Origin of the sequence: Massilia sp. IC2-278, assembly GCF_020708045.1 — a bacterium.
Classification (GTDB): Bacteria; Pseudomonadota; Gammaproteobacteria; order Burkholderiales; family Burkholderiaceae_D; genus Telluria.
Window position 1 is genome coordinate 857,104 of the sequence record NZ_JAJFES010000001.1, and the last position, 114,821, is coordinate 971,924.

A 114,821-nucleotide genomic window follows, 5' to 3' on the forward strand; every position below is an offset into this window, starting at 1 on the left:
GTTGGCTCCTCCATGGTGTTTTATGTAATAAGCCTACCTCAAAACGCCATGGAAGAGTTAGTCGTGCAACTTTTCATTCAATGCGCATGGCCCTCCTCGCTTTCGCAATGGTGCGGCTGCTCGCGGCACAGGCGTTCCTGGGCCTGCAAAGCGAGACGCCGTGCCTCGACTTGTTCCTTCGTGCGCGCCGGCGCCAGGATCTCGTCCTGGGTAAACACGCGCCCGTTCTTGATCACCAGGCGCACGTCGGCGGCCGCCTTCAGGTCCTGCAGCGGGTTGCCGTTCACGACGATCAGGTCGGCCAGCTTGTCCTTCTCGATTGCCAGGTCGTTGCCTACGCGTGCGATGTGGGGAATCATCGGGGAGGGTTAAGTGCAAGGAAACTTCAGACGCCACCGGTGGCGGGCTGATGTCCTTCATGTTCGTAACGCTGGCGTGAACTTGTTATAGCTGTGCCTAGTCATATGAACATGAGTACAAATATTTCATTAGCGAGACCGCGCAGGCACGTAGCCTTTGGACAAACGTTTTGCGAGACCGAGACCGAGACCGAGACCGAGACTGCGGTAGCAGGTCAACTCCAAATACGGCCGAGGACGGCCAGCATTGCTGCTTGTTAGACGCCTTGCGCCCCGAAATCCAAGTCGTTCCGCAGGCGTCTTGTGCAAGCAACGGGCGTTTGCCGGATGTCGGAAGCTACAACTACGCTAACCGGAAGCGAACCAACAGCCGGATGACTCCGGTTGAGGAGGCGCTATGCTCCTAGCGCACCGCATCTGTCTCGATCCTAGCAAAGTTCAGGCAACACATCTGGCGCGCGCTGCCGGAACTGCTCGATTCGCCTATAACTGGGCATTGAACGAGTGGCAGCGGCAGTACGAAGCATACAAAGGGAATCCTACCTTGCCGAAGCCGAACGCGGCAGCATTGCGGCGCCAGCTCAACGCTATCAAGCGTGCACAATTCCCCTGGATGCTGGAGGTGACTAAAAACGCGCCGCAGATGGCGATCATCCAGCTCGGCCGAGCTTTCCAGAATTTCTTCGAAAAGCGGGCACGCTACCCGAAGTTCCGACGCAAAGGCTGCGACGACCGGTTTTCGGTTACTAACGACCAGTTACGCATAGCAGGACAGCGCATCCGTATTCCCAAGCTCGGTTGGCTGAAGATGCGGGAAGCTTTGCGGTTTTCAGGACGAATTATCTCCGCGTCTATCTCACGCGTTGCCGATCATTGGTATGCCAGCGTCACTGTCGACACCGAACTCCGACCATCGCAAGCCGAGAATCAAGGCGCGGTGGGGATCGATCTGGGTGTAACGCATTTGGCTACCTTATCGACAGGCGAAATTGTCTCCGGCCCTAAAGCTCTGGGTGCCTTGCTCGGTCGCGTGCGGCGTCTGTCACGCAGCCTGTCACGCAAGATAAAAGGTTCGCGCAATCGTAACAAGGCGAGAGGCAAGCTGGCACGGTTGCACTGCAGGATCGCCAATGTGCGAGCTAACGGCCTGCATCAGTTCACCACCAGCATCACCCGACGTTTCCACACCATTGGTATCGAAGACTTATACGTCAAGGGCATGCTCGGTAACCGCCGTCTGTCGCGGGCGGTTGCCGACATGGGGTTTAGTACGCTACGCCGCCAGCTCGAGTACAAAGCAAAGCTTTATGGCAGCCAAGTGATCATCGCGGATCGCTGGTACGCCAGTAGCAAGACGTGCTCAAGCTGTGGAAGCAAGTTCGACAAGCTCAGCTTGGGAATGCGACAGTGGACCTGTCCAGAATGCGCAACACTCCACAGTAGGGATATCAATGCGGCAATTAATCTGAGAAACATCGCGGTGAGTTCCACCGTGTCGGCCTGTCGAGGGGAAGGCACTGGTCCTGCGCGTGAGCGCAGGGCGAAACCGGCCCCAGTGAAGCAGGAACCCAGCAAAGAAGCTGGCTGTGCTTAGCTTCGTGTCAGCCTGGGAGAACGGAAGATGTCTTCGTCGGTACTGAAGTGGGCAGTGCCCACTAGCAAATAATGCGCTGGGTTCCAGTCGAAAGGTGCTTTGCCGTTTGCCGTGCAGGTGGAGAGGACTGCTGGATTGGTGTAGGACCTCTCTGACTGCGTACATCGAGGCTGATTTCGCGCAAGTTTTCCTGCGGACTGACGGAATATTTATGAGCACAGCTGCATATAAGAAATGCAAGCAGAAGGTGAAGTGCTTAACGGACTATGCCCGGGGCCGCTGGCATATTGGATTCAAACTCGTCAATAGGAGGCCATCATGTCCGACAATCTGCAAAACCGCGGCCAACAAGACCGTTCCCGTATCAACGTGCACGAGGACTACGAAGTGCGCCACTGGACCGAAGCGCTGGGCGTGTCCAAGGAAGAGCTCGAAAAAGCCGTGAAAGCGGTCGGCCCTTCGGTCAGCGCCGTGCGCGAACACCTCGGTAAAAAGTAAGACGCAGCTTCCCCCGGACGCTTCGTGCGTCCATCCCCTGCCGCGCCTGGCCCGGCTTCCGGCCCGCCAGCCGCGGCAGCGCACCCGGCGGCCCGCGCCGCCGGCGCTTGCCGCCATTCGTCCGCGCGCCCTTGCGCCACCTCTTCCATGAAAGGAGCCCAATGTGGATATCCGCGCCTTTATCGCATCCCTCGACATCTCGCTGACGAACGCCCTGTTCGCCGCCGGCCTGGCAGTGGCCGCCTTCCTCGCCATCCATACCGCGCTGGTCCTGTTCCGGCGCCGCCTCGACCAGCTGAGCGACGAAGCCGCCCACCGTCCGGTCGCCGAAGTGCTGCGCCGCACCCTGGCCCGCACCAGCAACCTGGTGGTGCTGGCCACCGCCATCCTGATCGGCCTGTCCGCCCTCGACCTGCCGCCGCCCTGGAACGCGCGCGTCGGCCACCTGTGGTTCCTGACCCTCGGCCTGCAGCTGGCGATCTACCTGCACAATGCGGTCAAGGTCACGGCCAGCCGCTACTTCCGCACCCATTCGCATCACGGCAACGACGGCCAGGTGACGATCGCCCACACCCTCATCATCTGGGTGCTGCAGACGGCGGTCTGGGTGATCTTTGCCCTCGCGCTGCTGTCGAACATGGGGATCGACGTCAGCACCTTTGTTGCCAGCCTCGGTATCGGCGGTATCGCCATCGCGCTGGCGGTGCAGAACGTGCTGGGCGATCTGTTCGCCTCGCTCTCGATCGCGCTCGACAAGCCCTTCGAGGTGGGCGACTTCATCTCCACCGGCAGCATCTCGGGCACGGTGGAAAAGGTCGGCCTGAAGACAACCCGCATCCGCGCCTCGAGCGGCGAGCAGATCGTGATCTCGAACGCCTCGCTGCTGAAGGACACGGTGTCGAACTTCAAGCGCATGCAGACGCGGCGCGTGGTGTTCAACCTGCGCGCCCATCCCGACACGCCGGCGGCGCTGGCGGCGAAGGTGCCGGAGGCGGTCAAGGCCATCATCGAGGCGCAGGACCAGGTGATCTTCGGCCGCGCCCACCTGAGCAAGTACGACCAGAACTTCATCGAGTACGAAGTCGTCTACACCATGCAGACCGCGGACTACGATTTGTTCATGAATACCCAGCAGGCAATCCTGCTGGCGGCGATGCAGATGTTCGCCGAGCTGAACATCTCGACCGCGCCGCGCGCCCAGCAACTGCTGCTGCAGGAAGCGCTGGTCGACGCCGCACCCGAACTCCCGGCCGAAGGCCGGGTCCGACCGCCGGCAACCCTGCGCAGCCTGCCGCATGGCGCCTGAGGTTCCGGTCCACCAATCGATTGACGCAAGGAGGAATGTTTCGATGAACCAGCCCACGCAACAACAGCAGCCACCCGGTACTGAATCGCAACTGACGCCGAAGGCCGACCACGGCGAGACCAGCTACCAGGGTTCCGGCAAGCTCCAGGACAAGGCCACCATCATCACCGGTGGCGACAGCGGCATCGGCCGCGCCGTCGCCCTCGCCTTTGCGCGCGAAGGGGCCGACGTGCTGATCGCCTACCTGAACGAGCACGACGACGCGAAGGAAACCGCGCGCCTGGTCGAGGAAGCCGGCCGCAAGGCCGTGCTGGTGCCGGGCGACATCGCCGACCCGGCCCACTGCCGCGCCATCGTCGACAAGGCGGTGCAGGAGTTCGGCCGCATCGACGTGCTGGTGAACAATGCCGCCTTCCAGATGACGCGCGAGTCGCTGGAAGAGATTCCCGACGAAGAATGGGACTACACCTTCCAGGTGAACATCACGGCCATGTTCCACATCTGCAAAGCGGCGGTGAAGCACATGAAGCCGGGTTCCTCGATCATCAACACCAGCTCGATCAATTCCGACAAGCCGAAGCCGACCCTGCTCGCCTATGCCACGACCAAGGGCGCGATCGCCAACTTCACGGCCGGCCTGGCCCAGCTGCTGGCGGACAAGGGCATCCGCGCGAATTCGGTGGCGCCGGGGCCGATCTGGACACCGCTGATTCCGTCGACCATGCCGCCGGAGGAAGTGGAAAGTTTCGGCTCGCAGGTGCCGATGAAGCGGCCGGGGCAGCCGGCCGAAGTGGCGCCGGTGTACGTGATGCTGGCGTCGGACCAGGCGAGTTATGTGTCGGGTGCGCGGATCGCGGTGACGGGTGGGACGCCGATTTTGTAAGCTTCGCACCAGCCCGTAACGGCGACGGTACGGTGGGCACTCCGTGCCCACGCGGAAGCTGGCGCGGTGTTGGCGTCCGAGCCGATCGAAAAACAAGCGCCGCGTTGACGCATCCAGAAGCGTCAACGCGGCGCTTCCGTTTCGGCGTATTACAGCGCTATCACCGCGCGCCATTCCGCGTGGGCACGGCGTGCCCACCGTACGGTTCAAGCCATCGGCTTCGGCGGCGAATCGACCCCCGCCATTCCGTTGAAGCCCAGCAGCGTCGATGGACGGATCAATATTCCGGCGCCGGAACCGGCGTCGGCGGTGGTGGCGGCGGAATCTCTTCCTCCGGCACCGTCTCCACTTCCACCGCCTCGTCTTCCACCGGCGTCACCTCGACCGCCTCATCCGCCGGCACGCCTTCGTTCAGCTCCTCTTCATCGATGAACTCTTCCTCGGGCTCCGCGCGCCGGTGCACCGGTTCCGGCTTGCGCCCACCCGGGAACAGCGCCTCCTTGTCGATCTTGCCCTCGTCCAGCGCGGTCTTGAAGAAGTCGCCGACCAGCAAGATCGCGTTGTGCCCGCCCTGCCCCCAGTAATTGCTGCGCATGGTCACGCGGTTGTCGTTGAAGCCGACCCAGGCCCCGGCCACCAGGTTCGGATGCATCAGGATGAACCAGCCGTCCGCATTGTTCTGGGTGGTGCCGGTCTTGCCGGCCACGTCGCCGGTCACGCCGAAGCGGTAGCGCACCGCCGTACCCGTGCCGCGGTTGACCACCCCGCGCAGGATGTCGATCAGGGTCTCGCTCGCGGCCTGCGACATGGCGCGCTCCGACGCCACGGTGGCGAAGTCGGCCACCACCTTGCCGTCGCGGTCGAGGATGCGGCGCACGAACACCGGCTTGCGGTATTCGCCCTGGGCGGCGATGGTCGAATAGGTGTTCACCATTTCCAGCAGCGTCACCGGGCTGGTGCCCAGCGCCAGCGAAGGCACGGATTCGAGCTTGCTCTGGCGGATGCCCATGTTTTTCGCCAGCTTGATCACCGACGGCAGGCCGACGTCCTGCATCACCTGCGCCGTGATCGTGTTCTTCGAGTGCACCAGGCCTTCGCGCATCGAGATCTGGCGCCCGCTGGTGCCGGACATGTCGGTCGGGCGCCAGACCTTGCCGTTGCCCATGTCGAATTCCATCACCGTGTCGACATAGGTCTGCTCGGGCGGGATGCCGTTTTCCAGCGCCGCGCCGTACACGATGGGCTTGAAGGTCGATCCCGGCTGGCGCGCGGCCTGGGCCACGTGGTCGTACTGGTCGCGCGCGAAGTCGCGGCTGCCGACCCAGGCCTTCACTTCGCCGGTGGCCGGGTCCATCGCCACGAAGCCGGCTTCCAGGCGCGACTTGCCCTCTTTCAGCTCGCGCATGAACGTGCGGTCGCCCTTCAGCCGCTTCAGGGCTGCGGCAGGTGCCTCGCCGCCTTCCACCGCGCGCCGGTACTCGCCGCTTTCGCGGACAAAAGCGTCCAGTTGCGCGGCATGCGACAGCCAGTAATAGTCGAAGGGCTTGATGTTCGGGCGGATCGCCGCGTAGGTGCCGGTGGAGCTGGAATTCGGCAGGCCGGGATTGGCCCATTCGACGTCGGCCACCGCCTGCAGCGCGCCGGCCTGGCGCTCCACTGCGCGCAGCGCCGCCTGCTGCAGCTCGGCGTCGAGCGTGGTCTCGACGCGCAGGCCGTCCAGCTGCAGGTCGTAGTCGTTCTCGTCGGCCCATTCGAGCAGCCACTTGCGCACGTGGGCGGTGAAGTGGTTGTCGCGTCCGCTGCGGTCCAGCTGGCGTTCGAAGCGCAGGCGCAGCGGGCGTTTCGTCAAGGCCTTGAAGCGCTTCTCGTCAAAGGCGCCGTGCTTGTACATCTGGCCCAGCACCACGTTGCGGCGGCCGAGCGAGCGCTCGGGATTGGTCACCGGGTTGTAGTAGTAGGTCCCCTTCAGCATGCCGACCAGGGTCGCCGCTTCCAGCACGTCGAGTTTCAGGGCCGGCTTGCCGAAATAAGTGCGCGCCGCCATCTCGATGCCGCGCGCGTTGTACAGGAAGGGCACCGTGTTCAGGTAAGCCTCGAGGATCTCGGTCTTGCTGTAGGTGTTCTCGATCTTGATCGCGGTGATCAGTTCCTTGAGTTTGCGGTTGATGCTGCGCGCACGGCCGATCTCTTCGGGGAACATGTTGCGCGCCAGCTGCTGGGTGATGGTCGAGCCGCCCTGGGCGTCGCCCTTCAGGCTGGCCACGAGCGCGCCGGCGATGCGCGTGAAGTCGACGCCGTGGTGGTCGTAGAAACGATGGTCTTCGGTGGAGATCAGGGCGGTGACCACGTGCGGCGACACCTGCGACAGCTTTACGCGCTCCTGCAGCCCTTGCTCGAAGGTGCCCAGTTCCTTGCCGTCGCTGGAGACCATCACGCTCGGGCGCGCACTGCTCACCTGCTTCAGGTCGTCGATGCCCGGGGTGAGCGGAATCAGGATCATCAGATAGACCAGCAGCGCGATCAGCAGCGCCGCGAAGGACCACAGCCCGATCAGGACCGCCTGTTCCCAGCGCGGCCGCCCGTCGAGGATGCCAAGCGCGTGCCGGAAGCCCGCCCGCGCCTTGTTGCCTGCGCCATGAATCCATGTTGTCGCCTGCCGGCGGATGCCGCGCTCTTGCTCGCGTTCTTGTTGTTCTTCCTGGTCCACTGGTGTCCTTGCCTGCTGTATTGCGTTCTGTATTGCGCTGAATGGCAAGTATAGCCGACCCCGGCCAAGTTCCTGACTTGCAACGGCACGCGTGCAGCGTTACCAAAATTAGAACGGTTTCCGCTATGATAATGGTATGTCCCAACAGAACAACCAAGGCGAGGCGGACGGGCTCGCTCCCGAAACCCGGGTATTGCGCCAATTCCGTATCGTCTTCAATTCGGTGAAAAGCCATTTCCGCCAGGTCGAGCGCGACGCCGGCCTGGGCGGCGCCCAGCTCTGGGCCCTGTCGGTGATCGCCCAGTCGCCCGGCATTGGCGTGACCGAGCTGGCGCGCGCCCTCGACATCCACCAGTCCACCGCCAGCAACCTGGTGCGCGCACTGAGCGGCCGTGGGCTGATTGCCAGCGCACGCGAAGGCCAGGATCGGCGCGGCGTTGCCCTGCGCACCCTGCCCGCCGCCGACGCCGTGCTGCAGCGTGCGCCCCAGCCTTTCGTAGGTGTGCTGCCCGACGCCCTGGCCAGCCTGGATGCGGCCACCCTCGCCCGCCTCGAGCACGACCTCGCCATGCTGATCGTGCGCCTGGCCGCCGACGAAGCCGACGCCCATGTCCCGCTCGGCCAGGCCTGAGGCCTGGCGCTAGCTCTTAGACCGGAAAATCCTCGCGGAAGCGGCGCAGCGCCGCATCGACGATGCCCTCGGTGCTGCCCGCTTCCTCGTGCGCCGCGCGCAGGAAAGCGGCGTCGCTGCCGGTATGGGTTTCGTTGTACAGGTGTTCCAGCGCCGCCTCGCTGCCCAGCGCCTTGGCGTGCGGCTCGAGGTGGCGCAGGGTCGTCAGGATGTCTTCGCGCAGCGAGATCGTCTCATGGGTCTGCGGGTGCACCAGCGTGCCGTCCAGCCCGAAGCGGCAGGCCTGGAAGCGGTTGTAGTTGTAGACCAGGTAGTCGTCTTCCTGCGGCGGCGGTTCGTTCCGTTCAAGCAGGTGCCGACACAGCGCCTGCAGGTAGCAGGCCAGCGCCGCGGCGCGCTCCACCGTCAGCGGCGTGTCGCACACGCGCAGCTCGATGGTGCCGTACTCGGGCTTCGGGCGCAGGTCCCAGTAAAAATCCTTCATGCTGCGCACGATGCCGGTGTTTTCCATGCGCCTGAAGTAGTCGCGCTCGAATGCCTCCCAGCTGAGCAGGAAAGGCGCGCGGCCCGACAGCGGGAACGCGAAGACCGAATTCAGGCGCGCCGAATTGAAGCGGGTGTCGCTGCCCTGCAGGAAGGGCGAGGAGCTCGACAAGGCGATGAAGTGCGGGATGTAGCGGTTCAGCGCATGCAGCAGGAACAGCGCCTCGTCGCCCGAGCCGCAGCCGATGTGCACGTGCTGGCCGAACACCGTGAACTGCTTGGCCAGGTAGCCGTACAGCGCCGACACTTCGCGGAAACGCGGCTTGGAAAAGATCTTCCGCTGCGACCACTGCTGGAACGGATGGGTGCCACCGCCGCACACGCCAACGTTCAGGCGGTCGCCGGCGCGCAGCAGGGTGTCGCGGATCTCGCGCAATTCCTTCAGCAGTTCGCCGTGGTGGGTATGCACGCTCGAATTAATCTCGATCATGCTCTCGGTGATCTCGGGCGTGACGTTGCCGGGGAAAGGCGCGCGGCCCAGCAGTTCCAGCATGTCGGGCGAGGCCGCCACCAGGTCGAAGTCCGACAGGCTGACCAGTTGCAGTTCCAGCTCCACGCCCATGGTGAGCGGCTGGGATTGGGCGAATTGTTCGAGGGCCATGTCAAGCCTCCTTTCCGGTGCGGGTTTCGTTGGCCCAGATCACGGCGCGTTGCGTGAGGATCGGCCCGGCGACGTCGAGCAGCAGCATTACCGCCGCCAGCGGCGCCAGGCTGTCGAACAGGTCGACGCCGGTCCAGCGGGTCTGCTCCATCAGCAAGATGGCGAACACCGCCATCGGCGTGAGCGCCAGGCCGGACAAGGCGCCCTTGCGCGCCGAAATGCCCGACACGCGCGCGAACGCGGTGCAGATGCCGACCTTCACGACGGCGCGCACCGCCACCAGCAGCAGGCCCAGGGCCAGGCCGCCGCCGATCTGCTCGACCTCGACCTTGGTGGCCACAAAGAAGAACATCAGCACCGTCAGCAAATCGCCCAGCACGCCGAAGTTGCGCTGGGCCGGGCTGAGGGCGATGCGGCGGTGGCGCGCCACCAGGCCGAAGGTGAGTGCCGCCAGCACCGGCGACAGCGGCAGGACGGAGGTGATCGCCACCAACAGCACCACCGCCAGGGCAAACGCCAGGGTGCCGTCGCGCGAGGCGTCGATGATGCGCAGCCAGAGCGGCACCAGGGCGCCGAACAGCGCACCCAGGCCGCTCGACGCCACCAGCACCAGCGCGCTGCTGCCGGCGGCGTGGGTCAGGTCGCCCGAGGTCTGGAACACGCCGATGCCGACCACGATGTTGAAGGTGAAGACCGCCATCACGCAGTTCAGGGCGGTGAGGTGCATGGCCCGTTCCGTTACCTGGCCGGACGCGCCCTGCTCGTTCAGCACGCGCAGCAGGCCGGCCGGGGAACTCGACATCGCCAGCGAGGCCGTCAGCGCGGCGGGCAGGCGTTCCATGCCGAACCAGGACGCGACCAGGTAGACGGCGCCGAAGGTGCAGATCGCTTCGAGCAGCGAGGTGAGGACGATCCAGGGATTGTTCTTCAGCCAGCGCAGGTTGATGCGGTAGCCGAGCTCGAACAGGATCAGGCCGAAGCCGAGGTTGGCCAGCCACATGAAGTTCTTGGCTTCCGAGGGCGGCAGGTAGCCGGCGGCCAGGTTGCCGAACACGAAGCCGGCCAGGCCGTAGACGGCGATGCGCGGCAGCGCGGTCCAGCGGTAGACCAGTTCACCGGCCATCCAGGCAAGCGTCATGGCCAGCGGCCAGGCGAGTTGGAGACCGAGGTCGGAATAGTCGAGCATGCACATCCTCCAGGCAGTGCGGAAGCACGAGCGCCTGACAAAGATTCCATGGCTGCTTCACACCGTCTTGCCGTGGCAGCGTGCCGTCCTGGACGATGCTCCCGCCGTGAAGCCTTTGTCAGACGCCTGGGTGCGCCACCGGGCGGTGGGCCTCCCGCAAAAAACGGCCCCCGGGGTGCCCGGGGGCCCAAAAGAAACGTGTAGTACGCCTCATCGCTGATCGCGAGCCCGCCAGTGCGGCGGCTCCGATGGGCTCTATATTGCCTGAGAAATATTCTACTGGCAATTATATTTGGGTAAATGTATTGATGACTTGGTACCCTTCTATTTCACCTGTGCCAGCTCGCAACGTGAATGCCTGCCCTTGACGGTGCAGCTGTTGCGCTGCCTGCCGTCGCGGTCCATCACCAAGACCCGCCAGGCATCCGGGCCGGTACGCTCCATCGTCATGAAGCCGAAGCCGTCGATCCACGAGCTCATCGTCTCCACGATGGCGCCCGGGGCCGGCGTCTGGCCCGGCGCTACGCTGGCGGGCAGCGGCACGATGTCCTCGGCGGTGCCCGAGAAGCCGGCCACGAACTGGGTCGGGTGCGGCGTCGAGAAGCTGGTCTGCTCCCACAGGTGCACGTGGCCCGACAGCAGCATGCTCACCGAACGCGGGAAGTAGCCGGGGTCGACGTCGCCGAAGGCATCCAGCAAGCCCTTGTCGCCGCCGAACAGGGTGATCGCGCCGGTCTGGGCGTCGCGGTTGGCGCCGAAGGCGAACAGCGGATGGTGGTCGACGCCGATGTTGTACTGCGCGTTCTTCGCCAGCGCCTCGACCTTGCGGTAGGTGTCGGCATAGCGCGCGCGCCGTACGTCGCTCTTCGGCAGGCCCTTGTAGCTGGTGTTGGCGGTGTCGAAGACGATCAGCTGCGCCCCGCCGCCAAGCGGCACGGCGTAGGGGTCGCTGTAGTCGCCGCTGGCGTCATTTTCCGGCTTGTCGCAATCGCGGCCGGTCTCGAAGGCACGCGGATCGAGGTAGCGCCACCAGCCCTGCCCGCCCCGCGCGCAGTTCTCGTGGTTGCCGCGCGCAACCACCCAGGGCGCCGCCGCCAGCAGGGACTTCGCCGGGGTGAAGAAGTCGGCGGCCCAGGCATCGAAGCCATAGCCGTAGGGACTGCCGGCGCAGCCCGGACGGTCGCTCGGGCACGGGTCTTCGCGGTAGTGGTAGTCGCCGACGTGGATCACCAGGTCCGGCCGGAAGGCGGCGGCGCTGGCGGCGACCGTGGAGAACGGGAATGCTTTCGGATCGTTACAGTCCTGGAAGTCCTTGCCCTTCAGGCGGCAGCCGGTGTCGCCGATGACCACGATGCGTTTCGGCTCGCTCTTCGGAACCGGCAGCGGCTTCCCGGCCACCTGCGCCGTGAAGCTGCCGGCCGGGATCGGCGCCTCGCAGGTCAGTACCGCGCTCGAGGGCGGCGTGTGCGGCTGGCCGGCGCGCGCCGGGATAGGCGAATACGGCACGCGCACGCGCATCGGGATCAGGTGGCCGTCGACCTGCAGCGGCGGGCAGGCTTGCGCGGCAGTGATCACGCGCGCGATGGCCTGGCCGTTTTCGCCGATCAGCACGAAAGCGGATTCGGTGTGGGATGGCGCGGGCGTGTACGCCGCGCAACCGGCCAGGGTGGCTACGGCGGCCAGCGCCGCAAGTCGTGAAGAGGAGATCAAGGTCGGCTGCCTTTCCTGCAAAAGTGCCGAATGTAGCACAGCCGTATGACGCGCCTGTGAAAGCCCGCGTAACGAAACCGCCCCCGCCGCGCGCCGTAGTACCATTTCAACAAACACAACAATGGAGACCGGTTTGAGCATTCCCGTCTGGTTGCAAGCAGGCTTGTGGGGCCTGGTCGCCGGCGGCGCCCTGCTGCTTGGCGCATTCGCCGGCTACAAGTTCGCTGTCCCGCCGCGCCTGATTGCCGCCATCATGGCCTTCGGCAGCGGCGTGCTGATTTCGGCCCTCTCGTTCGAGCTGATGGAAGAAGCCTTCCACACCGGCGGCTTCACGGCCACCGCGCTCGGCTTCCTCGGCGGCGCGGCGGTCTACACCCTGGCCAACTGGTGGCTATCGCACCGCGGCGCCAGGCACCGCAAGCGCTCGGGCGACCAGCAGCCCACGCCCGACGAAGGCGGCAGCGGCGCGGCGATTGCCGTCGGCGCCCTGCTCGACGGCATCCCGGAATCCATCGTCATCAGCCTGTCGATGCTCGGCGGCGGCAAGGTCAGCATGGTGGCGGTGGCCGCGATCTTCCTGTCCAACGTGCCCGAAGGCTTGTCGAGCGCAGCCGGCATGAAAAAGGCCGGGCGCTCGGCAGGCTACATCTTCGGCATCTGGGGCGGGATCGCCCTGGCCTCGGGCGTGGCGGCACTGGCGGGCTACACGGTGTTCGAAGGCTTTTCGAACGAAGTGGTGGCGGCGACCACCGCGGTGGCGGCCGGGGCGATCCTGGCGATGCTGGCCGATACCATGATTCCCGAGGCGTTCGAGGAGGCCCACGATTTTGCGGGGCTGATCACGGTGGCCGGCTTCCTGTCGGCCTTCGCGCTCAGCAAGATGGGCGGCTGAGCGGCTGAGCGCCTTAGCCCAGCATATCCCAGAGCACCGCAATGCCCTCGAACACGGCAACGCAGGCCAGCGGAAACGCGTGTTCGCCCCGCGTGGCGGGCCTGGGTACGAACACCAGGCGGCCGCGCTCGTTTCCTCGCATGCCGTCCACGTTGCGCACCAGGCGCCGGCACAGGAAGCAGGCGTAGTGCCCGGCCGGTATGATGAAGAAGATCGTGGTTATGAACAGGAGGCCCCCGAGTTGCGCCGGCTCGATCGGGCGAAAGCGCACGCCGAACAGGGCCGCGCACAGGAACAGCATGCCGGTCAGGCCGGCGAACGCGGCGCCGATCCTGCCCTTGGCCGGCCAGGGCAGGACGATGCGGCTGGCCTCGATCGGCCGCCGCCGATTTCCTCGGCCAGGTAGTGCAGCAGCGTCGAATGCGCCAGGTAGAACATCAGGAAGGCGAAGCAGAGGATCAGAATCAGGGCCATGAGGCGAAGCGAAGGGAGGACGCGCGCCAGTCTACCTGCCGCCGGCCATGATGTCATGCCCGCGCGGCCGGCCTCCCGATCGCTGCGCCTGTCTTACACCCGCGGCGGATCGGTCTCGCGCGCATACACCCGGTGCCGCATGATCGCCGCCTTGAAGGCCGCAAACGCCGCCGCCGGCTCCCCTGCTCCCAGGATCAGCCCCCAGTCCTCGCCGCCGTCCGGCAGCCGGGGCGGAATTCCCGCGGCCTGCAGCAGCCCGGCGCCATTGCCGAGCGCCAGGATCGGCTTCAGGTGCCGGTACTGCTCGCGCACGAATTCGAGGGCGCGGCCGTCGCGGCTCAGGGCCAGCATGGCGGCGTCGCCGGGAGGCAGGACCAGGGCGTCGTACATCACTGCCGGGCTGGTCTCCAGCGTGATCTCGACATCGAGGGGGTGCCCGCCCGTTGACTCGGCCTTGCCCAGGCGCTGGCCGACCAGGCGCGGCTGGGCGCCCTCCTTCAGCAGCGCCGCGTACAGCTCGCGCACCGTGTCGCCGTCGACGCCGGCCGCCACCAGGATCGCGATGCGGCGCGTGCGGATGCCGGTCTTGCCGGGCCGCGCCAGCAGCGACAGCGGCGGCGAGGGCTGGTAGTCCGGGACCGGCAGTTCGGTGGCGCGCGGCAGCGGCGCCGGCACGGCAATCCCCAGCTGGCTCGCCACCGCGCTGGCCAGCGCGGCGTCGATGTTCGCCAGCCCGGCGACGATCCGCTCGCGCACGGCCGGCGTCTGTACCCGCGTCAGTTCGAAGCGGTAGGCATTGACGATGTGCGCCTGTTCGACCGGGGTCTGGCTCTGCCAGAACAGGCGCGCCTGGCCATAGTGTTCGGCGAACAGCTCGGGCTTGCCGCGCACTTTGCTCCCTTCCACCGGTTCGGGATAGCTGTTGAAGCCGCGCGCTCCGGCCTGGAACGGGCAGCCGCCGGCCAGCGAATTCGGCTCGTAGTTCACGCGGCCGCGGTTGATGGCCTGGCGGTGGAAGCCGTCGCGCTGGTTGTTGTGCACCTGGGCGATGGGCGCGTTGATCGGAATCTCGTGGAAATTCGGGCCGCCCAGGCGCGTCAGCTGGGTGTCGACGTAGGAGTGGATGCGCCCCTGCAGCAACGGGTCGTTGGTGAAATCGATGCCGGGAATGACGTGGGCGGTGCAGAAGGCCACCTGCTCGGTCTCGGCGAAGAAGTTATCGGGATTGCGGTCCAGCACCAGGCGCCCGACGGTGCGGACGGGCACCAGTTCCTCGGGCACCAGCTTGGTGGCGTCGAGCACGTCGAACACGCCGAAGCTTGCCGCTTCCTGCTCGGTGAACACCTGCAGGCCGAGTTCCCATTCCGGGAAGTGGCCGGCTTCGATCGCTTCCCACAAGTCGCGGCGGTGGAAGTCGGGGTCGGCGCCGGCCAGCTTCACGGCTTCGTCCCACACCAGCGAATGGGTACCCTGCAGCGGCGTCCAGTGGAATTTCACGAAGCGCGATTCGCCGGCGGCGTTGATCAGGCGGAAGGTGTGCACGCCGAAGCCCTGCATCATGCGGTAGCTGCGCGGGATCGCGCGGTCGGACTCGACCCACATCTGCATGTGGAAGGTTTCCGGCGAGAGGCCGGCAAAATCATAGAAAGTGTCGTGGGCGCTGGACGCCTGCGGAATCTCGTGGTGCGGCTCGGGCTTCACCGAGTGGATCACGTCCGGAAATTTCATCGCATCCTGGATGAAGAAGACCGGAATGTTGTTGCCCACGAGGTCCCAGATGCCCTCCTCCGTATAGAACTTGGTGGCGAAGCCACGTACGTCGCGCACCGTATCGGCGGAGCCGCGCGAGCCAGCCACGGTGGAGAAGCGCACGAACACCGGCGTCTTCTTGCCGGCCTTGGAGAACGGCGCGGCGCGCGTGATCGGCGACAGGTCCTGGTAGCTCTCGAAGTAGCCATGCGCGCCCGAGCCGCGCGCATGCACGACGCGCTCGGGGATCCGCTCGTGGTCGAAATGGGTGATCTTTTCGCGGAAGATGAAGTCCTCCATCGCGGTCGGGCCGCGCAGGCCGATCTTCAGCGAATCCTGGTTGTCGCCCACCTTCACGCCCTGGTTGGTGGTGAGCGCACGGCCGCTGTCGTCCACGCGCACGCGGTCGAGCGGGCCATTCAGTGGGTTCTGGCCGATCTCCGGCGTGCCGTCGCCCACCTTCGGCGAGGCAATATCTTCCGTGGTGGTGCTGGCCGTGGCCAGCGGGGTCGAAGGTGTGTGGCGCGCGCCTTCGTGCGGTGGAATCGCGTCCTCGCCGTATTCGCGCGGCTTGGTCGGATTGAAGGGCATCTCGGCGGCCAGGGCCATGTCGGACACGACCTTTTCCAGCAAGCGCTCGCTTTCCGGGGTCTTGGCGCCCAGGCTGGTTGGCGGCTTCGCGTCCGCAGGGCCTGCAATGGTGCTGAGGATGGAGCCGGCGCCGTCGAGCGCCCCGTTCTTCTTGCGTGTGGCCATGGGTTACCTCATCAATTGATTGTCGGATAGACGGCGCACAAACCCCGCATCGGCCGATGTGTGACTTGCGGCAAGATGCGATGAAACGGCGGCGCTCAATTGACGAGTCTGCTTTTGGTGTTCGCCCTACTCCTTGATATCAATCAAGCGGAGTGATCGTGCGAACGGAACTGATAGGTGGGGTATAGGTCAGCCCGGCTGCGCAGTAGCCGGGTCGGCCAGCGGCAGCGTCACGGTAAAGGTGCTGCCGCGCCCTGTCCCGGCGCTGTCGGCGCGCACGCTGCCGCCCTGCATTTCGGTCAGGCGCTTGACCAGGGCCAGGCCCATGCCCAGGCCGCCTTCCGCGCGCTCCGGCGTCAGCGCGGCCTGGGTGAACATGTCGAACACGCGCGGCAGCAGCGCCGGCGCGATGCCGGCGCCGTTGTCCTGCACCGCGATCCGGGCCTGGCGCGCGTCCGCACGCAGGGTCACGCGCAGTTCCCCTCCCGGCGGCGTGTACTTGGCCGCGTTGTTCATCAGGTTGGCCAGCACCTGCACCAGGCGCTTGGCGTCGCCCAGCACCCAGACCGGCTGCACGTCGGCGTCGATGCGGCAGGCGTGGTTGCGGCGTTCGACCAGGGGCCGCACCTGCTCGTGGGCGGCGGCGATCACCGCCTGCAGGTCGACCGGCGCGCGCTCCAGCGCGATCTGGCCGCTGCGCACGCGCGACACGTCCATCAGGTCCTCGACCAGGGTCACCATGTGATCGACCTGGCGCTCGATGATGCCGCTCATGCGCCGCAATTGCTCGTCGTCGCTGGCGCCCACCCGGCCCAGCAGCTGGGCGGTGGCCTTGATCGGCGCCAGCGGGTTGCGCAGTTCGTGCGCCAGCGTGGCGAGGAAGACGTCCTTGCGCGCGTCGGCCTCGTGCAGTTCCTGCATGGTGCGGCGCAGCTCGGTCTCGGCGTGCTGGCGCGCGCGTTCGACCTCGTGCAGTTGCAGGCAGAGGCGCCAGATGATCACCGTGAACGCGACGATCGTGCCCCATACCAGCAGCGGCAAGGCGGTGCCGGGGTCGTACAGGCCGGCGTCCAGGGCGAGGGTGACGGCGATCCCGAGCAGCAGCGGCACGCCGATGGCCGCCAGCAGCAGGCGGCGCGCGATGCGGATCGCCGGCATGCCGTCGGTGACGGCGGCCATGATGCCAAGGCGCGGACGCAGGAACAGGATGCCCGCGGCCAGCGCCATGGCAGCGACCGTGGTCAGGATGCCGACGCCCTGGCCGGGCAGCACCTGGTACAGGAAGGTATCGCGGAAAAAATAGCCGCTGGCGTTCAGCAGCGAGACCAGGAACCCGCCCATCGCCAGCGCCTGCGCGGCGACCGTCCAGCGGCGCAGCACCATCAGCACCAGCGCCATGCCGAGCGCCGCGAACATCGTCGAGGTGAATGTCGACGACAGGCTGCCTGCGCCCTGGGAGCCGAACGCGTCGGCCAGCAGCGGCCCCACCGGCAGGCCGGTCAGGTGGCCAAGCAGCATCACCGCGGCCCCCAGCGCAACGGCCGCGCCGCTGGCAAGCGCCGCGAAGCGCAGCGGGCGCCGGCGTGCCTGGCAGGCCAGGCTGATGGCGGCGAGGAAGACCAGCGCCGCGCTCGCCGGCACCATCTTCGGCAGCGAAGGCCGGATCGAGATCAGGAGGGGTAGATCGAACAGCCAGCCGCCCGCATTCGCCAAAGCGATCGCGGCGCACAGCAGGGCGGCGGATTTGGGCACTACGGAACTGGAGATAATTCGATCCACTTTTGGAGGTCGTCGTTATGTGCCTGTCGGCGTGCCTGGGTGAAGCGCGTGCGCTGGGAGTCGGCTCGGCATTAATCCGTGCAATGTTATCAGCTTACTATTAAGCGATGCTGAAGGGGGCACGCCTTGCCTGCGGCTTTCCCGTATTGATGGGTTCTTTATTCTGTGCAGCGGCCTTTTTAGACCATCTTGATGGACGCGCCGATAAGCTGGCCGGGCTGTTTTGCTACGCCCGCCGGACCGTTCCGCCGGGTTTTAACGTCCGAAAGAGACCCATGAAGATCATCCTCCTGGCAGCCGCCTTGTCCACTGTTATGGCCGGCCTCGTCGGCGCCGCCCGTGCGGCCGATTCCCCCGACTTCACCCTGAGCGCGAATGCCGCCCTCACCTCCGACTACCGCTACCGCGGCATCTCGCAAACCCGCCTGCAGCCGGCCATCCAGCTCGGCGCCGACTACGCCGCGGCGTCCGGCTGGTATGCCGGCGCCTGGGCCTCGTCGATCACCTGGACCCGCGACGCCGGCGGCTCGGGCAGTATCGAAGCCGATGTGTATGGCGGCAGGCGCGGCGAGCTGGGCGGCGGCGTCAGCTACGACGCCGGCCTGCTCGGCTACGTCTACCCGTCGAACGGCTTGTCGAGGGTGAGCGGCTTCGACAACGCGAATAGCGCCGAAGCCTATGCCCAGCTTGGCTACGGCGTCGCCACCCTGAAGTACTCGCACAGCCTGACGAACCTGTTCGGCATCCCGGATTCGCACGGCAGCGGCTACCTCGACCTGAACCTGAACCTGGCCGCCGGCGACAAGACAACGATCAACCTGCACGCCGGGCGCCAGCGCGTGCGCCACGTGAGCGCCTCCAGCTACACCGACTGGAAGGCCGCCGTGGTTCACGACTTCGGCATCGCCAGCGTGACCCTGGCCGCCGTCGGCACGAATGCGGGCCGCAGCGCCTACGCTTCGCCGGCCGATGGCCGGTTCCTCGGCAAGCGCGCCGTGGTCCTGAGTATCGGCCGCACCTTCTGAGCCGTTTTTACATTTCCTTTACAGCGGCGGGCCGGGTCTTTACCCCATCTTGAGGCGGCCCGCCCTACGCTTGAAGAACAAGAACAACGTGAGGGTTTTTCCATGGATGTGATCTTTATTGCCGCCCTTGGCGGCTTCGCGGCGCTGTGCTGCGCCCTGGTTGCGCTGTGCACGCGCCTGGAGGCGAAATGAGCGGCCTGTATCTCGGGGCCGGCCTGCTGGCCGGCGCCCTGCTCGTCTACCTCGTCTACGCATTGCTGAAAGCGGAGGACCTGTGATGACGACCCAGTCCCTCCCGCTGCTCGCAGCCTTCCTCCTCGTGCTGCTGGCCCTGGCCTGGCCGGTGGGCCTGTACATGGCCCACGTGGCCGGCCGCGGCGCCGTGCCCGGCATGCGCTGGCTCGGCCTTGTCGAGCGCCTGCTCTACCGCGCCGCCGGCCCCGCCGCCGACCAGGACCAGGGCTGGCGCGCCTATGCCTTCGCCCTCCTGCTGTTCAATGCGGTGGGCGCCCTGTTCGTGTATGCCGTCCAGCGCCTGCAAGGCGCGCTGCCGCTGAACCCGCAATCCCTGCCTGCCGTGTCGGCCGATTCCTCGTTCAACACGGCGGTGAGCTTCGTTGCGAACACCAACTGGCAGGGTTACGGCAGCGAGCAGACCATGAGCTACCTGACCCAGATGCTGGCCCTGGCCGGGCAGAACTTCTTCTCCGCCGCCACCGGCATCGCAGTCGCGTTCGCGCTGATCCGTGCCTTCGGCGCCCGTTCGGCCGCGTCGATCGGGAATTTCTGGGCCGACCTCACCCGTTCCACGCTGTACGTGCTGCTGCCGCTGTCGCTACTGTTCGCGCTGTTCCTGGTGAGCCAGGGCGTGATCCAGAACTTCGACGCCTACCGGGAAGTGACGCTCGTCGACGCCAAGGCAGGCAGCGCCAGTCAGCTGCTGGCCATGGGCCCGGTCGCCTCGCAGGAAGCGATCAAGCTGCTCGGCACCAACGGCGGCGGCTTCTTCAACGCCAACTCGGCCCACCCCTTCGAGAACCCAACCACGCTGGCCAACTTCGCGCAGATGCTGGCGATCTTCCTGATCCCGGCGGCGCTGTGCTTCACCTTCGGCCGCGTGGTGGGCGACCGCCGCCAGGGCTGGGCCGTGCTGGCTGCCATGACGCTGCTGTTCGTGCTCGGCGCGGTGGCCGTCGCCGCCTTCGAGCAGCAGGCCAACCCGGTGCTGCAGGCGCTCGGCGTGGACCAGGCGGCCAGCAGCCTGCAGGCCGGCGGCAACATGGAAGGCAAGGAAGTACGCTTCGGCGTCGCCGCCAGCACCCTGTTCGCGGCCGTCACCACCGCCGCCTCCTGCGGCGCGGTGAACGCCATGCACGATTCCTTCATGCCCCTGGGCGGCATGGTGCCGCTGGTGCTGATGCAGCTGGGCGAAGTCGTGTTCGGCGGCGTCGGCTCGGGGCTGTACGGCATGCTGGTGTTCGCCATCCTGGCCGTGTTCGTGGCCGGCCTGATGATCGGGCGCACCCCGGAATACCTGGGCAAGAAGATCGGCGCCTATGAAATGAAGATGGCCGCGATCGTGATCCTGGCGGTGCCGACCCTGGTGCTGGCCGGGACCGCGGTGGCCGTGGTGCTTGATGCCGGCAAGGCCGGGCTGGCCAACCCCGGCGCCCACGGCTTCAGCGAAGTGCTGTACGCCTTCAGCTCGGCCGCCAACAACAACGGCAGTGCCTTTGCCGGGCTGTCGGCGAACACGCCCTTCTACAACACCATGCTGGCAATCGCCATGTGGTTCGGACGTTTTGCCGTGATCGTGCCGGTGCTGGCGATCGCCGGTTCGCTGGCCGCCAAGCAGAAGCTGAACGCGACTTCCGGCACCTTGCCGACCCACGGCCCGATGTTCGTGTTCCTGCTGGTGGCCATCGTGGTGCTGGTCGGGGTGCTGAACTACGTGCCCGCGCTCGCCCTCGGCCCTGTCGCCGAGCATATGCAGCTGTTCGCCCGCTGAATCCATCTGGAGTAAATCGATGTCCGCAATCCTGTCCCCAAGCCCCGCGGCCAAGCGCAGCCTGCGCCTGTTCGAATCGAGCCTGATCCTGCCGGCCGTGAAAGGCGCATTCGCCAAGCTCGACCCGCGCGTGCAGCTGCGCAGCCCCGTCATGTTCGTGGTCTACGCCGGCAGCATCCTCACGACCCTGCTGTTCATCCATTCCCTGGGCGGTGCCGGCGACGCGCCGTCCGGCTACATCCTGGCGATCGCCGTCTGGCTCTGGTTCACGGTGCTGTTCGCGAACTTTGCCGAAGCCCTGGCCGAAGGCCGCAGCAAGGCGCAGGCGGCCTCGCTGCGCGGTCTGAAGGTCGCCACCATGGCCAAGAAGCTGGACCAGCCGCGCCACGGCAGCAGCTGGCTGCCCCTGAGCGCGGCCGACCTGCGCAAAGGGAACGTGATCCTGGTCGAAGCCGGCGACGTGATCCCGATCGACGGCGAAGCGATCGAAGGCATCGCCTCGGTCGACGAAAGCGCGATCACCGGCGAATCCGCCCCGGTGATCCGCGAGGCCGGCGGCGACTTCTGCGCCGTCACAGGCGGCACCCGCGTGCTGTCGGACTGGCTGGTGGTGCGCGTCAGCGCCAACCCCGGCGAGACCTTCCTCGACCGCATGATCGCCATGGTTGAAGGCGCCCAGCGCCGCAAGACGCCGAACGAAATCGCGCTCACCATCCTGCTGGTGGCGCTGACCATCGTGTTCCTGGTGGTGACGGTGAGCCTGCTGCCGTTCTCGATCTTCGCCGTGGAGGCTGCCGGCAGCGGTGCGCCGGTGTCGGTGACGACCCTGGTGGCCCTGCTGGTCTGCCTGATCCCGACCACCATCGGCGGCCTGCTGTCCGCCATCGGCGTGGCCGGCATGAGCCGCATGATGGGCGCGAACGTCATTGCCACCTCGGGCCGCGCGGTGGAAGCGGCCGGCGACGTCGACGTGCTGCTGCTCGATAAAACCGGCACCATCACCCTCGGCAACCGCCAGGCCAGCGACTTCCTGCCGGCGCCCGGCGTGACCGAACCGCAGCTGGCCGACGTGGCGCAACTGGCCTCGCTGGCCGATGAAACCCCGGAAGGCCGCAGTATCGTGGTGCTGGCCAAGACCCGCTTCGCCATGCGCGAACGCGAGCTGGCGTCGCTCGGCGCCCATTTCGTGCCCTTCACCGCCCAGACCCGCATGAGCGGCGTCGACATCGCGGCCGACGGAACCACGCGCGTGATCCGCAAGGGCGCCGCCAGCGCCGTGCGCAAGCACGTCGAGGCGCTCGGCGGCACCTGGCCGGAGGCCGTGGCGCGCGCCGTGGACGATGCGGCGCGGCGCGGCAGCACGCCGCTGGCCGTGTCCGACGGCGCCCGCGTTCTCGGCGTGGTCGAGCTGAAGGACGTGGTGAAAGGCGGCATCCGCGAACGCTTCGGTTCGCTGCGCCGCATGGGCATCGAGACCGTGATGATCACCGGCGACAACCGGCTCACCGCGGCGGCGATCGCGGCCGAAGCCGGCGTCGACGACTTCCTGGCCGACGCCACGCCCGAGGACAAGCTGGCCCTGATCCGCCGCTACCAGAGCGAAGGCCGCCTGGTGGCAATGACCGGCGATGGCACCAACGACGCCCCGGCGCTGGCCCAGGCCGACGTGGCGGTGGCCATGAACTCGGGTACGCAGGCGGCCAAGGAGGCCGGCAACATGGTCGACCTGGATTCGAACCCGACCAAGCTGCTGGAGATCGTCGAGATCGGCAAGCAGATGCTGATGACGCGCGGCTCGCTCACCACCTTCTCGATCGCCAACGACATCGCCAAGTACTTCGCCATCATCCCGGCCGCGTTTGTCGGCGTGTATCCGCAACTGGCCGCGCTCGACATCATGGGCCTGCACAGTGCTTCGTCCGCGATCCTGTCGGCGGTGATCTTCAACGCCCTGATCATCGTGTTCCTGATTCCGCTGGCGTTGAGGGGCGTCGCCTACCGCCCGATCGGCGCCACTGCCCTCCTGCGCCGCAACCTGCTGGTGTACGGCGTGGGCGGCCTGCTGCTGCCGTTTGCCGGCATCAAGGCCATCGACATGCTGCTCGTTCTCTTCAACCTCGCCTGATCCGGAAACATCATGAAAAATGCCATTCGTCCCGCCCTCGCCGTATTCGCGGCCCTCACCCTGCTGTGCGGCCTGGCCTACCCGCTGGCCGTGACAGGCCTGGCGCAGCTGATCATGCCGCGGCAGGCCAACGGCAGCCTGGTCGAACACGACGGCAAGGTCGTCGGTTCGCAGCTGATCGGCCAGTCGTTCACCTCGCCGCGCTACTTCTGGGGCCGGCCGTCGGCCACGGCGCCTACGCCGAATAATGCCGCCGGTTCCTCGGGCGCCAACCAGGGTCCGAGCAATCCTGCCCTGAAGGAGGCGGTGGCAGGCCGCATCGCCGCCCTGCGTGCAGCCGATCCGAATAATCGCGACGCCATTCCGGTCGACCTGGTCGCCGCCTCGGCCAGCGGCCTCGACCCGCACATCAGCCCCGCCGCGGCGCTGTACCAGGTCAACCGGGTAGCCGCCGCGCGCGGTTTCCCGCGCGAGCGCGTGCTGGGCCTGGTCGAAGCGCATACCGAGCTTCCCTGGCTGGGCCTGTTCGGCGAAGCGCGGGTCCATGTACTGGCCCTGAATCTGGCATTGGACGAGCAGATGCCGCATACTCGCTGACATGAAAGCTGACGTGATGAGCCGACCCGACCCCGACGCCGTGCTGGCCCAGGTGCGCGCCCAGGAAAAACGCGACGCGCGCGGCAGCCTGCGCATCTATGTCGGGGCGTCGGCGGGCGTCGGCAAGACCTATGCGATGCTGCTCGAGGCGCGCAAGCTGGCGGCAAGCGGCGCGGACGTGCTGGCCGGCGTGGTCGAGACACACGGGCGCCAGGACACCGCCGCCCTGCTCGCCGGCCTCGACCTGCTGCCGGCGCGCAGCCTGCCCTACCGCGGCCGCGACCTGCCCGAGTTCGACCTCGACGCCGCCCTGGCGCGCCGGCCGGCGCTGGTCCTGGTCGACGAACTGGCCCATTCGAACGTGCCCGGCTCGCGCCACCCGAAGCGCTGGCAGGACGTCGAGGAGCTGCTCGCGGCCGGCATCGACGTCTTCACTACCCTCAACGTGCAGCACCTGGAGAGCCTGAACGACGTCGTTGCCGGCATCGCCGGCGTGAAGGTGGCCGAGACCGTGCCCGACAGCGTGTTCGATGGCGCCGACGAAGTCGTGCTGGTCGACGTGCCGGCCGACGAACTGCTGGCGCGCCTGAAGGCCGGCAAGGTCTACCAGGGCGCCCAGGCCGAGCGGGCGTCGAACAACTTCTTCCGCAAGGGGAATCTGATCGCGCTGCGCGAACTGGCCCTGCGCCGCACGGCCGAGCGTATCGGCGACGACGTGCGCGCCTACCGCGTCGAGCAGGCCATCGCGCCGGTGTGGAAGACCGACGGCGCCCTGCTGGCCTGCGTCGGGCCAAGGGATAACTCCGAGCACGTGGTGCGCAACTGCGCGCGCCTGGCCGGCCAGCTCGATTGCGCCTGGCATGCGGTGTACGTCGAAACGCCCGCATTGCAGCGCTTGTCGGATGCGCGCCGCGAAGCCACGCTGGGCGTCCTGAAACTGGCCCAGGAACTGGGCGCCACCACGGCCGTGCTGCCGGACGCCGAGCCGGCCCAGGCGCTGCTGGCCTATGCGCGCTCGCACAACCTGCAGCGCCTGGTGCTGGGCCGCCGGCATGGGCAGCGGCTGCGCCTGTCCCGGCCGCTGCACGCCAGGCTGTCGCGGCTCGCGCCCGACATCGACCTGCTCGAAGTCGGCGCCGGCGCCGCCACCCGGCCGCGCGCCGCGCAGGAGTCCCCGGGCGCCGAGTCGACCCACCCGAACCGGCTGCGCTATCTGTGGGCTGGACTCATCGGCCTGGGCGCGGCGCTGCTGTTCTCGCCGCTATCGAACTGGCTGGACCTGGCCAACATCGCCATGCTGTTCCTGCTGGTCGTGCTGCTGGTGGCGGTGCGCTTCGGGCGCGGCCCCTCGGTGCTGGCCACCTGCGTCTGCGTGGCCGGCTTCGACTTCTTCTTCGTCCCGCCGCGCTACAACTTCGCGGTGAGCGACGTGCAGTACCTGATCACCTTCGGCGTGATGCTGGCCGTGGGCCTGATTACCGGCCAGCTGACGGCCGGACTGCGCTTCCAGGCCCAGGTCGCGCGCCGGCGCGAGGCGCGCGCCCATTCGCTCTACGAATTCGCGCGCGAACTCTCTGGCGCGCTGCAGAACGAGCAGGTGCTGGAGTCGACCCGCGCCGCCATCGCCGGCGCCTTCGGTGCGCGCGCCGTGCTGCTGCTGCCGGATGCGGATGGCAAGCTGGTGTCCGGTCACGACGATCTGGCCGGCCTGGACGCCGGCGTCGCCCAATGGGCCTTCGACCATGCCAGCCCGGCCGGCCACGGCACCCACACCTTGCCGGGCAGCCCGCTGTTCTATTTGCCTCTGGTGGCGCCGATGCGCACGCGCGGCGTGCTGGCCATCGCGCCCGACGGCGGACGCTGGCTGCCGCTGCCGGAACAGCGCCAGCAGCTCGATACCTATGCGGCGCTGGCCGCGATCGCGCTGGAACGCGTGCACTACATCGAGGTGGCACAGGCCGCGCTGGTGAGCATGGAGTCCGAGCGCCTGCGCAATTCGCTGCTGGCAGCGCTGTCGCACGACTTGCGTACGCCGCTCACCAGCCTGGTCGGTTTGTCGGAATCGCTGCTGCGCGCCGAGCCGCCGCTGGCCGCGAACGAGCGCGAGACGGCCGCCGCCCTGCACGAGGAAGCGCGGCGGCTGGCGACGATGGTCGCCAATTTGCTCGACATGGCGCGCATCGAAAGCGGCGCCGTGCGCCTGAACCGGCAATGGCAGGCGCTGGAAGAAACCGTTGGCAGCGCCTTGCGTCCGCTGCGCCAGGCGCTGGGCGCGCGCAGCATCCGCACGCGCATCCCGGCCGACCTGCCGCTACTGCACTTCGACGCCGTGCTGCTGGAACGGGTGCTGTCGAACCTGCTGGAGAATGCGGCAAAATACACGCCCCCTGGCAGCACCATCACGATTGCGGCGAGCGCGCGCGAAGACCGGGTCGACGTCAGCGTCAGCGACGATGGCCCCGGCCTGCCGCCGGGCCGCGAGGAAGCGCTGTTCGAAAAATTTGCGCGCGGCCAGCAGGAGTCCGCCTTGCCGGGCGTGGGCCTGGGGCTGGCGATCTGCCGCGCCATCGTCGAGGCGCACGGCGGCAAGATCACGGCAGGCCAGGCGCCGGAGGGCGGCGCGATGATCACCTTCTCGCTGCCGCGCGGCACGCCGCCGGCGCTGCCCGACATGCATCATCTGGAGAACGAAGTCCATGAATGAACCACGCCCCACCGCCCTGCTGGTGGAAGACGAACCGCAGATCCGCCGTTTCGTGCGCGCCGCCCTGGAGCAGGAAGGCTGGCAGGTGCACGAGGCGGGCGAGCTGAAACGCGCCCTGATCGACGCCGGCACGCGCCGCCCCGACCTGGTCGTGCTCGACCTCGGCCTGCCCGATGGCGACGGCGTCGATTTCATCCAGGACGTGCGCAAGTGGTCGGGCATGCCGATCATCGTGCTGTCGGCGCGCGATGCCGAGCAGGCCAAGATCCGCGCGCTCGATGCCGGCGCCGACGACTATCTGACCAAGCCCTTCGGCACGGGCGAGCTGCTGGCGCGCATCCGGGCGACCTTGCGCCGCCAACGCCAGCCGGAAACGGCGGATGCCACCGTGCGTTTCGGTGAGATCGCGGTCGATCTGGTCGAGCGCATCGTCACGAAGAACGGCAGCCGCGTGCACCTGACGCCGACTGAGTTCAAGCTGCTGTCGACCCTGGTGGCGAATGCGGGCAAGGTGATGACCAATCCGCAGCTGCTGCGCGCGGTGTGGGGACCGTCGAACGGGGAAAACGGCCACTATTTGCGGGTGTACATGGGCCACCTGCGCCACAAGCTGGAAGACGAGCCGGCCCAGCCGCGGCACCTGATTACCGAGACGGCGGTCGGCTATCGGCTGGTGCTGGTCCCCTGATGTGGCCCGGCGGTTTACAATACGGCCGCAATCAGAACACGAGGCCGTAATGAAAGTATTGAAGGTTCCGTACGCGGAAAAAGACGAAGCCAAGGCGCTGGGCGCGCGCTGGAATCCCACCCGCAAGAGCTGGTATGTGCCGGACGGCGTGGCGGTGGAGCCGTTTGCGAAGTGGCTGGCGGGTGGCGGTGAGGCTGGCGGCGAGCCGTCGTCGCGCGATGCGCGTGCGGCCAAGCCGGTGGTCGGTTCGAAGTACGTCGAGCTGGCCCACGCCTGCAATCCGTTCGAGGAATGCGCCGAGTGCAGGCCGAAGCTGATCGACAGTGGGTGGCTGGAAGCGCACCAGGCCGTGCGCAAGATGCTGGCCGCGCTTTAATTCGTAGGGTGGTCGGCTATGCCGTCCACGCGTCGATCGCTGCGGGCTCCGATTTCGTGTCGGACGATCTCGCAGCAAACGATCGACGCGTGGACGGGGAACCCGCCTCTCGTGGCCCGGTCCACCCTACTTGACGCGCTGCTTTTCCAGCTTGCGCGCCAGCGTCCTGCGGTGCATCCCAAGCCGCCGCGCGGCTTCCGAGATATTGAAATCCGTCTCCGCCAGCACCGCGTGGATATGCTCCCACTCCAGCGTCTTGATCGACGTCGAGCGGTTCGTCACCTCGACATCCGTGCTCCCCGCCACGTGCCCGAAGGCGGCCTCGATATCGTCGGTATTCGACGGCTTGGCCAGGTACTGGCAAGCCCCCAGCTTGATCGCCTCGACCGCGGTGCCGATGCTGGCAAACCCGGTCAGCACCACGATCAGCATTTCCGGATCGTGCGCATGCAGCATCTGCACGCAGGACAGGCCCGACGCATTCCCTTTCAATTTGAGGTCGACCACCGCATAGCCCGGGTCGTGCTCGCGCAGGATCTCGGCGGCCTCTTCATACCCGGGCGCGTGCAGGACCTTGTAGCCGCGCCGCTCGAAGGAACGCCCGAGCGTGCGTGCAAAGGCTTCGTCGTCCTCGACGATCAACAGGACTGGCGTCTCAGGCATGTTCGCCCTCCCCGGCCAGGCGAATCGCTTCCAGTGGAATCGTCAACTTCACTTCCGCACCACCCTCTTCTCTATTCCGCGCCACCACCGCGCCACCCAGGGTGCGCGCCACGTTCACCACCAGGAACAGGCCCAGGCCGCCACCCGAGCGCCCCTTGGTGCTCTGGTAGGGTTTGCCGAACTGGGCCAGCACGGATGAAGGGAAGCCTGGCCCACGGTCGGTGACCACCACGCACAGGTGATCGTCCTCGACGCTCGCGCTCATGCCCACCCAGCCGGTCGGCGAGGCTTCCAGCGCGTTGTCGAGCAGGTTGTCGACGGTCTGCTTCAGGGCCGAGTCAAAGGCGACCGGCATGTCGTCGACGATCGAATTCTCGTACACGAAATCTTTTACAGGCCGGCTGTCTTCCCACTCTTCGGCCAGTCCGTCGAGGAAAGTATGGATGGTCGTGCGCACCGCCGACTCGCCGCGCGCCTTGCCGGCCGAGAGCAAAATCCCGCTGACGATCGATTTGCAGCGCTGGAGCTGGGTCTGCATCTCGCCGATTTCTTCCAGCAGGTCCGGGCTGTTGCGGAATTCCGGCATGCGCTTCCAGTCGCCCAGGATCACCGACAGGGTCGCCAGCGGCGTGCCGAGTTCGTGCGCCGCGCCCGAGGCCAGCAGCCCCATGCGCACGATATGGTCTTCTTCTGCCGCACGCTGGCGCAATTCTGCCAGCTGGGCCGCCTTGGCCCTGACTGTGCCGCTGATGCGCGACACGAAAATGACGAGTAGCGCCGCGTTCAGCGCGAAGCAGATCAGCATGCCCTGCACGTACAGGCTGGCGATGCCGCGCGCATGGTCGAACGGCAGCGCCAGCGGCTGGGCGTACACGGCCAGCGCGCCGAGGCAGGCGATGGTGATGGCGACGATGGTCCAGGTCGACCAGGCCTCCAGCAGCACGGCCGAGATGATGATCTGCAGCAGGTAGAGGAAGGCGAAGGGATTGGTGGTGCCGCCCGAGAGATACAGCTGGACGGTGAGCGTGGCCACGTCCACCAGCAGCGCCATGAACAGTTCGCTGTTGGCCACCGGCCGCCGCTCGTGCCAGCGCAGGTGGCTGGCGATGTTAAAGGCGATCAGGCAGGCCAGCACCTGCAGCATGTGCACCAGCGGCAGGTTGATGTCGAAGATGAGGATCGCGCCGGCGATGGTCGTGACTTGCCCGATGACCGCAATCCAGCGCAGCTCGATGAGCTGCAGCATGTTCTTGTGGCCGGCGGCGTATTCGACGTGGGCTTCTTCGGCAGAAGCGATCGAAGGCGTTATTCTTGTTAGTAGATCAAACTTTACTGCCATTGTTGCGCGACCGAGCGGTCTCTCCTTTACCCAAGCGCGCAATATACCACCACGCGCCCATCACCATCAAAGCCAATGCATACCAGGTACCGGCATACACGAGATGGTTGTTCGGGAAGGAGATGACGGTCAGGCCGCCAACGGGCTGGTCGGGCGCGCCAGCGGGCTCTTGCCCCTTGGCTGCGTCGACGAAGTACGGAGCAACATTGGTCAAGCCGCGCGCGGCGGCGATGCCGGCCACGTCGCGCGAGAACCAGCGGTTGCGCGCCGGGTCGTTTTCGCGCAGGAAGCCGCCGCCGGGTTCGGCGATGCGCAGCAAACCGGTGAGCGTATGCGGCGCATCGGCAGCGGCGGCGCAGGCATCGGCGGAAGCACGGCGCCCCGGGAAGCGCGCAGCGGTGTTGCCGGTAGAAGCGATGAAGCCGCGGTTCACCAGGACGATGGAACCGTCGGTCGTGCAGAAAGGCGTGAGCAGCCAGAAGCCGGCGCCGAGGTCGGACACCGCCTGGACAGGCGTCGTGAATTCGTAGAGGAAGTGCCCGGCGAGACGTACGTGCCGGTATTCGTCGGATTCTTTGGAGACTTGCGCCCAGCGCTCAGAAGGAGGCGGAGCGATTGGAGCCGCATGCACACGCGACTCCACCCGTTCGATCAGGGCCAGTTTCCATTGCAGGCGTACCACCTGCCAGGTTCCCAGCCCTGCGAACAGCACGATCAGGAGCAGCCCGAGGATCGCGAGGATCACTCGCACGAAACTACGCCGCGGAGCGGCTGCTGCCGGATCGTGCCTCGACATTATTGCATGTCGTGGTTACCGTGGCCGGTCACGGCCGCGGCGTCGCCCATGCCGGGCATCATGTTGGCGTTCATGTGGTGCATGACCCAGATCGAGCCCGAGAGCACGATCACCAGCAGGACGATGGTGAGGATCAGCGCCATCATGTTCCAGCCGCCTTCCGACTTCGAGTTCATGTGCAGGAAGTAAATCATGTGCACGATGAGCTGGACGCCGGCGAAGCCGAGGATGACGAACTTGGTGGTCGACGGATCGAGCACGTTGCCCATTACCAGCCAGAACGGGATGACGGTCAGGATCACGGCCAGCACGAAGCCGGTCGTGTAGTCCTTCAGGCTGTAATGCACGCCAGGGTGGTCGCCGTGGGTGTGGCCGTGCAGCGCGTCATGGCCATGGTCGTGGTGTTGGTTGCTCATGGCAGCACTCCCATCAGGTAGACAAAGGTGAAGACGAAGATCCAGACGACGTCCAGGAAGTGCCAGAACAGCGACAGGCACGACAGGCGGCGCATGTTCTCGACGTTCAGGCCGTGCTTGCCCAGCTGGACCATCAGGACGACCAGCCACACGATACCGAACAGCACGTGCAGGCCGTGGGTGCCGACCAGCGAGAAGAAGGCGGTCAGGAAGCCGCTGCGCGACGGGCCGGCGCCTTCGTGGATCAGGTGATAGAACTCGTACAGTTCCAGGCCCAGGAAGCACAGGCCCAGCAGGCCGGTGATGCCCAGCCAGAGCTGGGCCGAACCCAGCTTCTTGGCCTGCGCCGCGATCATCGCGAAGCCGAAGGTGATCGACGACACCAGCAGGAAGCCGGTATTGATCGCCACCAGCGGCAGGTCGAACAGCTCGGCGCCCGACGGGCCGCCCGCGAAGTTACGGCCCAGCACTGCATAGGCCGCGAAGAGCGATGCGAACAGCAGGCAGTCGCTCATCAGGTAGATCCAGAAACCGAGCAAGGTGCCCTGTTCCGGGTGATGCTCGCGCACGTGGTATTCGCGCACGGCATTGGCGCCGCCAGCGGCGCCTGGGAAGGTTGCGTTGGTGTTAGACATGGGCTTCCAGCAGTTTAGTACGCTCATTCTCGGTACGGGTCACTTCTTCGGCCGAGATGTAGTAGTCACGCTTGTAGTTGAAGGTGTGGACGACGATCGCCACCATCATCGCGATGAACGCGAGACCGGTCAGCAGCCACATGTGCCAGATAATGGCGAAGCCGATCACCATGGCGATGGCCGAGATCACGAAGCCAGCCCAGGTGTTCTTCGGCATGTGGATGGACACGTAGTCGTTCAGCGGACGCTTCCAGCCGGCTTTCTTCATGTCGGCGAAGGTGTCGTTGTCGTACACCACCGGGGTGAAGGCGAAGTTGTAGTCTGGCGGTGGCGACGAGGTCGACCATTCCAGGGTACGGCCATCCCATGGGTCGCCGGTGACGTCACGCAGTTGCTTGCGGTTTTTCCAGGTCATGAAGAACTGCATCAGCAGCGCGCCGATACCGCCGGCAATCATCAGGGTACCCACGAACGAGATCTGGAACAGCCATTGCAGTTCAGGATCTTCGAAGTGGCTCATGCGGCGGGTCACGCCCATGAAGCCCAGGATGTACGGTGGCGTGAACGCAACCCAGAAGCCGATCGACCAGAGCCAGAACGACACCTTGCCCCAGAACTCGTTCAGCTTGTAGCCGAAGGCTTTCGGGAACCAGTAGTTGATACCTGCGAACAGGCCGAACACCACGCCGCCGATGATGACGTTGTGGAAGTGGGCGATCAGGAACAGCGAGTTGTGCAGCACGAAGTCGGCCGCAGGGATCGCCAGCATCACGCCGGTCATGCCGCCGATGGTGAAGGTCAGCATGAACGAAATCGTCCACATCATCGGCAGTTCGAAGCGGATACGGCCGCGGTACATCGTGAACAGCCAGTTGAAGATCTTCGCGCCCGTCGGGATCGAGATGATCATCGTCGTGATACCGAAGAACGAGTTGACGCTCGCGCCGCTACCCATGGTGAAGAAGTGGTGCAGCCAGACCAGGTAGGACAGGACCATGATGACGCAGGTTGCGTACACCATCGAGGTGTAGCCGAACAGGCGCTTGCCCGAGAAGGTCGAGACGACTTCCGAGAAGATACCAAAGGCCGGCAGGATCAGGATGTAGACCTCAGGGTGGCCCCAGATCCAGATCAGGTTCACGTACAGCATGGCGTTGCCGCCGCGGTCGTTCGTGAAGAAGGCGGTGTCGAACAGGCGGTCCATGCCCAGCATGGCCAGCGTGGCGGTCAGGATCGGGAAGGTGACCACGATCAGGATGTTGGTGCACAGCGAGGTCCAGGTGAAGACTGGCATCTTCATCATGTCCATGCCTGGCGCGCGCATCTTGACGATGGTGACGATCAGGTTAACGCCGGACAGCAAGGTACCTACCCCGGCCACCTGCAGCGCCCAGATATAGTAGTCGACCCCGACACCCGGACTTGCCAGGATGCCCGACAGCGGCGGATAGGCCAGCCAGCCGGTACGCGCGAATTCGCCGACGAACAGCGAGGCCATCACCAGCACCGCGCCCATGGCCGTCATCCAGAACGAGAAGTTGTTCAGGAACGGGAAGGCCACGTCGCGCGCGCCGATCTGCAGTGGCACCACGTAGTTCATCAGGCCGGTAATGAGCGGCATCGCCACGAAGAAGATCATGATCACGCCGTGGGCGGTGAAGACCTGGTCGTAGTGGTGCGGCGGCAGGAAGCCGGCGTTCTCGCCGAACGAGAGCGCCTGCTGGGCGCGCATCATCAGTGCGTCGGCGAAGCCGCGCAGCAGCATGACAATACCGAGCACCATGTACATGATGCCGATTTTCTTGTGGTCGATGCTGGTGAACCAGTCGTTCCACAGTTTGCCCCACAGGCGGAAGTAGGTGATCAGGCCGAGAAGGGCCGCACCACCGACGAGCACGCCTGCGAAGGTAGCGAGCAGGATGGGCTCATGGAAGGGAATCGCGTCCCAGCTGAGCCGTCCGAAGATAAGCTTCGTCAAGTCAAATGAGTCTTGCATGGTTACTTCTTCACAGAATTGGTAGGGGTTTCGCAGACTTCCGTCGTCGCACCCAGCGCCGCATTCGCGGCAACCTGGCGGCGTGCTTCGGCCGGCAGGTTCTTCAGGGCGACGTCATTGCGCAGGCGGGTCATGTCGGAAGCCATCTGGTGGTTCGCGCAGACGGCGCCTTCGGCGACGCAGCGGTTCAGGATGGCGTTGAACAGGGCCGGCTGCACGCTGCCGTAGTGACGGACCGGCTCTTTTTCCGACGGCTTTTCCAGCGTCAGGTACTCGGCGCGGCCCAGGGTGTTGCCGCTGGCCTTGGCCTTGGCGACCCAGGCGTCGAAGTCGGTCGCCGACACGCCGCGGTAAGCGAAGTGCATGTGCGAGAAACCGTCGCCGCTGAAGTTGGCCGAGAGACCCTTGTAGTCGCCGGCCTTGTTGATCACCGCGTTCAGGGTGGTCTCCATGCCAGGCATCGTGTAGATCATGCCGGCCAGGGTCGGGATATAGAAGGTGTTCATCACGGTCGACGAGGTCATCTTGAAGCGGATCGGGGTGTCGATCGGCGTGACCAGCTCGTTGACGGTAGCGATGCCCTGCTCCGGATAGATGAACAGCCATTTCCAGTCCAGCGACACGACCTGCACCTCGAGCACCTTGTGCTCGGCGGTGATCGGACGGTTGGCGTCGATGCGGTCCAGCGGACGATACGGGTCGAGCTTGTGGGTGCTGATCCAGGTGATCAGGCCCAGCGCGATGATGATGAGCAGGGGCGCGCCCCAGATCACCAGTTCGAGCTTGGTCGAGTGGTCCCAATCGGGCTCATAGCGTGCGTTGGCGCCTTTCCGGTACTTCCAGGCGAAAACCACGGTCAGGATCAACACCGGAATGATGATGATCAACATGAGCAGAACCGATACGGTGATCAGGTCTGCCTGCTGCTTTGCAATGTCGCCGGCTGGATTCATCACCACCGTGTTGCAGCCGGACAGCACCGCAAGCAGGAGGAGTGAAAGTCCGGGACGGACTATTTTAGGAATCATGCTAGGTATCTAACGTTACATGGGAATGAGAACATGCTACTGTAATGCCATCGGCCTTCGTTGCACATTGGACGTTTTGTCCCACCCTTGCCCAGGCCAGGGGGATTCCTGAAGGCCATTGACTTACCTGGAGACCCATCTATGCAAAGCTCGAATACGTATGGCGGCGCAGGCGCCGCTCCCGTCACGGCGCCACATAGCGGCGCCCGTAACATCAATGCCCGGGATGCCCACATCTCGCCCGGTGAAATTGCAGTTGGTGTGGTCATTGGCCGCGCCTCCGAATATTTCGATTTCTTTGTGTATGCCATCGCCTCGGTGCTGGTTTTTCCAGCAGTTTTCTTCCCCTGGGCAGATCGGCTCGAAGGCACACTCTACTCGTTTACGATTTTTGCGTTCGCATTTATCGCGCGCCCCCTCGGCACCGTGATTTTCATGGCCATCCAGCAGCGCTTCAGTAGGGAAATAAAGCTCACGATTGCCCTGTTCCTGCTCGGGACGGCAACCGTGACCATTTCTTTCCTGCCAACCTATGCCCAGCTCGGCACCACGTCCATCGTGCTGCTGGCACTGATGCGCATTGCCCAGGGCGTGGCCCAGGGCGGCTCCTGGGACGGCCTGCCGTCGCTGCTCGCGCTGAACGCACCGGAACACAAGCGCGGCTGGTACGCGATGCTCGGCCAGCTGGCCGCGCCGCTCGGCTTCCTGATCGCCGCCGGCCTGTTCGCCTACCTGCTCGACAACCTGCAGACCGACGACTTCCTGGTCTGGGGCTGGCGCTTCCCGTTCTTCGTGGCCTTTGCGATCAACGTGGTGGCCCTGTTCGCCCGCCTGCGCCTGGTCTCGACCACCGAGTATTCGCACCTGCTCGACTCGCACGAACTCGATCCGGCCCCGGTCGGCGAACTCGTGTCGAAACAGGGTTCGAACATCGTCATCGGCGCCCTGGCCGCCCTGGCCAGCTACGCGCTGTTCCACCTGGTCACCGTGTTCCCGCTGTCCTGGATCCAGCTGTACGACACCCGTCCGGTCAGCGGCTTCCTCTACCTGCAGATGTGGGGCGCGGCCATTGCCGCCGTCTGCATCCTGATCTCCGGCCTGGTGGCCGACAAGGTCGGCCGCCGCACCACGCTCGGCACCATGGCCGCGCTGATCGCGATCTTCTCGGCCTTCGTGCCGATGCTGATCGACGGCGGCGAAGCCGGCCAGAACGCCTTCATCCTGATCGGCTTCGCCCTGCTCGGCCTCTCGTACGGCCAGGCTGCCGGCGCCGTGACCTCGAACCTGCAGAAGCGCTTCCGCTACACCGGCGCCGCGCTGACCTCGGACCTGGCCTGGCTGGTCGGCGCCGCGTTCGCACCGCTGGTCGCACTTGGCCTGTCGGCGCACTTCGGCTTGGGCTACGTGAGCCTGTACCTGCTGTCGGGCGCCGTGGGCTCGCTTGCGGCGCTGTCGCTGAACCGCAAACTCGAGATCAAGACCGACGGCGAATGATCGAACGCGTGTGAAGCATCCCGGCCCGATGCAGGCGCATCGGGCCGCCAATTCCGGCGGGCTGCGGCTCGCCGGAATTTTTTTTGCCTGTCGTGGTCTAAGGCGTATTTGGCCAAGGCCTGCACGATGACCCGCACGCTATCCGTGACCGTTCCCGCGGGAGCGGCCCAGCTGGAAGGCATACTCGCCCTGCCCGCCTCGCCCATCGGCGTGGTGCTGTTCGCCCACGGCAGCGGCAGTGGGCGCCTCAGCCCGCGTAACAACTACGTGGCAACCCAGCTGCATGCGGCAGGCATCGCCACCCTCCTCCTCGATTTGCTCACTGCGCAGGAAGACGCTGTTTACCAGAACCGTTTCGATATCGGGCTGTTGTGCCGGCGGCTGCATGCGGCGGCGTCGTGGCTGGGCACCGAGCCCCTGAGCGCACCGCTTGCGCTGGGCCTGTTCGGGGCGAGCACGGGTGCGGCAGCGGCCTTGCGGCTGGCGGCGGATGCCGGCAGCGGCGTGGCGGCGGTGGTCTCGCGTGGCGGCCGGCCGGACCTGGCGGGGCCTTGCCTGGCGCATGTGGATGCGCCGACCTTGTTGATTGTCGGCGGCGAGGATGGGGCGGTGATCGGGATGAATCGGGAGGCGCTGGACCTGCTGCGCTGCGAGAAGGAGTTGGCGATCGTGCCCGGTGCGGGGCACTTGTTCGAGCAGCCGGGGACGCTGGAGCAGGCCGCGACGCTGGCCTGCGCGTGGTTTGTGCGGCATTTCGAACCGGTGTGAGACGAGACCCCTGACGCGGCGCCTAAGGTAGGGTGGGCACCCCGTGCCCACGCGGAACGACGCGCGTAGTTACCACGTTTTGGAGCGCTGACGCCCGCCAATCGAGACGTATCGAATGATCATTTGGACGCGCTGACGGCTGGCCTCTGTCTCGACCATGAATCCGCAATCACCATGCAGCGTTCCGCGTGGGCACGTCATTGATGCCCCCGGCATCAATGACCCCACCGTACGGTTGCCGCCGCAATCACTGCGGACCCATCACGTCACGCCAGCGCCGTATCCAGCACCGTCATCAATATGAAGCCGAAGATCAGCGCAATCGTCGCCGTGGTCCCATTCCCGCTTTCGCGCATCTCTGGAATCACGTCGTTGACGATTACGAACAGCATCGCGCCACCCGCAGCAGCCAGGGCAAACGGCAGCAGCCCCGCCGAAATCCCGATCAAGGCGACACCCAGCGCGGCGGCGATCGGCTCGATCACACCCGACAGCACGCCCAGGCCGACCGAGGTCAGCCGTCCGTAGCCGACGGTGCGCAGCGCCAGGGCCACGACCAGGCCTTCCGGCACGTCCTGGATCGAGACGCCGGTGGTCAGCGAGTTCGCCTTTTCCAGGTCGATGCCGGCATAGGCCACGCCGATGGCCAGGCCTTCGGGCATGTTGTGCAGGGCGACGGCGGCGACGAACATCCAGGCGCGGCGCAGCGAGTTGCCGCGCACATCGTCGCGTTCGAGCACGTGGGCCGGTTCGATGGCGCGGCCCAGCAGCAGGATGGCGCCGGCGCCGAACATGATGCCGGCCCCGGCCAGCAGGCTGGCTTCCCAGGCGCCGGCGCCGGCCGAGCGGGCAGCCGCGAGCGCGGGAATGACGAGGGAGAAAGCGGTCGCACCCAGCATCACCCCGGCGCCGAAGCCGAGGAAGCTGTCGTAGGTGCGTTTAGAGAAATTTTGCGAGAGCAGCACGGGCAAGGTGCCCAGCGCGGTGGCGGCAGCGGCCGTCCCGCCGCCCAGCAGGGCCGCGTGCATCTTCGGATTGGCGTTCATGATTTGCTCGGCCAGGCTGCCGAGCAGGAGCAGGCAGCCTACCGAGCAGATCAGCAGGCCGACGGCGCGCCTGACCGTGAAGGCGCGCACCAGCGCGTCGGTCCAGCGCAGCTTCTGTGAATCTGAGTCCATCAAGGATCCTTTCCCCAACGCCATGCCCTTCAATCCACGACACCCCGCGCGCGGCGGGGTGTCGCAAACGACCGGATTGTGCGTCGATTCTACGCCAACGGCGGCGGACACGCCGTCACCGTTGGTTGCCAGACAAGCTTATGGCTTGCTGATGGCGGACGCGCCCTTCGGCGTGGACGGGTCGAGGCCGAGTTCGGCGCCGGTGGTCGGATCCTTGGACGGATCGGACATGGTGCGCACCTGCATCTGCTTCAGCACTTCGATGTCCTCGGCCGGCAGCTTGACTTCGGCTTCGCCGGAGCCGCCGTCGACGCCCATCTGCTTCTCGCGGTCGGTGACGTAGTCCCACTTCTCGCCCTGGTTCCATGGGCCGCGCATCTCGCCCGGACCCTGGGACATGTTGAAGTAGACGCTGGCAAAGCGCGGATCGGCCGGCATTTTGCCCGGCGGGAAGTTCGACTCCATCGAGTAAAGCGCTTTCTCGAAGGACTTCTGGTGCGCCACTTCGCGGGTCATCAGGAAGCCCAGCGCTTCCTTCACGCCCGGGTCGTCGGTACAGGCGATCAGGCGTTCGTACACGATCTTGGCGCGCGCCTCGGCGGCGATGTTCGAGCGCAGGTCGGCGGTCGGTTCGGTGATCGAGTCGATGTAGGCAGCGGTCCAGGGCACGCCGGCCGAGTTGATCAGCGGCGTCCCGGCGCCGTACAGCACCTGGGTGATGTGGCTGTCGTTGCCTGCGCCGGTGATCTGCTTGTACATCTCGGCTTCGGTATCGACGGCCTCGGCCAGGCGGCCCTTGGCGCCCTTGTTCAGCATCGCGATGATGTGGCCGATGATCTCGAGGTGGCTCAGTTCCTCGGTGGCGATGTCGAACAGCATGTCTTTACGGCCTGGATCGTCTTCCGATACGGCCTGGGTGAAGTAACGCATGGCGGCGGCGAGTTCGCCCTGTGGGCCACCGAACTGTTCCAGCATCAGGTTGGCCAGACCAGGGTTCGGTCCCGCGACGCGGACCGTATATTGCAGGCGCTTGTTATGTGCAAACATTCCGACTCCTTTGATAGATGAAAACTAAGCGTCCACGCGATAGCGTGCGACGCCATCCAATCACGGCTGCACGGTGCTGCACCGTCAGTCGAACGTGTAATCATCTTGGCAGGGATAAACGGCGAAGTAATCAGAAGCACTGCCGTATCCGTGTAGGACTAGGGTGACAAACTGTTAAGGGTGAAAAGAAACCTTTCCGCAACTCATCTTTCCAGAAGTTAATCGCAGATGGACGAAGATGTCGACATGAAATGTTGAACGGCTGCTCGCAAGTGCCAGTGAAAACCCTACTGACTACGCGGCTTATGCCGACGACGATATACGGCGGCGTCCTACGTGGTGTGTGATTTTGCAGAGCTAGGATGTTAGCCAATCACTAACACAGGAGAGCAGTCATGTTTTCACTGAAACAACTCAGCCCGACCATCACCGACATGATCCGCTTCGATCACTCCCACGTGATGGTCACTTTCCACCAGTACACCAAGGACAAGGCGCCGAGCGTCAAGAAGGCGCTGGCCGAAACCATCTGCACGGCGCTGGAAATCCACGCCACGCTGGAGGAAGAAATGTTTTATCCGGTGATGCGCCAGCTCGACAAGGGCGAGCCCTTCGTGCACAAGGCCGAGCCCGAGCACAACGACATGCGCCGCATCATCAGCGAGCTGCGCCGTACCAGCGGCTCCGACCCGCGCCACGACAAGCTGATCCTGGAACTGATGCGCGACGTGATCCACCACGTGGCCGACGAGGAAACCACCCTGCTGCCGCAGGCTGAAACGCTGATGAGCAAGCAGCGCTTGTCGGAACTGGGCGCGCAGATGACCAAGCGCCGCATGGAACTGGTGGCGCCGAAAGCCGGCAAGCTGGCCAAGAGCCATGCGGTCGGCTTCTCGGGCAGCACCGCGGCCATGGTGGTGGGCGCCGCCAGCGCGCTGCTGGCGCTGCGTACGCTGGTGAAGAAACCGTCGATGCCGGGGACGAACCGCACCTGGAAGCATGCTAATTCGACGCCGGGGCAGTAATCATTTGATTGGTCGAAGCAAGGTTTCGACTTGCTTCGGTCCTATGCAGCGTGGACTCGGGAGTCCACCCTACTGATTTCGTGGGGTGGACCGGGCCGCGCCAGGCACCTGTGTCCACGCCGTACCGCGTTTCCGAAATCGACAGCGAAAGCGTAGCCGCTAGGGTGGGTCCTCGTACCCACCGCCACGTTTCCGAAATCGAAAACCGCTTTACGCCACTTCCGCCTGCTTGAATGCCCCACGTTTGATCTGATCGCGCTCGATCGACTCGAACAGCGCCTTGAAATTCCCCTCGCCAAAGCCTTCGTCGCCCTTGCGCTGGATGAATTCGAAGAACACCGGTCCCAGCTGCGCTTCGCCGAAGATCTGCAGCAGCAGACGCGGCTTGCCATCGGTAACGGCGCCGTCGAGCAGCAGGCCGCGCTTCTGCAGTTCGCCCGGGTTTTCGCCATGGCCGGGAATGCGGCCCTCGAGCATCTCGTAATAGGTTTCCGGTGGTGCGCTCATCAGCGGCACGCCGGCGGCGCGCAGGCCGTCCACGGTGCTGATCAGGTCGTCGCACAGCAGGGCGATGTGCTGGATGCCTTCACCGTTGAACTGCAGCAGGAATTCCTCGATCTGGCCACCGCCGGCCTTGCCCTCTTCGTTCAGCGGAATGCGGATCTTGCCGTCCGGCGCGGTCATCGCCTTCGAGGTCAGGCCGGTGTACTCGCCCTTGATGTCGAAGTAGCGGATTTCGCGGAAGTTGAACAGGCGCTCGTAGAACGAAGCCCAGAATGCCATGCGGCCACGGTAGACGTTGTGGGTCAGGTGGTCGATGATCTTCAGGCCGTGGCCGACCGGGCGGCGCTCGACGCCCTCGATGAATTCGAAGTCGATGTCATAGATCGACTTGCCGTCCTCGAAGCGGTCGATCAGGTACAGCGGCGCGCCGCCGATGCCCTTGATGGCCGGCAGGCGCAGCTCCATCGGACCGGTCGGAATCTCGATCGGGTGGGCGCCCAGCTCCAGCGCGCGCTGGTAGGCGGCGTGCGAATCTTTCACGCGGAAGGCCATGCCGCAGGCCGACGGGCCGTGCTCGGCCGCGAAGTAGGCGGCGTGGCTCTTCGGCTCGTTGTTGATGATGAAGTTGATCTCGCCCTGGCGGTACAGCGCCACGTCCTTCGAGCGGTGCATCGCCACTTTGGTAAAGCCCAGCGCCTCGAAGATCGGTTCCAGCGTGCCCGGGGTCGGCGAAGCGAACTCGACGAATTCGAAGCCCATCAGGCCCATTGGATTCTCAAACAGGTCAGCCATGTTGTTTTCCTTCTTGTTGCAATTGTTATCTCCTCCAGGCGGCGCGCTTGTCTCGTGAACGCGGCGCCGCACCGAACCGTGACCCGAATCATACGCCAGTGCGGCCGCGTTCATGTACGGTTTTTGATGTCGAATCGGCACGCCCGGGCGCTTCGGCAAAGGCATCGGCGACCAGCTTGCGCAGCCAGGCATTGCCCGGGTCCTGGTTGTAGCGGCGGTGCCAGAACATGTTGGTCTGCAGCGTCGGCAGGGCCAACGGCGGCGTGATCCAGGCCAGGCCGAAGGGCGGCCCGGCGCGCTCGGCCAGCTTCTGCGGCACCGTCACCACCAGGTCGTGGCCGGCGACGATATACGGCACGGCCGTGAAATGCGGCACCCGGAACCGGGTCGAGGCGCCGATACCGGCCTTTTCCAGCAGGCCATTGACGCGATCATAGGGGCTCTCGCTGGAATCGACGAACAGGTGCTCGGCGGCGGCGAAGCGCGCCAGGTCGACCTTCCCTTCCAGTAGCGGATGGCCACGCCGCAGCATTGACACATAGGGCTGGCGGAACAGCAGGCGCTGGTACAGCGCTTCGGAGATGTCCTCGAAGGGGCCGATGGCCAGGTCGACGCGCCCGCTTTCCATCTCTTCCTTGAGGGCGATGCTGCCCGCACGCACCGTGCTGAGCTGCAGGTGCGGGGCCGCCACGCGGCAGCGCTCGATCAATGTTGGCATGAAATGCAGCTCGCCGACGTCGGTCATGGCCAGGGTGAAGCGGCGGCTGCTGGTGAGCGGATCGAAGCCGCTGCGCCGGTTCAGGGCCAGCGTCACCTGGGCCAGCGCGCTGCCGACCGGCTCGGCCAGCCCCTCGGCGAACGGGGTCGGCTGCATGCCCTGCCCGGTACGCACGAACAGCTCGTCGCCGAACACGCGGCGCAGCCTTGCCAGGGCATTGCTGACCGCCGATTGCGTGAGGCCGAGGCGCTTTGCCGCGCCGGAAATCTGGCGCTCACGGTAGACTTCCTGGAACACGGCGAGCAGGTTCAGGTCGATGCTGTGCGGCTCGATCATGGGCACTCCACTATTGATATCGTGAATAGTCTACATTTATCTATTCATGTCGTAAAATACCAACGGCTGACTTAGAGTGCAGGTCAATACCCGAATCAAGTTCAGTTCGCGCTTTGCGAGGAGACACGCATGACCCAGCATATTGGTACCGACACGCGTTACCAGTCCGGCTTCGGCAACGAATTCGCCACCGAGGCCCTGCCCGGCGCCCTGCCCCGGCACCGCAATTCCCCGCAGAAGGTGGCCTACGGCCTGTACGCCGAACAGATTTCCGGCACCGCCTTCACCGCCCCGCGCAGCCACAACCGCCGCTCCTGGCTGTACCGCATCCGTCCCGCCGCCATGCACGGCGCCTTCCAGGAAATGGGCAATGGCCGCATCGTGGCCGGCTTCAACGGCGTGGCGCCGCCGCCCAACCAGCTGCGCTGGAGTCCGCTGCCGATGCCGGATGCGCCCACCGACTTCGTTGACGGCCTGGTGACGATGGCCGGCAATGGCTCGCCGGAAAGCATGAACGGCTGCGCCATCTATCTGTACGCCGCCAACCGCTCGATGACGGAGCGCTTCTTCTACAGCGCAGACGGCGAATTCCTGATCGTGCCCCAGCAAGGCCGCCTCGAACTGGCGACCGAACTCGGCACCATCGACCTCGAACCGCAGGAAATCGCCGTGATCCCGCGCGGCATCCGCTTCCAGGTGCGCCTGCCCGATGGCGAGGCGCGCGGTTACGTGTGCGAAAACTTCGGCGCCCTGCTGCGCCTGCCCGACCTGGGGCCGATCGGCTCGAACGGCCTGGCCAATCCGCGCGACTTCCTCACGCCGGTGGCGCACTACGAAGACCGCGAAGGCGACTTCGAACTGGTAGCCAAGTTCTGCGGCAACCTGTGGCGCGCGCAGATCAAACATTCGCCGCTGGACGTGGTCGCCTGGCACGGCAACTACGCGCCCTATAAATACGACCTGCGCCACTTCAACACCATCGGCTCGATCAGCTACGACCACCCGGACCCGTCGATCTTCCTGGTGCTGCAATCGCCGAGCGACACCCCCGGCGTCGACACCCTCGACTTCGTGATCTTCCCGCCGCGCTGGCTGGCCGGCGAAGACACCTTCCGCCCGCCCTGGTTCCACCGGAATGTGGCCAGCGAATTCATGGGCCTGGTGCACGGCGCCTACGATGCCAAGGCCGAAGGCTTCGTGCCCGGCGGCGCCAGCCTGCACAATTGCATGAGCGGGCACGGGCCGGATGCGGCGACCTTCGAGAAGGCCAGCAACGCCGATACCAGCGCGCCCAGCAAGGTAGCGAACACCATGGCCTTCATGTTCGAGACGCGCAATGTGCTGTGCCCGACCGCCCAGGCCCTGGCTTCCCCGCAGCTGCAAGGCAGCTACCAGGATTGCTGGGCCAGCATCCGCAAGAACTTCCGCACGACGCCGTAAGGAGAACAAGCATGGCGCACCAGGCCATCCTCGAATTTGCCACGACCGGCCGCGGCACGCGCGATATCACCGATGCGGTGGCGCAAGTGGTGGCCCAGTCCGGCATCGCATGCGGGCTGGTGCAGGTGTTCGTCCAGCACACCAGTTGCTCGCTGACGATCACGGAAAATGCCAGCCCGGACGTGCGGCGCGACCTGGAAACCATCGCCCAGCGCCTGGCGCCCGATGGCGACCCGGCCTACCGCCACGACGAGGAAGGCCCGGACGACATGTCGGCCCACGCGCGCAGCGTGCTCACCGATATCGGACTGACGGTGCCGGTGGGCGGCGGCCGGCTGCTGCTCGGCACCTGGCAAGGCATCTATTTGTGGGAACACCGCACGGCGCCGCACCGGCGCAAGGTGGTGGTGACGGTGCTGTAGCGGCGGTTCAGCGCCCGGTTGCCACCTGGGTCATGAATTCGAGGTAACCCGGGAAGCGCGCCGCGGGACCGACCCGGAATGGCCAGCGCGGGTCGGCCTGTGCCGTGTTGAGCGTGACCGGGCCGTCCAACCCGTCCCCAATCACCTGGATGCCCGGCGCGTCCGGCAGGACCGCGCTCAGTTCCAGGTAATTCACCCAGTACGGCTCCTCCATCGTCGCGAGGAAGTAGCGCAGTTTGTCCTGCGTGCGCTGCCGTTCAACCAGCGTGTTGTAGCGCTGTTGCGGGTTCAGCTGGTGCAAGGTCGCGGTCGTGTAGGCCGAGCCGGCCGGCATGAATTCGTGCGGCACGATGGCCAGCAGCGCCGGCCTGGCCGACACCAGGAAGAAGCGGCTGTTCGCAAAATACACCGGCCTTCCGGTTCCCTTGCCGGGCAGGCGCGCGGCTTCCATGTTGTCGAGTTTCGCCAGGAGCCGGTTGCCGATCGCGGCCAGCTCCTGCGTGGAATAGCTGGTGAACAGGCCGGCGCCCTTCAGGCGCACGTCGCGCATGCGCGCGCCGGGGCTGAAATCGATCAGATGATAGCGGAACTGCGCCTGCAGCGGCGCGCCCTCGTGCAGGGGCGCCGAGGTGATCTCGGTGGCCGTTTCCCAGCCGGCCCGGGCATGGCCCATGGCGGCGCTCATCAACAGGCACAGCAACATTAATAATCGTCTCGGCATCGCCTCGCTCTCCGGTTCGCGTCGTGTGAACTGAGCAGCGCAAGGCTGCGGGAGCAATGTATCCGCGTGGGGCTTGCCATGTCAACAATACGCAGCGTGCGGTGCGGGCACTCCACGGCCTGCGCAGGCAGGGCCGGCGCCGATGTCAGTCACTGTCGGTTCATCGAGGTGTTGCCACGCCCCCGGCTTCGCTATACTGCCGGTTTTCCCGACCACTTTCTCCATGCACCCCATTTTCTCCCGTTGCGCCGCGCTCTGCGCCTGCACCCTGCTCGCCGCCTGCGCCATCAGCGCGCCCCGTTATCAGGCCACCGACAGCAATGTCGCGCTGCTGAAGGCCGCGGCCGGCGCCCGGGCCGGCGTCGGCGCGTTCACGGCCAGCCCGGCGCTCGGCCGGCCGCGCATCGACCTGCACGCCATCGACATGAAGGCGCCCGAGGGCGATTACGCGGCCTACCTGAAGGCGGCGCTGACGGCAGACCTGTCAGCGGCCGGCCTGTTCGATGCGGCGGCGCCGGCCCAGGTGAGCGCGACCCTGCTGCGCAACGAAATCAGCGCCGTGCGCATGCAGACCCATTCCGGCGCGGTGGAGGCGCGCTTCGTGGTCACGCGCGGCGGCCAGCCCGTCTACGACAAGCTCAAGCGCGCAAGCCTGAGCTGGGAGACGCACGTCGTGGGCGGCATGGACACGGTGACCGCCCGCGGGCAGTATCCGAAGCTGGTCGCCGCGCTGCTGGCGGAACTGTACGGCGACCCGGATTTCGTGCAGGCGCTGCAGCGCTGACACATGCCGGGGCCGGCGCCGGAACAAGCGCCAAGACAAGCGCCGCCATCCGTGCGGAGCCTGCCGCTGACCCCGTGAGATGATGTCTCCAGCGCCCCTGGCGCACTGGAGAGCGGCCCACTTGCCGCCTGGAGACACACTGCGCACCATGACCGACATCCTGATCATCCTGTTCCTGATCCTCCTGAATGGTGTCTTCGCGATGTCCGAACTGGCCCTGGTCTCGGCCAAGCGCACACGCCTGGAAAAGCAGGCGCTCGAAGGCAGCCGCGGCGCCCGCACCGCCCTGAAACTGGCGGACAACCCCAGCCATTTCCTCTCCACGGTGCAGGTCGGCATCACCGTGATCGGCATCTTCAACGGCGCCTTCGGCGAGGCCTCGCTGGTGGCGCGCATGACGCCCTGGCTGGAATCGATGCCGGCGCTGGCGCCCTACGCCTACCACCTCTCGCTCGGCATCGTGGTGGCCTGCATCACCTTCGCCTCGATCATCCTCGGCGAACTGGTTCCGAAGCGCATCGCCATGCGCTACCCGGAGGCGATGGCCACCCTGATTGCCCCGCCGCTGCGCGTGCTGTCGACCGTGATGTCGCCCTTCGTGAAAGTGCTGGCCCTCACCACCGAGGCGATCGCGCGCCTGATCGGCATCGGCAGCCACAAGGCCGAGGCGCCGACCGAGGAAGACATCACCGGCATGATCAAGGAAAGCACCGATGCCGGCGTTTTCGAGAAAACCGAATACGACATCGTCTCGCGCGCGCTGCGCCTGGACGACCGCCACCTGAAGGCGCTGATGACGCCGCGCATCGACGTCGCCTTTGTCGACCTGGAAGGCGAGCGCAGCGAGGTCCTGAGGCGCATCGCCGACAACAACTACAGCCGTTTCCCCGTGTGCCGTGGCGACCGTACCCGGGTGGTCGGCTTCATCCACACGCGCGATCTGTTCGCCCAGGCGGTGCGCGGCGGCTCGCTCGACGCGATCGACATCGACGCCGCCGTGCAGGAGATCCTGTACGTGCCGGAGACCGTGAGCGCCATGGCCCTGCTCGAACTGTTCAAGCAGCACGGCGCCGAGCTGGCCCTCATCGTCGACGAGTACGGCGACATCCAGGGCATGGTCACCCTCACCGACGTGATGAGCGCGCTGGTGGGCGACGTGAGCGTGATCGGCGAGCACCACGATGCCGATGCCGTGCAGCGCGAGGACGGCAGCTGGCTGGTCGACGGCGGCGTGGCCCTGGACCGCTTCCGCGACCTGTTCGGCCCCCACGTGCGCTTTCCGGGCGAGGAGGTCGCCGCTTACCACACCCTGGCCGGCTTCCTGCTGTACCAGCTCGGCTACATCCCGCGCGCGGCCGAGTGCGTGGAGTGGGACGAATTCAAGTTCGAGGTGCTGGACATGGATGGCAACCGCATCGACCGCATCCTGGTCGTCCACACGCCGCGGCCGCCGGCCCCGGGCGATGACGAGGATGGCGTGGTCCGCGACGACGGCTGAACACCGCCGCCATGCTCAAGCGCATCGCCGTGCCGGCCCTGCTGCTCTGCCTTGCCTCGGGCGCCTGGGCAGCGGACGCGCCGGGCCGCCCGGTGGAACTGCGCAACTACACGGGAACGGCGCAAGACCGCGCCGCATCAACACGCCTGCGCATCAGTATTGCCGGCGAGGCCAGGCAGGACAGGCGGGCGGTGCGCGTCGGAGACCTGCTCCTGTGTTCCGCTGCCGGATGCTACCGGGCGCGCACGGATGGCAAGGTGGATATCGCCGACACCTCTGCCGGCAAGGCGGCGCGCATCGCCGACGTGGCGATCCCGCCCGCCACGATCACCGACGTCCATTTCCCCGAGGTCCGCGGCGCTGCGGTCATCACGGGTCACCTGGAACTGGATACGCCGCTTGCCGTCGGCCGCGATACGCCGGGAGTCGAATTGATGCTCGCCGTGCGCCAGCGCCAGCAGGCCGGCCGGGCCGTCTACGTTCCGGCCGCATCGGCGCACATGGGGTTCGCCGACGACAGCGAACTCGTGCACTACCTGCCGTCCACCGCGACGGTGGCCAGGCTGTCGCTCGGCACGAGACTGACGCTGCTGGCGCGTGCCCTGGACCGGGCGCAGATTTTCAATGTGGGCATCGCGCGGACAGGAGAGCTGTTCCCGAGAGTGGACATCTTTCCTTACCTCGGCTTGAAGCAGCCGGGGATGCTCGAAGTGCGCGCCGTGGGTGGCGGGCAAGGTGGGCAAGCCCTGGCCGTGCCCGCCGGCCCGGCGGCGCACCGGCATGCGCGGCCCGTGCCGGACCCAGGGGCCATGCAGCGCTCAGCCAGGATGACCTTGTGGCGGACGGCGGTGATCGAACCTGCGGACCTGGAAAAGTCCCGGCCGGCTCCTCGGCAGGATTGACAGCCTGCCTGCAGGCGGTTCAGGTTCGCTGCGTCACGTGGGCTTCGCGCAGCGAGCGCCAGCCCAGGGTCGAGGCGATGGCGCGCCGGTAGCGGGTGTCGATGTGGGCGGGCGTGCGGCGGATGTAGTCCTCGGCCGCCTCGCGCTGCTCGCCGCTGCGGCTCGACAGCCAGGCCACGACTTCGTCGCTGCTCGGCACGCGGCCGCTGACGCCGTCGAACTTCGGCGGCAGCGCGGTCCAGACGGCGGCATCGATGCCCTTCTCCTCCAACCAGGCCTGGACCCGGGCGTCGACGCGGGCGCCGTCGACTGGCGGGATGCTGCCGATGTAGTCGGGCCGGTCGGCGGCGATTTTTTCGCGGGTGCCGAGCATGGCGCGCGCCGTGTCGAGGTCCTGGGTGGCGAGATAGGCCCAATAGGTCGGCATCAGGCGCGCGCCTTCGCATAGCACCAGGGCCAGCTCCGGGCTGTTGTCGCTCTGGCGCGTGTATTCCAGCGGCAGCCGGGGCCCGCCCGGGTGCCAGCCGGAGGCAAGTTTCAGGGGCTGCGGCTTCCACAGCAGCGAGCCCCAGGCGATGCAGACGATGTTCATAAAGGTGTATGTACCCGATAGTAGGAGAAACAAAACTACAGTCTAGTACGTTAATCGAAAGCGCGGTGCGCGGCTGGGTTGTGCCCGCTGTGGCGCCTACCGGCGGCGAAGGTTCGCTCCGTTCTGCGAGATAGCGAACGGAAGGCCGGCGCGCAAGCGCGCAGACTCGGGTTCACCACGTACCGGAGTCCCGCCATGACACGCCGTTTCACCCTCGCCACCGCCGTTCCCGCCTCCCCCGACGAAGCCTGGTCCTGGTCCACCTCGATCAAGGGCATCAAGCAGGAAATGTGGCCGGTACTGAAGATGACTTTCCCGAAAGGGCTGACCCACATTGGCAAGGAAACGACGCTGGACAAGCCGCTGGGCCGCTGCCAGTTCCTGCTGCTCGGCCTGTTCCCGATAGATATGTCGAAGCTGACCTTCGTCGAAATCGAGCCGGGCCGGCGCTTCGTCGAGCAGTCGCCGCTGCTGTCGATGCGGCTGTGGCGCCACGAGCGCATCGTCAAGCCGTCGGGCGACGGCGCCATCGTCACCGACAACGTGGAATTCACGCCGCGCTTCGCGCCGCCGGTCGTCGGCTGGTTCGTCAAGCGTTTCTTCGAGCATCGCCATGCGGTGCTGTCGCGTTCGCTGCGCTGAGTACGTTGGCGGTCTGGCACGAGAGCACTGCCCCTGATGCAGCGCCTGGCCCCTCCGTCGGGAGGCGGGAAAGTCATGCTTGTCAGTGACGAGCACGGTCAGAAAGACGGCTCGGCGCAGGATGAAATCGCGCGCTCCCTTGGCACAAGATTTCGATAGCGGATGCAGTGAATAAGCATGCGCATCGCCGCTAGCTGCCCCGCTTCGTCACTTCATGCGCCGCGACTGCTGCCAGATCGCTCAGGGCGTCAAGTTCGGCCTTGCGCAGGCGGCGCGCTTCCCTGTCCATTACACATAGCGTTCCGACGGCTACTCCCGCATGGTCGCGTAGCGCAATCCCGGCATAGAAACGGACGTGAGGATGAGCCAGCACGATGGGAAGCCCAGCGAAACGGGCATCCATGCTGGCGTCTTCGACAATCAGCGGATCCGTCTGCTCGACCGTATGCGCGCAGAACGTCCACTCCCTCCGGGCGTTCAGCAAGTCCAATCCTACACAGCCCTTGATCCACAGGCGTTCCGGCGTTAAATCAGAAACCAGCGCGATCGGTGATTTGGTCACTGTGGCTGCAAGTCGTGCAACACGGTCGAAACGCGCTTCGAACCGACTGCGCGCCGTCATGCAGCCGGCAGGGGCCTTGACCTGCGTGGAGCAACGATCCCGTAGTCCCGACCGACGCCAGGCTGTTTCGTGATCGGAAACAGGCCCGCCCTCCATTTCCGCTTGCATGGCGAGCACAGTGCTCGTACGAGTACGGCGATGCCCGCCGGGCGTTTTCCAGGAAAGGATCCGGCCCTCCTCCATCCACACCTGGACAGTGCTGACGGCAACTTCGAGAATGCCGGCAGCACCGGTCGTCGTCAGGATCGGGTCTTCTTCTTGTTCTGCTTGTCGATGCATCTTGCTCCCTCGTGAGGCACGAGTATAGCCGAGCCGGCGTGCATGAGCCTGTTTCAGACTCTAAACGGCATCAGGAACCACGCGACAGAGGGTTCAGCACGCCGCAAAACGGGCGAGCGCCGCCTGCAGATTGCGCCGGTATTCTGCAAAATACATGGCCTTGACGACGTAATCGGCAGCGCCGAGCGCATCTGCCCGGGTCCGGTCGGTGTCGAGGTTCGACCCACTCAGCACAATGATGGGAATCTCCAGACTTGGCGCCTGGGCGAGCAAGCATTCCATCAGCTCGAAGCCGTTGAGCTTCGGGAGTTTCAGGTCAAGCAGGATGAGGTCGAAATCCGGATCGCGTTGCAGCAGCGCGAGCGCCTCTTCTCCGTCAAAAGCCCTCACAATCTCATGCTCGATGCCGCAACTTCGGAGTACGCGGCAAGTCAGGTCGACATCGAAGGCGACATCATCCACGAGCAAGAGCCTGTTGGTCATCGTCTATCTAGCGCCAGATAAAAGTGTCATGAAGGGTCCGTGTGGCTCAAGCGGCCGGCGCACCGGGATGGGGCAAGGGTTCCGGTTCCGCGCCATGGGGCCGCTTACGGGGGATACGTACGACAAACTCGCTGCCGCGCCCGGCGCCGTCGCTGCGCACTTCGACGGTTCCCTCGTGCTGCGTCACGATATCCTTGACGACAGCGAGGCCGATGCCAAGCCCGGATCCGCGCTCCGTGGTCTCGTTCGACGCCTGGGTGAAGATATCGAAGATTTTTGGAAGAATATCGGCGGCGATGCCGCGGCCAGTGTCGCGCACGTACAGGACGAAGTGGGTCTGGTCGAGCGTGACCGTCAGCCAGATCGTGCCTCCCGTGGGTGTGAACTTGATTGCATTGTTCACCAGGTTGAGTACTACCTGCTGTAAACGCTGGGCATCGGCCTCGATTGTAATCGGCACGCCAGGCTGCAGCAGGTGCAGGGCCACGCCTTTGGCGGCAGCCACAACATGAGCAGGCTCCAGGATCTCGTTCAGGTAGGCCTGCAGCTCGATCCTGCAGTAAGCCATGCGCATCTTGCCGCTGCTTGCCCGCGTCACGTCAACCAGGTCTTCGACCAGCTTGCCCAGGAACGCGACCTGCCTCTCGATTACGGCAAGCGGCCGGGCAAACTGCCCTTCCTGGTCGGGAAGCCGCTTCATGAGTTCCGAGGCGGTGCGGATCGGCGCGAGCGGGTTGCGCAGTTCGTGCGCGACCGTTGCAATGACCCGGCTGTGTTCACCCTCGCGCTCGCGGAATTCCTGGACCGTGTTTTCGAGCGCCTTGGTACGGGCACGCAGGTGCGTCACGTCCCGGAAGACCTTGACGAAGCTGACGATACGTTCCGCCTCGCGCCTCAGCGGAAAGCTCATGCCGCTCGACCAGAACCAGGAACCATCGCGTCGCGTGTGCCAGCGCTCGTTCTCCGCCGAGCCGATCACGGCGGCGGTGTGTGCTTCATGTTCGGGGAGGCCAACCGTGATGTCATCCGGGACAAACAGCATGGCGAACGGCTGGCCGATTACCTGTTCCGGCGCCCAGCCGGTAATCGCCATCGCGCCGGCACTCCAGCCCGTAATCTGTAACGCGGCATCGTAGAAAACAACGCCGTACTGGTCCGTACGGTCAAGTATGAACGCCTCGAACGCACGTGCATCCACGGGATCGTACTGGCTACTTAACATGTCGGACATGCATCTGTTCCTAGCTATGGGCAAACGCCGCCCGCTTTCGGTTGGCGTGATCAGGAAGTCATTATAAAGCTTGCAACTGTGCGCACGATACGACAGTCAATGCCGGCATTCATTGCCAAGCTGCATCGCGCAAGCGACAATATGCGCCTGCCGCCGGGTGGCCGCGCCAGTCGCTTCCGCCCCGGTCTTCCCATCCCATCTTTATCGATTCACCGTTTTATGCCTCGCAGTGTATTGCTTGTCGAAAGTGACCAGGATCTCGCTGAAACAATCTCGGGCATGCTGGGCGCGCTTGGGTATTCGGTCGTCGTGCTGGGGGATCAGGCACGTGCGCTCGGGATCATGCACGGTATCCGTTTCAGCCTGCTGGTGACCACGGCGCGCGACGGGACAAGTGCGGCCGCCCAGTTCGCGCGGGAAGCAAGGTTGCTCTTGCCGGATTTGAAGGTACTGCTGATCACCGGCGCGGGTTATACGGCTGGCCTGCTGAGCAATGCGTTCGATGCCACGCTGTACAAGCCTTTCAATGTGAGCCAGTTGCTGCAGGTAATCGCGCCGCTCGCCCGCACATCGGGCAGCAGCGCCTGAAAGCCGGGCGGCCCGGCCACGCAGCCGCCCACCGCCGGCATCATGCCGCTGTCAGGTCCCGGCCTGCGATCAGGGACAGCACAGCCTGGAGGTCTGCCGGCTTGGTCAGGTGGTGATCGAACCCCGTCTCGACGACACGCAGGCGCGTCTTCAGATCGTTCCAGCCTGTCAGGGCGGTGATGTAGGCGCCGCGTACTTCGGGCAGGGAGCGCATTGCCGCGGCGACCTCGTAGCCGCTCATTCCAGGCATGCCCAGGTCGAGAAAGACGATCTCGGGACAAAATGCTTCGGCCAGCCTTAGGCCCGTAGGACCGTCGTTGGCAACTTGCGCCTCATGCCCGTAGGCAGCGACGAACATGGCCAGCAATTGTGCCGCGTCGGCGTTGTCGTCGATGATGAGCACGCGCCGCGCTATGGTTGTGGGTGGTGAAAACATCCAGCTTCCTGCTGATACTGTGAACCAGAATAAACTTGCATGACACAATGCGTCATCCGGTCCACATGATACCGCTCATCTACCCAAACGGTGCCGATTTTGTAACCTGTACCGCAAGAACAACAACAAGACGGTTTGCGGCACCGTCCCGGCTGCCTGGATCATGCCGAGATAAGGCGGGTTATGGCGGCATGCATTTGTTCGGACGAGACTGGTTTTTGCAGTACCACGTCGATTCCTTCGGAGGCGTGGACCGGCTGTTGTGCTTTAGTCGCACGCGCCACCTTTATCTGCCGCTGAGCTTGTTTGGCTCGGACAGCGATCCGGCTTGCCGCAACGTCGTCGCGCTCGTCGCCCACAACCAGCACATCGATACACACGCCTTCCATCACTTCGAACGCCCGGGCGGCATCGGCTACCCCGACCACAATGTACTTTCTGCAGTCAAGCATGTAGACCAGGCTTTCGCGTACGAGGGGATCTTCTTCGATGATCAGGACGGAGATCGACATGCAAGACGTAGGTGATGTGGGAGGCGGCATTATACCGGCAGCCGGCAGGCGCGTCTGTACGCCTGCCTGGCGAACTACGCCTGCCTGCTCTGGCCGGGGTCGAACAGCGCCTGGACAGTCTGTATGTCGAGCGGTTTGGCTAAATGGGCGTCGAAGCCGGCCGCGAGCGAACGCTGCACATCTTCGCCCTGCGCATAGCCGCTGATGGCAACCATCCTGGGCGGCGCAGACATGGTCTCCTTCAGGCACCGCGCGACCTGGTAGCCACTCATTCCCGGCAGTCCCAGGTCGCAGAGAATCAGGTCGTATCGAATCTGGCGGGCCCGGGCGACCGCCGCGGCGCCATCATAGACCACGTCCGCTTCGTGATCGAACATCCGCGCCAGCATGGCGAGCGAGTCGGCGGCGTCGGGGTTGTCGTCGACGACGAGTATCCGCCTTGAAGCGACGCCGGCTCCACAAGTGGCGGCTCCAGTCGCCGTCTCCCCGACTGCGGTGCCGTCGGCGAGCGGCAGCACGACAGTGACACAGGTGCCCTCGCCCGGAGTGCTTTCGATCGCCACGCTGCCGCCATGAAGTTCAATAATGCTCTTGACCAAGGCAAGCCCGAGACCCAGGCCCCCCTCGGTGCGTGCCAACGACTGGTCAGCCTGCGTGAACGGTTCGAAGACATGGGGCAACAGGACGGGAGCGATACCGGCGCCATTGTCGCGCACATGGATGTTGACGTGCGCGCCCGCGCGGACTGCCGCCAGGGCAATGTGTCCGCCAGGCGGCGTGAATTTTGCCGCGTTCCCGAGCAAGTTGCCCAGTACCTGCACCAAGCGTGTTTCGTCGCCGTCCACGCGGAGCGGCTCGTCGCATACGGACACCGTGAAATCACGATCCTGCCCACCGATGACGTTACGGTAATCGTCGGCTGTCTTTTGCAGCAACTGACCCAGGTCCAGCGTGGCCCGCTGGAGGGCTATTTTTCCCTTCGCGATACGGTTCACGTCCAATAGATCGTCGACCAGACGCGTCAGTTGCCCGACTTGCCTGCCGATCACCTCCCTGGCAAAACGCATCTGGTCATGACTTGCGCCGGGCTGATCGAGAAGGAACAAAGCATTGCGGATCGGCGCCAGCGGGTTGCGCAACTCGTGCGACAGCATGGCCAGGAATTCATCCTTGCGCCGGTCCGACTCCTGCAGTTGCGCCTGCGCGGCCCGCAATTCGGAGATGTCCATGTTCGCGGCGACGGCGGCGATAACGCGGCCCGTTTCGTCGCGGATCGGCGCGCTCGACACAACGATGGTGCCGCGCGTTCCATTGAAGCGTTCGATGTCGAGGATAACGTCGCGTGTCTTCAGACCCTGTTTCAGCGATATGGCGCACGGCCATTCCTCGGCAGCGATACGCTCGCCGGTATCTGGCCGGAAACCCTTGTAGCTATCGTAGTCCACGACGGAATTGAGGAGCGCGTTGCCGGCCCAGGTACGCTTCCATTCCGCGTTTTCCAGAACCATCGCGCCGACCTCGTCGAGCATGATGAGGCCGGTCGGAATGGTATCGACAATCGTTTGCAGGCGAGCACGTTCGGCCTCCAGCTCCGTCCTGCTGGCCACCAGCGCCTGCTCGGCCGCCTTGCGCTCGCGGATGTCGTCGACGATCGCCAGCTGGTAATCCGGATTGCCGTCCGTATCGCGCACCAGCGATAGTGTCAGCCTGGCCCATACATGGCTGCCATCCGCATGCAGGAAACGCTTTTCGACCGCATAGGAATCGAGCTCGCCGGCCGCCATGCGTGCAAACAGGACGCGTGCCGGCGCAACATCGTCGGGGTGGGGGATGACGGGCCACGACGAGGACAGCAGTTCCTCGCGCGAGCGTCCGAGCATCCGGCACAAGGCATCGTTGACGTCGATCCAGCGGGCGTCGGCAAACCGCACGGTGGCGATACCGAGGGCGGACTGCTCGAACATCGCACGGAAAGTCGTTTCGTTGGTGCGCGCAACGTGAGAGGAGAAAGTACTGGTAGGCATGGCGAATCCTACCATGGCTTGCGGGGCGCCGAGCCTGGCAAGCCGCGCTCAGGCGCGCAACAGTAATCCTGCCAGCACCAGCATCGTCAGGCCGGTAAATGCCTCGACCCCGCGCCACACGGCGGGCCGCCCCAACACGCCGGCACAGCGGCGCGCCAGTAAGCCAAGTCCGGTAAACCACAGCAGCGAGGCCGCCATCGCGCCGGCCGTGAACGAATGGCGGTGTTCCAGCGCCAGGCTGCTGCCCACCGCGCCCAGCAGCACGACGGTGTCCAGGTAGACGTGGGGATTCAGGAGCGACATCGCCAGTACGGCGGCCAGCGCCTTGCGCGCGCCGCCCCTGCCCGCCTTGCCTGCTCCTCCTGTGGACAGCCCCGGCGCCTCGGCGCCGCGCCAGCTGCTGCGCAGGCAGCGCAACCCGTACCACAGCAGGAAAGCGGCCCCGCCGTAGCGGCAGGCAGCCAGCAGGCCGGGCGAGGACTCGACCAGCGCGCCGAAGCCCGACATGCCGAGCGCGATCAGGCTGACGTCGACCAGCACGCAGGCCGCCACCGTCAACGCCACGTGCCGCCCAAGAATGCCGGTGCGGATCACGTGCGCGTTCTGGGCGCCGATCGGCATGATCAGGCTGGCGCCCAGGCCCAGCCCCTGCATGAATACCTGTTGCGAAAACATCTGTTGCTCCTCCTGAAAGTCGACAGCATGGAGGCGCCGCCCTGTCTCATCAATTATATTAATGCTTTTTAATCCTGGATTAGCGGGGCTAATGTGATGACCATCGATGCCCGCCGCAGCGCAGCCTTTGTCGCCGCCGTCGATACCGGCAGCCTGGACGCGGCCGCCGCCCTGCTGCGCATCACGCCCTCGGCGGTGTCGCAGCGCATCACCGCCCTCGAGCAGGACATGGGCACACCCCTGCTGGTGCGCACCCGTCCCTGCCGCCCGACCGCGCCCGGCGCCCGCCTGCTGCAGTACCTGCGGCGCCAGGCCCTGATGGAAGCGGAATTCCTGGCGGATCTGGACAACGATGCCGGCCCGGTGCGCGTGGCGCTTGCCGTTAACAACGACACCCTGGCCACCTGGCTGCTGCCGGTGCTGGCGCCGGTCCTGATCGCCGAACAATTGCTGGTCGAATTCGTGCTCGACAACCAGGGCCATACTTTCGCCCTGCTGGAACAGGGCCAGGCGCTGGCCTGCGTGTCCGGCGAATCCGAACCGATGCGCGGCTGCAGCGTCACCCCGCTCGGGCACATGCGCTACCGCATGGTGGCCTCGCCCGCGTTCGCCCGGCGCTGGTTCCCGAACGGCATCGACCGCGACGCGGCCCGGCGCGCGCCGGTGATGGTGTTCGACCGCAAGGACACCCTGCAAACCGCTTTCCTGCTGCAGCACTTCGGCTTGCCGGAAGGCGCCTATCCCTTCCATTACGTGCCAGCCAGCGACCCGTACGTGCAGGCCATCCGGCTCGGTCTCGGCTACGGCATGCTGCCGCAGGAACAGTGCGCGGCCCTGCTGGAGGGCGGAGAACTGGTCGACCTGACCCCGCAGCTGCACGTCGACGTGCCCTTGTACTGGCACGCCTGGCGCATCCAGCCGCCGCGCATCGAGCGCATGGGCGCGGCGCTGGTGAAGGCTGCCCGGGCGGTGCTGCTGCCGCTGGCTTGAACCGGGAGGTCTCATCGGTATAGAATGAGAATCATTCTCATCTAAAAGCCCATCAATGACCGCATCCGATCCTTGCCACCAGCTTCTGCGCCGCCGCCTGCTCGGCGGCGCCGCCCTCGCCACCATCGGCGTCCCCTTGATTCCGGCCGTTCGCGCCGCCGACGGCTGGCAGCCGGCCACCCTGCCCCAGGGCCTGCAGCGCGACATCGATTCCAGCATCACCGGCCAGCGCTACCGCATCTACCTGAGCGTACCGACCACGCCGGCGCCGCCCGGCGGCCACCCGGTGCTGTACGCCCTCGACGGCAACGCCACCTTCCCGGCCCTGGCGCTCATGGCGCGCAGCACAGCCAGCCGCAGCGCCAGGACCGGGCAAGTGGCGCCGGTGATCGTCGGCATCGGCTACCCGAGCGGCCAGGACTTCGGCGGCGGCCGTGCGCGCGACTATACACCCCACATCGCGCCCCGCATCACGGCCGCCGGCAACGAGCAGCCGGCTGGCGAAGGCGGCGCCGACCGCTTCCTCGATTTCATCGAACGCGAGCTCAAGCCATTGATCGCCAGCCTGGCCCCGCTCGACCCGGCGCGCCAGGCCCTGTTCGGCCACTCCTACGGCGGTTTGTGCACGCTGCACGCGCTGTTCACGCGGCCGGGCATGTTCCAGACCTACCTGGCGGCGAGTCCGTCGATCTGGTACGGCGAGCGCGTCGTGCTGTCGGAAATGTCGGGCCTGGCAAAACGGACCGCAGCATTGCCACGCAAGCCGGCGCTGATGCTGTCCGCGGGCGAACTGGAACAGTTCAAGACGTGCGGACCGGCGCCCCAGGGGCACGAGGCGGTCGCCGCCGAACGGCGCATGGTCGGCGAAGCGCAGGACCTGGCAGACCAGCTGGTCCGCTCGGACAGCCTGTCGCGCGTCCAGTTTCACTTGCTGGCCAGGGAAAACCACGGCAGCGCGATGTTCCCGGCCATGGCGCGCGGCATGGAGTTCTTCCTCGGCTAAGGCCCAGGGATTTGTTTATTGCTAATGGTATAGGATAATAAGCAGCAAGCCTCCCTACACTCCCAGGACCCCATGTACAAAGCCGCCTCGCTGTTCACCCTCGCCCTGCTGGCCGCCAGCCCGGTCCTGGCAGCCGACATCTGCAAGGGCGACGTCCCGGAAGAAGTCGTGCTGGCCGAGCGCTACCAGTACAAGGTGGCCGGCACCGGCCGCCTGCACCTGCATACCGGGCCCAGCGAAAAATGCATCAACAAGAAGGTGTTCGTGATTCCCGGCGACGACCTGGTCGCGTTCACCGAGGCCGGCGACAACGGAGAATGGACCAGCGTGATGTACATGGCGAAGAACGGCGACGATTACAGCGGCTGGGTGCGCACCGAGCGGCTCCGCTTCATGGGCGCGATGGGCGGCAACATGTCGCCCGAGACGATCAGGTTCTATCAAAAGGCAGCCAAGGCGGCGGCGGACGGCAAACTCGGTTCGCCGACGGCCGAGGCGCACTGAGCTCGATGTTCCGCCGCCCGACGGAGTCAGCCGCGCGACGTCCCGGGAACCGGCAGCAAGGAATCGCATGGATGCCGTGACCATCGGCCCCCTGGCCATGCCGGTGCGGGTGGTGGCGGCGCTGGCCGCCATCGTCGCCGCCAACCTGGCCGTGCTGTGGTGGCGGCGCCGGCGCGGCGTCGATGCCGACCCGGCCCTGTGGCGCATGATCGTCTGGGGCCTGCTGGCGGCGCGCGCCGCCTTCGTGCTGAAGCACTTCGACAGCTACCGCACCGATCCCCTAAGCATGCTCGACATCCGCGACGGCGGCTTCGTCGCCTTTGCCGGCCTGCTGGTGGCCTTTGCCATCGGCTTCGAGCAGGTGCGCCGCCAGCCCGCGCTGCGCCGGCCCCTGCTGGGCGCTTCGCTGCTGGGTGTGCTGGTCTGGGGCGGCGCATCGTTTGCCGCCTTTGCCACCGGCCCGGCTGCGGCGCCCCTGCCGCAGGTGAGGCTGGAGCGCATGGACGGCAGCGCCGCCGCCCTGCATGCATTCGCCGGCAAACCGATGGTGGTGAACCTGTGGGCGACATGGTGCCCGCCCTGCCGCCGCGAGATGCCGGCCCTGGGCGCGGCGCAGGCGGCCCATCCCGACGTTGCCTTCGTGTTCGTGAACCAGGCCGAGGATGCCGCGGTCATCGAACGCTACCTCGAGGGCGAAGGCCTGCGGCTGGATAACCTGCTGATCGATCCCGCCCTCGCCCTGGCCCGCGCCACCGAGGTCAAGGGCTACCCGACCACGCTGTTCTACGACAGGCACGGCAAGCTGGTGGCGCGCCACATGGGCGAACTGTCGCCGGCCCAGCTGCGCGAGCGGATGGAAGCGCTGCGCTAGCCTCCGCACAGCGCGGCGCAAACCGGAAGCCCGCAGGCGCGATCGACGAAAGCGGCGTATGCTCGCTGCGTGTCCCCGAACCATGCAGGAGAACCGCGATGACGATCGCCTGGGCGCACTTCACGCCATGGACCGCGCTGGCCGGCGGCATGCTGATCGGCCTGGCCGCCTCCCTCTTCATCCTGCTGGGCGGGCGCATTGCCGGCATCAGCGGCATCCTCGGCGGCCTGCTGCGCCCCGCGCGCGGCGACGTTGCCTGGCGCCTGCTGTTCCTGGCCGGGATCGTCCTCGTCCCCTGGGCCTGGTCCCTGGCCGCGGCCCTGCCCGAGGCCAGCATCGACGCCGACGGCGCCACCCTGCTCGTGGCCGGCCTGCTGGTCGGCATCGGCACCCGCTACGGCGCCGGCTGCACCAGCGGCCATGGCGTATGCGGCGTGGCGCGCCTGTCGCCGCGTTCGCTGGCGGCCACCGCCACGTTCGTCGCGGCCGGCTTCCTCACGGTCCGGCTGCTGCGTCACGTTTTCAGCTGAGGAGCACCGCATGCAACTGCTCATCGTCTTCGTCAGCGGCCTGGTGTTCGGCCTGGGCCTGCTGCTCTCCGGCCTGATGAACCCGGCCAAGGTGCTGGCCTTCCTCGACCTGGCCGGCGCCTGGGACCCCTCGCTGCTGTGCACGATGGGCGGGGCCACGCTGGTCGCGACACTCGCCTTCCGCATCGCCAAGCGGCGCGGGCGCACCCTGTTCGGCGCGGCGCGGCGCTGCGCCTGCCATCGGCCACCGCGATCGACCGCAGCCTGGTGCTGGGCAGCGCCGCGTTCGGCGTTGGCTGGGGCCTGGCCGGCTTCTGCCCCGGCCCGGCCATCGCCTCGCTCGGCGCCGGTTCGCCAAAGGCACTCCTCTTCACGCTGGCGATGCTGGCCGGCATGGGCCTGTTCGAGCTGGCCGAATGGCTGCGCCGCCGGCAGCACCGGCCGGAATCGGCCTGAGCCTGCCCGCGCTGCCGTACAATGCCGGCTTCGCCAGGAGACCGCCATGCACGTCAACCCGATCCAGCTGTTCGACGCCGAGTCGTCGACCTTCACCTACATCCTCGCCGCCCAGGACGGCAAGGAAGCCGTCATCATCGACCCGGTCGACCGCCACTGCGAGCGCGACCTGGCGCACCTGGCGCGCCTCGGTTTGAAGCTCACCTACGTGCTGGAAACCCATGCCCACGCCGACCACGTCACCTCGGCCGGCCGCCTGCGCGAACTGACCGGCGCGCGCGCCGCCGTGCCCAGCGGCTGCGGCATCGCGCCGGCCGAAGTGCAGCTCGACGACGGCGACACCGTGCGCTTCGGCGCCGGCGAAGAAATCCGCGTGCTGCACACCCCGGGCCACACGTCCGGCAGCGTCAGCTTCCTCTGGCGCGGCAATGTGTTCAGCGGCGACACCCTGCTGATCGACGGCTGCGGCCGCACCGACTTCCAGGGCGGCAGCGCCGCCGCCCTCTACGACAGCATCATGCTGAAGCTGTTCGCGCTGCCGGACGCCACCCGGGTCTGGCCCGCGCACGACTACAAGGGCCAGAGCGTCTCGACGATCGGCTGGGAGCGCAGGCACAACGCGCGCCTGGCCGGACGTTCGCGCGAGGACTTCATCCTTCTCATGGACAAGCTCGACCTGCCGCGCCCGAAACTGATCGACATCGCCGTTCCCGCCAACCGCCAGCTCGGCCTGGCGCATGCCGCCTAGACTCACCGCCTGAACGGCATCGCCCGCCGACCGTGACAAGATTGCACGCCGGCATCGCCAACATGCATTAGAATCATCGACTTTTGCATACTGGCGCAGGCGGCAATGTCAGAACCGACGCAACAACTCAAACGCGGCCTCAAGGGCCGCCACATCCAGCTCATCGCCCTCGGCGGCGCCATCGGCACCGGCCTCTTCCTCGGCATCGCCCAGACCATCCAGATGGCCGGCCCTTCGGTGCTGCTCGGCTACGCGGTGGCCGGCCTGTTCGCCTTTTTGATCATGCGCCAGCTGGGCGAGATGGTGGTGGCCGAACCGGTGGCCGGCTCGGTCAGCTACTTCGCCGACAAGTACGGCGGCCACATGGCAGGCTTCGTCACCGGCTGGAATTACTGGATGATGTACATCCTGGTCAGCATGGCCGAGCTGTCGGCGGTCGGCGTCTACGTCCAGTACTGGTGGCCCGAGATCCCGACCTGGGTCTCGGCGCTGGCCTGCTTCGCCGTCATCAACTCCTTCAGCCTGCTGAACGTGCGCGCCTTTGGCGAGCTCGAATTCTGGTTCGCCGTCATCAAGGTCGTGGCCGTGATCGGCATGATCCTGTTCGGCGGCTATCTCCTCATCAGCGGCACGGCCGGCCCCGAGGCGGGCGTGGCCAACCTCTGGCGCCATGGCGGCTTCTTCCCGAACGGCGTTTCGGGCCTGGTGATGGCGATGGCCGTCATCATGTTCTCCTTCGGCGGCCTGGAACTGATCGGCATCACCGCCGCCGAAGCGGCCAACCCGGAAAAGACCATCCCGCGCGCCACCAACCAGGCCCTGTACCGGGTGCTCATCTTCTACGTCGGCGCCCTTTTCATCCTGCTGTCGCTGTTCCCGTGGCAGAAAGTGGTCAGCGGCGGCAGCCCCTTCGTGCTGATCTTCGCGGCCCTGGAGAGCAATGCGGTGGCCACCATCCTGAACGTGGTCGTGCTCACCGCCGCGCTGTCGGTGTACAACAGCGGTGTCTACGCGAATACCCGCATGCTGTACGGCCTGGCGGTGCAGGGCAATGCGCCCGGCGTGCTGAAAAAGCTGACGACTAGCGGCGTGCCGCTGGCGGCGCTGGGCGTGTCGGCCGCGGCCACCCTGGTCTGCGTGGTGGTGAACTACCTGCTGCCGGGCGAAGCTTTCGGGCTGATGATGGGCCTGTCCGTGTCGGCGCTGATCATCAACTGGGCCACGATCTCGCTGGTGCACCTGCGCTTCCGCCGCCGCCGCGCCGAAAGCGGCCAGGGCGCCACCGTGTTCCCGAGCCCGGTGCATCCGCTCTCGAACTGGCTGTGCCTGGTCTTCCTGGCCGGCGTGCTGGCGGTGATGTACATGACGCCCGGCCTGCGCACCTCGGTCTACATGATCCCGGCCTGGCTGCTGCTGCTGTGCGCCGGCTATGCCGTGCGCCGCCGCAGGATGGCCTGATAACGCAGCCAAGGCGCGGTTCGCCCGCGCCTCGGCTGCGCCACCGGTTTTGCTTTAAGGTTACTATTCCCGGCTGACTACAGCGCAGCCGAGCATGAGAACACATCACGAACCAACAGGGCCAGGGGGAATGTCCCTGCCGCAGCAGGGCCTGCGGGCCATGCCGCTTGACGCCGCCGCGCCGCCGGGCGTCGACGCCCTGCTCGACATCGTGCCGGCCGGCGTGGTGGTGCACGGCGCCGATTCGCGCGCCTTCTACGCCAACCGCTACGCGCTCGCCCTGCTCGGCCCCGCCCTCGACCTGATGCGCGCCCAGCCGGCGGCCTCGGGCGCCTGGCCGCTGCTGCGCGCCGACGGCAGCCCGCTGCCGATCGATGACAACCCTGTGCAGCGCGTGCTGGCAAGCCGCAGCGCGGTGGTCGACGCCGTGATCGGCCTGCGCGGCCCCGCTCCACGCTGGCTGCTGTGCAGCGCGCACCCGGCCTTCGGCCCCGGCGGGCAAATCGACGAAGTCGTGGTCTGCTTCACCGACTGCACCGAACTGAAACGCATGGAGCAGACCCTGCGCGACTCGAAGGAGCGCCTGCGCCTGATGCTGCAGGGGTCGACCGACGCGCCCTGGGACTGGAACCTGGCCGAGCCGCAGCCCTATCTGTCGCCGCGCTGGTGGGACATGCTCGGCTACGCCAAGGGCGAGCCGGATGCCGACGACGCGGCCTGGCCCGCGCGCGTGCATCCCGACGACCTGGCGCGCCTGAACGACTACGTGGCGGGCCTGCTGGCCTCGAACGAGTCGGCCTACCGCATCGAATTCCGCCTGCGCCACCGCGCCGGCCACGACGTGCCGGTGCTCTCGCGCGGCCTGGTGCAGCGCGACGCCGCCGGCCGGCCCCAGCGCATCTCGGGCACGAATACCGACCTCACCGAAGCCAAGCACGCCGAGCGGCGCATCTACGAGCTGGCCTACTTCGATGTCCTGACCGGCCTGCCGAACCGGCGCCTGCTGCACGAGCAGATGGCGAAGATCCTGACCCGCAGCGCGCGCTCGCGCCAGTACGGCGCGCTGATGTTCATCGACCTCGACAACTTCAAGCTGCTCAACGACACCCTCGGCCACGACGTCGGCGACCAGCTGCTGCGCCTGGTGGCCGGAAGATTGCGCGACACGGTGCGCGAAAGCGACCACCTGGCGCGCCTGGGCGGCGACGAATTCGTGGTGGTGCTCGAGAACCTGGGCGAGAGCGAAGACGTGGCCGTGCACGAAACCCAGGCCATCGGCGCCAAGCTGCTGGCGGCATTGGGCCAGCCGTATCAGCTGGCGGCGCGCGTGCACCGCAGCACGCCGAGCATCGGGGTGGCCCTGTTCGGCGCGCAGGCCACCAGCGCCGACCTGCTGCTGCGCCAGGCCGACCTGGCGATGTACCGCGCCAAGGGCGACGGCCGCAACACGGTGCGCTTCTTCGCGGCCGGCATGCAGGCCGCGGCCGACCGCCAGATCGACCTGCAGAACGACCTGCGCGACAGCATCCACCACGAGCACTTCGAGCTGCATTGCCAGCCCCAGTTCGGCGCCGACGGCCGCCTGCTCGGCGGCGAGGTGCTGGTGCGCTGGCGCCACGACGCGCGCGGCCTGGTCGCGCCGGGCGAGTTCATTTCGCTGGCCGAGTCGTCCGGCCTGATCGTGCCGCTCGGCGCGTTGGTGCTGGCCGAGGCCTGCCGCGTGCTGGCGCGCTGGGCCCTGCACCCGCGCCTGCAGGGCTTGACGCTGGCGGTGAACGTCAGCGCCTACCAGTTGCGCGAACCCGACTTCGTCGAGCGCGTGCTCGATACCCTGATGCGCAGCGGCGCCAACCCGCGCCGCCTGTGCCTGGAGCTGACCGAAAGCGTGTTCGCCGAAAACGTCGACGCCGTCAGCGCCAGGATGAACGCCCTGCGCGCCCACGGCGTGCGCTTTTCGCTGGACGACTTCGGCACCGGCTACTCGTCGCTGAGCTACCTGAAGCGCTTTCCGCTGAACGAACTGAAGATCGACCGCAGCTTTGTTGCGGACCTGCCCGGCGACGCCCACGCCGGCGCCATCGTCGACGCGGTGCTGGCCCTGGCCCATACGCTCGATTTGCAGGTGGTGGCCGAGGGCGTCGAAACGCGCGCCCAGCGCGACTTCCTCGAGGCCCACGGCTGCCGCGTGTTCCAGGGCTTCCTGCTGGGCGAGCCGCTGCCGATCGCCGGTTTCGAGGCCGGGTTCGGCGCTCCCTGACGATTCCGCAGGCTGTCGGAAAAGGATTACAATCGTGTATTGACAGCGCTGCAGGCAGGCATGATGAGTTCTGATCGATCCGATGGAGAGTCCCCCGCGCCGCCCGGCTGGTCCTCGCGCGATTTCAAGGTCCTGCTCGACCATATTCCGGCGGGCGTGGTGATCCACGGCGCCGATTCGCGCGCCGTCTACGCCAACCGCTGCGCGCACCGCCTGCTCGGCCCCGCCCTCGAGCTGATGCGCATCTACCCGGCCGACTCGAATGCGGTGCCCTTGCTGCGTGCCGACGGCAGCCCGCTGCCGGCCGACGCCAATCCCGTGTCCTGCGTCCTGCGTACCGGCAGGACGGTGCACGACGCCGTCGTCGGCCTGCCCGGCGACAGCCTGCGCTGGCTGATCTGCAATGCCTATCCGCTGCACGACGCCGAAGGGCGGGTCCACGAAGTGGCGGTCTGCTTTACCGAATGCACCGACCTGAAGCGCACCGAGGAAACCCTGCTGCGCTCGGAAGAGCGCCTGCGCCTGGCCATGCAGGGCAGCACCGACGCGCCTTGGGACTGGGATGTCAACAGCGGCCTGGTGCACTATTCCGAGCGCTGGTGGGACATGCTCGGCTTTCCGCATTCGCACGGCGAGCGCGACCCGGTTGCCTGGCGCACCCAGATGCATCCCGAGGACATGCCGCGCGTGGACGCCTTTGTCGAGGCCCTGCTGGCATCGAACGAGACGACCTACAGCCTGGAATTTCGCCTGCGCCACCGCGACGGCCACTACGTGCCGGTGCTGTCGCGCGGCTTCGTGCAGCGCGACCGCAACGGCAAGGGCGTGCGCATCGCCGGTACCAACACCGACCTGACCGCCGCCAAGGAAGCCGAACGGCGCATCCACGAGCTGGCCTATTACGACTATCTCACCGGCCTGCCGAACCGGCGCCTGCTGATCGACGAACTGTCGCGCATCCTGTCGCGCAGCGACCGCAACGGCCAGTTCGGCGCCCTGATGTTCATCGACCTCGACAACTTCAAGCTGCTCAACGATACCCTCGGCCACGACGCCGGCGACGCCCTGCTGCGCGAGGTGGCAACGCGCCTGCGCGGCACCGTGCGCGCCAGCGACCACCTGGCCCGCCTCGGCGGCGACGAATTCGTGGTCGTGCTCGACGACCTCGGCACCTGCGAGCGCGACGCGGTCCACGAGGCGCGGCTGGTCGGCGCCAAGCTGCTCGACGCCCTGGCCCAGCCGCACGCGCTGGGCGCCCGGCCCAGCATCAGCACCCCCAGCATCGGCGTGGCCATGTTCGGCGCCGGCGCCGGCGCCGACAGCGTCGACCAATTGCTGCGCCAGGCCGACCTGGCCATGTACCGCGCCAAGGCCGAGGGCCGCAATACCCTGCGCTTCTTCGACCCCGACATGCAGGCGGCGGCCGAGCGCCAGGCCGAGCTCGAGGGCGACCTGCACGACGCCATCGGCCAGCACCGCTTCGAGCTGTATTGCCAGCCGCAGGTCGGCGTCGACGGCAGGCTGGCCGGCGCCGAGGTGCTGCTGCGCTGGCGCCACGCCACGCGCGGCCTGGTGCCGCCCGACGAATTCATCGGCCTGGCCGAAACGAGCGGCCTGATCGTGCCGCTGGGCGCGATGGTGCTCGCCGAAAGCTGCCGCGCCCTGGCGCGCTGGGCCGGCACGCCGCTGCTGCGCGAACTGACCCTGGCCGTGAACGTCAGCGCCCAGCAGCTGCGCGACCCCGGCTTCGTCGACGCCGTGCTCGCCATCCTGGCCGCCACCGGCGCGCCGCCCCAGCAACTGTTCCTGGAACTGACCGAGAGCGTGTTCGCCGAAGACCTGGACGCCGCCTGCGCCAAGATGCATGCGCTGCGCCTGCACGGCGTGTGCTTCTCGCTCGACGACTTCGGCACCGGCTATTCCTCGCTCGCCTACCTGAAGCGTTTTCCGCTCACCGAACTGAAGATCGACCGCAGCTTCGTCAAGGACTTGCCGGGCGAAGCCCATGCCGGCGCCATCGTCGACGCCATCCTGGCCCTGGCCCGCACGCTCGACCTGGACGTGGTGGCCGAAGGCATCGAGACCGGCGAGCAGCGCGATTTTCTCGTTGCGCGCGGCTGCCGCCTGTTGCAAGGCTACCTGCTGGGCAAGCCGCGTCCCATGGCCGAATTCGAAGCCGGTTTCGGTCTTGCCGGCGCCTGAGCCGCGCGTGGCCGGCAGGCCGCCGGCTTTCAGGCTCCTTTTCCTTTCTCTGTCAATGTATTCAGCCGTGCATGCCGGCACAGGCACCTTATGCGATCCTGTCGCCAACCGCTTAGCTCTTCTTGACCATGGACACGCAAAAACCTGACCATCCAAGCCCGGACACGCACGCGGATGCCCGGCTTCCCTTCCCGATCGTCGGGATCGGCGCCTCGGCCGGCGGCTTCGCGGCACTCGCCGCCCTGCTCCAGAACCTGCCGCCGGCGCCGGGCATCGCGCTGGTGGTCGTGCTGCACCTCCCGTCCGACCAGCAAAGCAGCGCGGAGCGCGTCCTGCAGCGCTCCACCGGCCTGCCGGTGGTCAGGGTGAACCATGCGATGCCGATCCTGCCCGACCAGGTCTATGTCATCCCTCCTGCGCGCAGCCTGAAAATGGAGGGCAGGCGCCTGGTGCTGCACGATCTGGATCACGCACCGGGCGCCCCGGCGGCCGTCGATGCCTTCTTCCGCTCGCTGGCCATGGCGCACCGCGAAAAAGCCATGGGCGTGGTCCTGTCCGGCATGGGCTCGGATGGGACAGTTGGCCTGGCGTGCATCAAGGAACAAGGCGGCGTCACCGTCGTCCAGTCGCCCGCCGATGCCGCGCAAGCCGGCATGCCGCAATCGGCCATCGATTCCGGCATGGCGGACTTCGTCCTTGCCGCCGCCGACATCCCGGCCAAGATGGCGGAACTGGGCGGCATCACCCGGACGATCCGCGAGCACGCCCGGCAGGGGCATCGTCCTGCCGAGGTCGCGTTCGACATGGGCCCGGACCCGGAAGGGGCGCTGCGCGAGGTGCTGTCGCTGCTGCGGCAACATACCGGCCACGACTTCGGCGAATACAGGCGCGCGACCATGCTGCGCCGGCTGGAGCGCCGCCTGCAGGTGCGCGGCCTGCCGGATTTGCCCAGCTATCTCGACCTGCAACGGCGCGACGCCGGCGAATCCCCTGCGCTGTTCAGGGACCTGCTGATCGGCGTGACCCGGTTCTTCCGCGACCGCGAAGCGTTCGCCGCCCTCGAACACAAGGTCGTGCCCCAGCTTTTCCGGGACAAGGGGCCGGGCGACACCGTGCGGGTATGGGCGGCGGCCTGCTCGACCGGCGAGGAAGCGTATTCGCTGGCCATGCTGCTGGCGGACCATGCCGCTTCGATGGCAGCGCCACCCGCGATCCAGGTATTTGCCTCCGACATCGACGCCCAGGCAATCCGCACGGCGCGTGCCGGACGCTATCCGGCTTCGATTGCCGAGGAGGTGCCGCCCGAGCGGCTGCAGCGCTACTTCACCATGGAGAACGGCGTCTACAAGGTACGCAGGTCGCTGCACCGGCAAATACTGTTCGCGGAACACAACCTGCTGCGCGACCCGCCGTTTTCGTCGCTGGACCTGGTCAGCTGCCGCAACTTCCTGATCTACCTGAAACCGGAGATGCACTGGCACCTGCTGGGTACTTTCCGTTTCGCGCTGCGCCCCGGCGGCTACCTCATGCTCGGCAGCGCCGAAAGCGTGGACGATGGATCGGGCCGGTTCGCCGCGGTCGATGCCGGCAACAGGATTTATCGGATGAAAGCGGAACCAGGGCCGCGCCGGCTTGCCGCGCCCGCCGCGCTACCTGTCGACAAGGTACTGCGCCCTGCCGCCGCAACGGCCGCGCGCGATGAAGCGGCGCCGGTCGAGCGCCACGGTCGCCCCCGCGGGCGCCTGTTTTCCTTCGCCGAGATCCACCTGCACAAGGCGGCGCAGCAGGCGCCGCCCAGCATCCTGGTCAATGGCAACGGGGAAGTCGTGCATATCGCGGCAGAGGCCAGCCACCTGCTGCGCCATCCCGGCGGCGAGCCGACGCGCGACCTGGTATCGCTGGTGCCCGCGCCATGCCGGCTGGCCTTGCGTACCGCGCTGTTCCAGGCGCAAAAAAGCGGTAGCCAGGTCGGCACCGGCGCGGTGCGCTACGAGCAGGACGGCGAACAGCGCAGCGTCGACATGACGGTGCTGCCTTTCCACGACGAGCATGCCGAAGGTTTGCTGATGCTGGTCGGTTTCAGGGACGTTACCGGCGTGCCTGCCACCGCCGCGCCCGCCGCGCCGCGCGACCAGTCGCTGCTCGAGCAGCTCGACGAGGAGCTGCGCCATACCCGCAAGAAGCTGCAGGAAACCATGGACCAGGCGGAACAGTCGAATGCCGCACTGCGCTCCACCGTGGAAGAGCTGAAGACGACCGTCGAGGAGCTGCGCGCGGCGAACCGGCAACTCGACACCACACTGGACATGTCGAGCGCCGCCAACGAGGAGCTGTGTACCGCCAACAGCGAGCTCGCGCAGCGCCTGGAAGACCTGGGCAGGTCCCATGACGACCTGAACAACCTGATCGCCTCGTCCGACGTGGCAACCCTGTTCCTCGACCGCCAGATGCGCATCGAGCGCTACACGCCGCGCATCGCCGGCCTGTTCAACATGATTCCCGCCGACGTCGGCCGCCCGCTGCAGCACATTACCAGCCGGCTCGACAACCCGAACCTGGCCGACGACGCCGCCCGCGTGTTCGAGACGCTGCAGCCGCTGGAGCAGGAAATCAGCAGCCGCGACGGCCGGGTCTACATCGTGCGGGTCTACCCTTACCGGACCGGCTCGCACCGCATCGCGGGCGCGGTCATGACCTTCTTCGACATCACGGGCCGCAAGCAGGCCGAAGACAGGCTGCGCGAAAGCGAAGTCCTGCTGCGTACGCTGCTGGAAAGCCATGCCCAGGCCATCTGGCAGACCGATGCCCAGGGCCACGTGGTGGCCGATTCCGCGTCCTGGCGCGCCTACACAGGCCAGACCGGGGCGGAGTGGTCGGACGAGGGCTGGGCCAACGCACTGCATCCGGACGACCGCGCGATGGCGCTGCGGGTCTGGCGCGCCGGCACCGCTGCCGGCCACGTCATCCGCAACCGCTTCCGGCTGCGGACAGCGCAGGGCGGCTGGCGCTGGACCAGCGTGCTGGCCGCGCCCGTGCGCAACGGCGATGGATCGGTACGCAAGTGGGTGGGCATGAACATCGACATCGATACCGAAAAGCGTGCCGAGGACCTGCTCCGCGCGAGCGAATCGCGCTTCCGGGCGCTCGCCGCAGTCGGGGCGTCGACGCTCTACCGCATCGGCGCCGGCTGGAATACCATCCGCCGGTACGACGGCTCGGGCATGCTGGCCGGCGAAGACGAAGCGGGCTGGATGGAAGACCATATTCCCGCGGACGAGCGCCCACGGCTGCGCGCCGCCATCGCACGCGCCATCGCCAGCCGCGGCGAATTCGAGCTCGACCACCGCGTGCTGCGCCCGGATGGGGCGGTGGCCTGGGTCTCGTCGCGCGCCGTCCCGCTGCTGGGCGACGACGGCGAAATTCTCGAATGGTTCGGCGCCCAGACCGATATCACGGCGCGCGTCAAGGCCGACCAGGCTTTCGCTCGCCTGTTCGAGGCTGCGCCGGCGCCGCTGCTGGTGGTCGGGACCGACGCGCCGCGCTTCACCATCCGCGCGGTCAACGGCGCCTGGCTGGCGGCGACGCTGCGCACGCGCGAAGAGGTGGTCGGGCGCGGCATGTTCGACGCCTGTCCCGGCAATCCGGAAGGCGCTGGCGCCGACGGTGCGGCGCTGCTGCGCGCCTCCTTCGAACGCGTGCTGGCCTCGGTCCGGCCCGACTGCTTGCCCGACCTGCGATACGACATCGCGCGGCCCGACGGCAGCGTCGAGGAACGCTGGTGGCGCCCGGTCAATGCGCCGGTCCTCGACCAGGACGGCATGGTCGAGGCCATCATCCACCATGCCCACGATGTGACCGCCGCTTGCCGCGCCGGGTACGGCAACGAGCAATAGCGGGCGCGCCCGGCACGGCCTTCCGGCGTGGGGGCCGTGGCGTGCGCTGGATACCGCGCGAATCGCAGTATTCTAGTAGCAAATAGACAATGAGCAACGCCGTGCGCAAACGATGCCGTACCGCCCTCCTTGCCTGCCCCGATTAACCGGACAAAGGTGTCCCACTTGACGACCACGCTACGATCCGACGCCGCCCTGCGGCGCGACCAGATCCTCGACGCAGCCGATGCCGTCTTTTCGCGCCATGGCGTGACCGCGCCGCTCGAACTGGTGGTGGCGCAGGCCGGCGTCGGCCGGGCTACCCTGTACCGCAACTTCCCCGACCGCGCGGCCCTGATGGACGCCCTGCTGGAGCGTTCGCTGGCCGGCCTCGAACGCCAGGCCGACGGCGCCGATCTGTTCGCCCTGCTGGAACAGGTGGCGCAATGCATCGTCGCTTCGCCCGCCGTGACCGATTACTGGCGCGCGGTCGACGCCGACCATCCGGTCGCCAGGGCCGGGCGCGAACGCCTGGCCAAGCTGTTCCGCGCGCCGCTCGCCGCCGCCGTGAAGAGCGGCGCCTGCCGCCCCGACTTGAAGCCGGCCGACATCGTGCTCGTCTGCGGCATGCTCGGCGCCGCCCTGCGCGGTGCGACGCCGGCCCAGCAGCGCAGCCTGGCGCGGCGCGCGCTCGACCTTCTCTGCTCCGGCATCGCCACGCCTGTCCGGAGGCGTTAGCATGGCGGTGCTGCTCAAACCGACGCCGAACTGGGAAGAGCACGAAAAGCCGACCCTGCCCGGCTCCGCCTCGATGCCCTACCATACGCCCGCGGTGCGCGTGGCCTATGCTTGCGTCGCCCTACTGGTCGGGATCACGGGCGGCCTGGGGAATGCGCTGGTCACGGCCAACCTGGCCACCATCCAGGGCCAGCTCGGGCTGACGCCGTCGGAAGGCGCCTGGCTGCCGGCCGCCTACGTGATGGTCAACATCACCGTGAACATGCTGGTCTTCAAATTCCGCCAGCAGTACGGGCTGCGCCTGTTCGCCGAGATCGGCCTCGGCCTGTACGCCGCCGTCACCCTGCTGCACCTGCTGGTCGGCGGCTTTGCGATGGCGGTGGTGGTGCGCGCCGCCAGCGGCTTTGCCGCCGCCACCGCCACCACGCTGTCGATGCTGTACATGCTGCAGGCGGCGCCGCGCGCCTACACCGGCAAGATGGTAGTGCTCGGCGTCGGCATCCCGCAGCTGGCCACGCCGCTGGCCTGGCTGCTGTCGCCGACGCTGCTGGTGTTCGGCCAGTGGCACAACCTGTACCTGTTCGAGGCCGGCCTGGCCCTGTGCTCGCTGGCGGCGGTGGTGGTGCTGAAACTCCCGCCGGGCATGCACGTGAAGGTCTTCGAGAAGAAGGACTTCATCAGCTTCGCCCTGATGGCGCCGGGCGCGGCGATGCTGGTGGCGGTGCTGGCCCAGGGCTATTCGCACTGGTGGTTTGACGAAGCCTGGCTGGCCTGGCTCCTGATGGGCGCCGTGGTCTTCATCCTGGCCGCCCTGTTCGTCGAGCACCACCGCGAGAACCCGCTGCTGCAGACGCGCTGGCTGGTCACGCCCAACATCCTGCGCTTCATCGTCGGCGCCTTTTTGATCCGCTTTCTCACTTCCGAGCAGACCTTCGGCGCGGTGGGCCTGCTGCGCACCCTGGGCATGGGGCCGGACCAGATGCAGCCGCTGTTCGTGGTGATCCTGTTCGGGACGATCGTCGGCATGGTTGCCAGCGCCCTGACCTTCAGCCCCAAGACCCTGATCGCCCAGCTGATCGCGGCCATCGTGCTGTTCGGGGTAGCCGCGCTGATCGACTACGGCCGCACGAGTCTCGACCGGCCGCAGGACTTCTTCCTCAGCCAGTTCCTGGTGGCCCTGGGCAGCGGCATGTTCATGGGGCCGCTGGTTTTGCTCGGCATCACCCAGGCGCTGAAGTTCGGCCCGAACTACGTGGTGACGTTCACCGTGGTGCTGTCGCTGACCCAGTCGCTGGGCGCGATGACCGGCTCGGCCCTGCTGAGCACCTACCAGCTGCACCGCGAGCAGGTGTATTCGAGCGAACTGACGGCCGACATCAACCCGGCCGACCCGCAGGTGGCCACGCGCCTGCAACAGCAACAGGGCGTATACCGGGCCCTGATCACCGACCCGGTGCAGCGCGCGGCGCAGGGCACGGCCCTGCTGTCGCAGATCGCGCGGCGCGAAGCGAACGTGCGCGCCTTTAACGACGTGTTCGCGCTGTCGGGCATCCTGGCCATGGCCTTCCTGTCCTGGTCGCTGTTCGTGGCGATCCGTGCATCGATCCGCAACCGCCGCGAGGCCGCTGCAGCCCTTACCGCTTCCCCCAATCCGGCGCCGCCAGGCGCCACCAAGGCCTGAGTCAGGCATGAGTCTTGCGCATGAACACACCGATCCATCCGACCCGCGAAGAAACCGAAGAAGCCGAAGCCAACCCGCCACCGCCAGGCGACGGCAACGACACCCAGCCGGCCATGGCCACCACGCCGTCCGCCGACCCGCCACCGAGTCCGTATGCGGCAGGCGCAGCACCCACGGCAGCGACGGCAACCATTGCGCCGGCCGCCGCACCCGCAGCCCCGGAACCGCCGCCGAAGAAGATCCGCGCCACCCCGGCCGCGATCGGCATCATGATCACGGTGGCGGCGGTCGGCATCGCCCTCATCATGTGGGCCTGGCACATCGGCCCCTTCAACAGCACCCGCATGAGCACCGACAACGCCTACGTGCGCGGCGCCGTCACCGTGCTCTCGCCCCAGGTGAACGGCTACGTGGCCGACGTGCTGGTCAAGGACTTCCAGTTCGTCAAGGCCGGCCAGGAACTGCTGCGCATCGACGACCGCATCTACGCCGAGCGCGTGCGCCAGGCAGAGGGCCAGCTGGCGAACGCCGTGGCGCAGCTGAACAACGCCGAGCAGACCCAGGCCCAGAACACGGCCTCGGTGGGCTCGGCGCGCGCCAACCTGGCGGCCGTGGAGGCCGAGCGCGCCCGCGCCCAGGCCGAGCAGGGCCGGGTCGAGGAGCTGGCCGAGCGCGGCTCGGTGTCGCTGAATGAACGCGACCGCGTGCGCACCACGGCGCGCCTGGCCGCCGCCAATGTGCTCAAGGCACAAGCCGACATCGACATCGCCCAGCAGCGCGTGAAGTCCACCACCGTCGCACGCGGCGGCCTGGAGGCGCAAGTGAGCATGGCCGAGGCCCAGCTGGCCCTGGCGAAGATCGACCTGGCCAACACCGTGGTCACGGCGCCGCGCGACGGCCAGGTAAGCGAGGCGACGGTGCGGCGCGGCCAGTACGTGACGGCCGGCTCGCAGCTGCTGTTCCTGGTGCCGGACCAGCTGTGGGTGGTGGCCAACTTCAAGGAAGGGCAAACCTGGCGCATGCGCATCGGCCAGCCGGCGCGCTTCACGGTCGACGCCTTCGAGGGCGCGGCGCTCACCGGCCACGTGGAACAGATCGCGCCGGCCACCGGCTCCGAATTCAGCGTGCTGCGCCCGGATAACGCTTCCGGCAACTTCACCAAGGTGGTGCAGCGCCTGCCGATCCGCATCGCCATCGACCCCGGCCAGGAGCTGGCCAGGCGCCTGCGCCCCGGCATGTCGGTGACGGCCGAAGTCGATACCGGCGCCCAGCCGCGCGAAGCCGGCCGCCCGGCCAGCCCGCCTGCCGCCCAACCTGCCGTTCAGCCCGCCGCCCAGCCCACTCCGGGGACGGCGCGATGAAGCGGCGTACCTTCAATACCGCACTGGCCATCGCTGGCATCGGCATGCTGGCCGGCTGCGCGCCGGCCTGGCGTCCGGCGCCGCCGTTGGCGAGCGTCGCGCCGCCGGAAGGCTGGCGCGAACCGAACGATGGCAGCGGGAGCGTCAACCCGCAGTGGTGGATCGCTTTCGGCGATCCGGAACTCAACCGCCTGGTCGGCGCGGCCCTGGTGCGCAACAGCGACGTGCTGATCGCCGTGGCCAGGGTCGACGAAGCGCGCGCCCAGGCTGAACTGGCCGAGGCGGCGCGCCTGCCGGCGCTGAACGGCGCCGTCGGACTGCAGGCCGGGCGCGCGCTGCAGGCGACCGGCATCAGCACGGCGCGCTCGGTCCAGCCTTCGCTGCAGGCCAACTGGGAACCCGATTTGTTCGGGCGCATCCGCACCCAGATCCGCGCCGCCGCATTGCAGTTCCGCGCGACCCAGGCCGAGCGCGACGCCGCCGCCCTCACGGTGGCGGCGACCACCGCGCAGAACTACATCGCCCTGCTGGCCATCGACGCCCAGTTGCGCATCACGCGCGAGACGGTGGCGTCGCGCGCCGAGGCGCTGCGCCTGGCCAGCGACCAGGCGCGCGTGGGCTATATCTCGCAGCTGCAGCTGACCCAGGCCCAGTCCGAGTACGAGGCGGTGCTGCAATCGATTCCCGAACTCGAACTGGCGATGCGGCGCCAGGAAAACGCGGTGCGCCTGCTGGCCGGGGAGCTGCCGGGCGCGGTGGAGCGCGGCAAGGCCTTCGAGGACTTGACCCTGCCGACGGTGCCGGCCGCCCTGCCCTCGCAGCTGCTGGCGCGCCGGCCCGACGTGGCCCAGCGCGCACTGCTGCTGGCGGCAAGCGACGAAGCGCTGGCCCTGCGCCGCCAGGCCTTCCTGCCGCAGGTGACCCTGAGCGCGCAGCTGGGCAGCATTCTCACCAGTTCGCTCGATTATGACCCGGTGAGCGTCTGGAGCATCGGCGGCAGCGTGCTGGCGCCGCTGTTCTCGGGCGGTCGCCTGCAGGCGCAGTACGCGGCATCGGCCTCGGTGCGCGACCAGGCCGCCTTTGCCTACCGGCGCACGGTGCTGACCGCGTTTTCCGAAGTCGAGAATGCGCTCGCCGGGGTGCCGCGTTTGCAGGACCAGGTGGGGCATGCGATGCGGCGGCGCGAGGTGCTGACCCGCTCGCTGGGGTATGCGCGCGACCGTTACCAGGCCGGGTATGCCTCGTATCTCGAGGAATTGGACGCGCAGCGCAATTTGTACCAGGTGGAGTTGGCGATGGTTACGCTGCGGCGCACACAAATCGAAAACCTGATCGGCTTGTATCGGGCGCTGGGGGGCGGATGGTCGTCGGGTTGACGGCCTGAAGTGCACACCTCGGAGCCGGAGCCCGGTCGCAGTTTTGGTTTTGTAGGGTGGGCACCTGTGCCCACGCTGTCGTGCTTGGAGACACCAATAGAAGCCATCCTGGCCCGCGCTCCGGGCGTCCCGGTAACGTAGCCGGAGCGCACCAGTCGTACCGCGTGGGCACAGGTGCCCACCCTACAAAACCAAACAGCGGCACATTTGGCCGATGTCGCGTCACCGGTTTCTACCGCGTAGTACGGTCCTGATTGCGTCGACATGCGCAATGATAAGGCACGCACTCACGTCGCCCGCGCATTATTTCACCCAATAAATGCTGCAAAGCAGCACGAAAATACTTTCACGCAATGCTCGTGCGCGCTCTTGCAGGATTTATCATTCCCGCCTGCCGCACATCACCTTACAAAGGGAAAGCGTATTATGAGCCAGGGTAATCCTCTGTCGCTGCACGTCCCGGAGCCAACCGGCCGTCCGGGTTGCAAGACTGATTTTTCGTATCTCCAGTTGTCCAGGGCAGGCGAAGTCCGCCGTCCCGAAGTCGATACCGCGTTCGGCGACACCGCCGACCTCGTATCGTCCCTCATCCGCGTCCTCGACGAAGACGGTAACGCCGTCGGCCCGTGGGCGCCCGACATCGGCGTCGACCAGCTGCGCTTCGGTCTGCGCACGATGATGAAGACCCGCATCTTCGATGCGCGCATGGTCATCGGCCAGCGCCAGAAGAAAATGTCCTTCTACATGACCTCGCTCGGCGAGGAAGCCATCGGCACCGCGCATTCGCTCGCCCTGAAAGACGGCGACATGTGCTTCCCGACCTACCGCCAGCAAAGCCTCTTGATGGCGCGCGAATACCCGATGGTCGACATGATCTGCCAGCTGCTCTCGAACGAGCGCGACCCGATGAAGGGCCGCCAGCTGCCGGTCATGTACTCGGTCAAGGACAAGGGTTTCTTCTCGATTTCCGGCAACCTGGCGACCCAGGTGCCGCAAGCGGTCGGCTGGGCCATGGCCTCGGCGATCAAGGGCGATACCAAAATCGCCTCGGCCTGGATCGGCGACGGCGCCACCGCCGAATCCGACTTCCACACCGCCCTCACCTTCGCCCATGTGTATCGGGCGCCGTGCATCATCAACGTCGTCAACAACCAGTGGGCGATCTCGACCTTCCAGGCGATCGCCGGCGGCGAGAGCGTGACCTTTGCCGCACGCGGCGTGGGCGCCGGTATCGCCTCGCTGCGCGTGGACGGCAACGACTTCCTGGCCGTGTACTCGGCTTCGTGCTGGGCCGCCGAGCGTGCTCGCCGCAACCTCGGGCCGACGCTGATCGAATGGGTCACCTACCGCGCCGGCCCGCACTCCACCTCCGACGATCCGTCGCGCTACCGCCCGGCAGACGACTGGACCCGCTTCCCGCTGGGCGACCCGATCGCCCGCCTGCGCCAGCACCTAACGAAAATCGGCGCCTGGTCGGACGAGGAACACGAGCGCGTCCAGGCCGACCTCGAAGCCGAGGTGCTGGCCGCGCAAAAGCAGGCGGAACAATACGGCACGCTGGCCGACGGCCGCGTCCCGAGCGCGGCCTCGATGTTCGAGGATGTCTACAAGGACATGCCGGAACACCTGCGCCGCCAACGTCAACAACTGGGGGTGTGAGATGGCACGCGATAGCGACAACAATACCGTGGAAAAAGACCCGGTGAACGAAGGCGCCGCCAAGGCTGGCACTTCGCAAATGACCATGATCCAGGCCCTGCGTTCGGCCATGGACGTGATGCTGGGCCGCGACGACAACGTGGTTGTCTACGGCCAGGACGTCGGCTACTTCGGCGGCGTGTTCCGCGCCACCGACGGCCTGCAGGTCAAATACGGCAAGCAGCGCGTGTTCGACGCGCCGATTTCCGAAGGCGGCATCGTCGGCACCGCGGTCGGCATGGGCGCCTATGGTTTGCGCCCGGTGATCGAGATCCAGTTCGCCGACTATTTCTATCCGGCGTCGGACCAGATCGTCTCGGAAGCGGCGCGCCTGCGCTACCGCTCGGCCGGCGACTTCACCGCCCCGCTGACCATCCGCATGCCTTGCGGCGGCGGCATCTACGGCGGCCAGACCCACAGCCAGAGCCCGGAAGCCCTGTTCACCCACGTCTGTGGCCTGCGCACCGTGATGCCGTCGAACCCGTACGATGCGAAAGGCTTGCTGATTGCCGCCATCGAGAACGACGATCCGGTGATCTTCCTCGAACCCAAGCGTTTATATAACGGCCCGTTCGACGGCCACCACGACCGTCCGGTCGTGTCCTGGGCCAAGCACCCGATGGGCGAAGTGCCCGAGGGTTACTACACCGTCCCGCTGGACAAAGCAGCCATTTTCAGGCCGGGCAACGACCTGACCGTGATCACCTACGGCACCATGGTCTGGGTGTCGGAAGCGGCGGCGCTGGAAAGCGGCGTCGACGCCGAGATCATCGATTTGCGCACCCTGTGGCCGCTCGACCTCGACACCATCGTCGAATCGGTGAAAAAGACCGGCCGCTGCGTGGTCGTGCATGAAGCCACCCGCACGTCCGGCTTCGGCGCGGAACTGGCGGCGCTGGTGCAGGAACACTGCTTCTATCACCTGGAAGCCCCGATCGAGCGCGTCACCGGATGGGACACCCCCTACCCGCACGCGCAGGAATGGGCGTACTTCCCCGGCCCCGACCGTGTCGGCGCCGCGTTCAAACGCGCGATGGAGGCGAAATAAATGGGTATTCACGTCATCAAGATGCCTGACCTCGGCGAAGGCATCGCGGAAGTCGAAGTCGTCGCCTGGCACGTCAAGCCGGGCGACATGGTCAAGGAAGACCAGGTGCTGGCCGATGTCATGACCGACAAGGCCACCGTCGAAATCCCGTCGCCGGTGAACGGCACCGTCACTTCGCTCGGCGGCAAGCTGGGCGAAGCGATGGCCGTCGGCGCGGAACTGATCCGCCTCGAAGTCGAAGGCGCGGGCAACCACAGTGGCGAATCCGCATCGGCCAACACCGCGACCGCGGCGCGCCAGCATACGAGCAGCGCCAAGGCCTCGGGCGGAAGCAGCGACACGGTCGACGAATTCATCCCGATCACCGTCGCGCAACCGGAAACCGTGGTTACCACGGTCACCAGCGAAGCGACGGCAGCGCCGGCCAAGGCAGCACCGCAGCGCCCGAGCACGCCGGCCTACACCCAGGGCGGCCAGGCCGAGGCGCCATCGCACCACGGCCGCGCTGCCGGCGAAAAGCCGCTGGCCGCACCGGCCGTGCGCCAGCGCGCCTGGGACATGGGCATCGAGCTGCAGTACGTCACCGGCACCGGCCCGGCCGGCCGCATCCAGCACGCCGACCTCGACGCCCACGTGGCGCGCGGCCAGCGCAAGGCAGCCGAAGGCGACCGCCGCTACGCCGTGCTCGAAGGCGAGCAAGCCATGCCGGTGATTGGCATGCGCCGCAAGATCGCCGAGAAGATGGCCGAAGCGAAGCGCCGCATCCCGCACTTCACCTACGTCGAGGAAATCGACGTCACCGAACTCGAAGCGCTGCGTGTGCAGCTGAATGCCCGCTACGCCGGCCAGCGTCCGAAGCTGACCCTGCTGCCGCTGATCATGCGCGCCGTGGTGCTGGCGATCCGCCGCTACCCGTCGGTGAACGCCCGTTTCGACGACGACGCGAATATCGTCACCACCTACAACGCCGTCCACCTGGGCATCGCCGCCCAGACCGACGCCGGTTTGATGGTGCCGGTGGTGCGCAACGCCGAAGCGCGCGATCCGTGGTCGGCGGCAAGCGAGGTGGCGCGCCTGGCGGAAGCCGCACGCAGCGGCAAGGCCCTGCGCGAGGAACTGTCCGGCTCGACCATCACCATCACCAGCCTGGGTGCGCTGGGCGGCATCGTCACCACGCCGGTCATCAACCGGCCGGAAGTGGCGATCGTCGGCGTGAACCGCATCATCGACAAGCCGGTCATCTTGAACGGCGCCATGGTGGCGCGCAAGACCATGAACCTGTCGTCCTCGTTCGACCACCGCGTGATCGACGGCATGGTGGCGGCGGAGTTCATCCAGACCATCCGCGGCTACCTCGAGTGGCCTGCAACCCTGTTCGTGGAGTAAAGCAGTGAACCCTATCTCTACCAATCTGCTGGTGATCGGCGGCGGCCCCGGCGGCTATGTGGCCGCCATCCGCGCCGGCCAGCTCGGCATCAAGACCATCGTGGTCGAAGGCGCCCAGCTGGGCGGCACCTGTCTGAACATCGGCTGCATCCCGTCGAAAGCCCTGATCCACGCCGCCGAGGAATTCGACAAGGCCCAGCACTACGCCAGCGGCTCGGCCATCGGCATCTCGGCCAGCGCGCCCAGCATCGACCTGGGCCGCACCGTGGCCTGGAAAGACGGCATCGTGAAACGCCTGACCGGCGGCGTCGGCGCCCTGCTCAAGAAGAACGACGTGCAGGTGATCAACGGCTTCGGCCGCATCCTCGACGGCAAGACGGTCGAAGTGAAACAGGCCGATGGCGAGCTGGTGCGCATCCGCTGCGAGCACCTGCTGCTGGCCGCCGGCTCCGAGGCCGTCGAGCTGCCCTTCATGCCCTATGGCGGCATGGTGGTCTCGTCGACCGAGGCGCTCTCGCCCGAAACCATACCGCAGCAGCTGGTGGTGGTCGGCGCCGGCTACATCGGCCTCGAACTCGGCACCGCCTACCGTAAACTCGGCGCGGAAGTGACGGTGGTGGAAGCGGCCGACCGCCTCCTGCCGGCATACGATGCCGAACTCACGAAGCCGGTGGGCGCGGCGATCAAGCGCCTCGGCATCGACCTGCGCCTGGGCACCTCGGTGCTCGGCCTGAACGCCGGCGGCAACGGCGTGCGCGTGCGCGAAGCCAACGGCGAAGAGACCCTGCTGTCTTGCGACCGCGTGCTGGTGGCCGTCGGCCGCCGTCCGCGCACCGGCGGCTGGGGCCTGGAATCGCTGCAGCTCGACATGAACGGGCGCGCCGTGAAGATCGACGACCAGTGCCGCACCTCGATGCGCAACGTCTGGGCCATCGGCGATTTGGCCGGCGAGCCGATGCTGGCGCACCGCGCCATGGCGCAGGGCGAAATGGTGGCCGAGATCATCGCGGGCAAGCGCCGCCACTTCACGCCGAACGCGATTCCGGCGGTGTGCTTCACCGACCCGGAAGTGGTGGTGGTCGGCATGTCGCCGGGTGAAGCCGAGAAGGCGGGGCTGGATGTAATCAGCGCCAACTTCCCGTTCGCCGCGAACGGCCGCGCCATGACCATCGAGTCGACGGACGGTTTTGTCCGGGTGGTGGCGCGCCGCGACAACCACCTGATCGTCGGCTGGCAGGCGGTGGGACGCGCCGTTTCGGAACTGTCGGCAGCGTTCGGCCAGTCGATCGAGCTGGGCGCCACGCTGGAAGACATCGCCGGCACCATCCACGCCCACCCGACCCTGGGCGAAGCGGTGCAGGAAGCGGCCTTGCGCGCGCTGGGGCACGCCTTGCACATCTGATCCGACGACGACCGGAACCCTGAACGCGTACCTGCGGGGACGAGGGATTTGTATCCTTCGTCCCCGTTTTCTTTATATCCCAACCATAGTGTCGTTTTAGTACGACATTTCCTGCCTAGCGTGCGGGGTGCGCGGACCAGGATGTGGCATAACGTCGCTACCGTTTGTCCTGGTTTTATCAAAAACGCACGACAAATGCGATAACCGACATGGCGGCACCGGGTGCCGCCTGATTTCCCATTTGTGAGAAAGCCCATCATCATGTTCAAGAAAATCGCAGCCGCAGCAGCCCTCGTCGTCGCTTCCTCCTCCGCCTTCGCCCAGCAAATGCCGCAGTGGTATGCCGGCGTCGACGCTTCCTCGACCAAGATCGAAGGTGCGGACCGCGAAGGCGGCGGCGGCGTCTTCATCGGCTACAACCTTAGCCCGAACTTCGCCATCGAAGCCGGCTGGCACCGCCTGGCCGAAGCCGACCTCTACTACTGGGACCTGGACGCGCGCGCCAAGGCCAAGTTCGACCAGACCGACGTGTCGCTGATCGGCACCCTGCCGCTGAGCAATGGCTTCGGCGTGTATGGCCGCCTTGGCTACAACCACCTGAAGATCAAGGCATCGGCGAGCGCCGGCAACGTCCGCGTGTCGCAATCGGATTCGGAAGACAAGGTCCTGTACGGCGCCGGCCTGTCGTACACCTTCAACCCGCAGATCGTCGGCCGTCTGGAAGTGCAGAAGCCGCATAGCGACATCACCAAGGTTGCGGTTGGCGTGGGCTTCAACTTCTGATCTTGCGCTTCCGGCCAGGCCGGATTCCCATGAAAACCCGGACCTTCGACGGTCCGGGTTTTTTTATGCATGGTGATTGTCGGAAATCTTTACGCTTGTGTATGGATAAGATTTCATCTGATTAATTTTCCTTTTAGAAATCAATGACATAAATAAATATTTGCATATTGGCACGCTAATTGCTCACACGAAGGGCTCAACCTAACCGGAGATTACCCATGTCACTGCGTTCCCTGAAAGCCCTGTTCGTCAGCTTGTCCCTGCTTGCTTCCACCTCGGTCTTCGCTGTGCCATTGGTCGTCAACCTGAACAACATCGACAGCGTCGGTGAAATCGGTGACCCAGGTAATACGGTCCTGACCTATGACATCGGCGCCAATTCGCTGGTAACCGGCATCACCTACGACGTCAACGTCACCGCCTACCGCCCAAGCTGGCTGGACGAACTCGGCCTGGCTTTCACCAACTCGAAAGGCACGGAAGGCGTCTTCTTCAATCCGGGAGTGGGCCTGCTCTTTGCCGGTACCGGCAGCTTTGCCGACTCGGCTGACCTGACGGCGCTTGGCCTGGCCTTCAATGTCGGCGTCGACGGCATCCTGCGCCTCGAATTCTTCGAAGACTTCGACGACTTCGGCTTGAACCCGGACGGCCGCTGGAACTTCGGCACCATTACCTTCGACTACACGCCGGCGGAAGTCGCAGGCGAAGTGCCTGAGCCAGCCACCGCCCTGCTGCTGGGAGGCGGCGCCATGCTGATGGGCTTTGCCAACCGCCGCCGCCGCGCTGCCAAGGCGCTTGACGCCGCAACTGCCTGATCTGTATCAACTTTTCCCGCAAAGGCGCCTCGGGCGCCTTTGTTCGTTTACGGTGGTCTTTGCCCATCGATACGCTTTCTTCAGAACGATTCCGGAACACAAAATTTAGCGTTGCCAGCAGGAAAAGTATGATCGTGCGATAATCCGGCCCCGGCCGAAACATGGCGTTTCGGCCCTTTCCGTTTTACCGCAAGAAAAGGCATTACCATGTTTAAAAAAATCGCAGTCGCAGCAGCCCTCGTCGCCGCATCGTCGGTCTCCATCGCCGCACCACAGACCCCGTTCTACGCCGGTGTCGACGTGTCTTCGACCAAGGTCGAAGGCTTCGACGACAAGGGCGGCTACGGCGCCTTCGTCGGCTACAAGCTGAACGAGAACGTCGCGGTCGAAGGCGGCTACCACCGCCTGGTCGACACCGACATCAACTTCGGCGGCTACCGCGCCGACACCACGCTCGACCAGATCGACGTTTCGCTGATCGGCAGCGTCCCACTGTCGAACGGCTTCAGCCTGTACGGCCGCATCGGCTACAACCGCCTGAACGGCGAAATCAAGTCCGGCGGCGAAAAGGCCAAGGACCACCAGCAGAACGCCCTGTACGGCATGGGCCTGGGCTACGCCTTCACCCCGGTCGTCACCGGCCGCCTGGAAGTGCAAAAGCCTGACAGCAACGTGACCAAGCTGGTTGCCGGCGTCGCTTACGCCTTCTAAATCACGCTTGTTCCGGCGCTAAGCCGGAAGCGACGAAACCGGGTTGCTTGCGCAGCCCGGTTTTTTTATGCCCGTATGGATGACCGGCGCTGCGGGCGGCCTGCTTGTACAATTCGTACAACATCACTACTCAGCCACCATGCCGAATCACCGCATCCTGGTGCTCTACGCCCATCCGGCGCCGCACCGCTCGCGCATCAACCGCCGCCTGGCCGACGCCGCGCGCGCCATCGACGGCGTGCTGCTGCATGACCTCTACGAAACCTACCCCGACTTCTTCATCGACGTGGCGCACGAGCAGGCCCTGGCCGAACAGGCCGAGCTGATCGTCTTCCTGCACCCGCTGCGCTGGTACAGCATGCCTTCGCTGCTCAAGGAGTGGGTCGACGCCGTGCTCCAGCCGGGCTGGGCCTACGGCCCCGGCGCCACGGCCCTGCAAGGCAAGGGATACCTGCTGGCCCTGACCACCGGCAGCGGGCTCGACGCCTATGCGGCCGGCGAGCGCCACGGCCATCCCTTCGAGGCTTTCCTGCCGCCGTTCCGCCAGACCGCCGCCCTGTGCGGCATGCGCTGGCTGGCGCCGCACATCCTGCACGGCGCGAACAGCACGAACGAGGAAGCGGTCGATGCCCACGTGGCCGCCTTCCGGTCCCGTCTCGAAGCCTGGCTGCGGGGAGATCGTCATGGAGCATAGCCTGCTGACGAACGCCCTGATCTACCTGGCCGCCGCCGTGGTCGCGGTGCCGTTGGCCAAGCGCCTCGGCCTGGGCGCTGTGCTGGGCTATCTGCTGGCCGGGATGGCGATCGGCCCCTGGGGCCTGAAGCTGATCGGCGACGTCGAGGTCATCCTGCACTTCTCGGAATTCGGCGTGGTGCTGCTGCTGTTCCTGATCGGCCTGGAGCTCGAACCGAGCCGCCTGTGGTCCTTGCGGCGCCAGATCTTCGGCTGGGGCACGGCCCAGGTGCTGCTGGTGGCCGCGGCCCTGTTCGGCGCGGCGCTGCTGGTCGGGATCGACTGGCGCGTGGCCCTGATCGCCGCGCTCGGCCTGTCGCTGTCGTCGACTGCGATCGCGCTGGCCACGCTAGGCGAACGCAACCTGATGGGCACCCCGGCCGGGCAAGCCGGCTTCGCCCTACTGCTGTTCCAGGACATCGCCGCGATCCCGATGATCGCGCTGGTGCCGGTGCTGGGCGTGGCGGTGGCAGACAGTGCCCATGCCGGCGGCTGGCAGAACGCGGCGCGCCTGGCGGCGGTAATCGCCGGCGTCGTGGTTGGCGGGCGCTACCTGGTGCGTCCCGCCCTGCGCATCATCGCCAAGGCCGGCATGCGCGAGATCTTCACCGCCTTTGCCCTGCTGCTGGTGATCGCCATTTCGCTGCTGATGCAATGGGTCGGCATGTCGATGGCCCTGGGCGCCTTCATGGCCGGCGTGCTGCTGGCCGACTCCGAATACCGGCACGCGCTGGAAACCGACCTCGAACCGTTCAAGGGCCTGCTGCTTGGGCTGTTCTTCATCGCGGTCGGCATGTCGGTCGACTTCGGCGTGTTCCTGGCGAAGCCAATGATCATCCTCGGCCTGGTGCTGGGCTTCCTGGCGATCAAGCTGGCGGTGCTGTTCCTGCTCTCGTTCCGCTTCGGTATCGCGCGCGGCCAGCGCTGGCTGTTCGCCTTCTTGCTGTCGCAGGGCGGGGAATTTGCCTTTGTCGTGTTCGGCGCGGCCGCCACGGCGCGCGTGTTCGCTCCCGAGACCGGCTCGCTGCTGGTGGCGGTGGTGGCGCTGTCGATGGTCTCCACGCCGCTGCTGCTGCTGTTCCACGACAAGGTGCTGGAACCGCGCTACCGCGGCCAGAACAAGCGCGAGCCGGATGCCATCGAGGACAACGAAGGTCACGTGATTATTGCCGGCTTCGGGCGCTTCGGCCAGATCATCGGCCGCCTCCTGAACGCCAACCGCATCAAATTGACGATCCTCGATCACGACCCGGACCAGATCGAACTGCTGCGCCGCTTCGGCTTCAAGGTGTTCTATGGCGACGCAACCCGCATTGACCTGCTGACCGCCGCCGGCGCCGCCAAGGCGCGCGCCCTGGTGCTGGCCATCGACGACATCGACGACAGCCTGGCCCTGGCCGACGCCGTGCGCGAGAACTTCCCCGACCTGCCCATTCTCGCCCGCGCCCGCAACGTGACCCACATGTACCAGCTGATGGACCGCGGCGTCACCATCGTCGAGCGCGAGACCTTCGAATCGGCCCTGCAGCTCGGGCGGCGCGCCCTGTCCCAGCTGGGCTTCGGCGCCTACCGCGCACGCGAAGCCATGCTCAAGTTCCGCGAGCACAACAAGAACAGCGTGGACGCCGTCTACCCCTACTACAAGGACCGCGAGCAGTATGTCTCGATGGCCAAGCGGGCGCGGGACGAACTGAACGCCATGTTCGCGCGCGACCTGAAGAACATTGACAACGAGACCGACCAGGGCTGGGATTAACGCCTGACACAGCCGGGGTCAGGTCTGACATTCGGACACGAACCCATCTGTAGGGATAATTCCGTGCCCGGATAGCCCGCTGTTCGCAGCATCGGCGCGCCGATAATGTAACCAACAGTCGAGCTCGTGTCCGAATGTCAGACCTGACCCCCGCTGTTCATTTCGATTTGGCTGGGCTCAACTGCCCGAACAGCTTCCCGGCCAGGCCCATCAGCACTTGGTCGGCGCCCATGTCCGGACCTGCATTGGCTACCATCAGCGCCCCGGTCCCCTGCCCGGGAAACAGCACGGCAATGGCCAGCCAGTTGCCGTCCGAGCCCTGATGCACCAGGACGGGGCCCTGGCGGCCCGCGATCGATTGCTGCACGCCCCAGTCCAGGCCGGCCGGACTGCCGGGCTGCGCCGTCTGCATCAGCCGGTAGGACGCGGGCGAGAGCAGCTTGCCCTTGCCTGCCGCCCCCGCCAGCTGGTCGAGATTGAACTTCGCCCAGTCCTCCAGGCTCATATGCAGGAAGCCGGCGGGCGCGTACATCCGGGGCGCGCCGTCCTCTAACCTGGCCATGTGGCGCATCGGCTTGCCGTGTTGGTGGCCGCGGTTCTGTCCGTCGCCGGTATTGCCGAAGCCGGTGCGCGTCATGCCCAGCGGCTTGAATACCTCCGCGCCCATCAGTTCCTCGTAGCTCGCATGCGCGGCGCGCTCGGCGATGACGGCCGCGACAATGAAGCCCGCGTTGCTGTAGCTGAAGCTGCCTGCTTGCGCTTCCGGCTTGTCCTGCAGTGCGGCGGCCACATAGCTCAGGCGCTGCTCCGCGCTGGGGCGGCCGTCGCGGAAAAATGCCACCATCGTCTTTTCGTCGCCCAGGTCGCGCGGAAAGCCGGCGCGGTGCGACAGCAGCTCGACCAGGGTCACCTTGCGGTATTCTGGCCTCATGCTTGCCGCCATCTCCGGCAGCATGGCATCGAGCGGCGTGTCCCAGGCCAGCACGCCGCGTTCGACCAGGCGGGCAATCATGGCCACCGTCATGACCTTGCCCGTCGAACCGATCAGCCACACATCGTCGATCGTCACCTCGGCCTTGCTACCCGCCTCGCGCACGCCTAGTACGGCCTGCGCCGAGATGGCGCCGTCGCGCAGGACGACGGCGCCGACGGCAGGCACGTTCGAACCGGATTTCGCCGCTGCGACGGCGGCCGCCAGCTCGTCCGATGGGCTTGCTGCGGCTGCCGCAGCCAGGGTGAAGGCGGCAACGCCGCAGAAAAACCGTTTCAGCATGGTGAGTCCTTGTTGACTTGTGTAGCCCAAGTGTAGCCAGCGAACTTGCAACGTGGGCAATATTGCGATGAATGGAAGAATGCAGGGAATAAACAGGGGCAATGTGCCGCCAGGTTGCAGCGTGAGGCGACTGCGGCCGTTGACTGGCGCCGCCAGGATGCATTTCGCGCCACAGGCAAGCGTTTCGTCGCATGGGTCCTTTGCGCTCGCCGGGCTCTGGCACAGTGGCTGCAACTTAATTCACTTTGCGGAGCCTGCCATGAACCACCTGCTGACCCATACCCCCGTCTACGTCTGGATGATCCTGGCCCTGGTGGTCGCGCGCGGCCTGGTGGCCCTGCGCGAGCGCGAGACGACGCTGAAGAAGCTGTGCATTATCCCCGCCATCATGCTGCCAGTGGCCCTGCTGGATATCGCGCGCAAGTTTGGACTGGAAGGACTGGCTCTCGGCGCGTGGGTGCTGGCGGTGACGGCGTCGATGTGGGCGGTGTGGTCGCTGGGCGGGCGGCAGATCGCCGCCGGCGGCGCGCCGGGCACGGTGCGGGTTGGCGGCAGCGTCATGCCGCTGGTGCTGATGCTGCTGATCTTCATGGTCAAGTATGCGACCACGGTGATGCTGGTGACGGCGCCGACGCTGTTGCACAGCGCTGCCGTCACCTCTGCGGCGTGCGCGCTGATGGGTGGCGCGAATGGCTGGTTCTTCGGGCGCCTGCTGCGCGATGTGCTGGACGCCCGGGCAGCCGGTGGCGGGATCGCGCAAGCCGACATCATCGCCGCGTGAGGTAGGGTGGGTTCCCCGACAATCCATGAAAAACAGGCGCCGCAGCGCCTGTTTTCCGTTGGATCACGCGATCTTCAACCGCCCAGCTGCTCGCGCAGCGTCGCTGCGAAGCGCTCCTTGTCGAACAGGCAGATCACGCGCTCGGCGCCATGCTCGTCCGGCACTTCAAGCACCTCGTTCAGGTCGCGCCGCATGTCGCCGGCCAGGCCTTCGTTGCGGGTCAGCTTGGGCGACGGGCGGCGCTGGCGGTCCGAGACGGTCATGATGCTGTCCACGCCATCGACCACCAACCCAAAACTCTCACCCTCGTGCTCGAGGATCAGGATCTTGCGCTCCGACAGGTCGTCCAGGGCCGGCATGCCGTACAGGCGGCGCAGGTCGACCACGCAGACCATCTGCTGGCGCAGCTGCATCATGCCCTCCACGCAGTCGGGCATGCCCGGCGGGCGCAGGGCAATGGAACCGAAGGGCACGATCTCGCGCACCTGGCTGATGTCGGCCGCCCAGCACGAACCCAGCGAGAACGCGAGGTAGACCTGGCGCCGCGTGACGCTCGCTTCGCGGCGGGTGGCGGCGGCGGCTTCGTCGCCGTACAGGCGGCGGTGGCCGGCGCAGATCTCGGCCACTTCGCCTTGCGTGAAGATGTGCTCGGGCGCCAGGAACAGCGCGTCCTTGCCGTCCGGGTGCGGCAGGCAGCCGCGGAACATGCCGGCGCGGCGCGTGCCCAGCATCGGGATCGGCAGGATGTCGCTGTCGAAGTAGGAACGCACGTCGTCCACCGAATCGACCAGCAGGCCGAGCAGGTCGTCGCCCAGGCGCACGATCAGGATGCGGCGTTCCTCGTCGCCGGCGGCTGGGGCGGCGCACTGCAGCAGCACGCCGAAGTCGACCACGCCGACGGCTTTCCCGCGCAAATTGATCCAGCCCTTGCACAGCGCGCTGAGCATGACCGAGGCCTTGATCTCGGGGACACGGATGATTTCCTGCACCGCCAGCATCGGCAGCGCGAAGGTCATGGCGCCGGCACGGAAGGTGATGCCCTTGTGGCCTTCGGCCTGGCGTAGGAAGCGCGCACGCTCGGCGCTGCGGGCGGCGCCGGCCAGCGAACGCACCTGCGGCACGTTTTCCACGCGGATCAGGGCGTTGGCATCGAGCACCTGCACCAGGCGCCGGCCTTCGTCGAGCAGGATGGCGCCGTTGATCACGGCGGCGGCGCCGCCCGCTTCGGCATACTGAACGCTGCTGCGCTGCTCGGGACGCACGCGCAGCACTTCGCCGGTGGCATCGAACAAGAGGCCGACCTGCACGCCGTCGTGGTCGAGGATGGCGATGCGCTGGCCTTCGCTCACGCCGGGGGCGGCGGCGTCGAAGATGCGACCCAGGTTCAGCACGGGAATGGCCGCGCCGCGCAGGGTGAAGATGCCCTCCAGGTAGCATGGCGACAGCGGAATCGCGGTAATGCGATCCGGCAGGTTCACCACTTCGCGGATCGCCAGAGCCGGCAGCGCGAATTCCTGGCCGTTCAGGTGGAAGGTGCCGTACAGCTCCATACCGGCAGCATCAGCCAGCACGCGCGCGGCCTGGGCACGGGCGGCGTTCATCGCGGCCAACGCCCCTTTCGGATCGAGTGCAGGTTCGAGCGCGGCGGCTTCGTGCCCCAGCGCCGGCATCATTGCAGCACTCCCGGGGTGCGGCCGATGCCCACCACCGAGTAGCTGTGGCTGTCGCAATCGATGCTGATGCGGCGGCCCTGGTGGCCACCGACGTCCTCGAAGCGCACGCGCAGGCCGCGGCGGCTCAGGTGCTCGCGCGCGGCGGCCACGTTGCGGCGGCCGATCGGCTCGGCGCCGCGCAGGGCGGCCAGCATGCTGGCGCCGCCCGCCACCACCACTTCGACTTCGTCGTACTGCTCGCGGCGCACGCCGAGTTCGCGCAGCATGCGCGGCACGGCGTCGCTGACGTAGCGCGCATTCGCCTGCGGCGAGGCGGCGTCGGTTTCCGGCAGCAGGCAGTGGGCCAGCGCGCAGCGGCGGCCGTTACGCCAGATCATCCCGATGCCCACGCAGGAGCCCAGCAGCGCGGTCAGGACTTGCTCGCCGGCGCCAACCTGCAGCTGGCCAGCGAAGACGTGACGGGTTTGTTCGATCGAGTGCAGGTTCATGCTTGGCCTTGGCGAATGCGGTAGACGTGGGTTTGTTCAAAATCGAAAGGGGTGGCGATGCGGGTAATCGACTCCTGCTCGCCCAGGATCAGGCGCGCCTGCGGCGCCATGGCGGCGCGCACGCTGTGCAGCACGCGCTCCTGGGTCGCTTCGTCGAAATAGATCAGCACATTGCGCAGCAGCACCAGGTCGAACTGGGCGCCCTGGCGCCACGGGGCCAGCAGCTGGTGTTCGCCGAAGCGCACCGTGGCCCGCAGTTCGGGGATCGCGCGGATGCCCGCCCCTTCGCTGCGAAAATACTTGCGCACCAGGTCGGGCCGGCTGGCGCCGAAGCGCTCGGCCGAGCGGCCCTCGTAGTAGCCGCCGGCGGCGGTCGCCAGCACGCCGGTGTCGATGTCGGTGGCCTGGATCGCGAACTTGAAGCCGCGGTGGCGCTCGCCGAACTCGCTGCACAGCATCGCCGTCGAGTAGGCTTCTTCGCCGCTGGCGGCGGCGGCCGACCAGATGCGCAGGGTGCAGCCCGGGTTGGCCGCCAGCCAGCCTGGGAGGAAGTCGCGCTCCAGGTAGTCCCACACGGCCGGGGTGCGGAAAAAGGCGGTGTCGTTGGTCGTCACCAGGTTGATGAAGGGCTGCAGTTCCGAGCGGTCGGCGCGCACGCGCTCGATGTAGTCGCGGTAGCGCGCCAGGCCCAGCGTGCGCATGCGCGGCAGCAGGCGGCCCTGCAGCAGCACGCGCTTGTGCTCGTGCATGGCGATGCCGGTGTGTTCGCGCACCAGTCCGGCCAGCGCGGCGAATTCCAGCGGGTTCAGTTCGGATTGGTCCGGCATGCCTTACACCACGAAGCTGGAAACGATGCGGTTCAGCTGCTCGGCGTTCTCGTTCAGGCCTTCGGTCGAGCGGGCGATGCTGTCGCAGGAGCCGGCCGAACGCTCGGTTTCCTGGGCGATGTACGAGATGGCGGCGGCCACTTCCTTGGCAGTGAGTGACTGCTCGTCGGCGCTGCGCGAGATGTCGGAAATCGCCAGCGAGGTCTTTTCCACGCCCGAGGCGATGCGATCAAAAGCGTCGCTGGCCTGGCGCGAGATGTCGCTGCCCTGTACCACGCGGCGCACCGATTCGTTGATCAGCTTCGAGATTTCCTTGGTCGCCTGCGAGGAACGCTCGGCGAGTTTACGCACTTCGTCGGCCACGACCGAGAAGCCCAGGCCGTGTTCGCCGGCGCGCGCCGCCTCGATGGCCGCGTTGAACGCCAGCATGTTGGTCTGGCTGGCGATCTCGCCGATCACCTTCACGATTTCGCCGATGTCTTCCGAAGACTGGTTGATCAGGCCCATCGCCTCGATGGTCTTGGCCACGGCCTTGGCGCCCACTTCGGCTTCGTTGCGGGTGGCTTGCGCCAGGGCGTTGGCATCGGTGGTGCTGCGGGCGATCGAGCCGATCGAGGCGGTCAGGCCGTCGACCGAGGCGTTCATTTCCTCGACGGTGGCGCCGAGCGCCTGGGCGCTGGCGGCCACCACGTTCGAGCGGTCGGCGATGGTGCGCGAGGAACCGGACAGCTTGCCGGCGGCTCCAACAACCTCGCCGATCACGCCGCGTAAATCGGCAATCATCTTCATGACGCCGCGCGAGAGCTGGTCCAGCGGCTCGTCGCCGACGACATCGGCTTCGCCGGTCAGGTCGCCATCGGAGGCGCGCGCCACCAGGTCGAGCAGCACGGCCACCTTGCGCTGTTCGGTTTCGGCACGCGCGGCGCTGCGCTGCTCCAGCAGCACCTGCTCGGTGATGTCGGTGGCGAATTTCACCACTTTGACCGGCTTGCCGTTCAGGTCGAGGATGGGATTGTAGGTGGCCTGGATCCAGACCACCTTGCCGTTGTTGCCCAGGCGGCGGTAGCGGCCGCAGTCGAACTCGCCGCGGTTGAGCTTTTGCCAGAACTTGCGGTAGGCCAGGCTGGCAGCGTAGTCGTCGTCGCAGAACACGCGGTGGTGTTCGCCGCGCACGTCGTCGATGGCGTAGCCCATCAGGCCCAAGAAGTTCTCGTTGGCATTGACCAGCAGGCCTTCCATGTCGAACTCGACCACGGCTTGCGCCTTTTGCATGGCGTCGACCAGGCCGGCCAGCTCGGCGGTGCGGGCTTTCTCGGCGGTCACGTCGGTGGCGAACTTGACGATCTTGTGCACGCGGCCCTCGATATCCAGCACCGGGTTGTAGGACGCGTTGATCCAGACTTCACGCCCGCCCTTGCCGATGCGCTTGTACTCGGCGCGCTCGATCTTGCCCGAGGCCAGGTCGGCCCAGAAATCCACATACGCCGCCGATTGCTCGAACGACGGTTCGCAGAACATCGAATGGTGCTGGCCGACCACTTCTTCCAGGGTGTAACCCATGACGTCGAGGAAATTCTCGTTGGCGTGGGTGATGTAACCGTCGAGGGTGAATTCGATGACGGCCTGGGCGCGGTTAAGTGCGCTATGGATGGCTTGCAGTTCGTGCACGGCGTTCTGGGATTCCTGTTGGTTGATTTGCATGGCTGACCTGTCGAGAGCGGATTGGAGCGAATGGGCGCCGGCACCCTGTGTGCCGGAGGCGGGGCTGACGTTCTTTCTTGGTCAGCGGAAACTATGATGCCGCAAATCAACGAATCAGTAAATCCGGCAAATCGGAAAATAACGAAATGTTTTTGAACGCGTTGCCAGTGAACAACAGCGGCTTGACAAGCCATGAAACATGCCGAACTGGCACCAAATTTCCTACAGCTGAGCACTGTGAGGGCTTGTAACCGGAAGTCATGCGCAAACCGAATTTAATATTGCTGAGCTATGCGGCGTCTGCTTTCGCCGAAGCACGGCACCGAATTTCCTACAGCTGAGTAATAGCCGCCCTCCCTGCGGCGCCCCGTGACAGAGCGGCTATCCATATTCACAAGATCTAGACAGGTCGCCATCCCGGCAGTGACATCGACCAGGCGAGCGCTGCGAATCGCGCCTCCCCACCGCACCGGACTGGTGCATCACAGCAACAATGATTCCGTACGGCAAAAAAAGCTTTGCATCAAATCAGTAAATTCGATACGATGCGTTTCGTCACGGCAATTCAGTAAATTCAGTAGTCGTGAACGGCCTTCGTCACCCGGGCCTTTTCCAGCGGGCGGCACTCGATACCGGAGCATTTGTGGAACGCGTCTTTCTCTTCCTGGCACTCTGCCTGTTTCAACTGAGCTCGGCATTTGCCGCCCCCAGCGACGTCGACGTCACCCTGCAAGCCTTCCAGGTTGTCGGCACCAAGGATGTGAAGCTGGTCCCGACCACCCGCGCCAACCCCGGCGACACCATCGAATACCAGGTGACCTACCGCAACAACGGCACCACCCCGGCCAAGCAGACCAAGGCGGTGCTGCCGGTTCCTGAAGGCGGAATGGCTTACCTCCCGGACACTGCCTCCCCCCCCAAGGTGGAAGCCAGCCTGGACGGCAAGACCTACGCCGCGGTGCCCCTGAAACGCGAAGTAATGCGTGATGGCAAAAAAATTACCGAAGCCGTACCCGCAACCGAATACCGCTTCCTGCGCTGGGACCTGGGCGATCTGCCCCCCGGCCAGGCGGCGACCGTGAAGTCCCGCATGCGCCTGAACAGCGCTTCCAAGTAAACATAACCCACTGTTTTTAGAAGGAAAAAAATATGAAACTTCGTCTGAACGCTCCAGCACGCCTGTCGCTCGCGGCAACCATGCTCGTGCTCTCTTCCCATGGCGCGCATGCGGCGACCACCGCCGCCGGCACCGAAATCACCAACCAGGCCAGCGCCGTCTACCTCGACTCGCTGCTGCGCGGCCATACCGCCGTGTCGAACATCGTCACCACCGTCGTGCAGCAGGTCGGCAGCGCCGACATGGGCGACGGCTCGGCCAAGAACGCCGCCGCCAGCGCGCAAGTCGTGTATTCGCACAGCATCACCAACAGCGGCAACGGCGCCGACACCTTCACCCTGAGCTCGACCAATGGCGGCAACTTCGCCATGGCCAACGTCGTGTTCTATGCCGACGCAAATGGCGACGGCATCGCCGACAACAACACCCCGATCACCAGCACCGGCAGCCTGCCGGCCGGCGAAACCTTCCGCTTCGTTGCCGTGGCAACCCTGCCGGCGAACGCCGCCGCGGGCACCAACAACGAGCTGACCGTCACCGCCACCAGCACCTTCAACCCGCAAGTGACCGCAACCAGCAAGGACACCACCACCGTCACCGCCTCGGCACTGATGGACATCACCGCCAACGCCTCGGGCAACGGTGCAGCCGGTGCAGGCGCCGGCGCGGAACAGGCCGCTGTCATCACCAACACCACCACCGCAGGCGCGACCACCCGCTTCACCCTGTACCTGAACAACGCCGGCGGCAGCAACGAGACCTTCAACCTGGCGGCCAGCACCAGCTCCACCTTCGCCAACACCGACCTGCCGAGCGGCTGGACCGTGGTGTTCAAGGATGCCTTCGGCAACACCATCAACAACGCCACCGTGAACAGCGGCGCCTACCGCATGGTGTACGCCGACGTCACGGTTGCCGCCGGCGCCACCCCGTCGACCACCCAGCTGTACTTCCGCGCCCTGTCGGGCACGACCAACGTGGGCGACACCATCCACCAGGCCGTGAACGTCGTGAACGAAGCCGTGCAAGTGACCCTGACCAAGAAGCAAGCCCTGGACAAGACCTGCGACGGCGTCGCCGACACCGAGTTCAGCGCCGACAACATCACCGCCGGCGCAGTGCCGGGCGCCTGCATCCGCTACCAGATCACCGCCACCAACACCGGCGCGACCGACGTCAACACCCTGGTGATCCGCGACACCATCCCGGCCTACACGAGCTTCCACTCGGCACCGGGCAGCACCACCGGCGCGATCATCGCTCCGATCGTCAACCTGCTCGGCACCCTGTCGGCCACCATCGGCACCATGTCGCCGGGCCAGTCGTCGACGATGACCTTCGGCGTCAAGATCTCGCAGTAACACCTACCGGCATTCGCCAACAAAACAATAAGTAATTAACAAGAACGTCCCTGTCCAGCGCCAGCAATGGCGATGGATGGGGATCTCTACGCCCGAATTCCTGAGTTTGCCGCCATGAACAATCGTCTGCGTTTCCTGATCTCCCTGTTCACCCTGCTCTTCCTGTGCACCGGCGCCCATGCGGCGATCCGCAACCAGGCCACCGGCGCCTATGCCGATCCGCAAGGCAAGAACGTGAACCTGCAATCGAACGTCGTGCGCGCGATGCAGCCGGAAACCATCCGATATTTCACCAACGCAAACTACAACACCCCGGCCATGGCCACGACCTATGGCCGCGCGCTGTTTGTCGAAGCGGTCGCGCCGGCCTGCGACACCGACCCGAACAAGATCGACACGATTACCCTGAACATCGCGTCGACGAAGACCGGCGACACCCAGAGCTACCTGGCCGACGAAACCGACGTCGACAGCGCCGTGTTCCACATCACCTCGAAAGTGATGACCAATGAAGCGTCGAAGATGAGCGACGTCAGCGCCAGCAATGGCGCCCTCGACGTCATGGCCGACGACACCCTGATGGCGACCATCGAGAGCTGCGGCAGCAAGACCGCCTTCGCCTCCATCCTGGTCGACCCGGTCGGTATCGTGTTCGACAGCAAGAGCAACCAGCCGCTGGCCGGCGCCACCGTGACCCTGATCGACGTTACCGGCGACGGCAACGGCGGCCGCCCGGGCGAAGCCGCCATCGTCTTCGACGTCGACGGCGAAACCCGCGTGCCGAGCACCGTCGTCACCGATGCCGACGGTCACTACCACTTCCCGCTGGTCGCGCCGAGCCTGTACCGCCTGGCCGTGACCGCCCCGACCAACTACACCTTCCCGTCGAAGCTGGCCGCCGGCCTGCTGCCGGAAGGCCGTGAAATCAATCTGTACGGTTCCTACGGCGGCAGCTTCACCGTCAGCGCCGCCAGCGGCGTGGTGACCATCGACGTTCCCGTGGACGCCGTGCCGGGCACCCTGTACCTGGAAAAGAACGCCTCGCGCGCCATTGCCGAGATCGGCGACTTCGTCGACTACACCGTCATCGTCCACAATACCGCCGAGCAAGCCCTGGCCGGCGTGAAGGTCGACGACGTGCTGCCGGCCGGCTTTGCGCTGGTGCCGGGCACCGTGCGTCTCGACAACGTGAAAGCCGCCGATCCGAAAGCCGGCCTTGCCACCGCCCTGCAATTCGACATCGGCGCCGTGCCCGCAAGCGGCAGCGTGACCCTGCGCTACCGCGTGCGCATCGGCGCCGGCGCCCTGCAAGGCGACGGCATCAACCGCGCCAGCGCCACCAGCGGCGCGCCCCTGGCCCTGGCCAGCGTGGTCGCCGCCGCCAAGGTGAAGGTCGAGGCCGGCGTGTTCACCGAAAAAGGCGTGATCCTGGGTAAAGTGTTTGCCGACTGCAATGCCAACGGCGTGCAGGACGCGGACGAGCCGGGCGTACCGGGCGTGCGCATCTACCTGGAAGACGGCGCCTTTGCCCGTACCGACATCGACGGCAAGTACAGCTTCCTGGAAACCCGCCCACGCACCCACGTCGCCAAGGTCGATCCGTCGACCCTGCCGCAGGGCGCGACCCTGTCGGTGCTGTCGCAGCGTAACGCTGGCGACGCCGGCAGCCGCTTCGTCGACGCCAAGGACGGCGAGCTGGCCAAGGCCGACTTCGCCATCAAGGGCTGCGGTGACGCCCTGCGCCGCGAGATCGCCGCGCGCCGCGCCGCCATCAAGGCCGACAACAAGATCGCCGACGCCGGCGTCCAGCAAGCCCCGGCCGCCAAGGCCGCGGCAGCCAAGGTCGCTAAGGTTGACATGGCCCAACTCGACAACACCCTCGGCTTCGTCGACCTGAAGGACGGCGCCGTGCTGGCATCGAGCCAGGCCACCGTGCGCGTCAAGGGCGCGCTGGGCGCGCGTTTCGCGCTGCTGGTGAACGGCGAAGCCGTGGCCGACACCCACATCGGCCAGCGCAACAAGGTCGCCGAGCGCCAGCTGGAAAGCTGGGACTACGTCGGCGTCGCCCTGCGCGCCGGCAAGAACACCTTGGAACTGCGCCAGAACGACAGCTTCGGCAATGCCCGTGGCAGCAGCCGCGTGGAAGTGATCGTGCCGGGCGCCCTGGCCAAGCTGCGCGTCGAACTGCCGCAAAGCAAAGTGGCCGCCGACGGCCGCGCCACGGCCGGCGTCATTGTGCACCTGGAAGACGCACAAGGCGTGCCGGTGCTGCAACGCACTCCGGTTACCCTGGACGCGACCCACGGCGCCTGGCTGCAGGCCGACCTCGACCCGCGCGAAGCGGGCCTGCAAGTCTTCGTCGAAGGCGGCCAGGCGGAATTCGCCCTGCGCGCCCCGGCCGAAGCCGCCGAAGCCAAGCTGGCCGCCGCCAGCGGCGCCGTCAAGGGCGAAGCACTGGTCTCGTTCGTGCCCGACCTGCGTCCGCTGATTGCGGCCGGCGTGATCGAAGGCGCCGTCAGCCTGAACAATATCCGCGGCAACACCAGCAACCCGAACCGTTCGTTCGACGCCTTTGAAGACCAGCTGCGCAGCGTCTCCGGCAAGGTCGGCAATACCGACGCGGAAATCGGCGGCCGTGCTGCCGTCTTCATGAAGGGCACCGTTGCCGGCGACACGCTGCTGACCATGTCCTACGATTCGAGCAAGGAAAAAGAAGAAAAGCTGTTCCGCGACGTCGACCCGGTGAATTTCTATCCGACGACCGGCGACAACGCCGAGCGCGGTTTCGAAGCGCAGTCGACCAGCCGCGGCTACCTGCGCGCCGACCGCAACAAGTCCTGGCTGCTGTACGGCGACATGACCCCGCCCGGCACCACCCCGGCGCGCAACCTGGGCGCCTACAACCGCAGCCTGACCGGCCTGCGCCACCATTACGAGGCGAATGGCCTCACGGTCGACAGCTTCGCCAGCCGCGACAGCACCCGCCAGATGGTGGAAGAGATCGCCGCCAACGGCACCTCGGGTCCTTACCTCACCGGCAGCGCCCTGATGGTACTGAACAGTGAGCGCGTCGAGATCGTCGTGCGCGACCGTAACCAGAACGGCATCGTGCTGTCGAGCACGACCCAGGTGCGCTATGTCGATTACGACATCGAGCCGCTGACCGGCCGCATCCTGTTCCGCGGCCCGGTGGCCAGCCTGGATGCCGACCTGAACCCGGTGTCGGTGCGCATCAGCTACGAAGTCGACCAGGGTGCGCCGCAGTTCTGGGTTGGCGGTGTCGCCGCCCAGTACAAGCTGAACAAAGCCGTGGAGATCGGCGCCAGCTACGTCAACGACCGCAACCCGATCGCGCAGCAGACCCTGACCAGCGTTAACGCCACCGTCAAGCCGGACGACAAGACCACCGTCATCGTCGAAGCCGCGCAGATGGACAAGCAGCTGCACGACGGCAGCGCCGCCCGCATCGACGCCACCCGCGTCGACGGCAAGCTGGAAAGCCGCCTGTACGCCGTGCGTACCAGCGAGTTCTTCGACAACCAGTCGGCGATCCTGCCGAAGGGCCGCATGGAAGCCGGCCTGCGCGCCAGCTACAAATTGACCGAACAGGTGCGCCTGGACGCCGAAGCCCTGCATACCGAAGACCTGGTGAGCGGCGCCGCGCGTGACGGCGTGCAGCTGGGCGCCGGCTACGCCTTCAAGAACGGCGTGCGCGTCGAAGGCGGCGTGCGCCACTCGAAGGAAACCGCGGCCGAAGGCACGACCCTGGTCCAGCCCGACCTGACCAGCGTGCGCGCCAGGGTGAGCAGCCAGATCCCCGGCCTGCCGCAAGCCAGCGTCTCGCTGGAAGCCGAGCAGGACATCAAGGACAGCGGCCGCCGCATGGTCGCCCTCGGTGGCGACTACCGCCTGGCCGGTGGCAGCCGCCTGTATGGCCGCCACGAACTGATCAGCAGCCTGGGTTCGAACTACGCCCTGAACGAAGGCCAGGAACGCAACGCCACCGTGTTCGGCATGGATTCGGAATACATGAAGGATGGCCGCGCGTTCTCGGAATACCGTGCCCGCGGTTCGGCCATCGGCTCGAAGGAAGCCGAAGCCGCGATGGGCCTGCGCAACCTGTGGACGATCGCCGACGGCGTGCGCGCCAGCACCAGCTTCGAGCGCGTGCGCGTGCTGAGCGGCCCGGCCACCAACGAATCGATTGCCGCCGCCGGCGCCATCGACATCACGCGCAACCCGCTGTGGCGCGGCAATGCGCGCCTGGAAGTGCGCCACGGCGAAGACAGCGACGCAGTGCTCAACACCCTGGGCCTGGCCTATAAGCTGACCGAGGAATTCACCTTCCTGGGCAAGAACACCTACGCCGCCAACCGCAGCCGCACCACCGACAGCAAGCGCGTCAACGAACTGCTGCAGAGCGGCGTGGCCTACCGCGCACCGGGCACCCTGGGCGTGAACGCCCTGGCCAAGTACGAGTTCAAGCTGGAGTCCGACAACGGCCCGGCGGACCTCAAACGCGCCGTGCACGCCGTGTCGGTGGCCGGCAACTGGCAGCCGACCCGCGAGACCGTGTTCAGCGGCCGCTATGCCGGCAAGCTGGCGCACGACCGTTCGAGCGGCCTGGATACCCGCGGCACCGCCCACCTGCTGGCCGCGCGCGTCACCCACGAGCTCAAGCGCGACTGGGACGTCGGCGCCGTCGCCCAGGTCTTGTTCAATGGCGAAGGCAGCGGCCGCCAGTACGGCCTGGGCCTGGAAGCCGGCTACCAGCTGCAAAAGAACATGTGGGTCTCGGCCGGCTACAACTTCCTGGGCTTCAAGGAACGCGACCTGGCCGGCGCCGATGCCACCAGCAAGGGCGTGTACCTGCGCCTGCGCATGAAGTTCGACGAACGCGCCCTCGAGGGCATGATGAACGCTTTCAACTAAGCCGCATTCAATTTTGGAAACGACGATGACTTTCTTGAAGAACCGTTTTGCCTGGCTGCGCGCCCTCTTCCTTGCCTGCACCGTGCTGGCCATCCTGCCGGCGCAAGCAGCCTGCGTGGCCGGCGCCTGCATCTCGGCCGGGCCGCGCCTGGCCAGCGTCGACAGCACGCAAAGCGCCCTATTGAATCCCCTGCTCGGCGGCCTGCTCGGCACCAGCCTGAACCTGAACGTGGCCGACTGGAACGCGCTGGCCGGCGGCGACGTCAAGCTGCTCGACTTCCTGAACGCGCTGAAGGTCCAGGCAAATGTGTCGAGCCCGACCCAGGCGCTGGGCACCACCGTCACCCTGGGCCAGGTGGCCGCGGCCCTGAACGTCGCAGCCCAGGCGGAGGCCAAGACCAGCCTGTCCGGCGTGCTGGGCCGTTTGCAGCCGCTGCTGGCCAATACCGGCGCCAGCGTGCGCGTGGGCGACCTGGTGAAAGTAAGCACCGATGCCGGCGCCCTGGCCGGCACCGCGATTAATTCGCTCGACATGCTCACCGGCCTGATCCAGCTGTACAACCACCGCAACATGATCACCACCCCGACCCCGGTCGGGATTTCCGGCGGCGCCCTCGGCATGCTGGGCCTGATCAACAACCTGCAGCTGTACGCGCAGGTGATCGAGCCGCCGGTGTATGTGTGCGGCCCGACCGGCTCGCAGTTCCATACCGCGGCGATCCGCCTGAAACTCAAGCTCGACCTGGTGACCCTGAGCCCGGTGACCGACACCCTGAAACAGGTGGCCGGCGTGAACAGCGCCTCGGTCGCCATCGGCAAGCTCGACGTGTATGTGGAAGCGGCGCGCGGCGAAGGCAGCCTGTCGGCGGTCGACGCCGTGGCCAAGGCCGTCACCCTGCAGGTGGCGCCGGGCGTGGGTGACATCTACCTGGGCAGCATTCCGGACAGCGTGTTCTTCAATCGCACCCGTACGCTCTCCGCCGCCGACGTCGGCTACGGCCAGATCGGCGAACTGGTGCTGAACGGCATCCGCGTCGCGCTCGAGATCAAGACCACCGCGCGCGGCCAGGCGCCCTTCGCTTCCAGCGTGACGATGTCGGGCACCTTCCCGCAGACGCGCACGGTGAGCACCAGCGCCGCCTTCATTACCGGCCTGACCAACAGCCTGGTCGGCAACCTGTCGCTGCGCACCACGATCCTCACCGGCGGCTTGCTCGACGCGCTGCTGGTGCCGGTCACGAACCTGCTGAACGGGCTGCTGCAGCCGGTGCTCAAGCTGCTGGTGGTCGACGTGCTGTCGCCGATCCTGACCCCGGTGCTGACCGGCGTCGCCGATCCGCTGCTGAAACTGCTGGGCATCGGCCTGGGCCAGATGACGGTGACGGTGAACGGCATCTGCCAGTCCTGCGACAGCTTCATGCTGACCAAGACCGCCGACAAGGCGAACGCCGTGCCGGGCAACACCATTACCTATGAAGTCGCGTTCGAGAACACCGGCACCACCACCCTGTCCGGCCTGACCGTCACCGACAACACCCCGGCGTTCACGACCTTTGCGAGTGCCGAATGCGGCATCCTGCCGGCGGACCTGAACAGCTGCGCGATCGCGGTCCAGCCCAAGGCGGGCGAGAACGGCGCCGTCGAATGGCGCTTCACCGGCAGCCTGCAGCCGGGGGCCAAGGGGAGCGTGCGCATGAAGGTCGTGGTGCAGTAGCGTCGTCGGGCCGCGTCCGCGCAACAGGGTCCCAGCCGGACGCGTTCCCGCCGTCAACTATGTGTACAATGCAAGCTTTTTCCTCAAGGGCAGCCGTGAACAGCACCAGCCAGCATGCGTTCCTGGACAACGGCGGCGCCATGGGTGAACGCATCCGCGACATGGACTGGTCCGCGCATGCGCTCGGGCCGGTGTCCGGCTGGCCGCCCGTGCTGCGCACCGGCCTGGCCATCGTGCTCGGCTCGGCCTTCCCGACCTTCCTGGCCTGGGGCGAGAAGCTGACCCTGTTCTTCAACGACGCCTACCTGCCGATGCTCGGCAACAAGGCGCCGACCGCGCTCGGTGCGCCCCACCCCGAGGTCTGGCACGAGGTCTGGCACGAACTGGAACCGACGATTCGGCGCGTGCTGGCCGGCGAGTCCTTCTTTTTCGAGAACCTGGCGGTCACGGTCGAACGCCACGGCTACCCCGAGCAGGCCTGGTTCACCTTTTCCTTCAGCCCCCTGCGCGACGAGCTGGGCGCGGTGCAGGGCCTGATCTGCACCGTGGTCGAAGTGACCGACAAGGTGCGGGCGCTGGCGCGCCACAAGGACGCCGAGGAGCGCCTGGCGCTCTCCCTTGAGGCCTCGGGCAACATCGGCACCTGGAGCTACGAGCTCGACACCGGCGCCACCCACGTCGACGAGCGCTTTGCGCGCCTGTTCCAGGTCGAGGCCGCGCTGGCGCGCGAAGGCACCGAGCTGAACCGCTTCACCGACATGATCCACCCGGAAGACCGTCCGCGCGTGCTGGCCGCGATCGCGCACGCCATCGAGACCCGCACCCTGTACGACGCCGAGTACCGCATCCCGCAGCGTTCGGGCCTGGACGTGTGGGTGAATGCGCGCGGCAAGGTGTTCACCGACCCGGCCGACGGCACGCGCCGCTTCGCCGGCATCGCGGTCGACATCAGCGAGCGCAAGGCGCAAGCCGAAGCACTGCGCGCCAGCGAGGAGCGCGCCGAAAGCGACCGCCGCCGCCTCGACGTGCTGCTGGAAGCGGCGCCGGTCGGCATCTTCTACGTCGACCCGAACGGCCGCCTGCTGGTGGCGAACGCCGCCAACCAGGCGATCTGGGGCCATTATCCCGACAGCCAGTCGGTCGACGAATATGGCGCCTGGCGCGGCTGGCACATCGCCGGCCCGCTGGCCGGGCAGCCGCTCGGCATCCAGGACTGGCCGGTGGCGCGCGTGCTGGCCGGGCGCGACACCGATGCCGGCGTGTTCGAGATCGAACCCTTCGACGTGCCTGGCCTGCGCCGCACGGTGCTGGTGCGCGCCGCCGCCCTGCGCGGCGCCGACGGCGCACTGGCCGGCGCGGTGGCCGCCCACATGGACATCACGCCCCAGGTGGCGGCCGAAAAGGCGCTGAAGGAAAGCGAACGGCGCTTTCGCGCCATCGCCAACGTGATCCCGCAAATGGTATGGTCGACCCACGTCGACAGCGGCGTGTATTACTTCAACGAGCGCTGGCAGGAGTTCACCGGCCTCGACGCCATGGCGCTGCAGGAAGGCGCCTGGCGCGCCGCCGTCCACCCCGAGGACCGCGACGCCCTGCGCAGCGCCTGGCAGCGCAGCCGCGACGCCGGCGTGCCCTTCGAGTTCGAGCACCGCCTGCGCCATGCGGGCGGCGACTACCGCTGGGTGCTGAGCCGCGCCCTGCCCTTTGCCGACGCCGCCGGCTGCGTGACCGACTGGATGGGCACCCTGACCGACATCCACGCGCAAAAGACCGGCGAAGCCGAGCTGCGCGCCCAGGCCCGGCGCAAGGACGAATTCCTGGCAATGCTGGCGCACGAACTGCGCAACCCGCTGGCGCCGATCAGCAACGCCGCCCAGCTGCTCGGCATGCCGGGGCTGGACGCACGGCGCCTGCGCCAGTCGAGCGAGATCATCGCGCGCCAGGTGCGCCACATGACCGAACTGGTCGACGACCTGCTGGACGTGTCGCGCGTCACGCGCGGCCTGGTGCAGCTCGACCGCGCCCTGGTCGACGTCGGCGCGGTGGTGGCCGGCGCCGTGGAACAGGCGCGCCCGCTGATCGAGGCGCGCCGCCACACGCTGGAACTGCAGCAGGATGCCGGCGGCTGGGTCGACGGCGACCGCACGCGCCTGGTGCAGGTGGTGTCGAATCTGCTGAACAACGCCGCCAAGTACACGCCGCAGGGCGGACGCATCGCCCTGCAGGTGGCGCGCACGGATAGCCGGGTGACGGTCTCGGTGCGCGACAACGGCATCGGCATCGCGCCCGACGTGCTGCCCCAGGTGTTCGATCTGTTCACCCAGGCCGAGCGCACGCCGGACCGTTCCCAGGGCGGCCTGGGCCTGGGCCTGGCGCTGGTGAAAAGCCTGGTGCAGCTGCATGGCGGCAGCGTGCACGCGGCCAGCGCCGGCCTAGGCCAGGGCAGCAGCTTCAGCGTGACGCTGCCGCTGGCCCAGGCCGGCGTTCCGGCCGCGGCGATGTCCGCGGCCCTGCCCGGCGCGGGCGCAAGCGGCCAGGTCCGCATCCTGGTCGTCGACGACAACATCGATGCCGCCCAGTCGCTGACCGAGGTGCTGCGCGCCTGCGGCCACGAGGTAGCCAGCGCCGCCTCCTCGCGCGAGGCCCTGGACCTGGCCGGACGCGACTGGCCGCAGGTGTTCGTGCTCGACATCGGCCTGCCCGACATCGACGGCTACGAACTGGTGCGGCGCCTGCGCGCCCTGCAGGACGGCCGCCCCGCCCTCTACCTGGCCCTGACCGGTTACGGCCAGGCCCACGACCGCGTGCTTTCGCGCAGCGCCGGTTTCGACCACCATTTCGTCAAGCCGGTGGACCTGCGCGCCCTGATTGCCGTGATCGACGGCATCAAGGCGGCTCCATGAATGCGCACCCTTGCCCGGACACCTATAAATACACGCACGCCAGCCAGCGCCGAGACGGCTTCAAAACCGGCGGTGGTGTAGCATGATCCCTTCGCGCCTGCGCCCCCGGGCCATGCGCCGTACCTGGACCGCGCCCGCTGCCTTGACAGAAGCCGCTGCGGACCCAAGAATTCATATCTATGTTGAAACCTGAAGAAGAAGCCCGCGACCCGGCCTACAACGCCGCCGAGTTCTGCTCCACCAAAGACGCCGCCCGCCTGCTCGGCGTATCGCACCGCACGGTGCAGCTGTGGGTCGAGAACGGCACCCTGCAAGCCTGGAAGACCGCCGGCGGCCACCGCCGCATCACGATGGCGTCGGTGAACAAGCTGGTCAACGAACGCCACGAGGCCACCGCACCGGTGGCGCCGGCGGCCGTGGCCGAGCCGGAAAAACCACAGCGCAAGAAGGTCCTGCTGGTCGACGACGACCGCACCCTCCTGCGCCTGTACGAACTGGAGCTGTCGGGCTGGGACCTGCCGCTTGATGTGGTCAAGGCCCACGACGGCTTCGAGGCCCTGATCCGCATCGGCGAACAGCGCCCCGACCTGCTGGTGAGCGATCTGAGCATGCCCGGCATGGACGGCTTCCGCATGATCCGCACCCTGCGCGGCGACGCCGGCTATGGCCAGATGGCGATCATCGTCGTCAGCGGCCTGGACCGCGCGACCATCGCCTCGATGGGCCTGCCCTCCGATATCCCGGTGTTCCCGAAACCGGTACCCTTCGCCCAGCTGCGCGCAGCGGTCGAGAATGCGCTGGACATGCGCGCGGACGCCACCTGAGCCGGGCACCACGCCCTTTAATGCCATGCTCCAGCCTTTACTGCCGGAAGACGAAGCCGCCCGCCTGCAGGCGCTGGTCGACCTGAAACTGCTCGACACAGCGCCCGAGGAGCGCTTCGAACGCATCACACGCCTGGCGACGCGCCTGTTCGACGTGCCGATGGCGATGGTCGGCCTGGTCGACGCCGAACGCCTGTGGTTCAAGTCGCGCATCGGGGTCACCGACCAGGAAATCCCGCGCGTGGCCACGTTCTGCGGCCATACCATCCTGCAGGACGATGTCTTCGTGGTCGAGGATACCGCCGCCGACCCGCGTTTCGCCGACAATCCGGTCATCACCGGGCCGCTGCAACTGGGCTTCTATGCCGGCCTGCCGCTGGCCGCGCCCTGTGGCAGCCGCGTCGGCACCCTGTGCGTGCTCGACCACCGGCCGCGCAGCTTCAGCGACGCCGACCGCCTGCTGCTGCGCGACCTGGCGGCGCTGGTGACCTCGGAATTCGCCAGCGACGCGCTGCAGCGCGCGCTGCGCCAGCAGCGCGACAGCGAAACCTGGCTGCGGACCCTGCTCAACCACCTGCCGGAAACCGTACTGATGCTCGACGAGTCGGCCAACGTGCTGTCGGTGAACCCGGCCGCCGAGCGCATGTTCGGCGCGCCCGCGGGCGAGCTGGTCGGGCGCAACCTGCAATGGCTGCTGGTGGAAGCGGTGCCCGACCTGGTGCGCTGCCTGCCCGAGGGCGAGGTCTGCACCCGCGAAGGCACCGGCCGGCGCGCCGACGGCGCCACCTTCCCGCTCGAGATCTCGACCAGCGTGATGCACCTGGGCGGCCACCGCCGCTACGCCGCCATCGCGCGCGACAATGCCGCGCGCCTGGAAGAAACCCGGCGCCTGCGCGCCGCCGGTGAACAGCGCAGCCGCTTCTTCAAGATGGCCGCGCACGAGCTGCGCACGCCGCTGGCGAGCATCATCGGTTTTTCGGAACTGCTGCTGAAGCGCGACTTCGACGCCGCCACCGCGCGCGAACTACTCGACATCGTGCACCGCCAGGCCGGCCACCTGTCGGCCCTGGTGACCCAGGTGCTGGAACTGGCGCGCCTGGAATCCGGCGGGCCGGCCGTGCTGCAGATCGGCCCGCAGCGCATCGAGACCATCCTCGGCGAAGCCCTGAATACGGTCGAGCCGCTGGGCCAGAACGGGCGCATCGCGCTCACGCTGGAACCCGACCTGCCGCCGGTCGCGGCCGACCCGCACAAGCTGGGCGCGGCGCTGGCCCACGTGCTCAACAACAGCCTGGTGTACTCGGCGCCCGGCACGCCGGTGACGGTGCGCGCCTGGCGCGGGCCAGACGCCGCCGTCGGCACCGTGCTGCTGCGCATCGGCGACAGCGGCATCGGCATGAGCGAAGAGCAGCAGGCCGCCATGTTCGAGGCCTTTTATCGCGCCAAGCCCGACGCCCGCCCGGAAAGCACGGGACTGGGCCTGGCCATCTTCCGCGAGACAATCAAGCTGCACAATGCCAGGGTCGACGTCGTATCGACACTGGGACGCGGAACCGACATCACCCTGACCTTGCCGGCTGCCGCCGCCCTGCCCCATGCCTGAATCCATCCTTGTCGTCGACGACCAGCCCGAACTGCGCCTCCTGATCCGCCTCACCCTGCAAACCTTGGGCAAGGTGGCGGTGGCCGGCTCGGGCGATGAAATGATGGCGCGCATCGCCGCCGAACGGCCGCACGTGATCGTGCTCGACGTGTCGCTGGGCGGAGAAAGCGGCCTGGAACTGTGCCGGGCGCTGAAGGACGACCCGGCGACGAACGGCATCCGCATCCTGCTGCTGTCGGCCTTCGTGCAGGCAGCCGACGTCGCGGCCGGCAAGGCTGCCGGCGCCGACGACTACATGGCCAAGCCCTTCAGCCCGCGCGAATTGCAGGACGCGGTGAACGCACTGCTGGCCTGAACCGTAACGTATTTGCCGAAATCGCTCAAATCCAGTAAAAACGATACCAACATCGGCCAACGTGCAGCGATCCTTTGCCCCGGAGGCGCTGGAGGCAAATTTCGTGTATCATGGACCGTAATTGATTTGAAGCAATATCTATAGCAACTGTTACCACTTTCCACCATGAGCCGTTTCCTGATCCCTGGCGCCTTGTTGCTGTCCCTGCTGGCGCTCCCCGCGCAAGCCGGCATGGCAAATGCCACGATGCAGGTCGGCTTCGTCCTGACCGAGGCGTGCACCGTCAGCGCCCAGGCCGGCACGCCGAACGTCTCCTGCTCGCACGACAGCCCCTATCGCCTCGGGCGCGTGGATACGGGCCTCCGTCAAGGCAGCCAGGCGGGTGCTGCCTGGACCGTCTACTTCTGAATGCCGACAGCCTCCCCGGCTGAGCGCGTGCGTCCCAGCCGCTCCGCTGCCGAGTGCATGGGCCCGGCAGCCGGTTCCAGCTTGCCCGCGCGGCCCAGCCCAAACGCCGGCATGTTCACGTACACGCTTTCGCTCGCTCCCGCGGCCACCGCATAGGTTTCGTGCCAGATGCCGACCGAACCGTCGGTGCCGACCGATTGATTGAACGCTTTCCAGGCCGGCAGGTGCGCCGCCTCCTTGCTGGTGGCATAGGCCAGCAGCTGGTCCATCGAGCGCCAGTATTGCACCAGGATGATCGTGCGTGAAAACCACATCTCGGCGTGCAGGAAGCCGAGCTCAGGCTGGCGCCGCAGTTCGCCGATCATGCGCGGCATGGCGGTGGCGACCGGCCACCATTTGTGGACTTTCCAGGGCTGGTTGATGCGCATGCCGATCAGGAAAACCACGAAGTCGCCATCGAGCGTGGCGGTCAAACGTTGCTGGTGAATCATGGAGCGATTCCCGGGTCGAAGTTCGGACGCGCGCAGCTGCCCGCGCCGGCTGGTCGGCCAGCCGAGTGTACGCAGTTTCTTGCCTTTATGCAAAGACCTGCTGGCCCGATCAGGTTCTCACCGTGACGCTTCAGGCGAAGCGCGCCTGGTATTCGCTCGGCAGCACGCCCAGCTCGGCGGCAAAGGCGCGGCGCAGGTTGTACACGCTGCCGTAGCCGCTGTCGCGCGCGGCCTGCTTGACCCGCATCCCCGGCTGCTCCAGCAGCAGGCAGGCGCGTTCCAGGCGCAGCCGCGCCAGCAGCTGCACCGGGGTCAGGCCGGCCTCTTCGTGCAGCCTGCGGTACAGCGAGCGCTCGGACAAGGCACAGGCGCCGGCCATCTGCCCGACGCCGATGTCCTGCGCCAGGCGCGGGCGCAGCCAGGCGGTCAGCTGGGCGCAGACGCCCGGCGCCGGCGACTGCGCCAGCAGTTCGGAACTGAACTGGCGCTGCCCGCCTGGCCGCTTCAGGAACAGGACCATGCGCTTGGCCACGGCCAGCGCGGCTTCGCGTCCCAGGTCTTCCTCGACCAGGCTGAGTGCCAGGTCCATGCCGGCGCTGATGCCGGCCGAGGTGTGGAACTTGCCATCCCGAACGTGCAGCGCGTCGTCCAGCAGTTGCAGCGCCGGGTGTTCGCGCCGCAAAGCCTCGACGTCGGCCCAGTGGGTGACGGCGCGGCGGCCGTCGAGCAGGCCGGCGCGCGCCAGCACGAAGCTGCCGGTGCAGACCGAGCAGCAGCGCGCCGCCGCCGTTCCCGCCTGCTGCACCCAGTCCAGCACGGCGCGGCCCCCGGCCGTTGCGCCCGATGGCAGGGCCGCGACACGGCCGCCGGCCACGATCAGGGTCGCGCCTTCGGCGCCGGCCGGGGGCAGCGCTTCGGCCAGCACGCTGAGGCCCGAGGACGAGACGACCGCCCCGCCGCCGTCCGCCAGCAGCCGGATGCGGTAAGGGGGCGGCAAGCCGGCGTCGCGCGCTTCGTCGTTTGCACTGGAAAATACCTGGGCCGGGCCGGTGGCGTCGAGCAGCAGGAAGTCGGGGAAGACCAGCATCCAGATTTCATGGATGGCGGCGCTTGCCGCCGCGGCCGAATTGGAAGGCAGGACAGGAGGGTTCATATTGGCAGATAGTCAAGCATCGCCAACATTTCTGTCAAGCATCTCGCCACCCGCGTGACACGCGGCACGTAGCCGATCCGCGCCGCCATGGCCGGGCCGGCGCCGCTCAGAAGTAGATGGTCGCCGTCACCGTGTCGCGGTAGTCGCCCGGCGACGGCGTGGTCTGCTTCGGCACACTGCCGAACAGCGGCACGCTCTGCACCGCGCCGGTGCCGGTGCCGGTGACCATCACCGTGCCCTGGCTGCCGTCGCCCCAGCTTGGGCCATCCGGCGTGCCCGCGATCAGGTATTGCACGGTTTCGCCGGTGGCCGCGTTGCGCATGCGGCGCGCGGCCACGCTGCCGTTCATGCCGCCGTTCATGCTGATGCGGTAGGCGTTGTTCGCCGTGCACTGCACCGACAGTGCCGCATTCGCGCGCACCGCCGAAGTGAGCACGGTACTGGCGCCGAAAGCCAGGTTCGAGGCGCTGATCACGCAGTTGTTGACGACGGTGGCGCGCACCCGGAATGGCACCGTGGTGCTGACCCCGGCCGTGCAGGGCGAGGACAGCAGGCTCCAGAACGAATAGTTGACGATCGCCTCGCCCGAGAAATCGCTGGAAAACTCGGTGTCGGCGTTGCCGACGGTGCCGACGCCGCTCAGGGCATTGCCCGGGATCTTGCCGTAGATGGTAAAGCTCGCGGTCTGGGTGCCGAGCGAGAGCAGGCCCGCGCTCAGGTTGAAGTTGAGCGAGGTCGGGCTGTTCGGGGTGGCCGGGCTGCCCCACACCGCGGCGGCGGCATAGCTGCTGTCGCGGTAGAGGTTGAACGGCAGGCGCCCGGTGCCGCCGCTCATGGTGCGCCACTGGCCCTGGGTGCCGCCGCTGCCGGCGCCGAGATAGATGCAGATCGAGGCGTTCGGGAACAGCAGCTGGGGAGGAATGCCGGTCAGGAGGCCCCAGGTGCAGCTGACCGTCAGGGTGCCGCTGGCATAGCTGTCGCTGGCCGCGATCGGGCTGACGTTGGCGAACACGATATCGGTCATGCTGGCGCTGCAGCTGTCGGCGCGCGCGGCGCCGGCGCCCGCCAGCCAGAGCAGCGCCGCCAGGCCCAGGACCTGCGTCAGACGTTTGAACATCACTTCCCTCCCTCGATGGGCTTGCAGCGCAGCGGCCCGATAATTGCCATTCCTCCGCCGGCCGCGCCGTCGCCGGCGGCAGGATAGCGGAATCTTACCTCGCACGCGCCTTCGCGTGCGCGCAGCACGAGGCGGTTGTCGTCCCCGGCCTGCTCGACGAAGACCATGCCGTCGTGGCCGACGACCGTGCCGGCGCCGCCGTTTACCTCGACCGGGGTGCCGATGGCGAGCGGCTGGCCGTTGGCATCGTGCACGGTGACGCTGGCCGCGCGCACGCGCTCGAGCGCGAAGCCGGCCACCACGCCCGACAGCAGGCGTGGCGCGATCTCGACGTTGGTGGCGCGCACGCGCATGTCGAGCGGCAGGCTGCTGGCGTCGATCGCCAGCTGGTTGGCCGCGTACGGCACCAGGTCCGGCACCAGCAGGCGGCCGTGGCGGTCGGTGCGGCCGATGACGCGGTTTTCCTGCAGCACCGGAACGTCGGCCACGCCGGCCGAGACCATGGCGAAGGCGCGGCCCACCTGGCGCGCCGGCAGCACCGCGCCGTCCATCGCCACCAGGGCGCCGGTGGCGTTCAGCGCGGCGGTGACGCCGGCGCCGCCGTCCTGCACCAGCAGGCCGAGCTGGCCGCCGCTGCCGAGGTACTGCACTTGGCCCTGGCCATAACGCTGGCCGGCCTGGGTGGCGCTCTGCAGGTTCCAGCCGAAGCCGCCGGCGAAGTCGGCCGAGCGGTTCAGGCCGACGTTCCAGCTCGGCTCGCCCGCGCGGCGGCCGGCGCCGACGCTGGCGCCGATCCGGCCGGGCAGGCTGAAGCTGAGCGAAGCGGTGACGCCGCGCGCCGAGGCCTGGCCCAGGTCCTGGTAGGCGTTCACGCCGAGGTAGACGCCTTCGCCCAGGCGCATCGACCAGGCCAGGGACGCGATGCGCGCGGTGTCGCGCCCGGGCAGGCGGTAGGCGACCAGGCTGGCGCTGAGCGACTGGCCGGCCGAAGGCGAAAAGTTGGCGGTGATGCGGTCGTTGACGCGGTTCACCGGCACGCCCTCGCCGGTGCCGAGGTCGGCGTAGGCGCTGCTGGCGCGCGTGCTTTGCAGGTCGAGCGAGAAGCGCGGCGACAGGTACTGGTAGCCGAGCGTGGCCTGCAGCCCGCGGCCGTCGCCGCCGCCGCTGGCGGCCAGCGCGCCGTGCAGCACGCCGGCGTGTCCCAGGCGGATCAGTGCGCCGGCGCCGGCGTTCGCCACCCCGGCCGCCGCTTCCGCGTGCGCCTCGACGGTCAGGGCGTCGTTCACGCCATGGCGCAGCGAGCCGGTCAGCGCCGGGCGCGCCGCGTAGCCGAACGAGCGCAGGCCGTAGTCGCGGCGCGGCAGGCCGAAGGCGACGGCGTAGTCGGACAGGCCGGGCGCCAGCAGGCGCGTGTCGACGTACAGCGGTACCGAGGTGGCGACTTCGCGCCCCAGGCTGTCGCGGGTGACGACGGTGGCCTGGCCGGCGCCGTTCAGGCCGGCCACCTGGTCCAGCACGAAAGGACCGTCGGGCACGGTGGAACTGAACTGCTGCATGCCGTTCACGTACAGGGCGACGCTGCTCGGCACCACGGCCGAGCCGGCGATCTGGGCCATCGGGTAGGTGACCAGGTCGGGCCGCAGGTCGAAGTTCTTGCGCCACTCGATGCCGCCGAGGCGCAGCGAGCGCGACCAGGTGAGCGAACGCGTGATCAGGTCGCCCACCTGGAGCGAGGTCAGGGCCACCGGGTCGGCCCAGCTCCAGGAAGTGTCGTGGCGCAGGTAGCGGCGCCCCGGGCCGTGCAGGGTGACGACGCCGGTGCTGCTGATGGCGCCGCGCGCGTCGAACCAGCGCAGTTCGTGCAGGGCCGAAGCCCGGGACTCGGCACTGGATCCGGCGCGGGGCTGGGCATAGACGTCGTAGTTGAGCAGCATGCCCGGGCTGGCGCTGCCGGCGCCGATTTCGCGCGGGTTGCGCGCCTGCAGGCGCAAGGGAGTGCGGAGCGCATCGGCCAGGCGCAGCGCGATGCGCTGGGCGGCGGCGTCGAAGCTGTAGGACAGGCCGGGAATGGCGTCGAGCTCGCGCTCGCGTTCCTCGCCGAAGCCGAGAGCGGCCGGGTCGAGCCCGAGCTCGCGCAGGGTGTCGGCGTCGACGCGCAAGCCTCGCGGGCCGCGCGTGAAACGGGCGACGGCGCCGGTGTCGGCGCCGTTCAGGGACACTTCAAGCCAGAGTTCGACCGGCGCGGCGGGCGTTGCGGGGGTGGTGGGAAGGGCTGGCGCTGTGGTAACGGCAGCGCCGGCAGCGCCCTGCCCGGCCCGGGCCGGCAAGGGCCCAGCCAGGGCAGCAGCCCAGGCCAGCGCGAGGAGCGCGCAGAAGCGTGCGCGTGCGCGGGTACCGCCTTCCTTCATCGGCCGTTCACTTGGCGCCGGCGCTCTCCGCCGCCACGCTGGCGGCTGCGCTCGCGGCGCGCGCATTCACGTTGGCGCGCACGGTCAGCGGACCGGCCACGCGGGCAGCCGGCTCCAGCGGCAGGCGCCATTCGCGCTCGCGCCCGGCCAGGGCATAGCCCAGCAAGCCCTTGCTCAACTCGATTTCGTTGCCGCCGGCGTCGACCAGGCTGGCCGCGCCGACCTGGGCGTGCAGGCCGCCGCTGTTCTTCGCGCGCAGGATCCAGCCGCCGTCCTTGCGCAGCACGGTCCAGGCCAGGCTGGGAGCGGCCGCCTCGTCGTTCGGCGCCACGAACACCGGCACCGAGTACTGCAGGCGGATCGCCACGCCGCTGGCCTGCTCGTCGTCGCGCGGGATCTCGTCGATCAGCAGGCGGTAGGTGCGTTCCGGCCCGGGGGCGGCGCCGCCCTTGCGCACCAGGCGGATGGTCTGGCTCGATTTGGCGCCGACCTCGATGATCGGCGGGCTGGCCACCAGTTCATCGGTCGGAGTCAGCACGTCTTCGCCGTTGCGCTGGTCCCAGGCGAATACCCGCACCTGGCCGTAGACCGGACGCTCGCCCAGGTTCTGCAGGCTGATGCCGCCGGCGGCCTGGCCGGCGCGCAGGCTGATCGACACCGGCGAGATCTGCAGGCTGGCTGCCTGCGCGGCGCAGGCCAGGACCAGGCCGGCGCAGAGGGCAAAGGCGGCGCGCCAGGAACGCAGTGACGAGGACAGGATCATCGGTCAGAAGTAGACGGTGGCGGTGATGGTGCTTTTGTAGTTGTCCGGGGTCGGCGTGTTCTGGGCCGGGATTTCGCCGTAGACGGTCAGGTTCTGGGCGGCGCCGTTGCCGGTGCCGGCCAGGGTGTCGGTGCCCTGGGTCGCGCCCCACGGGGTGCCGCCCGGCGCCTGGAACAAATTGAAACGCACGGTCTCGGTGTTGGCGCCGGTGCCGCGCATGTAGCGCGTGGTGCCGCTCGAACCCGGGCCGTTGCCGGCGTCCAGGCCGATGTTGTACGGGGTGGTGTTGCTGCAGGTGACGCTGATGTTCGCGGTGGCCGACACGGTGCTCGACAGCACGCCCTGGCGCTGGCCGAAGTCCAGGCCATTTGCCGAGATGGCGCAGTCGGCATTGATGCGCAAGGTCACGTCGAAGCTCGCAGGCTGGCCGGCCTTGCCGTAGACGGCGGCGCCGGCGAGCGCCGGGAAGGCTGCGATGACGATGGCGCCGAAGGCGGCGGCGCGGAGCTTGGCTGCGAACATGGTATCCCCTGTAAAAAACGAAATTGATGAATTGCCGTACATCAACTATACGGCAATTACCGAAATCGGTAAAGTCGAAACTTTCAGAAATTTCGATACAAGTTGCGCGAAAGCATCATCCTTCGGTTTGTCTATCCTTTCAGACCGTGGCGGTGGTTTTCATCACGCTGGGCGCCACTTCGCGCGGCAGCGTCACGTGGAACACGGTGCCGCCGCCCGGCGCATCGGCGATCGAGATCGTGCCGCCGTGC

General features: G+C 66.9%; 99 protein-coding genes and 1 pseudogene (1 of these 100 running past the window's edge). 59 read left to right on the forward strand and 41 right to left on the reverse strand.

All coding sequences use genetic code 11. The annotated features are described in order from the left end of the window. Window positions 1–77: 77 nt before the first annotated feature. On the reverse strand, window positions 78–359 hold the full coding sequence (locus LK540_RS03715; protein ID WP_229435677.1) for a hypothetical protein: 282 nt from the start codon (window positions 357–359) through the stop codon (window positions 78–80). Between the two features lie 397 nt (window positions 360–756). On the opposite strand from LK540_RS03715, the gene LK540_RS03720 reads away from it, so the two are divergent. From LK540_RS03720 to LK540_RS03735, 4 genes are all read left to right on the forward strand, one after another. Further along, window positions 757–1,953, forward strand: coding sequence for a transposase (locus LK540_RS03720; protein ID WP_229435678.1), 1,197 nt, complete (start codon window positions 757–759; stop codon window positions 1,951–1,953). 318 nt (window positions 1,954–2,271) lie between these two features. Further along, entirely contained in the window at window positions 2,272–2,451 is a 180-nt protein-coding gene (locus tag LK540_RS03725) for a DUF3606 domain-containing protein (protein WP_229435679.1), read from the forward strand. Between the two features lie 163 nt (window positions 2,452–2,614). After that, the gene (locus LK540_RS03730; protein WP_229435680.1) at window positions 2,615–3,757 is read left to right on the forward strand and encodes a mechanosensitive ion channel family protein; all 1,143 of its coding nucleotides are present in this window, start codon (window positions 2,615–2,617) and stop codon (window positions 3,755–3,757) included. A gap of 43 nt (window positions 3,758–3,800) precedes the next feature. Next, window positions 3,801–4,640 carry a glucose 1-dehydrogenase gene (locus LK540_RS03735; RefSeq protein WP_229435681.1) on the forward strand — a complete coding sequence of 280 codons (840 nt, stop codon included), beginning with the start codon at window positions 3,801–3,803 and terminating at the stop codon, window positions 4,638–4,640. Between the two features lie 277 nt (window positions 4,641–4,917). Here the strand turns inward: LK540_RS03735 and LK540_RS03740 are convergent, their stop codons facing one another. Further along, window positions 4,918–7,347 (reverse strand): transglycosylase domain-containing protein, encoded by a 2,430-nt coding sequence (locus LK540_RS03740; protein ID WP_229435682.1) that lies wholly within the window; start codon window positions 7,345–7,347, stop codon window positions 4,918–4,920. A 136-nt stretch (window positions 7,348–7,483) separates the two neighbouring features. Here LK540_RS03740 and LK540_RS03745 point away from each other — a divergent pair, with 136 nt between their 5' ends. Beyond that, window positions 7,484–7,978 carry a MarR family winged helix-turn-helix transcriptional regulator gene (locus LK540_RS03745; RefSeq protein WP_229435683.1) on the forward strand — a complete coding sequence of 165 codons (495 nt, stop codon included), beginning with the start codon at window positions 7,484–7,486 and terminating at the stop codon, window positions 7,976–7,978. Window positions 7,979–7,994: 16 nt separating this feature from the next. Here the strand turns inward: LK540_RS03745 and LK540_RS03750 are convergent, their stop codons facing one another. The 3 genes from LK540_RS03750 to LK540_RS03760 all read right to left on the reverse strand — a co-directional run bounded on the left by LK540_RS03750 (window position 7,995) and on the right by LK540_RS03760 (window position 12,018). Then, window positions 7,995–9,122 carry a YbdK family carboxylate-amine ligase gene (locus LK540_RS03750; RefSeq protein ID WP_229435684.1) on the reverse strand — a complete coding sequence of 376 codons (1,128 nt, stop codon included), beginning with the start codon at window positions 9,120–9,122 and terminating at the stop codon, window positions 7,995–7,997. 1 nt (window position 9,123) lies between these two features. Then, window positions 9,124–10,308, reverse strand: a complete 1,185-nt coding sequence (locus LK540_RS03755; RefSeq protein WP_229435685.1) for a cation:proton antiporter — start codon at window positions 10,306–10,308, stop codon at window positions 9,124–9,126. A 324-nt stretch (window positions 10,309–10,632) separates the two neighbouring features. Next, window positions 10,633–12,018 (reverse strand): metallophosphoesterase, encoded by a 1,386-nt coding sequence (locus LK540_RS03760; protein ID WP_229435686.1) that lies wholly within the window; start codon window positions 12,016–12,018, stop codon window positions 10,633–10,635. Between the two features lie 133 nt (window positions 12,019–12,151). Between LK540_RS03760 and LK540_RS03765 the strand changes: the two genes are divergently transcribed. Continuing rightward, window positions 12,152–12,910, forward strand: a complete 759-nt coding sequence (locus LK540_RS03765) for a ZIP family metal transporter (RefSeq protein WP_229435687.1) — start codon at window positions 12,152–12,154, stop codon at window positions 12,908–12,910. 13 nt (window positions 12,911–12,923) lie between these two features. On the opposite strand, the gene LK540_RS03770 is transcribed toward LK540_RS03765, so the two are convergent. From LK540_RS03770 to LK540_RS25305, 4 genes are all read right to left on the reverse strand, one after another. Further along, window positions 12,924–13,211: a hypothetical protein gene (locus tag LK540_RS03770; RefSeq protein WP_229435688.1), complete on the reverse strand. Its 288-nt coding sequence runs from the start codon at window positions 13,209–13,211 to the stop codon at window positions 12,924–12,926. A 5-nt stretch (window positions 13,212–13,216) separates the two neighbouring features. Further along, a complete protein-coding gene (locus LK540_RS03775) occupies window positions 13,217–13,384 on the reverse strand; it encodes a hypothetical protein (RefSeq protein WP_229435689.1) in 168 nt (55 codons plus the stop codon). 93 nt (window positions 13,385–13,477) lie between these two features. Further along, window positions 13,478–15,889, reverse strand: a complete 2,412-nt coding sequence (locus tag LK540_RS03780; RefSeq protein ID WP_229435690.1) for a catalase — start codon at window positions 15,887–15,889, stop codon at window positions 13,478–13,480. Window positions 15,890–16,078: 189 nt separating this feature from the next. Continuing rightward, the gene (locus LK540_RS25305; protein WP_229435691.1) at window positions 16,079–17,641 is read right to left on the reverse strand and encodes a HAMP domain-containing sensor histidine kinase; all 1,563 of its coding nucleotides are present in this window, start codon (window positions 17,639–17,641) and stop codon (window positions 16,079–16,081) included. 302 nt (window positions 17,642–17,943) lie between these two features. On the opposite strand from LK540_RS25305, the gene LK540_RS03790 reads away from it, so the two are divergent. The 8 genes from LK540_RS03790 (at window position 17,944) to LK540_RS03825 (ending at window position 27,191) form a co-directional block, all read left to right on the forward strand. Then, window positions 17,944–18,693 (forward strand): TorF family putative porin, encoded by a 750-nt coding sequence (locus LK540_RS03790; RefSeq protein ID WP_229435692.1) that lies wholly within the window; start codon window positions 17,944–17,946, stop codon window positions 18,691–18,693. Window positions 18,694–18,881: 188 nt separating this feature from the next. After that, window positions 18,882–18,971 (forward strand): potassium-transporting ATPase subunit F, encoded by a 90-nt coding sequence (locus LK540_RS03795; protein ID WP_229435693.1) that lies wholly within the window; start codon window positions 18,882–18,884, stop codon window positions 18,969–18,971. Beyond that, a complete protein-coding gene (gene kdpA / locus LK540_RS03800) occupies window positions 18,971–20,701 on the forward strand; it encodes a potassium-transporting ATPase subunit KdpA (protein WP_229435694.1) in 1,731 nt (576 codons plus the stop codon). The genes LK540_RS03795 and kdpA overlap by 1 nt, the downstream gene beginning before the upstream one ends. A 19-nt stretch (window positions 20,702–20,720) precedes the next feature. Further along, window positions 20,721–22,826 (forward strand): potassium-transporting ATPase subunit KdpB, encoded by a 2,106-nt coding sequence (kdpB, locus tag LK540_RS03805; protein WP_229435695.1) that lies wholly within the window; start codon window positions 20,721–20,723, stop codon window positions 22,824–22,826. Window positions 22,827–22,838: 12 nt separating this feature from the next. Further along, window positions 22,839–23,423, forward strand: coding sequence for a potassium-transporting ATPase subunit KdpC (kdpC, locus tag LK540_RS03810; protein WP_229435696.1), 585 nt, complete (start codon window positions 22,839–22,841; stop codon window positions 23,421–23,423). Between the two features lie 16 nt (window positions 23,424–23,439). Further along, the gene (locus LK540_RS03815; protein WP_229435697.1) at window positions 23,440–26,127 is read left to right on the forward strand and encodes a DUF4118 domain-containing protein; all 2,688 of its coding nucleotides are present in this window, start codon (window positions 23,440–23,442) and stop codon (window positions 26,125–26,127) included. Further along, a complete protein-coding gene (kdpE, locus tag LK540_RS03820; RefSeq protein ID WP_229435698.1) occupies window positions 26,120–26,815 on the forward strand; it encodes a two-component system response regulator KdpE in 696 nt (231 codons plus the stop codon). Before LK540_RS03815 ends, kdpE begins: the two co-directional genes overlap by 8 nt. Window positions 26,816–26,864: 49 nt before the next feature. After that, window positions 26,865–27,191 (forward strand): DUF5710 domain-containing protein, encoded by a 327-nt coding sequence (locus LK540_RS03825; RefSeq protein WP_229435699.1) that lies wholly within the window; start codon window positions 26,865–26,867, stop codon window positions 27,189–27,191. Between the two features lie 126 nt (window positions 27,192–27,317). Here the strand turns inward: LK540_RS03825 and LK540_RS03830 are convergent, their stop codons facing one another. From LK540_RS03830 to cyoA, 7 genes are read right to left on the reverse strand one after another with little or no spacing between them, the layout of a single operon-like run. Beyond that, on the reverse strand, window positions 27,318–27,854 hold the full coding sequence (locus LK540_RS03830) for a response regulator transcription factor (protein WP_229435700.1): 537 nt from the start codon (window positions 27,852–27,854) through the stop codon (window positions 27,318–27,320). Further along, window positions 27,847–29,193, reverse strand: coding sequence for an ATP-binding protein (locus LK540_RS03835; RefSeq protein ID WP_229435701.1), 1,347 nt, complete (start codon window positions 29,191–29,193; stop codon window positions 27,847–27,849). The genes LK540_RS03830 and LK540_RS03835 overlap by 8 nt, the downstream gene beginning before the upstream one ends. After that, complete coding sequence (locus LK540_RS03840) at window positions 29,177–29,989, reverse strand: SURF1 family protein (protein WP_229435702.1); 813 nt, start codon at window positions 29,987–29,989, stop codon at window positions 29,177–29,179. Before LK540_RS03840 ends, LK540_RS03835 begins: the two co-directional genes overlap by 17 nt. After that, a complete protein-coding gene (cyoD, locus tag LK540_RS03845) occupies window positions 29,989–30,405 on the reverse strand; it encodes a cytochrome o ubiquinol oxidase subunit IV (protein WP_229435703.1) in 417 nt (138 codons plus the stop codon). Before cyoD ends, LK540_RS03840 begins: the two co-directional genes overlap by 1 nt. Further along, the gene (cyoC, locus tag LK540_RS03850; RefSeq protein ID WP_229435704.1) at window positions 30,402–31,040 is read right to left on the reverse strand and encodes a cytochrome o ubiquinol oxidase subunit III; all 639 of its coding nucleotides are present in this window, start codon (window positions 31,038–31,040) and stop codon (window positions 30,402–30,404) included. The genes cyoD and cyoC overlap by 4 nt, the downstream gene beginning before the upstream one ends. Beyond that, window positions 31,033–33,036: a cytochrome o ubiquinol oxidase subunit I gene (cyoB, locus tag LK540_RS03855; RefSeq protein ID WP_229435705.1), complete on the reverse strand. Its 2,004-nt coding sequence runs from the start codon at window positions 33,034–33,036 to the stop codon at window positions 31,033–31,035. The genes cyoC and cyoB overlap by 8 nt, the downstream gene beginning before the upstream one ends. Before the next feature lie 2 nt (window positions 33,037–33,038). Further along, on the reverse strand, window positions 33,039–34,064 hold the full coding sequence (gene cyoA / locus LK540_RS03860; protein ID WP_229435706.1) for a ubiquinol oxidase subunit II: 1,026 nt from the start codon (window positions 34,062–34,064) through the stop codon (window positions 33,039–33,041). A 141-nt stretch (window positions 34,065–34,205) separates the two neighbouring features. Here cyoA and LK540_RS03865 point away from each other — a divergent pair, with 141 nt between their 5' ends. Beyond that, entirely contained in the window at window positions 34,206–35,558 is a 1,353-nt protein-coding gene (locus tag LK540_RS03865) for an MFS transporter (RefSeq protein WP_229435707.1), read from the forward strand. A 126-nt stretch (window positions 35,559–35,684) separates the two neighbouring features. Then, entirely contained in the window at window positions 35,685–36,326 is a 642-nt protein-coding gene (locus LK540_RS03870) for a dienelactone hydrolase family protein (RefSeq protein WP_229435708.1), read from the forward strand. A 266-nt stretch (window positions 36,327–36,592) separates the two neighbouring features. On the opposite strand, the gene LK540_RS03875 is transcribed toward LK540_RS03870, so the two are convergent. Together LK540_RS03875 and LK540_RS03880 are read right to left on the reverse strand one after the other, a co-directional pair. Continuing rightward, window positions 36,593–37,504: a ZIP family metal transporter gene (locus LK540_RS03875; protein WP_229435709.1), complete on the reverse strand. Its 912-nt coding sequence runs from the start codon at window positions 37,502–37,504 to the stop codon at window positions 36,593–36,595. 138 nt (window positions 37,505–37,642) lie between these two features. Further along, on the reverse strand, window positions 37,643–38,551 hold the full coding sequence (locus LK540_RS03880) for a manganese catalase family protein (protein ID WP_229435710.1): 909 nt from the start codon (window positions 38,549–38,551) through the stop codon (window positions 37,643–37,645). Between the two features lie 395 nt (window positions 38,552–38,946). Here LK540_RS03880 and LK540_RS03885 point away from each other — a divergent pair, with 395 nt between their 5' ends. Continuing rightward, entirely contained in the window at window positions 38,947–39,576 is a 630-nt protein-coding gene (locus tag LK540_RS03885; protein WP_229435711.1) for a hemerythrin domain-containing protein, read from the forward strand. A 210-nt stretch (window positions 39,577–39,786) separates the two neighbouring features. Here the strand turns inward: LK540_RS03885 and hppD are convergent, their stop codons facing one another. Together hppD and LK540_RS03895 are read right to left on the reverse strand one after the other, a co-directional pair. Continuing rightward, entirely contained in the window at window positions 39,787–40,872 is a 1,086-nt protein-coding gene (gene hppD, locus LK540_RS03890) for a 4-hydroxyphenylpyruvate dioxygenase (RefSeq protein ID WP_229435712.1), read from the reverse strand. An 88-nt stretch (window positions 40,873–40,960) separates the two neighbouring features. Further along, window positions 40,961–41,926 (reverse strand): LysR family transcriptional regulator, encoded by a 966-nt coding sequence (locus tag LK540_RS03895; RefSeq protein WP_229435713.1) that lies wholly within the window; start codon window positions 41,924–41,926, stop codon window positions 40,961–40,963. 129 nt (window positions 41,927–42,055) lie between these two features. Here LK540_RS03895 and hmgA point away from each other — a divergent pair, with 129 nt between their 5' ends. Both hmgA and LK540_RS03905 read left to right on the forward strand, forming a co-directional pair. Continuing rightward, a complete protein-coding gene (hmgA, locus tag LK540_RS03900; RefSeq protein ID WP_229435714.1) occupies window positions 42,056–43,366 on the forward strand; it encodes a homogentisate 1,2-dioxygenase in 1,311 nt (436 codons plus the stop codon). Window positions 43,367–43,377: 11 nt separating this feature from the next. After that, a complete protein-coding gene (locus LK540_RS03905; RefSeq protein WP_229435715.1) occupies window positions 43,378–43,788 on the forward strand; it encodes a secondary thiamine-phosphate synthase enzyme YjbQ in 411 nt (136 codons plus the stop codon). Between the two features lie 7 nt (window positions 43,789–43,795). On the opposite strand, the gene LK540_RS03910 is transcribed toward LK540_RS03905, so the two are convergent. Further along, window positions 43,796–44,491 carry a hypothetical protein gene (locus tag LK540_RS03910; RefSeq protein WP_229435716.1) on the reverse strand — a complete coding sequence of 232 codons (696 nt, stop codon included), beginning with the start codon at window positions 44,489–44,491 and terminating at the stop codon, window positions 43,796–43,798. A gap of 241 nt (window positions 44,492–44,732) precedes the next feature. Here LK540_RS03910 and LK540_RS03915 point away from each other — a divergent pair, with 241 nt between their 5' ends. The 3 genes from LK540_RS03915 (at window position 44,733) to LK540_RS03925 (ending at window position 47,693) form a co-directional block, all read left to right on the forward strand. Next, window positions 44,733–45,293, forward strand: a complete 561-nt coding sequence (locus tag LK540_RS03915) for a hypothetical protein (RefSeq protein ID WP_229435717.1) — start codon at window positions 44,733–44,735, stop codon at window positions 45,291–45,293. 148 nt (window positions 45,294–45,441) lie between these two features. Then, window positions 45,442–46,791 carry a hemolysin family protein gene (locus tag LK540_RS03920; RefSeq protein ID WP_229435718.1) on the forward strand — a complete coding sequence of 450 codons (1,350 nt, stop codon included), beginning with the start codon at window positions 45,442–45,444 and terminating at the stop codon, window positions 46,789–46,791. Between the two features lie 11 nt (window positions 46,792–46,802). Then, window positions 46,803–47,693 carry a hypothetical protein gene (locus LK540_RS03925; protein WP_229435719.1) on the forward strand — a complete coding sequence of 297 codons (891 nt, stop codon included), beginning with the start codon at window positions 46,803–46,805 and terminating at the stop codon, window positions 47,691–47,693. Between the two features lie 19 nt (window positions 47,694–47,712). Here LK540_RS03925 and LK540_RS03930 read toward each other — a convergent pair whose 3' ends face one another. Continuing rightward, complete coding sequence (locus LK540_RS03930) at window positions 47,713–48,285, reverse strand: hypothetical protein (protein ID WP_229435720.1); 573 nt, start codon at window positions 48,283–48,285, stop codon at window positions 47,713–47,715. A gap of 195 nt (window positions 48,286–48,480) precedes the next feature. Between LK540_RS03930 and LK540_RS03935 the strand changes: the two genes are divergently transcribed. Further along, complete coding sequence (locus LK540_RS03935) at window positions 48,481–48,927, forward strand: hypothetical protein (RefSeq protein ID WP_229435721.1); 447 nt, start codon at window positions 48,481–48,483, stop codon at window positions 48,925–48,927. A gap of 190 nt (window positions 48,928–49,117) precedes the next feature. On the opposite strand, the gene LK540_RS03940 is transcribed toward LK540_RS03935, so the two are convergent. The 3 genes from LK540_RS03940 to LK540_RS03950 all read right to left on the reverse strand — a co-directional run bounded on the left by LK540_RS03940 (window position 49,118) and on the right by LK540_RS03950 (window position 51,542). After that, window positions 49,118–49,828 (reverse strand): GAF domain-containing protein, encoded by a 711-nt coding sequence (locus tag LK540_RS03940; RefSeq protein ID WP_229435722.1) that lies wholly within the window; start codon window positions 49,826–49,828, stop codon window positions 49,118–49,120. Between the two features lie 93 nt (window positions 49,829–49,921). Beyond that, the gene (locus LK540_RS03945; protein ID WP_229435723.1) at window positions 49,922–50,311 is read right to left on the reverse strand and encodes a response regulator; all 390 of its coding nucleotides are present in this window, start codon (window positions 50,309–50,311) and stop codon (window positions 49,922–49,924) included. A 46-nt stretch (window positions 50,312–50,357) separates the two neighbouring features. Beyond that, entirely contained in the window at window positions 50,358–51,542 is a 1,185-nt protein-coding gene (locus LK540_RS03950; protein WP_229435724.1) for a PAS domain-containing sensor histidine kinase, read from the reverse strand. 99 nt (window positions 51,543–51,641) lie between these two features. Here LK540_RS03950 and LK540_RS03955 point away from each other — a divergent pair, with 99 nt between their 5' ends. Continuing rightward, window positions 51,642–52,130, forward strand: coding sequence for a hypothetical protein (locus tag LK540_RS03955; protein WP_229435725.1), 489 nt, complete (start codon window positions 51,642–51,644; stop codon window positions 52,128–52,130). A 40-nt stretch (window positions 52,131–52,170) separates the two neighbouring features. Here LK540_RS03955 and LK540_RS03960 read toward each other — a convergent pair whose 3' ends face one another. From LK540_RS03960 to LK540_RS03975, 4 genes are all read right to left on the reverse strand, one after another. Next, the gene (locus LK540_RS03960; RefSeq protein WP_229435726.1) at window positions 52,171–52,566 is read right to left on the reverse strand and encodes a response regulator; all 396 of its coding nucleotides are present in this window, start codon (window positions 52,564–52,566) and stop codon (window positions 52,171–52,173) included. A gap of 161 nt (window positions 52,567–52,727) precedes the next feature. Further along, window positions 52,728–53,078, reverse strand: a complete 351-nt coding sequence (locus LK540_RS03965; RefSeq protein WP_229435727.1) for a hypothetical protein — start codon at window positions 53,076–53,078, stop codon at window positions 52,728–52,730. A 74-nt stretch (window positions 53,079–53,152) separates the two neighbouring features. Continuing rightward, entirely contained in the window at window positions 53,153–55,102 is a 1,950-nt protein-coding gene (locus LK540_RS03970; RefSeq protein ID WP_229435728.1) for a hybrid sensor histidine kinase/response regulator, read from the reverse strand. Window positions 55,103–55,150: 48 nt separating this feature from the next. Beyond that, entirely contained in the window at window positions 55,151–55,777 is a 627-nt protein-coding gene (locus tag LK540_RS03975; RefSeq protein WP_229435729.1) for a LysE/ArgO family amino acid transporter, read from the reverse strand. 96 nt (window positions 55,778–55,873) lie between these two features. Between LK540_RS03975 and LK540_RS03980 the strand changes: the two genes are divergently transcribed. The 25 genes and pseudogenes from LK540_RS03980 to kefC all read left to right on the forward strand — a co-directional run bounded on the left by LK540_RS03980 (window position 55,874) and on the right by kefC (window position 86,156). Beyond that, the gene (locus tag LK540_RS03980; RefSeq protein WP_229435730.1) at window positions 55,874–56,767 is read left to right on the forward strand and encodes a LysR family transcriptional regulator ArgP; all 894 of its coding nucleotides are present in this window, start codon (window positions 55,874–55,876) and stop codon (window positions 56,765–56,767) included. 55 nt (window positions 56,768–56,822) lie between these two features. Then, window positions 56,823–57,770 (forward strand): alpha/beta hydrolase, encoded by a 948-nt coding sequence (locus LK540_RS03985; protein WP_229435731.1) that lies wholly within the window; start codon window positions 56,823–56,825, stop codon window positions 57,768–57,770. Between the two features lie 72 nt (window positions 57,771–57,842). Next, on the forward strand, window positions 57,843–58,274 hold the full coding sequence (locus tag LK540_RS03990) for a hypothetical protein (RefSeq protein WP_229435732.1): 432 nt from the start codon (window positions 57,843–57,845) through the stop codon (window positions 58,272–58,274). 67 nt (window positions 58,275–58,341) lie between these two features. Beyond that, a complete protein-coding gene (locus LK540_RS03995; protein WP_229435733.1) occupies window positions 58,342–59,145 on the forward strand; it encodes a TlpA disulfide reductase family protein in 804 nt (267 codons plus the stop codon). A 98-nt stretch (window positions 59,146–59,243) separates the two neighbouring features. Next, window positions 59,244–59,675, forward strand: coding sequence for a YeeE/YedE family protein (locus LK540_RS04000; RefSeq protein WP_229435734.1), 432 nt, complete (start codon window positions 59,244–59,246; stop codon window positions 59,673–59,675). Between the two features lie 10 nt (window positions 59,676–59,685). Then, window positions 59,686–59,796, forward strand: a pseudogene (locus LK540_RS25310) (DUF6691 family protein); the annotation flags it as partial. 17 nt (window positions 59,797–59,813) lie between these two features. Continuing rightward, entirely contained in the window at window positions 59,814–60,131 is a 318-nt protein-coding gene (locus tag LK540_RS25315; RefSeq protein WP_374041325.1) for a DUF6691 family protein, read from the forward strand. Between the two features lie 46 nt (window positions 60,132–60,177). Further along, window positions 60,178–60,879 carry an MBL fold metallo-hydrolase gene (locus LK540_RS04010; protein WP_229435735.1) on the forward strand — a complete coding sequence of 234 codons (702 nt, stop codon included), beginning with the start codon at window positions 60,178–60,180 and terminating at the stop codon, window positions 60,877–60,879. Window positions 60,880–60,984: 105 nt separating this feature from the next. Further along, the gene (locus LK540_RS04015; protein ID WP_229435736.1) at window positions 60,985–62,337 is read left to right on the forward strand and encodes an amino acid permease; all 1,353 of its coding nucleotides are present in this window, start codon (window positions 60,985–60,987) and stop codon (window positions 62,335–62,337) included. Window positions 62,338–62,467: 130 nt separating this feature from the next. Beyond that, window positions 62,468–64,594 carry a bifunctional diguanylate cyclase/phosphodiesterase gene (locus LK540_RS04020; protein WP_229435737.1) on the forward strand — a complete coding sequence of 709 codons (2,127 nt, stop codon included), beginning with the start codon at window positions 62,468–62,470 and terminating at the stop codon, window positions 64,592–64,594. Between the two features lie 60 nt (window positions 64,595–64,654). Beyond that, window positions 64,655–66,796 (forward strand): bifunctional diguanylate cyclase/phosphodiesterase, encoded by a 2,142-nt coding sequence (locus LK540_RS04025; protein WP_229435738.1) that lies wholly within the window; start codon window positions 64,655–64,657, stop codon window positions 66,794–66,796. 128 nt (window positions 66,797–66,924) lie between these two features. Next, on the forward strand, window positions 66,925–70,689 hold the full coding sequence (locus LK540_RS04030; protein WP_229435739.1) for a CheR family methyltransferase: 3,765 nt from the start codon (window positions 66,925–66,927) through the stop codon (window positions 70,687–70,689). A 165-nt stretch (window positions 70,690–70,854) separates the two neighbouring features. Further along, complete coding sequence (locus LK540_RS04035; protein WP_229435740.1) at window positions 70,855–71,406, forward strand: TetR/AcrR family transcriptional regulator; 552 nt, start codon at window positions 70,855–70,857, stop codon at window positions 71,404–71,406. Window position 71,407: 1 nt separating this feature from the next. Then, on the forward strand, window positions 71,408–73,087 hold the full coding sequence (locus LK540_RS04040; protein ID WP_229435741.1) for an MFS transporter: 1,680 nt from the start codon (window positions 71,408–71,410) through the stop codon (window positions 73,085–73,087). A gap of 113 nt (window positions 73,088–73,200) precedes the next feature. Then, a complete protein-coding gene (locus tag LK540_RS04045) occupies window positions 73,201–74,448 on the forward strand; it encodes an HlyD family secretion protein (RefSeq protein ID WP_229435921.1) in 1,248 nt (415 codons plus the stop codon). Then, window positions 74,445–75,824: an efflux transporter outer membrane subunit gene (locus LK540_RS04050; protein WP_229435742.1), complete on the forward strand. Its 1,380-nt coding sequence runs from the start codon at window positions 74,445–74,447 to the stop codon at window positions 75,822–75,824. The genes LK540_RS04045 and LK540_RS04050 overlap by 4 nt, the downstream gene beginning before the upstream one ends. 426 nt (window positions 75,825–76,250) lie before the next feature. Continuing rightward, window positions 76,251–77,483 (forward strand): 3-methyl-2-oxobutanoate dehydrogenase (2-methylpropanoyl-transferring) subunit alpha, encoded by a 1,233-nt coding sequence (locus tag LK540_RS04055; protein WP_229435743.1) that lies wholly within the window; start codon window positions 76,251–76,253, stop codon window positions 77,481–77,483. 79 nt (window positions 77,484–77,562) lie between these two features. Further along, window positions 77,563–78,570 carry an alpha-ketoacid dehydrogenase subunit beta gene (locus tag LK540_RS04060; protein WP_229435922.1) on the forward strand — a complete coding sequence of 336 codons (1,008 nt, stop codon included), beginning with the start codon at window positions 77,563–77,565 and terminating at the stop codon, window positions 78,568–78,570. Then, window positions 78,571–79,956, forward strand: coding sequence for a dihydrolipoamide acetyltransferase family protein (locus tag LK540_RS04065; protein ID WP_229435744.1), 1,386 nt, complete (start codon window positions 78,571–78,573; stop codon window positions 79,954–79,956). 4 nt (window positions 79,957–79,960) lie between these two features. Next, on the forward strand, window positions 79,961–81,358 hold the full coding sequence (gene lpdA / locus LK540_RS04070; RefSeq protein WP_229435745.1) for a dihydrolipoyl dehydrogenase: 1,398 nt from the start codon (window positions 79,961–79,963) through the stop codon (window positions 81,356–81,358). Window positions 81,359–81,619: 261 nt separating this feature from the next. Then, window positions 81,620–82,141: a porin family protein gene (locus LK540_RS04075; RefSeq protein ID WP_229435746.1), complete on the forward strand. Its 522-nt coding sequence runs from the start codon at window positions 81,620–81,622 to the stop codon at window positions 82,139–82,141. 218 nt (window positions 82,142–82,359) lie between these two features. Further along, complete coding sequence (locus LK540_RS04080) at window positions 82,360–82,956, forward strand: PEP-CTERM sorting domain-containing protein (RefSeq protein ID WP_229435747.1); 597 nt, start codon at window positions 82,360–82,362, stop codon at window positions 82,954–82,956. A 207-nt stretch (window positions 82,957–83,163) separates the two neighbouring features. Further along, window positions 83,164–83,667 (forward strand): porin family protein, encoded by a 504-nt coding sequence (locus tag LK540_RS04085; RefSeq protein WP_229435748.1) that lies wholly within the window; start codon window positions 83,164–83,166, stop codon window positions 83,665–83,667. Window positions 83,668–83,806: 139 nt separating this feature from the next. Then, window positions 83,807–84,361, forward strand: a complete 555-nt coding sequence (locus LK540_RS04090) for an NAD(P)H-dependent oxidoreductase (RefSeq protein WP_229435749.1) — start codon at window positions 83,807–83,809, stop codon at window positions 84,359–84,361. Then, entirely contained in the window at window positions 84,351–86,156 is a 1,806-nt protein-coding gene (gene kefC / locus LK540_RS04095) for a glutathione-regulated potassium-efflux system protein KefC (RefSeq protein ID WP_229435750.1), read from the forward strand. The genes LK540_RS04090 and kefC overlap by 11 nt, the downstream gene beginning before the upstream one ends. A 157-nt stretch (window positions 86,157–86,313) precedes the next feature. Here the strand turns inward: kefC and LK540_RS04100 are convergent, their stop codons facing one another. Then, window positions 86,314–87,429: a serine hydrolase gene (locus LK540_RS04100; RefSeq protein WP_229435751.1), complete on the reverse strand. Its 1,116-nt coding sequence runs from the start codon at window positions 87,427–87,429 to the stop codon at window positions 86,314–86,316. A 259-nt stretch (window positions 87,430–87,688) separates the two neighbouring features. Here LK540_RS04100 and LK540_RS04105 point away from each other — a divergent pair, with 259 nt between their 5' ends. Next, window positions 87,689–88,210, forward strand: a complete 522-nt coding sequence (locus LK540_RS04105; protein WP_229435752.1) for a DUF6622 family protein — start codon at window positions 87,689–87,691, stop codon at window positions 88,208–88,210. 74 nt (window positions 88,211–88,284) lie between these two features. On the opposite strand, the gene LK540_RS04110 is transcribed toward LK540_RS04105, so the two are convergent. From LK540_RS04110 to LK540_RS04125, 4 genes are read right to left on the reverse strand one after another with little or no spacing between them, the layout of a single operon-like run. Beyond that, window positions 88,285–89,883, reverse strand: coding sequence for a chemotaxis protein CheW (locus LK540_RS04110; RefSeq protein ID WP_229435753.1), 1,599 nt, complete (start codon window positions 89,881–89,883; stop codon window positions 88,285–88,287). Further along, window positions 89,880–90,371: a chemotaxis protein CheD gene (locus LK540_RS04115; protein ID WP_229435754.1), complete on the reverse strand. Its 492-nt coding sequence runs from the start codon at window positions 90,369–90,371 to the stop codon at window positions 89,880–89,882. Before LK540_RS04115 ends, LK540_RS04110 begins: the two co-directional genes overlap by 4 nt. Then, window positions 90,368–91,198, reverse strand: a complete 831-nt coding sequence (locus tag LK540_RS04120) for a protein-glutamate O-methyltransferase CheR (RefSeq protein WP_229435755.1) — start codon at window positions 91,196–91,198, stop codon at window positions 90,368–90,370. Before LK540_RS04120 ends, LK540_RS04115 begins: the two co-directional genes overlap by 4 nt. Before the next feature lie 3 nt (window positions 91,199–91,201). Then, window positions 91,202–92,899, reverse strand: a complete 1,698-nt coding sequence (locus tag LK540_RS04125) for a PAS domain-containing methyl-accepting chemotaxis protein (protein WP_229435756.1) — start codon at window positions 92,897–92,899, stop codon at window positions 91,202–91,204. 643 nt (window positions 92,900–93,542) lie between these two features. Here LK540_RS04125 and LK540_RS04130 point away from each other — a divergent pair. From LK540_RS04130 to LK540_RS04170, 9 genes are all read left to right on the forward strand, one after another. Further along, entirely contained in the window at window positions 93,543–94,016 is a 474-nt protein-coding gene (locus LK540_RS04130) for a hypothetical protein (protein ID WP_229435757.1), read from the forward strand. Between the two features lie 32 nt (window positions 94,017–94,048). Then, window positions 94,049–95,377 (forward strand): DUF11 domain-containing protein, encoded by a 1,329-nt coding sequence (locus LK540_RS04135; RefSeq protein ID WP_229435758.1) that lies wholly within the window; start codon window positions 94,049–94,051, stop codon window positions 95,375–95,377. Between the two features lie 114 nt (window positions 95,378–95,491). Beyond that, window positions 95,492–100,309, forward strand: coding sequence for an SdrD B-like domain-containing protein (locus LK540_RS04140; RefSeq protein WP_229435759.1), 4,818 nt, complete (start codon window positions 95,492–95,494; stop codon window positions 100,307–100,309). Window positions 100,310–100,334: 25 nt separating this feature from the next. After that, complete coding sequence (locus LK540_RS04145; RefSeq protein WP_229435760.1) at window positions 100,335–102,023, forward strand: DUF11 domain-containing protein; 1,689 nt, start codon at window positions 100,335–100,337, stop codon at window positions 102,021–102,023. Window positions 102,024–102,118: 95 nt separating this feature from the next. After that, window positions 102,119–104,926 (forward strand): PAS domain S-box protein, encoded by a 2,808-nt coding sequence (locus tag LK540_RS04150; protein WP_229435761.1) that lies wholly within the window; start codon window positions 102,119–102,121, stop codon window positions 104,924–104,926. 179 nt (window positions 104,927–105,105) lie between these two features. Next, window positions 105,106–105,750 carry a response regulator gene (locus LK540_RS04155; protein WP_229435762.1) on the forward strand — a complete coding sequence of 215 codons (645 nt, stop codon included), beginning with the start codon at window positions 105,106–105,108 and terminating at the stop codon, window positions 105,748–105,750. A 25-nt stretch (window positions 105,751–105,775) separates the two neighbouring features. After that, a complete protein-coding gene (locus tag LK540_RS04160; RefSeq protein WP_229435763.1) occupies window positions 105,776–107,353 on the forward strand; it encodes an ATP-binding protein in 1,578 nt (525 codons plus the stop codon). Beyond that, on the forward strand, window positions 107,346–107,708 hold the full coding sequence (locus LK540_RS04165) for a response regulator transcription factor (protein WP_229435764.1): 363 nt from the start codon (window positions 107,346–107,348) through the stop codon (window positions 107,706–107,708). The genes LK540_RS04160 and LK540_RS04165 overlap by 8 nt, the downstream gene beginning before the upstream one ends. Before the next feature lie 165 nt (window positions 107,709–107,873). Beyond that, window positions 107,874–108,116, forward strand: coding sequence for a hypothetical protein (locus LK540_RS04170; protein ID WP_229435765.1), 243 nt, complete (start codon window positions 107,874–107,876; stop codon window positions 108,114–108,116). Here the strand turns inward: LK540_RS04170 and LK540_RS04175 are convergent. From LK540_RS04175 to LK540_RS04205, 7 genes are all read right to left on the reverse strand, one after another. Next, the gene (locus LK540_RS04175) at window positions 108,107–108,607 is read right to left on the reverse strand and encodes a DUF4188 domain-containing protein (protein WP_229435766.1); all 501 of its coding nucleotides are present in this window, start codon (window positions 108,605–108,607) and stop codon (window positions 108,107–108,109) included. The two genes, LK540_RS04170 and LK540_RS04175, sit on opposite strands and share 10 nt — an antisense overlap. Before the next feature lie 130 nt (window positions 108,608–108,737). Next, entirely contained in the window at window positions 108,738–109,760 is a 1,023-nt protein-coding gene (locus LK540_RS04180) for a GlxA family transcriptional regulator (protein WP_229435767.1), read from the reverse strand. Between the two features lie 106 nt (window positions 109,761–109,866). Beyond that, the gene (locus LK540_RS04185) at window positions 109,867–110,877 is read right to left on the reverse strand and encodes a spore coat U domain-containing protein (protein ID WP_229435768.1); all 1,011 of its coding nucleotides are present in this window, start codon (window positions 110,875–110,877) and stop codon (window positions 109,867–109,869) included. Then, window positions 110,877–113,285 carry a fimbria/pilus outer membrane usher protein gene (locus tag LK540_RS04190; protein ID WP_229435769.1) on the reverse strand — a complete coding sequence of 803 codons (2,409 nt, stop codon included), beginning with the start codon at window positions 113,283–113,285 and terminating at the stop codon, window positions 110,877–110,879. Before LK540_RS04190 ends, LK540_RS04185 begins: the two co-directional genes overlap by 1 nt. Window positions 113,286–113,292: 7 nt before the next feature. After that, the gene (locus tag LK540_RS04195) at window positions 113,293–114,048 is read right to left on the reverse strand and encodes a molecular chaperone (protein WP_229435770.1); all 756 of its coding nucleotides are present in this window, start codon (window positions 114,046–114,048) and stop codon (window positions 113,293–113,295) included. A gap of 3 nt (window positions 114,049–114,051) precedes the next feature. After that, on the reverse strand, window positions 114,052–114,570 hold the full coding sequence (locus LK540_RS04200; protein ID WP_229435771.1) for a spore coat U domain-containing protein: 519 nt from the start codon (window positions 114,568–114,570) through the stop codon (window positions 114,052–114,054). A gap of 139 nt (window positions 114,571–114,709) precedes the next feature. Beyond that, window positions 114,710–114,821: the 3' end of an ATP-binding protein gene (locus tag LK540_RS04205; RefSeq protein ID WP_229435772.1), read on the reverse strand. It continues 2,210 nt past the right edge of the window; 112 of the gene's 2,322 nt are visible here — the last part of the coding sequence; its start codon lies beyond the right edge, outside the window; it ends in the stop codon at window positions 114,710–114,712.

Excerpts from the sequence above, each read along its gene's own strand:
- LK540_RS03715 (WP_229435677.1), bottom strand. The coding sequence starts at position 359 with ATGATTCCCCACATCGCACGCGTAGGCAACGACCTGGCAATCGAGAAG.
- LK540_RS03720 (WP_229435678.1), top strand. The coding sequence starts at position 757 with ATGCTCCTAGCGCACCGCATCTGTCTCGATCCTAGCAAAGTTCAGGCA.
- LK540_RS03725 (WP_229435679.1), top strand. The coding sequence starts at position 2,272 with ATGTCCGACAATCTGCAAAACCGCGGCCAACAAGACCGTTCCCGTATC.
- LK540_RS03735 (WP_229435681.1), top strand. The coding sequence starts at position 3,801 with ATGAACCAGCCCACGCAACAACAGCAGCCACCCGGTACTGAATCGCAA.
- LK540_RS03745 (WP_229435683.1), top strand. The coding sequence starts at position 7,484 with ATGTCCCAACAGAACAACCAAGGCGAGGCGGACGGGCTCGCTCCCGAA.
- LK540_RS03750 (WP_229435684.1), bottom strand. The coding sequence starts at position 9,122 with ATGGCCCTCGAACAATTCGCCCAATCCCAGCCGCTCACCATGGGCGTG.
- LK540_RS03755 (WP_229435685.1), bottom strand. The coding sequence starts at position 10,308 with ATGCTCGACTATTCCGACCTCGGTCTCCAACTCGCCTGGCCGCTGGCC.
- LK540_RS03770 (WP_229435688.1), bottom strand. The coding sequence starts at position 13,211 with ATGCTGTTCCTGTGCGCGGCCCTGTTCGGCGTGCGCTTTCGCCCGATC.
- LK540_RS03775 (WP_229435689.1), bottom strand. The coding sequence starts at position 13,384 with ATGGCCCTGATTCTGATCCTCTGCTTCGCCTTCCTGATGTTCTACCTG.
- LK540_RS03780 (WP_229435690.1), bottom strand. The coding sequence starts at position 15,889 with ATGGCCACACGCAAGAAGAACGGGGCGCTCGACGGCGCCGGCTCCATC.
- LK540_RS03790 (WP_229435692.1), top strand. The coding sequence starts at position 17,944 with ATGAAGATCATCCTCCTGGCAGCCGCCTTGTCCACTGTTATGGCCGGC.
- LK540_RS03795 (WP_229435693.1), top strand. The coding sequence starts at position 18,882 with ATGAGCGGCCTGTATCTCGGGGCCGGCCTGCTGGCCGGCGCCCTGCTC.
- kdpA (WP_229435694.1), top strand. The coding sequence starts at position 18,971 with ATGACGACCCAGTCCCTCCCGCTGCTCGCAGCCTTCCTCCTCGTGCTG.
- kdpB (WP_229435695.1), top strand. The coding sequence starts at position 20,721 with ATGTCCGCAATCCTGTCCCCAAGCCCCGCGGCCAAGCGCAGCCTGCGC.
- kdpC (WP_229435696.1), top strand. The coding sequence starts at position 22,839 with ATGAAAAATGCCATTCGTCCCGCCCTCGCCGTATTCGCGGCCCTCACC.
- LK540_RS03815 (WP_229435697.1), top strand. The coding sequence starts at position 23,440 with ATGAGCCGACCCGACCCCGACGCCGTGCTGGCCCAGGTGCGCGCCCAG.
- kdpE (WP_229435698.1), top strand. The coding sequence starts at position 26,120 with ATGAATGAACCACGCCCCACCGCCCTGCTGGTGGAAGACGAACCGCAG.
- LK540_RS03825 (WP_229435699.1), top strand. The coding sequence starts at position 26,865 with ATGAAAGTATTGAAGGTTCCGTACGCGGAAAAAGACGAAGCCAAGGCG.
- LK540_RS03830 (WP_229435700.1), bottom strand. The coding sequence starts at position 27,854 with ATGCCTGAGACGCCAGTCCTGTTGATCGTCGAGGACGACGAAGCCTTT.
- LK540_RS03835 (WP_229435701.1), bottom strand. The coding sequence starts at position 29,193 with ATGGCAGTAAAGTTTGATCTACTAACAAGAATAACGCCTTCGATCGCT.
- LK540_RS03840 (WP_229435702.1), bottom strand. The coding sequence starts at position 29,989 with ATGTCGAGGCACGATCCGGCAGCAGCCGCTCCGCGGCGTAGTTTCGTG.
- cyoD (WP_229435703.1), bottom strand. The coding sequence starts at position 30,405 with ATGAGCAACCAACACCACGACCATGGCCATGACGCGCTGCACGGCCAC.
- cyoC (WP_229435704.1), bottom strand. The coding sequence starts at position 31,040 with ATGTCTAACACCAACGCAACCTTCCCAGGCGCCGCTGGCGGCGCCAAT.
- cyoB (WP_229435705.1), bottom strand. The coding sequence starts at position 33,036 with ATGCAAGACTCATTTGACTTGACGAAGCTTATCTTCGGACGGCTCAGC.
- cyoA (WP_229435706.1), bottom strand. The coding sequence starts at position 34,064 with ATGATTCCTAAAATAGTCCGTCCCGGACTTTCACTCCTCCTGCTTGCG.
- LK540_RS03865 (WP_229435707.1), top strand. The coding sequence starts at position 34,206 with ATGCAAAGCTCGAATACGTATGGCGGCGCAGGCGCCGCTCCCGTCACG.
- LK540_RS03870 (WP_229435708.1), top strand. The coding sequence starts at position 35,685 with ATGACCCGCACGCTATCCGTGACCGTTCCCGCGGGAGCGGCCCAGCTG.
- LK540_RS03875 (WP_229435709.1), bottom strand. The coding sequence starts at position 37,504 with ATGGACTCAGATTCACAGAAGCTGCGCTGGACCGACGCGCTGGTGCGC.
- LK540_RS03880 (WP_229435710.1), bottom strand. The coding sequence starts at position 38,551 with ATGTTTGCACATAACAAGCGCCTGCAATATACGGTCCGCGTCGCGGGA.
- LK540_RS03885 (WP_229435711.1), top strand. The coding sequence starts at position 38,947 with ATGTTTTCACTGAAACAACTCAGCCCGACCATCACCGACATGATCCGC.
- hppD (WP_229435712.1), bottom strand. The coding sequence starts at position 40,872 with ATGGCTGACCTGTTTGAGAATCCAATGGGCCTGATGGGCTTCGAATTC.
- LK540_RS03895 (WP_229435713.1), bottom strand. The coding sequence starts at position 41,926 with ATGATCGAGCCGCACAGCATCGACCTGAACCTGCTCGCCGTGTTCCAG.
- hmgA (WP_229435714.1), top strand. The coding sequence starts at position 42,056 with ATGACCCAGCATATTGGTACCGACACGCGTTACCAGTCCGGCTTCGGC.
- LK540_RS03905 (WP_229435715.1), top strand. The coding sequence starts at position 43,378 with ATGGCGCACCAGGCCATCCTCGAATTTGCCACGACCGGCCGCGGCACG.
- LK540_RS03910 (WP_229435716.1), bottom strand. The coding sequence starts at position 44,491 with ATGTTGCTGTGCCTGTTGATGAGCGCCGCCATGGGCCATGCCCGGGCC.
- LK540_RS03915 (WP_229435717.1), top strand. The coding sequence starts at position 44,733 with ATGCACCCCATTTTCTCCCGTTGCGCCGCGCTCTGCGCCTGCACCCTG.
- LK540_RS03920 (WP_229435718.1), top strand. The coding sequence starts at position 45,442 with ATGACCGACATCCTGATCATCCTGTTCCTGATCCTCCTGAATGGTGTC.
- LK540_RS03925 (WP_229435719.1), top strand. The coding sequence starts at position 46,803 with ATGCTCAAGCGCATCGCCGTGCCGGCCCTGCTGCTCTGCCTTGCCTCG.
- LK540_RS03930 (WP_229435720.1), bottom strand. The coding sequence starts at position 48,285 with ATGAACATCGTCTGCATCGCCTGGGGCTCGCTGCTGTGGAAGCCGCAG.
- LK540_RS03935 (WP_229435721.1), top strand. The coding sequence starts at position 48,481 with ATGACACGCCGTTTCACCCTCGCCACCGCCGTTCCCGCCTCCCCCGAC.
- LK540_RS03940 (WP_229435722.1), bottom strand. The coding sequence starts at position 49,828 with ATGCATCGACAAGCAGAACAAGAAGAAGACCCGATCCTGACGACGACC.
- LK540_RS03945 (WP_229435723.1), bottom strand. The coding sequence starts at position 50,311 with ATGACCAACAGGCTCTTGCTCGTGGATGATGTCGCCTTCGATGTCGAC.
- LK540_RS03950 (WP_229435724.1), bottom strand. The coding sequence starts at position 51,542 with ATGTCCGACATGTTAAGTAGCCAGTACGATCCCGTGGATGCACGTGCG.
- LK540_RS03955 (WP_229435725.1), top strand. The coding sequence starts at position 51,642 with ATGCCGGCATTCATTGCCAAGCTGCATCGCGCAAGCGACAATATGCGC.
- LK540_RS03960 (WP_229435726.1), bottom strand. The coding sequence starts at position 52,566 with ATGTTTTCACCACCCACAACCATAGCGCGGCGCGTGCTCATCATCGAC.
- LK540_RS03965 (WP_229435727.1), bottom strand. The coding sequence starts at position 53,078 with ATGTCGATCTCCGTCCTGATCATCGAAGAAGATCCCCTCGTACGCGAA.
- LK540_RS03970 (WP_229435728.1), bottom strand. The coding sequence starts at position 55,102 with ATGCCTACCAGTACTTTCTCCTCTCACGTTGCGCGCACCAACGAAACG.
- LK540_RS03975 (WP_229435729.1), bottom strand. The coding sequence starts at position 55,777 with ATGTTTTCGCAACAGGTATTCATGCAGGGGCTGGGCCTGGGCGCCAGC.
- LK540_RS03980 (WP_229435730.1), top strand. The coding sequence starts at position 55,874 with ATGACCATCGATGCCCGCCGCAGCGCAGCCTTTGTCGCCGCCGTCGAT.
- LK540_RS03985 (WP_229435731.1), top strand. The coding sequence starts at position 56,823 with ATGACCGCATCCGATCCTTGCCACCAGCTTCTGCGCCGCCGCCTGCTC.
- LK540_RS03990 (WP_229435732.1), top strand. The coding sequence starts at position 57,843 with ATGTACAAAGCCGCCTCGCTGTTCACCCTCGCCCTGCTGGCCGCCAGC.
- LK540_RS03995 (WP_229435733.1), top strand. The coding sequence starts at position 58,342 with ATGGATGCCGTGACCATCGGCCCCCTGGCCATGCCGGTGCGGGTGGTG.
- LK540_RS04000 (WP_229435734.1), top strand. The coding sequence starts at position 59,244 with ATGACGATCGCCTGGGCGCACTTCACGCCATGGACCGCGCTGGCCGGC.
- LK540_RS04010 (WP_229435735.1), top strand. The coding sequence starts at position 60,178 with ATGCACGTCAACCCGATCCAGCTGTTCGACGCCGAGTCGTCGACCTTC.
- LK540_RS04015 (WP_229435736.1), top strand. The coding sequence starts at position 60,985 with ATGTCAGAACCGACGCAACAACTCAAACGCGGCCTCAAGGGCCGCCAC.
- LK540_RS04020 (WP_229435737.1), top strand. The coding sequence starts at position 62,468 with ATGTCCCTGCCGCAGCAGGGCCTGCGGGCCATGCCGCTTGACGCCGCC.
- LK540_RS04025 (WP_229435738.1), top strand. The coding sequence starts at position 64,655 with ATGATGAGTTCTGATCGATCCGATGGAGAGTCCCCCGCGCCGCCCGGC.
- LK540_RS04030 (WP_229435739.1), top strand. The coding sequence starts at position 66,925 with ATGGACACGCAAAAACCTGACCATCCAAGCCCGGACACGCACGCGGAT.
- LK540_RS04040 (WP_229435741.1), top strand. The coding sequence starts at position 71,408 with ATGGCGGTGCTGCTCAAACCGACGCCGAACTGGGAAGAGCACGAAAAG.
- LK540_RS04045 (WP_229435921.1), top strand. The coding sequence starts at position 73,201 with ATGGCCACCACGCCGTCCGCCGACCCGCCACCGAGTCCGTATGCGGCA.
- LK540_RS04050 (WP_229435742.1), top strand. The coding sequence starts at position 74,445 with ATGAAGCGGCGTACCTTCAATACCGCACTGGCCATCGCTGGCATCGGC.
- LK540_RS04055 (WP_229435743.1), top strand. The coding sequence starts at position 76,251 with ATGAGCCAGGGTAATCCTCTGTCGCTGCACGTCCCGGAGCCAACCGGC.
- LK540_RS04060 (WP_229435922.1), top strand. The coding sequence starts at position 77,563 with ATGACCATGATCCAGGCCCTGCGTTCGGCCATGGACGTGATGCTGGGC.
- LK540_RS04065 (WP_229435744.1), top strand. The coding sequence starts at position 78,571 with ATGGGTATTCACGTCATCAAGATGCCTGACCTCGGCGAAGGCATCGCG.
- LK540_RS04075 (WP_229435746.1), top strand. The coding sequence starts at position 81,620 with ATGTTCAAGAAAATCGCAGCCGCAGCAGCCCTCGTCGTCGCTTCCTCC.
- LK540_RS04080 (WP_229435747.1), top strand. The coding sequence starts at position 82,360 with ATGTCACTGCGTTCCCTGAAAGCCCTGTTCGTCAGCTTGTCCCTGCTT.
- LK540_RS04085 (WP_229435748.1), top strand. The coding sequence starts at position 83,164 with ATGTTTAAAAAAATCGCAGTCGCAGCAGCCCTCGTCGCCGCATCGTCG.
- LK540_RS04090 (WP_229435749.1), top strand. The coding sequence starts at position 83,807 with ATGCCGAATCACCGCATCCTGGTGCTCTACGCCCATCCGGCGCCGCAC.
- kefC (WP_229435750.1), top strand. The coding sequence starts at position 84,351 with ATGGAGCATAGCCTGCTGACGAACGCCCTGATCTACCTGGCCGCCGCC.
- LK540_RS04100 (WP_229435751.1), bottom strand. The coding sequence starts at position 87,429 with ATGCTGAAACGGTTTTTCTGCGGCGTTGCCGCCTTCACCCTGGCTGCG.
- LK540_RS04105 (WP_229435752.1), top strand. The coding sequence starts at position 87,689 with ATGAACCACCTGCTGACCCATACCCCCGTCTACGTCTGGATGATCCTG.
- LK540_RS04110 (WP_229435753.1), bottom strand. The coding sequence starts at position 89,883 with ATGATGCCGGCGCTGGGGCACGAAGCCGCCGCGCTCGAACCTGCACTC.
- LK540_RS04115 (WP_229435754.1), bottom strand. The coding sequence starts at position 90,371 with ATGAACCTGCACTCGATCGAACAAACCCGTCACGTCTTCGCTGGCCAG.
- LK540_RS04120 (WP_229435755.1), bottom strand. The coding sequence starts at position 91,198 with ATGCCGGACCAATCCGAACTGAACCCGCTGGAATTCGCCGCGCTGGCC.
- LK540_RS04125 (WP_229435756.1), bottom strand. The coding sequence starts at position 92,899 with ATGCAAATCAACCAACAGGAATCCCAGAACGCCGTGCACGAACTGCAA.
- LK540_RS04135 (WP_229435758.1), top strand. The coding sequence starts at position 94,049 with ATGAAACTTCGTCTGAACGCTCCAGCACGCCTGTCGCTCGCGGCAACC.
- LK540_RS04140 (WP_229435759.1), top strand. The coding sequence starts at position 95,492 with ATGAACAATCGTCTGCGTTTCCTGATCTCCCTGTTCACCCTGCTCTTC.
- LK540_RS04145 (WP_229435760.1), top strand. The coding sequence starts at position 100,335 with ATGACTTTCTTGAAGAACCGTTTTGCCTGGCTGCGCGCCCTCTTCCTT.
- LK540_RS04155 (WP_229435762.1), top strand. The coding sequence starts at position 105,106 with ATGTTGAAACCTGAAGAAGAAGCCCGCGACCCGGCCTACAACGCCGCC.
- LK540_RS04160 (WP_229435763.1), top strand. The coding sequence starts at position 105,776 with ATGCTCCAGCCTTTACTGCCGGAAGACGAAGCCGCCCGCCTGCAGGCG.
- LK540_RS04165 (WP_229435764.1), top strand. The coding sequence starts at position 107,346 with ATGCCTGAATCCATCCTTGTCGTCGACGACCAGCCCGAACTGCGCCTC.
- LK540_RS04170 (WP_229435765.1), top strand. The coding sequence starts at position 107,874 with ATGAGCCGTTTCCTGATCCCTGGCGCCTTGTTGCTGTCCCTGCTGGCG.
- LK540_RS04175 (WP_229435766.1), bottom strand. The coding sequence starts at position 108,607 with ATGATTCACCAGCAACGTTTGACCGCCACGCTCGATGGCGACTTCGTG.
- LK540_RS04180 (WP_229435767.1), bottom strand. The coding sequence starts at position 109,760 with ATGAACCCTCCTGTCCTGCCTTCCAATTCGGCCGCGGCGGCAAGCGCC.
- LK540_RS04185 (WP_229435768.1), bottom strand. The coding sequence starts at position 110,877 with ATGTTCAAACGTCTGACGCAGGTCCTGGGCCTGGCGGCGCTGCTCTGG.
- LK540_RS04190 (WP_229435769.1), bottom strand. The coding sequence starts at position 113,285 with ATGAAGGAAGGCGGTACCCGCGCACGCGCACGCTTCTGCGCGCTCCTC.
- LK540_RS04195 (WP_229435770.1), bottom strand. The coding sequence starts at position 114,048 with ATGATCCTGTCCTCGTCACTGCGTTCCTGGCGCGCCGCCTTTGCCCTC.
- LK540_RS04200 (WP_229435771.1), bottom strand. The coding sequence starts at position 114,570 with ATGTTCGCAGCCAAGCTCCGCGCCGCCGCCTTCGGCGCCATCGTCATC.